This is a genomic window from Photobacterium sanguinicancri, assembly GCF_002265265.1.
Lineage (GTDB): Bacteria > Pseudomonadota > Gammaproteobacteria > Enterobacterales > Vibrionaceae > Photobacterium > Photobacterium sanguinicancri.
The window spans coordinates 1-89,851 of record NZ_NOIF01000003.1; the positions used below are offsets into that span (position 1 = coordinate 1).

The 89,851-nt window shown below is 43.8% G+C and carries 77 protein-coding genes and 1 other annotated feature; of the genes, 41 read left to right on the forward strand and 36 right to left on the reverse strand.

Going from position 1 to position 89,851, the window contains the following annotated elements; all coding sequences use genetic code 11:
* Positions 1–57: 57 nt before the first annotated feature.
* Both ASV53_RS00930 and metG read right to left on the reverse strand, forming a co-directional pair.
* The gene (locus tag ASV53_RS00930; protein WP_094955759.1) at positions 58–1,371 is read right to left on the reverse strand and encodes a dicarboxylate/amino acid:cation symporter; all 1,314 of its coding nucleotides are present in this window, start codon (positions 1,369–1,371) and stop codon (positions 58–60) included.
* 575 nt (positions 1,372–1,946) lie between these two features.
* Complete coding sequence (gene metG / locus ASV53_RS00935) at positions 1,947–3,995, reverse strand: methionine--tRNA ligase (RefSeq protein WP_094955760.1); 2,049 nt, start codon at positions 3,993–3,995, stop codon at positions 1,947–1,949.
* A 224-nt stretch (positions 3,996–4,219) separates the two neighbouring features.
* On the opposite strand from metG, the gene apbC reads away from it, so the two are divergent.
* The 3 genes from apbC (at position 4,220) to ASV53_RS00950 (ending at position 8,600) form a co-directional block, all read left to right on the forward strand.
* Positions 4,220–5,314 carry an iron-sulfur cluster carrier protein ApbC gene (gene apbC, locus ASV53_RS00940; protein ID WP_239928699.1) on the forward strand — a complete coding sequence of 365 codons (1,095 nt, stop codon included), beginning with the start codon at positions 4,220–4,222 and terminating at the stop codon, positions 5,312–5,314.
* Positions 5,315–5,494: 180 nt separating this feature from the next.
* Complete coding sequence (udk, locus tag ASV53_RS00945; protein ID WP_062688534.1) at positions 5,495–6,139, forward strand: uridine kinase; 645 nt, start codon at positions 5,495–5,497, stop codon at positions 6,137–6,139.
* Between the two features lie 289 nt (positions 6,140–6,428).
* A complete protein-coding gene (locus ASV53_RS00950; protein WP_094955761.1) occupies positions 6,429–8,600 on the forward strand; it encodes an AsmA family protein in 2,172 nt (723 codons plus the stop codon).
* Between the two features lie 89 nt (positions 8,601–8,689).
* On the opposite strand, the gene ASV53_RS00955 is transcribed toward ASV53_RS00950, so the two are convergent.
* Positions 8,690–9,142 carry a CBS domain-containing protein gene (locus tag ASV53_RS00955; protein ID WP_094955762.1) on the reverse strand — a complete coding sequence of 151 codons (453 nt, stop codon included), beginning with the start codon at positions 9,140–9,142 and terminating at the stop codon, positions 8,690–8,692.
* 268 nt (positions 9,143–9,410) lie between these two features.
* Between ASV53_RS00955 and ASV53_RS00960 the strand changes: the two genes are divergently transcribed.
* Both ASV53_RS00960 and ASV53_RS00965 read left to right on the forward strand, forming a co-directional pair.
* Positions 9,411–10,469, forward strand: coding sequence for a metal-dependent hydrolase (locus ASV53_RS00960; protein ID WP_062688539.1), 1,059 nt, complete (start codon positions 9,411–9,413; stop codon positions 10,467–10,469).
* Between the two features lie 368 nt (positions 10,470–10,837).
* Complete coding sequence (locus tag ASV53_RS00965; protein ID WP_062688540.1) at positions 10,838–12,166, forward strand: anaerobic C4-dicarboxylate transporter; 1,329 nt, start codon at positions 10,838–10,840, stop codon at positions 12,164–12,166.
* A gap of 76 nt (positions 12,167–12,242) precedes the next feature.
* Here ASV53_RS00965 and ASV53_RS00970 read toward each other — a convergent pair whose 3' ends face one another.
* The 6 genes from ASV53_RS00970 to ASV53_RS00995 form a co-directional block, all read right to left on the reverse strand.
* Positions 12,243–12,677: a phosphate-starvation-inducible protein PsiE gene (locus ASV53_RS00970; protein ID WP_062688542.1), complete on the reverse strand. Its 435-nt coding sequence runs from the start codon at positions 12,675–12,677 to the stop codon at positions 12,243–12,245.
* Between the two features lie 189 nt (positions 12,678–12,866).
* On the reverse strand, positions 12,867–14,228 hold the full coding sequence (locus ASV53_RS00975; protein WP_205049171.1) for an endonuclease/exonuclease/phosphatase family protein: 1,362 nt from the start codon (positions 14,226–14,228) through the stop codon (positions 12,867–12,869).
* 320 nt (positions 14,229–14,548) lie between these two features.
* Positions 14,549–15,154, reverse strand: coding sequence for a cob(I)yrinic acid a,c-diamide adenosyltransferase (cobO, locus tag ASV53_RS00980; RefSeq protein WP_094955763.1), 606 nt, complete (start codon positions 15,152–15,154; stop codon positions 14,549–14,551).
* Between the two features lie 25 nt (positions 15,155–15,179).
* Complete coding sequence (locus tag ASV53_RS00985; protein ID WP_239928700.1) at positions 15,180–15,995, reverse strand: adenosylcobinamide-GDP ribazoletransferase; 816 nt, start codon at positions 15,993–15,995, stop codon at positions 15,180–15,182.
* Entirely contained in the window at positions 15,992–17,020 is a 1,029-nt protein-coding gene (cobT, locus tag ASV53_RS00990) for a nicotinate-nucleotide--dimethylbenzimidazole phosphoribosyltransferase (RefSeq protein WP_094955764.1), read from the reverse strand. The genes ASV53_RS00985 and cobT overlap by 4 nt, the downstream gene beginning before the upstream one ends.
* A 184-nt stretch (positions 17,021–17,204) precedes the next feature.
* Entirely contained in the window at positions 17,205–18,116 is a 912-nt protein-coding gene (locus tag ASV53_RS00995) for a D-alanine--D-alanine ligase (RefSeq protein WP_162267736.1), read from the reverse strand.
* Between the two features lie 96 nt (positions 18,117–18,212).
* Here ASV53_RS00995 and ASV53_RS01000 point away from each other — a divergent pair, with 96 nt between their 5' ends.
* Positions 18,213–18,686 carry a low molecular weight protein-tyrosine-phosphatase gene (locus ASV53_RS01000; protein WP_094955765.1) on the forward strand — a complete coding sequence of 158 codons (474 nt, stop codon included), beginning with the start codon at positions 18,213–18,215 and terminating at the stop codon, positions 18,684–18,686.
* A gap of 141 nt (positions 18,687–18,827) precedes the next feature.
* Here the strand turns inward: ASV53_RS01000 and ASV53_RS01005 are convergent, their stop codons facing one another.
* Together ASV53_RS01005 and rne are read right to left on the reverse strand one after the other, a co-directional pair.
* Positions 18,828–20,387, reverse strand: a complete 1,560-nt coding sequence (locus ASV53_RS01005; RefSeq protein ID WP_062688551.1) for a SulP family inorganic anion transporter — start codon at positions 20,385–20,387, stop codon at positions 18,828–18,830.
* 226 nt (positions 20,388–20,613) lie between these two features.
* A complete protein-coding gene (rne, locus tag ASV53_RS01010) occupies positions 20,614–23,853 on the reverse strand; it encodes a ribonuclease E (RefSeq protein WP_094955766.1) in 3,240 nt (1,079 codons plus the stop codon).
* A 647-nt stretch (positions 23,854–24,500) separates the two neighbouring features.
* On the opposite strand from rne, the gene rluC reads away from it, so the two are divergent.
* Entirely contained in the window at positions 24,501–25,448 is a 948-nt protein-coding gene (rluC, locus tag ASV53_RS01015) for a 23S rRNA pseudouridine(955/2504/2580) synthase RluC (protein WP_062688554.1), read from the forward strand.
* A 135-nt stretch (positions 25,449–25,583) separates the two neighbouring features.
* Here rluC and ASV53_RS01020 read toward each other — a convergent pair whose 3' ends face one another.
* Positions 25,584–26,165: a Maf family protein gene (locus ASV53_RS01020; protein WP_094955767.1), complete on the reverse strand. Its 582-nt coding sequence runs from the start codon at positions 26,163–26,165 to the stop codon at positions 25,584–25,586.
* A gap of 277 nt (positions 26,166–26,442) precedes the next feature.
* Here ASV53_RS01020 and yceD point away from each other — a divergent pair, with 277 nt between their 5' ends.
* The 14 genes from yceD (at position 26,443) to ptsG (ending at position 38,869) form a co-directional block, all read left to right on the forward strand.
* Positions 26,443–26,958, forward strand: a complete 516-nt coding sequence (gene yceD, locus ASV53_RS01025; RefSeq protein WP_062688556.1) for a 23S rRNA accumulation protein YceD — start codon at positions 26,443–26,445, stop codon at positions 26,956–26,958.
* Between the two features lie 19 nt (positions 26,959–26,977).
* Positions 26,978–27,148 (forward strand): 50S ribosomal protein L32, encoded by a 171-nt coding sequence (rpmF, locus tag ASV53_RS01030; protein WP_062688557.1) that lies wholly within the window; start codon positions 26,978–26,980, stop codon positions 27,146–27,148.
* Between the two features lie 9 nt (positions 27,149–27,157).
* Positions 27,158–28,183: a phosphate acyltransferase PlsX gene (gene plsX / locus ASV53_RS01035; protein ID WP_094955768.1), complete on the forward strand. Its 1,026-nt coding sequence runs from the start codon at positions 27,158–27,160 to the stop codon at positions 28,181–28,183.
* Positions 28,184–28,188: 5 nt separating this feature from the next.
* On the forward strand, positions 28,189–29,145 hold the full coding sequence (locus ASV53_RS01040) for a beta-ketoacyl-ACP synthase III (RefSeq protein ID WP_062688559.1): 957 nt from the start codon (positions 28,189–28,191) through the stop codon (positions 29,143–29,145).
* An 86-nt stretch (positions 29,146–29,231) separates the two neighbouring features.
* Positions 29,232–30,155 (forward strand): ACP S-malonyltransferase, encoded by a 924-nt coding sequence (gene fabD / locus ASV53_RS01045; protein WP_094955769.1) that lies wholly within the window; start codon positions 29,232–29,234, stop codon positions 30,153–30,155.
* A gap of 53 nt (positions 30,156–30,208) precedes the next feature.
* Positions 30,209–30,943, forward strand: a complete 735-nt coding sequence (fabG, locus tag ASV53_RS01050) for a 3-oxoacyl-ACP reductase FabG (protein ID WP_094955770.1) — start codon at positions 30,209–30,211, stop codon at positions 30,941–30,943.
* 157 nt (positions 30,944–31,100) lie between these two features.
* Positions 31,101–31,337, forward strand: coding sequence for an acyl carrier protein (gene acpP, locus ASV53_RS01055; protein ID WP_062688563.1), 237 nt, complete (start codon positions 31,101–31,103; stop codon positions 31,335–31,337).
* A gap of 86 nt (positions 31,338–31,423) precedes the next feature.
* On the forward strand, positions 31,424–32,662 hold the full coding sequence (fabF, locus tag ASV53_RS01060) for a beta-ketoacyl-ACP synthase II (RefSeq protein ID WP_062688565.1): 1,239 nt from the start codon (positions 31,424–31,426) through the stop codon (positions 32,660–32,662).
* 107 nt (positions 32,663–32,769) lie between these two features.
* Positions 32,770–33,579: an aminodeoxychorismate lyase gene (gene pabC / locus ASV53_RS01065; protein WP_094955771.1), complete on the forward strand. Its 810-nt coding sequence runs from the start codon at positions 32,770–32,772 to the stop codon at positions 33,577–33,579.
* The gene (gene mltG, locus ASV53_RS01070; protein ID WP_094955772.1) at positions 33,573–34,583 is read left to right on the forward strand and encodes an endolytic transglycosylase MltG; all 1,011 of its coding nucleotides are present in this window, start codon (positions 33,573–33,575) and stop codon (positions 34,581–34,583) included. The genes pabC and mltG overlap by 7 nt, the downstream gene beginning before the upstream one ends.
* The gene (tmk, locus tag ASV53_RS01075) at positions 34,583–35,212 is read left to right on the forward strand and encodes a dTMP kinase (protein ID WP_062688568.1); all 630 of its coding nucleotides are present in this window, start codon (positions 34,583–34,585) and stop codon (positions 35,210–35,212) included. Before mltG ends, tmk begins: the two co-directional genes overlap by 1 nt.
* Positions 35,213–36,178, forward strand: coding sequence for a DNA polymerase III subunit delta' (holB, locus tag ASV53_RS01080; RefSeq protein ID WP_094955773.1), 966 nt, complete (start codon positions 35,213–35,215; stop codon positions 36,176–36,178).
* A gap of 15 nt (positions 36,179–36,193) precedes the next feature.
* Positions 36,194–36,973 carry a TatD family hydrolase gene (locus tag ASV53_RS01085; RefSeq protein ID WP_062688571.1) on the forward strand — a complete coding sequence of 260 codons (780 nt, stop codon included), beginning with the start codon at positions 36,194–36,196 and terminating at the stop codon, positions 36,971–36,973.
* A gap of 465 nt (positions 36,974–37,438) precedes the next feature.
* Complete coding sequence (gene ptsG / locus ASV53_RS01090; RefSeq protein WP_062688572.1) at positions 37,439–38,869, forward strand: PTS glucose transporter subunit IIBC; 1,431 nt, start codon at positions 37,439–37,441, stop codon at positions 38,867–38,869.
* Positions 38,870–39,282: 413 nt separating this feature from the next.
* On the opposite strand, the gene ASV53_RS01095 is transcribed toward ptsG, so the two are convergent.
* The 3 genes from ASV53_RS01095 to ASV53_RS01105 all read right to left on the reverse strand — a co-directional run bounded on the left by ASV53_RS01095 (position 39,283) and on the right by ASV53_RS01105 (position 41,978).
* Positions 39,283–40,182, reverse strand: a complete 900-nt coding sequence (locus ASV53_RS01095) for a LysO family transporter (protein ID WP_094955774.1) — start codon at positions 40,180–40,182, stop codon at positions 39,283–39,285.
* 175 nt (positions 40,183–40,357) lie between these two features.
* A complete protein-coding gene (locus ASV53_RS01100; protein ID WP_062688576.1) occupies positions 40,358–41,281 on the reverse strand; it encodes an HDOD domain-containing protein in 924 nt (307 codons plus the stop codon).
* A gap of 121 nt (positions 41,282–41,402) precedes the next feature.
* Positions 41,403–41,978: an LON peptidase substrate-binding domain-containing protein gene (locus ASV53_RS01105; RefSeq protein WP_094955775.1), complete on the reverse strand. Its 576-nt coding sequence runs from the start codon at positions 41,976–41,978 to the stop codon at positions 41,403–41,405.
* A 444-nt stretch (positions 41,979–42,422) separates the two neighbouring features.
* Here ASV53_RS01105 and ASV53_RS01115 point away from each other — a divergent pair, with 444 nt between their 5' ends.
* The 3 genes from ASV53_RS01115 to ASV53_RS01125 all read left to right on the forward strand — a co-directional run bounded on the left by ASV53_RS01115 (position 42,423) and on the right by ASV53_RS01125 (position 44,633).
* Entirely contained in the window at positions 42,423–43,007 is a 585-nt protein-coding gene (locus ASV53_RS01115) for a TfoX/Sxy family DNA transformation protein (RefSeq protein WP_239928701.1), read from the forward strand.
* A gap of 102 nt (positions 43,008–43,109) precedes the next feature.
* Entirely contained in the window at positions 43,110–44,021 is a 912-nt protein-coding gene (dsdC, locus tag ASV53_RS01120) for a DNA-binding transcriptional regulator DsdC (RefSeq protein WP_062688581.1), read from the forward strand.
* Between the two features lie 90 nt (positions 44,022–44,111).
* Complete coding sequence (locus tag ASV53_RS01125; protein WP_094955777.1) at positions 44,112–44,633, forward strand: DUF2058 domain-containing protein; 522 nt, start codon at positions 44,112–44,114, stop codon at positions 44,631–44,633.
* Between the two features lie 85 nt (positions 44,634–44,718).
* On the opposite strand, the gene ASV53_RS01130 is transcribed toward ASV53_RS01125, so the two are convergent.
* From ASV53_RS01130 to ASV53_RS01165, 8 genes are all read right to left on the reverse strand, one after another.
* Entirely contained in the window at positions 44,719–46,002 is a 1,284-nt protein-coding gene (locus ASV53_RS01130; protein WP_094955778.1) for a dicarboxylate/amino acid:cation symporter, read from the reverse strand.
* A gap of 348 nt (positions 46,003–46,350) precedes the next feature.
* A complete protein-coding gene (trpA, locus tag ASV53_RS01135; RefSeq protein WP_094955779.1) occupies positions 46,351–47,157 on the reverse strand; it encodes a tryptophan synthase subunit alpha in 807 nt (268 codons plus the stop codon).
* Positions 47,157–48,347 carry a tryptophan synthase subunit beta gene (trpB, locus tag ASV53_RS01140; RefSeq protein ID WP_094955780.1) on the reverse strand — a complete coding sequence of 397 codons (1,191 nt, stop codon included), beginning with the start codon at positions 48,345–48,347 and terminating at the stop codon, positions 47,157–47,159. The genes trpA and trpB overlap by 1 nt, the downstream gene beginning before the upstream one ends.
* Before the next feature lies 1 nt (position 48,348).
* Positions 48,349–49,731: a bifunctional indole-3-glycerol-phosphate synthase TrpC/phosphoribosylanthranilate isomerase TrpF gene (gene trpCF, locus ASV53_RS01145; RefSeq protein ID WP_094955781.1), complete on the reverse strand. Its 1,383-nt coding sequence runs from the start codon at positions 49,729–49,731 to the stop codon at positions 48,349–48,351.
* A gap of 2 nt (positions 49,732–49,733) precedes the next feature.
* Complete coding sequence (gene trpD, locus ASV53_RS01150; protein WP_094955782.1) at positions 49,734–50,744, reverse strand: anthranilate phosphoribosyltransferase; 1,011 nt, start codon at positions 50,742–50,744, stop codon at positions 49,734–49,736.
* A gap of 14 nt (positions 50,745–50,758) precedes the next feature.
* The gene (locus ASV53_RS01155) at positions 50,759–51,391 is read right to left on the reverse strand and encodes an aminodeoxychorismate/anthranilate synthase component II (protein WP_094955783.1); all 633 of its coding nucleotides are present in this window, start codon (positions 51,389–51,391) and stop codon (positions 50,759–50,761) included.
* 10 nt (positions 51,392–51,401) lie between these two features.
* Positions 51,402–52,970 (reverse strand): anthranilate synthase component 1, encoded by a 1,569-nt coding sequence (locus tag ASV53_RS01160; protein WP_094955784.1) that lies wholly within the window; start codon positions 52,968–52,970, stop codon positions 51,402–51,404.
* The gene (locus ASV53_RS01165; RefSeq protein WP_094955785.1) at positions 52,967–53,980 is read right to left on the reverse strand and encodes a bifunctional 3-deoxy-7-phosphoheptulonate synthase/chorismate mutase; all 1,014 of its coding nucleotides are present in this window, start codon (positions 53,978–53,980) and stop codon (positions 52,967–52,969) included. The genes ASV53_RS01160 and ASV53_RS01165 overlap by 4 nt, the downstream gene beginning before the upstream one ends.
* 82 nt (positions 53,981–54,062) lie before the next feature.
* Positions 54,063–54,158, reverse strand: a sequence feature (Trp leader region).
* Positions 54,159–54,279: 121 nt separating this feature from the next.
* Between ASV53_RS01165 and rnm the strand changes: the two genes are divergently transcribed.
* The 3 genes from rnm to rluB all read left to right on the forward strand — a co-directional run bounded on the left by rnm (position 54,280) and on the right by rluB (position 56,999).
* On the forward strand, positions 54,280–55,149 hold the full coding sequence (gene rnm / locus ASV53_RS01170; RefSeq protein WP_094955786.1) for an RNase RNM: 870 nt from the start codon (positions 54,280–54,282) through the stop codon (positions 55,147–55,149).
* Between the two features lie 31 nt (positions 55,150–55,180).
* Positions 55,181–55,801: an L-threonylcarbamoyladenylate synthase gene (locus ASV53_RS01175; protein ID WP_094955787.1), complete on the forward strand. Its 621-nt coding sequence runs from the start codon at positions 55,181–55,183 to the stop codon at positions 55,799–55,801.
* A 145-nt stretch (positions 55,802–55,946) separates the two neighbouring features.
* Positions 55,947–56,999, forward strand: coding sequence for a 23S rRNA pseudouridine(2605) synthase RluB (rluB, locus tag ASV53_RS01180; protein WP_062688593.1), 1,053 nt, complete (start codon positions 55,947–55,949; stop codon positions 56,997–56,999).
* A gap of 73 nt (positions 57,000–57,072) precedes the next feature.
* Here rluB and ASV53_RS01185 read toward each other — a convergent pair whose 3' ends face one another.
* Positions 57,073–57,816 (reverse strand): YciK family oxidoreductase, encoded by a 744-nt coding sequence (locus ASV53_RS01185; RefSeq protein WP_062688595.1) that lies wholly within the window; start codon positions 57,814–57,816, stop codon positions 57,073–57,075.
* Positions 57,817–58,017: 201 nt separating this feature from the next.
* On the opposite strand from ASV53_RS01185, the gene sohB reads away from it, so the two are divergent.
* Positions 58,018–59,079 (forward strand): protease SohB, encoded by a 1,062-nt coding sequence (gene sohB / locus ASV53_RS01190; protein ID WP_094955788.1) that lies wholly within the window; start codon positions 58,018–58,020, stop codon positions 59,077–59,079.
* An 8-nt stretch (positions 59,080–59,087) separates the two neighbouring features.
* The gene (locus ASV53_RS01195; RefSeq protein WP_094955789.1) at positions 59,088–59,501 is read left to right on the forward strand and encodes a DUF805 domain-containing protein; all 414 of its coding nucleotides are present in this window, start codon (positions 59,088–59,090) and stop codon (positions 59,499–59,501) included.
* A 108-nt stretch (positions 59,502–59,609) separates the two neighbouring features.
* Here ASV53_RS01195 and ASV53_RS01200 read toward each other — a convergent pair whose 3' ends face one another.
* Positions 59,610–59,858 (reverse strand): YciN family protein, encoded by a 249-nt coding sequence (locus ASV53_RS01200; RefSeq protein WP_062688599.1) that lies wholly within the window; start codon positions 59,856–59,858, stop codon positions 59,610–59,612.
* Positions 59,859–60,319: 461 nt separating this feature from the next.
* Between ASV53_RS01200 and topA the strand changes: the two genes are divergently transcribed.
* The 4 genes from topA (at position 60,320) to torA (ending at position 67,178) form a co-directional block, all read left to right on the forward strand.
* Positions 60,320–62,971, forward strand: a complete 2,652-nt coding sequence (topA, locus tag ASV53_RS01205) for a type I DNA topoisomerase (RefSeq protein WP_094955790.1) — start codon at positions 60,320–60,322, stop codon at positions 62,969–62,971.
* A 314-nt stretch (positions 62,972–63,285) separates the two neighbouring features.
* Positions 63,286–63,459, forward strand: coding sequence for a trimethylamine N-oxide reductase system protein TorE (torE, locus tag ASV53_RS01210; RefSeq protein WP_062688727.1), 174 nt, complete (start codon positions 63,286–63,288; stop codon positions 63,457–63,459).
* Between the two features lie 37 nt (positions 63,460–63,496).
* Positions 63,497–64,681, forward strand: coding sequence for a pentaheme c-type cytochrome TorC (torC, locus tag ASV53_RS01215; protein WP_094955791.1), 1,185 nt, complete (start codon positions 63,497–63,499; stop codon positions 64,679–64,681).
* Between the two features lie 19 nt (positions 64,682–64,700).
* Positions 64,701–67,178, forward strand: a complete 2,478-nt coding sequence (gene torA / locus ASV53_RS01220; RefSeq protein WP_094955792.1) for a trimethylamine-N-oxide reductase TorA — start codon at positions 64,701–64,703, stop codon at positions 67,176–67,178.
* Between the two features lie 208 nt (positions 67,179–67,386).
* Here torA and ASV53_RS01225 read toward each other — a convergent pair whose 3' ends face one another.
* From ASV53_RS01225 to ebgR, 4 genes are all read right to left on the reverse strand, one after another.
* Complete coding sequence (locus ASV53_RS01225; protein ID WP_094955793.1) at positions 67,387–68,835, reverse strand: amino acid permease; 1,449 nt, start codon at positions 68,833–68,835, stop codon at positions 67,387–67,389.
* 108 nt (positions 68,836–68,943) lie between these two features.
* Positions 68,944–69,408: a beta-galactosidase subunit beta gene (locus ASV53_RS01230; RefSeq protein WP_094955794.1), complete on the reverse strand. Its 465-nt coding sequence runs from the start codon at positions 69,406–69,408 to the stop codon at positions 68,944–68,946.
* 3 nt (positions 69,409–69,411) lie between these two features.
* The gene (gene ebgA, locus ASV53_RS01235; RefSeq protein WP_094955795.1) at positions 69,412–72,516 is read right to left on the reverse strand and encodes a beta-galactosidase subunit alpha; all 3,105 of its coding nucleotides are present in this window, start codon (positions 72,514–72,516) and stop codon (positions 69,412–69,414) included.
* A 412-nt stretch (positions 72,517–72,928) separates the two neighbouring features.
* Complete coding sequence (ebgR, locus tag ASV53_RS01240) at positions 72,929–73,912, reverse strand: transcriptional regulator EbgR (RefSeq protein ID WP_094955796.1); 984 nt, start codon at positions 73,910–73,912, stop codon at positions 72,929–72,931.
* A gap of 356 nt (positions 73,913–74,268) precedes the next feature.
* On the opposite strand from ebgR, the gene galE reads away from it, so the two are divergent.
* The 4 genes from galE (at position 74,269) to galM (ending at position 78,741) form a co-directional block, all read left to right on the forward strand.
* A complete protein-coding gene (gene galE, locus ASV53_RS01245) occupies positions 74,269–75,279 on the forward strand; it encodes a UDP-glucose 4-epimerase GalE (RefSeq protein WP_094955797.1) in 1,011 nt (336 codons plus the stop codon).
* A gap of 14 nt (positions 75,280–75,293) precedes the next feature.
* Positions 75,294–76,349 carry a UDP-glucose--hexose-1-phosphate uridylyltransferase gene (locus ASV53_RS01250; RefSeq protein WP_094955798.1) on the forward strand — a complete coding sequence of 352 codons (1,056 nt, stop codon included), beginning with the start codon at positions 75,294–75,296 and terminating at the stop codon, positions 76,347–76,349.
* A gap of 96 nt (positions 76,350–76,445) precedes the next feature.
* Positions 76,446–77,606, forward strand: a complete 1,161-nt coding sequence (galK, locus tag ASV53_RS01255; RefSeq protein ID WP_094955799.1) for a galactokinase — start codon at positions 76,446–76,448, stop codon at positions 77,604–77,606.
* Positions 77,607–77,706: 100 nt separating this feature from the next.
* Entirely contained in the window at positions 77,707–78,741 is a 1,035-nt protein-coding gene (gene galM / locus ASV53_RS01260) for a galactose-1-epimerase (RefSeq protein WP_239928703.1), read from the forward strand.
* 143 nt (positions 78,742–78,884) lie between these two features.
* Here the strand turns inward: galM and ASV53_RS01265 are convergent, their stop codons facing one another.
* Positions 78,885–79,883, reverse strand: coding sequence for a substrate-binding domain-containing protein (locus tag ASV53_RS01265; RefSeq protein ID WP_094955800.1), 999 nt, complete (start codon positions 79,881–79,883; stop codon positions 78,885–78,887).
* 166 nt (positions 79,884–80,049) lie between these two features.
* Here ASV53_RS01265 and ASV53_RS01270 point away from each other — a divergent pair, with 166 nt between their 5' ends.
* Positions 80,050–80,382 carry a tRNA-binding protein gene (locus ASV53_RS01270; RefSeq protein ID WP_094955801.1) on the forward strand — a complete coding sequence of 111 codons (333 nt, stop codon included), beginning with the start codon at positions 80,050–80,052 and terminating at the stop codon, positions 80,380–80,382.
* A 122-nt stretch (positions 80,383–80,504) separates the two neighbouring features.
* On the opposite strand, the gene ASV53_RS01275 is transcribed toward ASV53_RS01270, so the two are convergent.
* Positions 80,505–81,284, reverse strand: coding sequence for a THxN family PEP-CTERM protein (locus tag ASV53_RS01275; protein ID WP_094955802.1), 780 nt, complete (start codon positions 81,282–81,284; stop codon positions 80,505–80,507).
* Between the two features lie 382 nt (positions 81,285–81,666).
* Here ASV53_RS01275 and ASV53_RS01280 point away from each other — a divergent pair, with 382 nt between their 5' ends.
* Positions 81,667–82,296, forward strand: a complete 630-nt coding sequence (locus ASV53_RS01280; RefSeq protein WP_094955803.1) for a PEP-CTERM sorting domain-containing protein — start codon at positions 81,667–81,669, stop codon at positions 82,294–82,296.
* Positions 82,297–82,430: 134 nt separating this feature from the next.
* On the opposite strand, the gene cuyB is transcribed toward ASV53_RS01280, so the two are convergent.
* Complete coding sequence (gene cuyB, locus ASV53_RS01285; RefSeq protein WP_094955804.1) at positions 82,431–83,141, reverse strand: cysteate racemase; 711 nt, start codon at positions 83,139–83,141, stop codon at positions 82,431–82,433.
* A gap of 270 nt (positions 83,142–83,411) precedes the next feature.
* Here cuyB and ASV53_RS01290 point away from each other — a divergent pair, with 270 nt between their 5' ends.
* Entirely contained in the window at positions 83,412–84,296 is an 885-nt protein-coding gene (locus ASV53_RS01290) for a LysR substrate-binding domain-containing protein (RefSeq protein WP_094955805.1), read from the forward strand.
* A 109-nt stretch (positions 84,297–84,405) separates the two neighbouring features.
* Here ASV53_RS01290 and ASV53_RS01295 read toward each other — a convergent pair whose 3' ends face one another.
* Positions 84,406–85,719, reverse strand: coding sequence for an anaerobic C4-dicarboxylate transporter (locus ASV53_RS01295; protein ID WP_094955806.1), 1,314 nt, complete (start codon positions 85,717–85,719; stop codon positions 84,406–84,408).
* A gap of 473 nt (positions 85,720–86,192) precedes the next feature.
* Between ASV53_RS01295 and ASV53_RS01300 the strand changes: the two genes are divergently transcribed.
* On the forward strand, positions 86,193–86,963 hold the full coding sequence (locus ASV53_RS01300; RefSeq protein WP_094955807.1) for a TSUP family transporter: 771 nt from the start codon (positions 86,193–86,195) through the stop codon (positions 86,961–86,963).
* Here ASV53_RS01300 and ASV53_RS01305 read toward each other — a convergent pair.
* From ASV53_RS01305 to ASV53_RS01315, 3 genes are all read right to left on the reverse strand, one after another.
* The gene (locus tag ASV53_RS01305) at positions 86,914–87,768 is read right to left on the reverse strand and encodes a LysR family transcriptional regulator (protein WP_094955808.1); all 855 of its coding nucleotides are present in this window, start codon (positions 87,766–87,768) and stop codon (positions 86,914–86,916) included. The two genes, ASV53_RS01300 and ASV53_RS01305, sit on opposite strands and share 50 nt — an antisense overlap.
* Before the next feature lie 150 nt (positions 87,769–87,918).
* Complete coding sequence (locus ASV53_RS01310) at positions 87,919–88,410, reverse strand: MarR family winged helix-turn-helix transcriptional regulator (RefSeq protein ID WP_062688752.1); 492 nt, start codon at positions 88,408–88,410, stop codon at positions 87,919–87,921.
* 115 nt (positions 88,411–88,525) lie between these two features.
* Positions 88,526–89,836, reverse strand: coding sequence for an IS4 family transposase (locus tag ASV53_RS01315; RefSeq protein ID WP_094955809.1), 1,311 nt, complete (start codon positions 89,834–89,836; stop codon positions 88,526–88,528).
* Positions 89,837–89,851 lie beyond the last annotated feature (15 nt).

Below are 89,851 nucleotides of genomic sequence, written 5' to 3' on the forward strand. Positions count from 1 at the left end.
CCCGAAGGATCTTCTTTAATCAGTATTTTTACTATCAACTAAGCGTTATTTTTTTGCTTAGCTTTGTTGTGTACTTGTGTGAAAGTGAACTTCTTCATCTTTTTCACCAGCCTTAGGGTCATTGAAACGTGCGATGTCCATTTCATTTTCTGTCTTAGCTACAATACAAGTTACTACACTGTCACCTGTGATATTAACCGCAGTACGGATCATATCTAGCAGGCGATCAACACCCATGATAAGTGCAATGCCTTCAACAGGAAGACCAACTTGGTTCAGTACCATTGCTAGCATGATCAAACCAACACCTGGTACACCAGCTGTACCCACTGAGGCTAACGTAGCTGTCATAATTACGGCAAGGTAATCGCTCATCGTCAGATCGATATTAAATGCCTGGGCGATAAAGACTGTTGCTACACCCTGCATGATCGCTGTGCCATCCATATTGATGGTTGCGCCTAGCGGTACGGTAAAAGAGGCGATTTTGTTATTAACGCCTAAGCGTTTAGTCGCTGTTTCCATGGTAACAGGGATAGTGGCATTCGAAGATGCAGTAGAGAACGCAAACATGATTGCATCTTCCATCTTCTTCAAAAACACTTTCGGGCTCAGACCTGTAAATGTTTTCAGCATGATACTGTAAGTAACTAGTCCATGGATCAGTAGCGTTGCGGTTAGCACCATGAAGTATTCAAACAGGTTGAAAATAGCGTCTAGCCCTAAGCCTGTGAACAATTTAGCCATTAGGAAGAATACACCGTAAGGTGCAACGTTCATTAGTAAAGCAACCAACTTCATGATGACTTCATTTAAGTCAGAGAAGATACTTGCTAAACGTTCGCCAGCTGAACCAGCAGCGCTGATGGCAACACCGAATAGAATCGCAAAGACGATAATTTGTAGCGTATTACCTTGTGCCATCGAATTGATAGGGTTGGTTGGGAACATACCAACAATCACATCCCCAAGAGATGGTGCTTCTTTTGAAGCAAAGGTTGTAGCTGCGGTTAGATCGGCGCCGGCCCCTGGTTGGAAAATATTGCCCATAGTAAGAGCTAGGGTAATCGCAATAGCCGTTGTCATTAAGTAGAACGCCACTGTTTTACCACCTAGGCGTCCTAATGTACTGATATCTTTTAGTGAGCTAGTACCACACACCAGTGATACGAAGACAAGTGGAACAACAAGCATCTTCAAGCTAGCAATAAAAATTTTACCACCCACGTCAAATAGTCCATTTACTAAGTACTCATGGACAAAAGAGGTTTCTGCAAAAAGGGAGCGAATGATAAAACCAGTCATTATGCCTAACAGCATGCCGAGAATTACACGGCCAGTTAGGGATAATTTCTTTTTATTTGTATTCATTATTGGAATACTCCTTATAATTATTCACTAGAAAAATCGTTTTTCTAAGTGCGGAGCAGGTTATCAGTAGTTTGGGTGTTAAAGCGAAGTGAAATTCCAAGCGGAGTTCAAAGTTCTGTTTGCGATCACGTTTTTGTCATCAGAACGGCATGTTGAAAACGGTATTTTTAACCAAAAATTAACGAGTGTTATGCTTTAAATTAATGTTCGGCGATATTTTGACCATTAATCAGAGCGTATTATATAAATAATAGTGCCCTAGTATGGGTTTTTAGATACGGTTGTAACAAATGGTTCTGATGGTGTAAAACTCTGTTTTGGTTTGCTGATATAGGTATGTATATACTATAGGTGTGCTGTTGTATGAATGTTAAAGCAAAGCTGTGTTAACAAGTCATAAAAAGGCGGGATTCAAAATGTGCATAATTGACCACGATTATGCTTGTAACTATATGTTTCCAAATGCCCTCGTTAGCTGCTTATTTAAAGTTATCTGTGTAAACCATTTTTTATCTCGTGTTTTTACAGACAATAAAAAAGGAGCCGAAGCTCCTTTTTATATGATGATGTGATGACTACATCACACGCATACCAGGCTGTGCACCTTCGTGTGGTTCAAGGATCCAAAGATCTTTACCACCAGGGCCTGCCGCAAGGATCATACCTTCTGACATGCCAAACTTCATCTTACGAGGTTTTAGGTTAGCAACCATGACAGTGTGCTTACCAATAAGCTCTTCAGGTGTATATGCTGATTTAATACCAGAGAATACCTGACGCATTTCACCACCAATGTCCAATTGGAACTTCAGCAGCTTGTTCGCTTTTGGTACTTCTTCACAAGAAACGATCTTAGCGATACGCATATCCACTTTAGCGAAGTCGTCGAACTCGATTTCAGCTTCAATAGGCTCATCATCTAGTGGGCCTTTTGTTGCGGCTTCTGCTTGTGCTTTTGCTGCTTGCTCTGCGGCTGCATCTTCTTTCGATGCTTCAACCATCGCTTCAACGTGTTTAGGATCGATACGGTTGAATAGCGCTTTAAACTTAGTCACTTCGTGATCAGTTAGTGGCTGTGCAACGCCTTCCCACGTTAGGGTTTCATTTAGGAAACCTTCTGTACGTTCAGCAAGCTTAGGCATAACTGGTTTCAGGTATGTCATTAGTACGCGGAACAAGTTAATACCTACAGAACAGATTTCTTGTAGTTCTTGGTCTTTACCTTCTTGTTTTGCAACAACCCAAGGTGCTTTTTCATCAACGTATTGGTTAGCTTTATCAGCTAGCGCTGTGATTTCGCGAATAGCACGGCTAAATTCACGTCCTTCGTATAGCTCAGCAATACGATCAGCAGCGCCTGCAAATTCAGCGTATAGCTCAGGCTCTACGAAGTCAGCAGATAGCTTACCTTCAAAGCGTTTAGCAATGAAACCAGCATTACGTGACGCTAGGTTAACAATCTTGTTCACCACATCGCTGTTAACACGCTGTGTGAAATCTTCAAGGTTAAGGTCTAGGTCATCAATACGGTTATTTAGTTTCGCTGCGTAGTAGTAACGTAGGCATTCTGGGTCTAAATGCTCTAAGTAAGTGCCTGCTTTAATGAAGGTACCTTTAGACTTAGACATTTTTGCGCCGTTTACAGTTACGTAACCGTGTACGTAAACATTATTCGGCTTACGGAAACCTGCGCCTTCAAGCATTGCTGGCCAGAATAGGCTGTGGAAGTAAACAATGTCTTTACCAATGAAGTGGTAAAGCTCTGTGGTGCTGTCTTTCTTCCAGTATTCGTCAAAATCCAGATCATCACGCTTGTCACATAAGTTTTTGAATGAACCCATGTAGCCGATTGGTGCATCTAGCCAAACGTAGAAGAATTTGCCTGTTTCACCAGGGATCTCGAAACCGAAGTAAGGTGCATCGCGAGAGATATCCCACTGTTGCAGGCCAGACTCAAACCACTCTTGCATCTTGTTAGACGTTTCGTCTTGAAGTGCGCCAGATTTGGTCCACGCTTTTAGCATGTCTTCAAATTGTGGTAGGTCGAAGAAGAAGTGCTCAGAATCCTTCATGACAGGTGTCGCACCAGAAACCGCTGATTTAGGGTTAATCAGGTCTGTTGGACTGTATGTTTCGCCACAGTTATCACAGTTGTCGCCGTATTGGTCTTCTGCTTTACATTTAGGGCATGAACCTTTAACGAAACGGTCTGGTAGGAACATTTCTTTCTCAGGATCAAACAGCTGAGAGATAGTACGGCTAGTAATAAAGCCTTTTTCTTTCAGTTGTGTGTAAACAAATGAAGCTAGCTCACGGTTTTCATCTGAGTGTGTGCTGTGATAGTTACTGAAGTTAATATCGAAGCCAGCAAAGTCCGCTTGGTGTTCTTTGCTCACTTCCGCAATCATTTGCTCTGGCTCAACACCCATCTGCTGAGCCTTAAGCATGATTGGCGTACCGTGTGCATCATCTGCACAGATAAAATGAACTTCGTTGCCGCGAAGGCGTTGATAGCGCACCCAAATATCCGCTTGCACATGTTCAAGCATGTGGCCTAAGTGGATAGAACCGTTAGCGTACGGTAGGGCGCAGGTCACCAGAATTTTTCTCGGATTTGCAGCCATAATTACTTATTTCGCTCGTGATGGGTAAAAATATAGCCTTAAATAGTAACTGATGGGGAACGTATTGCCTAGCGCGTGACAAGGATATTCCCCTTAAAAAGCAGCGATAAATGCCCTTTGGTGATAGGATCTATTAAAGTGTTTGATTGTCCTATTCATAACAACAAATTAATTGGATAGAAAAACAACAATTTCATGCCAATCTGGATAACGGAGTCGTAAATATGGCGGGAAACGAGGCAGCAATGCCATTTGAAAGCATTGCAGACATTAGCCGTTGGTTGAACCATTTTGAACATCCATGGTTACCGCACGAATGGGCGGATACACCCAATATCATTTCTGTTTCAGCCGAAGGTGGCGTGACCATTACTCTACCTTTTGCATCGGCATCAATCATAGAGCTGCTTCAGCATTGGATTGTTACTCAGCAGCAGCTTCACCACCTTGCACCCAATGTTGCTTTTACCGTAACCAGTCGTGTTGCCACGTTAGCAACAGGCGATAAACAGCCGCTTAACGGTGTCAAAAACATTATCGTAGTTAGTTCTGCAAAAGGCGGGGTGGGGAAATCGACTACATCCGTTAACCTTGCTCTGGGGTTGCAACAGCAAGGAGCGAAAGTTGGTTTATTAGATGCTGATATTTATGGCCCTTCGGTCCCTATGATGTTAGGCACTGTTGACGAAAAACCACAGTCACCGAATGGCAAAATGATGATGCCAATCGAATCTTGTGGCTTATATACCAACTCGGTGGGTTATTTGGTGCCAGCAGAAAGCGCAACCATCTGGCGTGGTCCTATGGCATCAAAGGCGTTGCAACAAATCATCAGTGAAACATGGTGGCCTGATCTCGATTACTTGGTTATCGACATGCCGCCGGGTACAGGTGATATCCAGTTGACGCTTGCTCAGCAAATTCCGGTGACGGGTGCTGTGATTGTTACTACGCCGCAAGACCTTGCATTAGCTGATGCTATCAAGGGTGTGAATATGTTTGATAAGGTGGCTGTTCCTGTTTTAGGTTTGGTTGAAAATATGAGCTACCATATTTGTAGTAACTGTGGACACCATGAACCTATCTTTGGCTGTGGTGGCGCGGAGAAGATGTCGAAAGAACAGTCGATTCCACTATTGGCGCAACTTCCGCTGCATATCAAAATCCGAGAAGATATTGACCGTGGCAAACCAACGGTAGCGGCTTCGCCTGAGTCTGAACAAGCTGCGGCCTACATCCAATTAGCAGGTGAGGTAGCTAGTCGACTATATTGGACCGGTGATGCGGTAGCAGAGCAGATTACAATTCGCACAATGTAAACCATTGCGTAGCGGTAAATCGCTCATTTTTAGTTCAACTGCGCTAGGTGCGGTATTTCTACTAGCATCTAGCGATGCAACTCCCTATAATCAGGCGGTTTAATTCCCCTCAGTAGAGTGAAATACTCATGGGGTGAATGGATTTTAACCTCGCCAAAGTTGTTACAGGTGCATTCTGCTATGTCTGAAAATTCACACCAATGCGTCATTATCGGTATCGCAGGCGCGTCTGCGTCCGGTAAAAGTTTGATTGCCAGTACGGTTTACCAAGAGCTAAAAGAAAAAGTCGGCGATCATCAGATCGGTGTTATTACGGAAGATTGTTACTACAACGATCAAAGTCACCTGAGCATGGATGAGCGGGTTAAAACGAATTATGACCACCCAAGTGCGTTGGATCATAATCTTCTTAGCGATCATTTGATCCAGCTAATGAAAGGTGAAGCGGTAGAAGTACCTCAGTACAGCTACAATGAACATACTCGTATGACAGAAACGACCACGATGACACCAAAGAAAGTGATCATTTTGGAAGGTATTCTATTACTTACAGACCCACGTCTACGTGACATCATGCACGCAAGTGTATTTATGGACACACCACTAGACATCTGTTTACTTCGTCGTCTTCAACGCGATGTTGCAGAGCGTGGCCGTACAATGGAATCTGTACTGAAGCAATATCAAAAGACGGTACGCCCTATGTTTATGCAGTTTATTGAGCCGTCTAAACAGTATGCCGATATCATCGTACCGCGTGGTGGTAAAAACCGTATCGCGATTGATGTATTGAAAGCACACATTGCTAAACTACTGAAATCGTAATTGATAAAGTAGTATCGCAACACAGTGATTCAACTGAAGGCTGACAGTGTCAGCCTTTTTTGTATCTGGTGATCAAGTATTTGTATGCCTCTAGATTATGCCTTTTGGACGCCTCCATCCGTGTTATTGCAATAAAAGCAGCAATTCTGACGGCTTTTATTTTTTCTTTGATCGGATTGGTATTATTATTTGTTCTAAATACAACTATTTATCGCTTTAACTGTCGTAACGGAATGGATTATTACACCTTGGGTAATAATCGTTGTGGACGGAAAACACAGAGGACACGATGAAAAAGTTTCTTTATATACTTCTTGCGCTAGTGCTGGTGGTCGTTATTGGCATTGCGGCACTATTGGCCTTGGTTGATCCAAACCAATTCAAACCTCTGATTGCAGAGCAAGTGAAGAAAAACACTGGCCGTGAATTAGTGATTAACGGTGATATTGATTGGCGTTTCTTCCCAAGCATAGGTCTTACGCTTGGGGAAACTGAGTTTCGCAACCCTGACGGATTTGCAGAGGCGAACTTGGTTCGTTTTAGTAATGCAGATCTTTCTGTTTCTGTGATGCCGCTTCTTTCACAACAGCTGGAAATCGGTAACGTCAGTTTGAATGACGCTCGTGTGTTTATTCAAACACGTAAAGATGGTGTCAGTAACCTTGATGGTATTGGTGCGCAGAATGCAGCAGTGAAGGATTCGGCAACTCAGGATGCCGCACCAGCAGACGCTAAGCAAACAGCCGCGCAAGAGACTACAGCAGCACCAGCATCAGCTTGGACTATTAGTCTTGCGGGTGTAGAGCTAGTGAATGCCAGCGCTGTTATTCGCGATGATAAAACGGGTGCACTGACAGATGTGGCTCAGCTTAACTTTAGCCTAACCCGTTTTGCGCCAGGCGAGTGGGCACAAGCAGCATTCGATGTGCAAGGTAAGAATGGTGAGTTGAACTTTACTGCCAAAGGTGACACCGAGCTAATGATAGCGCCAACGCTTGATGGTGCAGAGCTAAAAGACTTGTCATTGATAGCTTCGGCAGCAGACAGCGTGAATAAAATTGAATCGGTTAGCTTAGCCATGGATCAATTTCGTATCGGTGATTGGTCAGCGCTAACGTTTAGTGCAAAGGGACAAATTCCAGATTTAGCTTTTGCTGCTGAAGGTAAAGCGCGTTTAAAACTGAGTAAGGATTTTAACCTTGCGCAGGTTGAAGGCTTAACGCTAAATAGCGACCTGAAAGGGAGTACTTTACCGCGCCCTGAGATGAAAGTAGGCCTGACGGCTGATGCTTCTTACGATGTGGCGAAAGGTTTAGCGACGTTATCTGCATTTACGACGCAAGTGGATGAAATTGGCCTAGATGGTAAAGCGTCTTTCCAAACGGCAGATATCCCTGTAATTCGTTTCGATGTTCATAGTAAGAAGATTGATTTAGATGCTTTCCTCGGGTTAGATACAGCATCGAAAAAAGCGGCAAATGATACAGCGGCTAACGATCAATCCACAGAAGGCGTAGCGTCGGGTAAACAAGCGGGTTCAACTTCGACGACAGATAAATCAAAAGAACCGGATTTATCTGCACTGAAAACACTCGATATTGCCGGTAAAGTAGCAATTGATAATTTTAAAGCGGCGAATGCCAAAGTCTCTGATGTGGTGACTGAGCTGGCGGTTAAGCTAGGTGTACTTAATCTAAAACGCTTTGATGCTAAGTTATACGGAGGTTCGATTAATGCTAAAGCGACGATTGATGCTAACGGTAAACTACCGACTTATAAAGTAACCAAGCATATTAAAGGAGTTCAAGTTCAGCCGTTGTTGATGGATGTTGCTGAATTCGAAAGCCTTGCCGGTACGGGGAATATTGATATCAAGGTGTCAGGTACTGGTTTAGCTGAAGCGCGAATTCGCCAGAATATTGCAGGCACTGTAAATATTAATTTCGCCGATGGTGCGATATACGGTGTTAACGTTGCTGAGATGATCCGTGAAGCACGTGCTACGTTGAAAGGTCAGAAAGCTGAATACGTGAAAGAAGAACGTAAAACAGACTTCTCTGCACTAACCTCGACTATGACGCTGGGTAAAGGGGTACTTTCTACCAGCAACTTACACTTAGCATCGCCGTTACTGCGTATTGACGGGGAAGGACAGACTAATTTAGTGTCAGAATCGATTGATTTCATGGTGATGACATCTGTGGTTGAATCTTCACAAGGTCAGGGTGGTAAAGACATTGATGAGCTGAAAGATCTGACCGTACCGATTGATGTGAAGGGCAACTGGACCGAGCCTAAATTTTCTCTGAACTTAAAAGAGCTTTTAAAGCGTAATAACGAGTTAGAGAAAAAAGCGGAACGTGAAGTTGAGCGTGGCTTGAAGAAGTTGCTGGGCGATAAAGCGGACGACGATAAAGTCAAAGATGCGGCAAATAAGCTATTAAAAGGTTTATTTAATTAAGTGTAACTGAATCGCTTCATCTTAAAATTGGAAAAGCTTGCTCTGAAAGGAGCAAGCTTTTTTATTATTTGTACCAAGAGGATTGGGGGTTACACCGCGGCTTTTTTCTTTTTGTTCATTTTTTGTGATTCTAAACTGTCTTGGAAAGCACGAAGTAAATCAACGGCAGACAGCATACCAACTAGGTCGCCTGTTTTATCAAAGACTGGCGCAGCACCTATGGTGTTATCTAGCAATGTTGCGACCGCTTTGGTGAGCGTGTCGTAAGTACGTACGTGGATCACATCTGTGATCATAACATCGCCAATGTGCAAATCGTCTGACAAGTCATAGTCATGGCCAATATCGGGTGTTTCATCCACCCAACCAGGCCGACGAAGCTCGCGGTCACTCACCATCCCAATCACAGTATTGTTTTGATCGATAACGGGTAAGTGGCGGATACCTTCATCTCGCATTTTGAAAAAAGCTTCTCTTAAGCCTGTTTCAGCGGTGATCGTAATCACTTTGCGTGTCATATACTCTGAGACTTTTGTCGGCATTAGCATTGTTCCTTATAGGTTTAATCAATGTGCCTCTCTAACGCTAACGAAAAGTATCTTGCTTAACTGCGACTCAGAGCGCGTTTTTACTTTTGGATATACTTTATTGCAAAGTGGTTAATCATTCAGCAGATCCTATTTGATATCAGTTACAGGTTTTATTTACTACTGGGATGATGATGAAATTTGTTATCATTTCGTTACGTCGGACAGCTAGCTAAAGTAAGTATCTATGAATGCACTTGCTTTAGTATTAAAGGAGATAAACTTGGATTCAGTTACACAAGCGGCATTAGGTGCTGCTGTCGCCGGCCTTATTGCAGGGAAGAAGTGCTCGCCTAAAGTCTTACTCGCAGGTGCTGCGCTTGGGACCATTCCTGATCTGGATGTATTTATTCATTATGGCGATCCTGTATCTGACATGGTGAAGCATCGTGGCTTTAGCCATTCCATTTTTGTGCTTCTCCCTTTTTCGTGGTTATTAGCGCTAGCTTGGCAGCGATTTAAACCAACCCAGTTTTCTTTTATGCATTTGTGGCTGTTAGTGGCCGCTTGTTTAATTACGCATCCATTGTTGGATTCATTCACTTCTTATGGCACTCAGCTGCTCTGGCCGTTGTCCGCAAGTATTGCGGTATCCAGTATTTTTATTATTGACCCTATTTATACCGTGCCATTGGTTATCATGGTCCTTGCCAGTTTATTGTGGCGGGAAAAAGGGGCAAAGCTCTGTGGTATTGGATTAGGCTTATCGTCGCTGTATTTAGCTTGGTCAGTTTTTGCATTATCGACAATAGAAAATAGAGTTGAGAACCAATTGGTTGGTACTAACTTGGAATCGCAACCTGTCTTTATTGCTCCCACACCATTAAATACTGTGCTTTGGCGGGTGGTGGTGCTTGATGGTGGTACGTATTGGGAAGGGTTAACCTCGCTACTGGATGACAATCCTCATATTGATTTTATTGCGAAAGAACGTGGTGAATGGCCTTTAGCGGATAAGCCACAACATTTAAAGATGCTAGAACAATTTACCCAAGACTTTGTGAAATATCAGCAAATTGATAATGCGCTAACCGTTACAGATCTGCGACTCGGTGTCGCTCAGTATTTGCCTTTCAGTTTTCAGTTTGCTGAGAAAAATACGGTCCAGGAATGGCAGTTCGGTTTGCCAGCCGCGATTGAATCACCCGATGTACGTATAAAACATGTCCCTGCACTGTGGTTGCGCTTATTGGGTAATCAGGCGATCGATGCAAATTTATGCCATGAAGCTGAATGTCCTAAAATGGATAAGTCTGATGAAACAGCAATAATTGCAGGTTAATAACCTTCGAGATTATTAACAAATGAGTTGTTACACTTTGTAGCACATTAAAGTGTAACGGCTCATTTCTAATCCATTCGTTGCATAGTGATAGTTTTGTATTTTAACAAGCACATAAATTTCACCGCGCTAAATGTTGCGAGTTATTAACTTTAAAGTAAAGAAACCAATCAAAACATGTAGCGGATGTGAAATTACAGCACGTTGTTTTTAAGGAAGTGCTCACATAACCGTTGCATATTATTTTTATAATTTCTCAATTTGATATTTATCAATAGCTCAGCGCAATTGTGCTGGCAATCTACCTATATAGTATTAACGGCTTCGTTGTGAAGCTGACATTTAATCGATATAGGGAGATAACGAGCATGTTGTATTTGGAATTTTTATTCCTGTTGCTTGTGTTGTATGCAGGTAGCCGCTTTGGTGGTATAGGTTTGGGTGTGGTATCGGGCTTAGGCTTGGTTGTTGAAGTCTTTATTTTTAGAATGCCACCGACATCACCACCAATTACAGTAATGTTGATTATTTTAGCCGTGGTGACTTGTGCTTCTATTCTAGAAGCTGCTGGTGGCTTAAAGTACATGCTTCAAGTTGCTGAACGTATTCTTCGTAGCAATCCGAAGCGCGTTACTATTCTTGGTCCCTTAGTGACTTACACCATGACATTCATGTTGGGTACGGGCCATGCTGTTTACTCAATTATGCCAATCATTGGTGATGTTGCGTTAAAAAATGGCATTCGTCCTGAGCGCCCAATGGCTGCATCTTCTGTTGCTTCCCAGTTAGCCATTACCGCGAGTCCAATCTCTGCTGCAGTTGTGTATTACCTTGCACAGTTATCAGGTATTAATGAAAGCATTCACTTACTGACTATTTTGATGGTAACAGTGCCTTCAACGCTACTTGGTACAATTTTACTGTCGCTATACAGCCTACGTCGCGGTAAAGAGCTTGAGGATGATCCTGAGTACCAGCGTCGTTTGGAAGATCCAATTTGGCGTGAAAAAATTCTTCATACAACATCAACGTCACTGGATGAAAAACTACCGACATCTGCTAAGCACGCAGTGCTGCTATTTGTTCTTGCTCTAGTGTCGATTGTTATTGTCGCTATGGTGCCAGAGATCCGCACTATCGGTGATGCTAAGCCAATTTCAATGTCTTTGATTATTCAGATGATGATGCTGGCGTTTGGTGGCTTGATCTTGCTCGTGACACGTACGAACGTACAGAAAGTACCAGAAGGTGTGGTGTTTAAATCAGGGATGGTCGCAGCTATCGCAATCTTCGGTATTGCGTGGATGAGTGATACTTACTTCCAGTATGCAATGCCTTCGTTTAAGTCTGGTATTACAGAAATGGTACAAGGCTACCCTTGGACATTCGCACTAGCGCTATTCATTGTTTCTGTTGTGGTAAACAGCCAAGCAGCAACTGCACGTATGATGCTGCCTGTTGGTATGGCAATGGGTTTAAACCCTGCATTATTGATTGGTTTGATGCCAGCAACTTACGGTTATTTCTTCATTCCTAACTACCCATCAGATATTGCGACATGTAACTTTGATGTGACGGGTACAACGAAGATTGGTAAGTACTACTTTAACCACAGTTTCATGGTGCCGGGTCTTATTGGTGTCGTGTCGGCGTGTTGTATCGGTTACACCATTGCACAAGTAGTTGTTCCAAGCTAATCGCTTAACTTGATTGATAAAAAAGCGGATAACCTGATGAGGGTTATCCGCTTTTTTTATATTAAAACATCAGAAATTAATCTTCGGGTTGAATTTTAGAGGGGTCAGTCACTTGTTCGTAAGGCCAGTAGTGATGGCCAATACGTATCAGCAATGTCGCGGCGGCTAAGATAAAAGCAGCGAGGGATAGCCAAACAACAAACATGCCATCTAATTCTTTCATCCCCAATGTGATATAGCGGGCAATCGCCATTATGGCAATATAAATTGGGTAGCGTACCGGGATCTTACCGTTGGCCACAAATTGCTGAACCATCGCCAGCACTTCAAGGTAAATGAACATTAGTAAGATGTCGGTTAGCTGAATGTTTTGCTCGCTGAAAACATGGATGAACTCGTTCACCATCGCAAGTAAAGTGGCTAAGGTTATTGCAACTAATAAGATGGCTTCAAGAATATGAAACACTTTTAGAAAACGAGAGCTAAAGGCTTTAGGTAAATGTGAAGGCATGGCTTCTCCGGCACTGGTGGCGTTGATACTGATAGAGTAACGCCTTGTAATATCATGCCGTTATTATAGGAAGCTTAAGCGAAAAGCAAAGAAAAATGCGCACTATTCAAGAATAGTGAGAGGATATTTATCCCTTAAATGAAAAAGCCTCACAGTATGAGGCTTTTGTGTACAGAATAAAGTCGCGACTTATTTCGTCAGATCTAAGTCCATCCACACCATACGGTGATCTGATGTAACGCCTTTACTGGCGCCAAGTTCTTTATCAAAAACCAAGTGGTAGCCATCTTCATTACTCGATGGGAAGAATACGCCTGAATCATTAACTGCAAGGTTTGCAGATGGTATGACGTAGTCTAAGCGTAGACCAGATACACTGGTAATCGCTTCAGGGTAAAGAGTGTCGCTGTTAACAGCTTTGCAGTAACCAAGATCAAAACATTCTGGTCCACCTTTACTTGTTGGTTTGTTATCACCGATAGTGGCTTTGATGTTTACGGAAGGGCTTTTTAATAGATTATCAATCATGCGGCGATCACCATCGCCTTTTAGTGCGTCCGCATTCATGTCGCCAGCGATAACAAATTTACTACCGACAGCTAAGCCACCAGTTTTACCATTATCATCGTAGAAGTAGCTTTTGGCGTTAATGTAATCATTCCAGAATTTTAACTCAGCGCGATTATGTTCATAGTTATGGTTCGCTACGTTGTTAAAAATTGGTGGAGCAGGGTGAGATACCAAGAAGTGTATGACTTCATTACCCGCGGGTGTAGGAATAACTAAAGGCACATCAACATGGTTTTTTGATGACAAAGGCATTTGTTGCCATGCTTCATCTGTGTACCAAGCATCACCTTCTTTCATGCCTGTTGGGCAACCTGTCTTACTCAGTTTACAGTCAACAATGGTGATATTTTTCTCATCTGGCATATCTTTCCATTTGAAGTTTTGGAAAGTACGAACATTTTTTTCATCAATTTCAAACTGAGAGAAAATAGCGAACGCATACTGACCGTGATAGCCACCAAAGCCCCACGCATCATTATTAACGTCAGTTTTCTTGCCATCTCGGTCTAAGTCAAACCCGCTGGCTTTACCTGTGTTAGTAGCAATGTTTTTCTTGAACTTAAAGCTAATCGGACGTTGATCGTTTTGGCTGTATGCTAAGTAATTATCATGGAATCCATTAATGGCCGTCATATCTTCGCCAGTACCATCGTTATTGAACTCAGCCAATACAAATGCATTAGGACGAACACGCTGAATAGTTTCGGCAACGTTGCGAATTTGGATAATACGTTTAGCTGTCGTTTTTTGATCTTCCGTTAATTTCTCTGGCGACTGATTGAACATGTTGATTAAGTTGCTTTGTTCTGTACGACTCATCGACATCTCACTCGCGAGGATCTCATAAGTTGCTCGATCAAAAGACAAATTGTAAGTCGCGAAGCGAGCGGCAGAGTATTCAGGGTCTGTATTATTGCTATTACAGCCAGTCAGTGCCGCGAGAGTAATTGAAGCAGCAATAAGCGATCTTTTTAAAAACATTATCGTATTCACATCTATGGTTTGATGTGATGCAGGCTATAGAATTAATGGGTTTCTTTCTGTTGGTCGTCAGAAAAATGAGAGCAAGATCAATTGGTAATGTGATGTTTGTTTGAAATCCGATCTAATTGATAGTCTTATAGCTAACTAGTTGATTGTTAATTGTTCATGCAAGCGTTTGCTTTGATATGTTGTCGCTAGATACCGTGTTTAAAATTGAGCGACTATCGTGGATAGAGTTGGGTAAGTAATAAGCCACGAGGAGGTGGCTTTATACGAGGAAGTATATATCAAAATTTCAGGCGTAAATTACACAACGGCTACCAATCGACACCTTTACGTGCCTTGATACCATTCTCGAATGCATGCTTGATACTGCGTACTTCTGATACCGTATCAGCGACCTCGATTAAATCACGATGTGCTGCACGACCTGTAATGATTACTGATTGAGTTGCTGGACGCTGTGAAATGGCGGTAAGAACGTCTTCTAACTCAACATAACCATAATTGACCATGTAAGTCATCTCATCTAAAAGCACTAAATCGTAGCTTTCATCTGCTAGCATCTTTTTACATTCAGCCCAGGTTGTTTGCGCTGCCTGTTTATCGGCTTCTTTATTTTGTGTTTCCCATGTAAAGCCTGTAGCCATAACGGCAAAGGTGACATTATGCTGTTCGAGTAAATTACGCTCTCCGCAATCCCATGTGCCTTTAATAAATTGACCGACACCGCATCGTAAACCGTGACCAACTGCGCGTGCGACGGTGCCAAATCCTGATGTCGATTTTCCTTTACCGTTACCTGTGATGATGAGGAATAGTCCCTTCTCAATTTGGGCGGCATCGATTTTAGCATCAACACTTTCTTTTACTTTTTGTTGGCGTGCTTTGTAGCGTTCATCTTTTTGATTTTGATCGGCCATGTTACTTCCTTTTCGTTGTCGCTATTTAGTATGTAGTGAAGAACGCTAATAACGCGAGATAGCCCGCGAGTTCACTTAATTGTTGCGTTGCCCCTAAACAGTCACCTGTATACCCGCCAAGTTGTTGCTTAAACCAAAGGCCGCAGATATAGCGGGTTAGGGTAAGAACAGCGAAGAGCGTGATGGCAAGGCTAAGTGGGAATAACAGTAATATAAAGCAACCAGTAAAGATTAAAACCCACAGTTCACAAGGGCTTTGCTGATTTGCCAACGGTTTAACTTTACTATTTTGGTCGGCTCTTACATACGGGTATGAAAAGATCAAACTGGCAGCACTAATGCGGCTTAGCCCATGGAGTGCAAAAAGTGCGATAGCTGGATAGATAGCGTCAAGGTCAGCGAGCGAACTCAGCACTAGCCATTTAAAGACGAGCATCATTATCAGCGCGGCTGCACCGTATGTACCTAACCGTGAATCTTTCATAATGTCGAGCTTTTGTTCTACTGTCCAGCCACCACCAAAGCCATCGAAAACATCAGCAAGGCCATCTTCATGAAAAGCCCCCGTCACAAGTAGGCTAATAACCATCGCAAACCCTACTGCAATGTTAGCTGGAAAGATCTGGATAGCTAACACATACACTAAGGCGCTGATTAAGCCGACAATGCAGCCAACTAAGCCAAAATAGCGGTTGGCTTTATTGAGACGTTCGCTGGAGTAAGGCGTGTCTTTGGGGACTGGGATGCGAGTAAAAAAGGCTAACGCAACCAAGAAGATTTCCCACTGCAGTTTAATGTGTACTTTTATTGTTTGTGGGGAAGCTTCTATTGGTGAGCTCACACTGTTACTCCCGCTTGTTCAAAGCTTGCCATGTCATTATAAAATGCACAGGCAGAGCGAATGAGTGGTAATGAAAGAGCGGCGCCAGTCCCTTCGCCTAAACGTAAACCAAGGCTTAAAAGTGGCGATGCATCAAGATGGTTCAACATGCGTTGGTGACCCGCTTCTTGAGAACAATGGCAAAAGATGAAATAGGCTTTGGCTGCTGGGTACATTTCGACGGCTAGCATTGCTGCTGCTGTAGCAATAAAACCATCGACTAGTACCACCATTTTATTTTCTGCGGCTTTTAACATCCCACCGACTATCTGTGCGATCTCGAAGCCACCGACAGCCGTTAAGATTGATATGGGGTCTACCATTGACGCTTGATGACGATTCAGGCCTTGGGTGATCAGTTGTTCTTTTAAAGAAAGCTGCTGATCATCAATCCCGGTTCCTCGACCAATACATTCATCGATGGGTAAGTTAAGAATACTCGCCATAATGGCTGTTGCGCTGCTGGTATTTCCGATCCCCATTTCACCAAAAGCGACCAAGTTTGTACCCTGTTGGTAAACATTATTTACCGCATTTGCACCATATTCAATTGCAGTAATAGCTTGCTCACGACTCATGGCGTTTTGCTGGCTAAAGTCGAGAGTACCTGCGGCAATACGTTGTTTTAGGAGCATTGGGTGGTCGTCAGGTTCGACTAATATTCCCGCATCGATCACCATCATCGCCATATCGTTACTACGACAAAAGCAGTTAATAGCGGCACCACCATGAAGGAAGTTGGCTACCATTTGCTGGGTGACAGCTTGTGGCGCAATGCTAATACCGTGGGCTGCAATACCGTGATCTGCGGCGAAAACCAACATGTAAGGCTGTTCAATAGACAGTTTTTCATTCTGTTGAATTAACGCGATTTGCTCTGCAATATTTTCAAGTTGGCCGAGCGATCCTAATGGTTTTGTTTTGGTGTTGATTTTGTGCTGGATGGCATCTTGGTTTGCTGATGATGGAAGGGTAATGGTAAACATGCTGGCAAATTCCTTGTTAATACGCGTCTAAGGATTTTGCGGCAGCCATAGATTTAAGGCAATGTAAAACGGGAGTTTTTTATCAGTTTCAAACAAAAGCAACGAACGGAACATTCATGCATTGGGAGTGGTAATGAATAAGTGACACTCCCAATGGGTTATCAATAATTATGTCACTATATGATTAGTGACTATTTAAGATCGCGTCGACAGTGTCATCGTAGTTAAGCCCGACCTGTTGGCTGGCTAGTGGAAACACACTACGCTTAGTCATGCCAGGGATTGTATTGACTTCAATGGCATAGAAAAAACCATCTGGGTCGGCCATGATATCAACGCGTCCCCAGCCTGAAGCTCCGACACTTTCGAATGCGCGAGCAGCCAGTGAACGAATGGTTTTCTCTTGCTCTTCGGTTAAATTTGCTGGGCAGTAATATTGTGTATCTGCAGCACTGAATTTAGCGTCATGATCGAAGAAAGAATGCGAGTGATCGATTTCAACGGCTGGTAGTGCGACACCGTTAAGTAAACTGACGGTAAATTCACGGCCATGAACGTAGTCTTCAATAATAACGGTATCTTCATACTTGAAAGCTTCATCTACGAAGAATTTCAACTCATCTAAATCGTTAGCTTGGTTAATACCAATGCTACAACCTTGAGTGGTTGGTTTTACGACCACAGGAAAGGTGAAGCTATCTGCACGTTCATCTAATTGTGAGTCTGTAAAATAGGCTTTTTGTAGCTCGATAAATTGGGGAGTCGGTATGCCAGCTGCTTGCCATACTTTTTTGGTTAGTCCTTTATCTATCCCAATAGCAGATGCACGATGGTGGCTGCCGGTATAGGGAATTTTCAGCATTTTAAGCGCCGCTTGCAACGTACCATCTTCACCTATACCACCATGCAGAGCGAGAAAGGCTTTATCAATGTTATGGGCTTTAAGGCTGGTTAAGTCGAAATTTTCATCAATGTCGACAGGTACTACATCATAACCTTTACGCTGTAGTGCTGCGGATACAGCTTCTCCAGACATTAATGACACCGCGCGTTCACTTGAGCTGCCACCGTAAAGTACTGCAATTTTCTTTAACACGTTAGATTTCTCGTTATATAGTGATATAAGTGTGTAGTTACAGCAAAACTGTATGCACATATTTGTTGGGAGGCAATATTAACATTGGAGTGTTTTATGTCTAATAGTTCATACAAGATTTTAGTTATCTGTATGGGGAATATTTGTCGTTCTCCTACTGCTGAAGCGGTCTTAAAGAAAAAAGTGCGAGAACGCGGTCTTAATGTTTTTGTCGACTCAGCAGGTACCATCAGCTATCACACTGGTAGCATGCCAGATCCACGTTCGGTTGCGGCTGGGGAAGGGCGTGGTTACGACTTTTCTGGGATCACGGCACGCTCGGTTAAAGCTTCTGACTTTGAAGTGTTTGATAAAGTGTTAGTTGCAGATAGAAATAATTTAGAAGATGTACTGTCGATTTGTCCACCAGCACTGCATCATAAAATTGCATTGTTTTTGAGCTATGGAGAAGGGGAGTTGGATGAGATACCAGACCCTTATTATGGCGGAGCACGAGGCTTTGAGTATGTGTTAGATGTAGTGGAAGATGCCGCTGATTGCATACTAGATTCTATTCAAACGACTCTGTAATGATTAGGTGTATTGAGCCTAATTAGCTTGTTTTTTAGATATAAAAACGCCCGCAATAGCGGGCGTTTTTGTAACTTACGTTGTAGCTGATTACACAACAAAATGGTTAAACAGGTTAACGCTCTTGTCTAGCAAGCCAGATTAACCACCCAGGGTATCTGTTGCTACTTTGTAAGTTGGATCTTCCATTAGGTTCACTTCTACCAAGTTGCCCGCTTTTTTTAGTAGCGAGCGACATTCTTGGCTAAGGTGGCGAATATGAAGCGTCTTGCCTTGGCGTGCATAGCGCTCAGCAATCGTATCAATGGCTTCAATTGCAGAGTGATCCGATACTCGTGATTTTGCAAAATCAATAATCACATCTTTCGGGTCGTTTTTAGCATCGAATAGCTCAAGGAAATGCGAGGCTGAACCGAAGAACAGTGGTCCATTCACTTCATACACTTTAGTGCCGCTTTCATCTGTGTGTGTTGCTGCGTAAATGTGTTTTGCATGTTCCCAAGCAAAGACAAGTGCAGAGTAGATAACACCGACAATAACAGCTAATGCAAGGTCAGCAGCAACAGTGACGCAAGTAACCAAGATGATTGCAAAGAAATCATGCTTAGGTACTTTACGTAGCATCTTAAGGCTTGCCCATTCAAACGTACCGATCACAACCATGAACATCACACCCACAAGCGCAGCTAGTGGAATGATTTCGATCAGCGCGGAGCCGAATAGAATGAAGAGTAATAGACCAACAGCACCCGTAATGCCAGATAGACGACCACGGCCACCAGAGTTAATGTTGATCATTGACTGACCAATCATCGCACAACCACCCATAGCGCCAAATACTGAACAAGTTACGTTAGCCATGCCTTGGCTGACACACTCACGGTTACTTTGACCACGTGTACCTGTCATTTCATCAATAACGGTTAGCGTCAGTAGTGATTCGATTAGACCAACAGCAGCAAGTACCAATGAGTACGGTAGAATGATTTGCAGCGTTTCTAAATTGAAGCCGACTTGCGGTAGTGCAAATGTAGGTAAGTTACCTGCAAGTGTTGCATCTACATTACCACTCATCGAGCGTACAAAATCGATAACAGTACGAGAGTCTAAGCCAAGGCCATGAACCAATGCTGTCACTGTGATGATCGCAACAAGTGACGAAGGCACAGCTTTTGTGATTTTAGGTAGGAAATGGATGATGAACATCGTTAAACCTACTAGGCCCAGCATGGTGTAAAGCTCAGCACCTTGCATCCACTGAAGTGTTCCCGCTGCATCTGGCACTTTAAATTGGCCAAGTTGTGCAAGGAAAATAACAATCGCTAAGCCATTAACAAAGCCGATCATCACTGGGTGCGGTACCATTCGGATAAATTTCCCGAGTTTAAATACACCCGCGAGAATTTGCAGTATACCCGCGAGCATGACTGCGGCAAAAAGGTACTCGATACCGTGTTCAGCAACCAGGCTGACCATTACCACTGCCATTGCACCTGTCGCACCAGAAATCATACCTGGACGACCACCAAATACGGCAGTAACTAAACCAACGATAAAGGCTGCGTATAGACCAACCATAGGATCAACGTCAGCGACAAAGGCAAAAGCAACGGCTTCAGGCACTAAAGCCAGCGCTACAGTTAAGCCTGATAGAACGTCATTCTTTACAGACTGACGTGAAAATTGAGGGAATTCAAACATGTTTAATAAGGGCTGCTTTATTTTATAGAAGAGGGTATAAAGTCGCGAATCCTACAGAAAAGCCTCATTTAGTTCAACTTATATGCTGACTTATTACTGCTTTTAATATAATTCAGATGAATTAAAGTGTTGTGTAGTGATAAATCACGCTTTATATCATTTGGATGAAACGTAAACAAAAAGGCCATGCAGAAGCATGGCCTTTGTTTATAGCTTGATGCACGTATTAGCTAAGCATAGTGCTTGCCATTGGTGCAGTTGCTTTGCTAGTTGCTGTTTGGCTACCTGCTTGGCGCGCTTGTAGGCGCTCCTCACGTAATGGTGCACTTGCTACAACAACCGCTTCTGCAGTCTCAACTGGTGCAGGTGCTTTTGCCATCATCGCAACAGCATGTTTGCCTCGCGGTGATGTTACTGTTACCAGCACTTTCTCAGTCGGTGCTGCTACAGTAGCAACTTCTGCTTTAGGTTCTGCAATAACAGGCTCTTGAGCAACTTGAACTGGTGCACTTGGTGTTTCAGCAATCTCTGCTACTGGCGCTTCTTGAGCAACAACAGTTTCTGTAGCAGCTGCAATATCTTCAGTAACGGTTTCATCACGAAGAGGGAAAGCTTTACCCATTGCCAGTTCAGGCATAGCAACACCAGATAGTGCTACTGCTTCTTCAACTGCTTCAACAGGTGCTTCTACTGCTGGCGTCGCTACAGGTGCGACTTCAACCGCTGTAACTGCTGGTTTCGGTGCGCGAGCCCATACTTTGCCCATCGCCATTTCTGGAGATGCAACACCAGTGCGAGGACGAATTGCTTGAGGCTTCTCAACAACTGAAACAACATTTTCTAGATCGTTTAGCGTATCCGTGTCTTCAACAACAGCATGGCTGATAGCTTCTGAAGCAACATCTTCATCAGATGGTTGTTCAACACGCGTATCACGTAGACGACGACGGCGTTGGCCGCTTGCACGTAGATGACGAGGAGAACGACGGTTACGGCGTTGGCCACCTTCACGTTCGTTTTGTTCTGCATCTTGGTCTTGATCAACATTTTGCGCTTGTTCTTCAACAGCGTTTAGCGGAGCAGTCTCAGATTGTGCTTCTTTCGCCATTGATGTACCCATCTCTTGAAGAGGAGAGGCTACTACTGGCTGTTCAACAGTTTCTGATACTGGAGCTTCAACGATCGCTGTATCTTGTACAATTGCATTTTCTGCTTCATCAACAACACGTACTTTCTTACGAAGTTGGCGGCGTTGACGGCGTTGTTTGATCTTCGCTGTCTTCGCTTGCTCGCGTTGTTGGTCTTCAGCTTGAACGTTTTCAACAACAGCTGGTTGTGGCTCTTGTTTCTGACGTTGTTTTGGCGCTTGAGTCTCATCTTTACGAGCTGGACGTTTTTGATCTTTTACTTCTTCGTTACGAGGCGAACGTTGTTTGTTCGGCTTGTCACCTTGGGCATTGCGATCTTGACGTTCTTGCTTTTGCTTATCGTTACGGCGCTGGCGCTGTTCACCTTGGTTTTTCTCACCACGGTTGTTGCGCGGATTGCGGTTTTCACGATTTTCGCGGTTGTCATTTTCGTTGTCGTTACGCTCACCATCTTGTTGGCGATTGTTACGGCGACGGTTGTCTTTATCGCGACGGTTATTGCGGTTGTTACGGTTATTGCGGTTGTCACGACGCTGACGGTTATCTTTTTGCTCTTGTTCTTTCTTTTCAGTTTCTTGCTCAGCAGAACCAGAGAAGAAGTTAGCAATTGCAGAGAACAAACGGCTAAACAGGCCTGGTTTTTCTTCTACTGGTGCTGGCGCGGCAGCTGGTTTGGCAGCGGCTGGTTTAGCTGTAGGAGCAGGCTGTTTTGGTGCTGCAAAACCTTGAAGTACAGGCTCTTCACGTTTCTTAATGATACGCTCAGGTTGTTGTAGTTCTGCGGCTTCCGCTTCTTTCAATGCTTCCAAGTTCTTTGGAATTAAGTATGAAAGTGCATCACTTTCTTCACCACCACGAACACGTAGTACTTCGAAGTGTGGAGTTTCCATATCTGCGTTCGGCACGATGATGACACGAACATTATGGAATTTCTCGATGTGCTGAACAGAGCGACGCTTTTCGTTCAGTAGATAAGAAGCAACGGCAACAGGCACAATCGCAAGTACTTGCGCGCTATTATCTTTTAATGCTTCTTCTTCAATTAAACGAAGAATAGATAGAGCCAGTGATTCGTTATCACGAACAACACCAGTACCCGTACAACGCGGACATACATGGTGACTTGCTTCAGCCAAAGAAGGGCTTAAGCGTTGACGTGACATTTCTAGTAGACCGAAACGAGAAATACGACCAATCTGTACGCGAGCACGGTCAATACGAACGGCTTCACGTAGACGGTTTTCAACTTCACGCTGGTGACGAACTGGCGTCATATCGATAAAGTCGATAACAACTAGGCCACCAAGGTCACGTAGACGAAGTTGACGTGCAATTTCATCTGCTGCTTCAAGGTTAGTCTGTAGTGCTGTTTCTTCAATATCGCCGCCCTTTGTTGCGCGAGCAGAGTTGATATCAATCGAAGTAAGCGCTTCAGTTGGGTCGATAACAATTGAGCCACCAGAAGGCAAACGAACTTCACGCTGGAACGCAGATTCGATTTGGCTTTCAATTTGGTAGTGGCTAAATAGTGGCACTTCACCTTCGTAGCGCTTAACACGAGATAAGAAGTCTGGGCGAACCAGCTTGATATGATCGCGTGCACGGTCGAAGATTTTCGGGCTATCAATCAGGATTTCACCGATATCACGACGCAGGTAGTCACGAATTGCGCGAGCAATAACGTTACTTTCTTGGTGAATCAGGAAAGGCGCTTCAGCTGCATCAGCGGCTTCTTTTACTGCGCTCCAGTGATTAAGTAGAACATTTAAATCCCACTCAAGCTCTTCTGCTGATTTGCCAACGCCAGCTGTACGAACAATCAGACCCATACCTTGTGGTAGTTCTAATGTGCTTAGTGCAGCTTTAAGTTGGGTACGCTCTTCACCTTCGATACGACGAGAGATACCGCCAGCACGAGGGTTATTAGGCATCAGTACAAGGTAGCTACCAGCAAGAGAGATAAAAGTAGTTAGCGCAGCACCTTTGTTGCCTCGCTCTTCTTTATCGACTTGAACGATAACTTCTTGGCCTTCATTTAACACTTCCTTGATGTTTGGACGACCTTGGTAAGTGTAGTTAGCTGGGAAGTAATCGCGCGCGATTTCTTTAAGAGGGAGGAAACCATGGCGCTCAGCACCATAATCAACGAACGCTGCTTCCAGGCTTGGTTCGATGCGCGTGATGCGACCTTTGTAGATATTTGATTTTTTAGATTCGTGGCCAGGGCTTTCGATATCAAGATCGAACAGCTTCTGCCCATCAACTAATGCGACGCGCAACTCTTCCTTCTGAGTTGCGTTAATCAACATTCTTTTCATTTTTATATACTCGTTTATTGTCGTTGTTATAGCGAGTAGATCAGAGATTCTTTATCGACGGTGCCAGACTCCAAGACTGTATATGAGTGCAGCCTCACGGCTGGGATTTCAGGAGTGCTTTTTGGCTACACTTATTAGCCAGCTGTTTCAGATGGTTAAATCAGAAAATAAACAGCCGGCATCACCACATCGACGCGGTTGTATCTACGCATCAATAAAAATTCTTTAATCAAACACGCTAATAATGCTCTAAAAACGCTTAACGTCTTACGCCATCTGCTGCGTACGAATTTAAAGCTGCATAAATATTAGTCGTTTAGGTGAGATAATCATCACCTTGTCAAATAAGTAGGCGTTTTGCCCTACTTAGTACGCAATGATAGCAGGCAGCATTTTTTGCGGCAATCTGCTTTATACCAATCCCATTACTATCAAATCATCCTTGCTGGTTAAACTCACTGATAACTGCGTTATAGATTTTGTAGGTAGAACAACTAGCTAACCGTAATCTATGCCTAGTTTTAAGTGTTTTTTCCTGCGCAATATTCTGCTTAGTTAATTAATGGTCTTGGTATTACATGCGAGTTGTACCCAAAGTACTCATGAACATAGCATCAAATAGTCATTTGGGTATACAATCATGCCCCATGAATGAAGATAAACCAAAAGTGCATTTCATCGAGATTACTGATGATTTTGCAGGCCAACGGATCGATAACTTTCTCCGTGCTCGGCTTAAAAACGTTCCAAAAAGTATGATTTACCGCATTTTGCGCAAAGGTGAGGTGCGAGTAAACAAAAAACGTATAAAACCTGAATATAAATTGCAAGATGGCGATCTTGTACGTGTTCCGCCAGTTAAGGTGCCGGAAAAAGAAGCACAAGCGCCGTTAAGTACTAAGCTCGACAAAGTGGCAGAGTTAGAGTCATGCATTATCTATGAAGATGATCATATGCTGATTCTAAACAAACCATCGGGTACGGCTGTCCATGGTGGTAGTGGTTTGAAATTTGGTGCAATTGAAGCATTGCGAGCATTACGTCCTGATGCGCGCTTCCTTGAATTAGTTCACCGTATCGACCGCGATACATCGGGTATCTTGCTGATAGCGAAAAAACGTTCTGCGTTACGTCGCTTGCAAGAACAGTTCCGTGAGAAGACAGTACAGAAGTATTACTTTGCTTTGGTAATGGGGGAGTGGAAAGCAAGTTGTAAGAAAGTGACTGCGCCACTACTTAAAAATGAAGTGAACAGTATTGTTCGTGTGAACCCTAACGGGAAAGCGTCGGATACACGTTTTAAAGTATTAGAGCGATTAGATAAGTCGACGCTTATCCAAGCGAGCCCTGTTACTGGTCGTACACACCAAATACGTGTGCACTGTCAGTATGCTGGTCACTCCATTGCGTGGGATGACCGCTATGGCGATCCACGATTTGATGCGTTTACCAAAAAAGCTGGGCTAGACCGTTTGTTCTTACATGCTGCCAATATCAAATTCACCCATCCGGGTACGGATGAGGCGATGGATATTAGTGCACCAATGGAAGCCAAATTACAGCGTGCCGTTGAGAAACTGCGTGTGAAAGGCTAAAGCTAGCGCATTATCGTCAGCGCTAATATTTAGGCGGCGATAATCATGTTCAGGGTGGACAAAGAGAGGTGACTTAGGTCACCTCTCTTTTATTTTTGGTGATTTGTTTAGCTGATATTTGCTGGATGTACTCTGTTACAGGATCTGTATGCCTTGTTTTTCAAGCATTTCACGTAACGCAATCAGTGGCAATCCAACTAGTGTGTTAGGGTCTCGTCCTTCTAGGCGGTCAAATAGCACAATGCCTAAGCCTTCACACATAAAGCTGCCTGCACAATATAATGGCTGCTCTCGCTCAACGTAACGCTGAATTTCTTGCGTAGTTAGATCGCGAAAATGAACATGAAAGGGCTCGCAAATAACATCGGATAAGCCAGTTTGCGCATTGAAAAGGCAAAGCCCTGTATAAAAGGTGACAACTTGGCCACTTGCGTTAGCCAATTGGCGACAGGCATTTTCAATAGTATGAGGTTTACCTATAATTTCACCATTGATTACACAGACCTGATCTGAGCCTATAATAAGGTGCTCAGGATGGCTAACGGCACATGCTTGGGCTTTTTGCTCTGCGAGTCTAACAACAAGTTGTTCCGCAGATTCGTTGTCCAGTGCTTGTTCATCAGTATTTGGACTTGCTGTTTCGAAGGGGTAACCAAACTTTTCGAGCAAGGCTTTACGAAATGGCGACGTTGAAGCTAAAAGCAGAGGCTGTGACATGGTGATATCTCGTTATAGGTTTATTGCCTGTATTCTAATATTATTACCCTGTGTTCGCAGCAGTTGATGAATAAAACAGCATGAAGTGATGGTTATTTCACCGTGTTGAAGTGCACTTACAAGTGACTCATAGTGTTGCTGAAAGTAAGATATAAACAGGAAATAGACATGTTTTATAACGGTTCACTAAGTAACACTGAGTGAATTGGTTAAAAGCTAGTAATTCACACACATTTCCTTTGACTCAAACAAATTAGAAGGCTAATATTCGCGCCCTATGCAAAAGGTAAAATTACCGTTAACGATGGATATCGTTCGCAGCGCTCAAAAAAGACTCGACTATGATGGCATCATCAAAGCTGATCTTTTAAAGCGTTTGGCGAAATCTGTCCAGAGCGTAACAAGTGATGCAAACGTCACCTTATCATTTGACTTTGACCAACGTCACCTTGCTTTCATGCGCGGAAGTGCAGATGTTGAAGTGACGTTGACCTGTCAGCGATGCCAGGAAGAGTTCCAACACAAATACGGTGTTGAGTTCTGTTTTAGTCCGCTCCTCAAACCAGAGGCAGTTGATGAGTTCCCGGAAGCCTATGAGCCGGCGGAAGTCGACGAAAATGGCGAGATCAACCTAATTGAAGTCATCGAAGATGAGCTGATGTTAGAATTACCACAAGTCGCAATGCATGATGAAGCTGACTGTAAAGCTAGCGGAAACATGACTTTTGGTGAGATCCCCGTTGCTGATGAGCGTCCGAATCCGTTTGCAGTATTGAAAAATCTAAGTAAGTAATTTAACAGGAGTAGGGTTAATGGCCGTACAAAAGAGCAAAAAATCACGTGCAGCACGTGGTATGCGTCGTTCACACGATGCACTAACAACTTCAGCTGTATCTGTAGATTCTGCAAGTGGTGAAACTCACCTACGTCACAACGTGACAGCTGACGGTTTCTACCGTGGCCGCAAGGTTATCAACAAATAAGGTTGAACCTTGAGTGGTCTAACCGTTGCACTTGATGCAATGGGTGGGGATTTCGGTCCTCATGTAATAGTGCCTGCCGCTGTGCAGGCATTGTTACAATACCCAGAGCTAAAAATTATATTCTATGGTGATCAAAGTGCGATCACATCTCAACTATCTCTTCATAATCACGTTTCACACCCTCGAATCTCTATTGTTCATTGCGAACACATCATAGAAAACAACACTCGCCCGTCTCAAGCTTTGCGTCATAGCAAAGGTACTTCTATGCGTATGGCTATTGATGCTGTCGCTGAGAAGCAAGCCGACGCATGTGTCAGTGCGGGTAATACAGGGGCGTTAATGGCGTTGTCACGCTACATTTTAAAGCAGCTCCCTGGTGTTGAACGGCCTGCGCTTGTCTCTGCTATTCCAACTAAAAATCACAATAAAACATGGTTGCTTGATTTAGGGGCTAATGTGTCATGCGATGCTGATACATTATTCCAGTTTGCTGTGATGGGCTCTGTAATGGCGGAACAGTGCGATATTGAAAAGCCACGTGTTGCGCTGCTCAATATTGGCGAGGAAGAAATTAAAGGCAACGATTTAGTGAAGCGTTGTGCAGAGATGTTACATCAATCACCAGATATTCATTTTATTGGCTACTTAGAAGGTGATCAGCTTTACTCTGATAAAGCGGATGTTGTGGTTTGTGATGGATTTGTCGGCAATGTTTGCTTGAAAACAAGTGAAGGTGTTGCTGATTTATTTATCTCGAGCTTCAAAAAAGCCGTGACGAGTAATCCAATAAAAGGTTTATTGGCCAAATGGTTGTTTAGTGACCTATTCCAAAACCTTAAGCAGTTGAACCCCGACCAGTATAATGGTGCAAGTCTGCTAGGATTGCGCGGTATTGTGGTTAAGAGCCACGGAAGTGCCGATATAGCAGCTTTTACATATGCCATTGGTGAAGCTGTACACGAGGCCAAACGACAAATACCGAAAAAAATCAGTCGTCGTTTGGAAGAAGTCTTACTCGAGAGGCCGTATTGATTTTCATGAACAGTAAAATATTAGGTACTGGTAGCTACCTACCAGCACAAGTGCGTACTAACGCCGATTTAGAAAAAATGGTCGACACAACCGACGAGTGGATCGTTGCGCGTACTGGTATTCGCGAGCGTCGTATTGCCGCTGAAGATGAAACCGTTGCGGTAATGGGCTATCAAGCATCTTTAAACGCTATTGAAATGGCGGGCATTGATAAAGAAGATATCGACCTGATCATTGTGGCGACGACCAGTGCAAGTCACGCATTCCCATCAGCGGCTTGCCAAGTGCAAGGCATGCTCGATATTAAAGGTTGCCCTGCATTCGATATTGCAGCTGCGTGTTCTGGTTTTGTTTATGCGTTAAGTATTGCAGATCAGCATATTAAAACGGGCATGGCGAAAAATGTTTTAGTGATCGGTGCTGATGCGTTATCGCACAAGTGTGATCCTAACGATCGCGGTACGATCATCTTATTTGGTGATGCTGCTGGTGCTGTGGTTGTAGGTGCAAGCGAAGAACCTGGTATTCTTTCTACCCATTTACATGCAGACGGTCATTTTGGTGGTTTACTAAGCCTAGCGACACCTGAACATGGTGAAGCATTTACTGATGATAAATGGTTGTACATGGCGGGTAATGAAGTCTTTAAGGTTGCGGTAACACAGTTATCAAACCTAGTTAAAGATACGTTAGCGGCGAACAACATGGACAAGTCTGAGCTAGACTGGCTTGTTCCACACCAAGCGAATTTACGCATTATTTCAGCGACAGCGAAAAAATTATCCATGTCGATGGAACAGGTGGTTGTTACCCTTGACCGTCACGGTAATACCTCTGCAGCGACAGTGCCAACAGCGCTGGATGAAGCGGTACGAGATGGCCGTATTCAACGTGGCCAGACGATGCTGTTAGAAGCGTTTGGTGGCGGTTTTACTTGGGGCTCTGCGCTCGTTAAGTTTTAATTTTATGGCTGCTGATGCGTCTGCAGCGGTAACTCTTACAAAAAGAACTGAATATTATTCAGTAAAATAAGAATAAGGATTCTCGAATGTCTAAGTTCGCGATTGTATTCCCTGGTCAGGGATCTCAAGCAGTTGGCATGTTGGCTGAACTAGCTGAAAAATTTTCTGTTGTTACTGACACATTTGCTGAAGCATCTGAAGTACTAGGCTACGACTTGTGGGCATTAGTACAAAACGGCCCAGCAGAAGATTTAAATCAAACGCACCGTACGCAACCTGCATTGCTAGCAGCGTCTGTTGCAATTTGGCGTGTATGGCAACAAGAAGGCGGCGAGCAACCTACAGTTGTTGCTGGCCATAGTCTTGGTGAATACTCTGCGCTTGTATGTGCTGGCGTTATTGACTTTAAAGATGCGATTAAATTGGTTGAACTACGTGGCCAATTAATGCAAGAAGCGGTTCCAGCAGGTGTTGGTGCAATGTCTGCAATCATTGGTCTAGATAACGACGCGATTGCAAAAGCTTGTGAAGAAGCAGCACAAGGCCAAGTTGTGTCGCCTGTGAACTTTAACTCGCCAGGCCAAGTGGTTATTGCGGGTAATAAAGAAGCCGTTGAGCGTGCAAACGTATTGTGTAAAGAAGCGGGTGCTAAACGTGCATTACCACTTCCAGTATCAGTCCCATCACATTGTGAACTTATGAAGCCTGCAGCTGACAAACTAGCTGTAGCACTTGAAAGTATTGAATTTAACGCACCTGCAATCCCTGTGATTAACAATGCAGATGTGGCAACTGAAACCGATCCTGCTGCGATTAAGCTAGCGTTAGTAAAACAGCTTTATGGTCCAGTTCGTTGGACAGAGTCTGTTGAGCGTATGGCATCAGAAGGTATCGAACAGTTGCTTGAAATGGGCCCAGGTAAAGTACTTACTGGTCTGACAAAACGTATTAATCGCGCACTTGGTGGTTCTGCGGTAAATGATTCTGCTTCTGTAGAAGCAGCAAAATAACTGAATAGTTATTGCATTACCCACTAAGTAGTATTAGTTAAAGAGGAATAACAATGAGCCTGGAAGGTAAAGTTGCACTGGTTACAGGTGCAAGCCGTGGTATCGGTCGTGCGATCGCTGAAATTTTAGTCGAGCGTGGCGCAAAAGTAATCGGTACAGCAACATCTGAAAGTGGCGCAGAAGCAATCAGCGCTTATTTGGGTGAAAACGGTAAAGGTCTGGCACTAAACGTTACATCGCCTGAGTCGATTGCAACGGCGCTAACGCAGATCAAAGAAGAATTTGGCGATGTTGACATTCTTGTTAACAATGCGGGTATCACCCGTGATAACTTGCTTATGCGTATGAAAGATGACGAGTGGCAAGATATTATGGATACCAACCTAACATCGGTATTCCGTCTGTCTAAAGCAGTACTACGTGCAATGATGAAAAAGCGTCATGGCCGTATTATTAGTATTGGCTCAGTCGTTGGTACTATGGGTAATGCGGGTCAAACCAACTATGCGGCAGCAAAAGCAGGTTTGATTGGCTTTACTAAGTCAATGGCGCGTGAAGTGGCTTCTCGTGGTATTACAGTAAATGCTGTAGCACCTGGTTTTATCGAAACCGATATGACAAAAGCCCTGAATGATGACCAACGTGCTGCTACACTAGCAAACGTACCTGCAGGTCGCTTGGGTGACCCACGTGAAATCGCGGCAGCTGTTGCTTTTCTAGCCTCTGAAGATGCTGGTTATGTAACAGGTGAAACGTTGCACGTAAATGGCGGCATGTACATGATTTAACCAATAAAGTTGTAAAACTTGATGATGCAAGTCAAAGTCAGTGTATTTTCATGCAAAATCGTGGTTTGACCAGCACTGTGATAGTTGCAACTTTTGTAGTAATGAATAAACTACAGCAAATCGCATTAGCGAATTCTTGTTTTAAGGAAATAGATTAATGAGCAACATCGAAGAACGCGTAAGAAAAATCATCATCGAGCAACTGGGTGTAGACGAAGCTGAAGTTAAGAACGAAGCTTCTTTTGTTGACGATCTAGGTGCTGATTCTCTAGATACAGTTGAACTAGTAATGGCTCTTGAAGAAGAATTCGATACTGAAATTCCTGACGAAGAAGCTGAAAAAATTACAACAGTTCAAGCAGCAATCGACTACGTTGTTGGCGCTTCTGAGTAATTAAGAACACCTCAAGGCGGTCACCATGACCGCCTTATTTCTTTATGTATCCCTGTTTAAACCCTCAATTCCCGGAGAGATAGATCGTGTCAAAGCGTCGCGTTGTTGTTACTGGCATGGGAATGCTGTCGCCTGTAGGCAATACAGTTGATTCTTCATGGAAAGCACTGTTGGCTGGTACTAGTGGTATTAGCAATATTGAGCATTTCGATGCAAGTGCTTTCGCTACTCGTTTTGCGGGTATGGTGAAAGACTTCAATTGTGAAGAATACATGACTAAGAAAGATGCTCGTAAAATGGATTTATTTATCCAATACGGCATTGCGGCTGGCGTTCAGGCTCTGAAAGACTCTGGTTTTGAAGTTACTGAAGAAAATGCACCACGTATTGGTGTTGCTATTGGTTCAGGTATTGGTGGTCTTGGTCTTATTGAATCAAACCATCGTGCATACATGGAAAAAGGGCCGCGCAAAATTAGCCCGTTCTTTGTTCCATCTACAATTGTTAATATGATCGCTGGCCACATGTCTATCATGCATGGTCTTCGTGGTCCAAATATTGCAATTTCTACTGCGTGTACAACTGGCCTTCATAACATTGGCCATGCTGCACGTATGATCGCTTACGGTGATGCAGATGCAATGCTAGCGGGTGGTGCAGAAAAAGCATCAACTGAGCTAGGCATGGGCGGCTTTGCGGCTGCTAAAGCACTATCTACACGTAACGACGACCCACAAGCGGCTTCTCGCCCATGGGACAAAGACCGTGATGGTTTTGTTCTTGGTGATGGTGCGGGCATGATGGTGCTGGAAGAGTACGAACATGCAAAAGCGCGTGGCGCAAAAATTTACGCTGAACTTGTTGGTTTTGGTATGAGTGGTGATGCTTATCACATGACTTCACCAAGCCCTGACGGTTCTGGCGGTGCATTAGCAATGGAAGCGTGTATCCGTGATGCGGGTATTAATGCGGATAAAATTGGTTATATTAATGCACATGGTACTTCAACACCTGCGGGCGATGTAGCAGAAACGCTTGGTATCAAGCGTGCTATGGGCGCGGCAGTGAACGATGTACTGGTTTCATCAACTAAATCAATGACTGGCCACCTTCTTGGTGCTGCGGGTTCTGTTGAGTCTATCATTTCAGTGATGGCGCTAGTTGATCAAGCAGTTCCACCAACAATTAACCTTGAAAACCCAGACGAAGGCTGTGATTTAGACTACGTCGCGGGTGAAGCACGTCAAGTAAACCTTGAGTACTCTCTATGTAACTCATTTGGTTTTGGCGGCACAAACGGCTCGTTGCTGTTCAAGAAAATTTAATTGTAACCTGTTATCATAAAGCGGCCTGGTATTCTTACCGGGCCGTTTTTTTTTGCCTATACCCCAACCATTATTAGGGTGGGTATAATCGTTATAAGTGAGTGGATATGACGTGCATTAATGGAGCTGAAGCTGAGTATATAGCGGTGAGCGATCGTGCGATGCAGTATGGTGATGGTTGCTTTTCCACTATTTTGGTTGAACAGGGAAAGCCTCGTCTTTGGCCTTTACATCAAGCTCGTTTTGAAAAAACATTAGCCGCGTTATCCATTCCCATGCCTGATTGGCTGACAGTTCAGCAACAAGTTGAACGTATTGCTGCTAATTTTGCCAGTAAAGGGGTGGTAAAGCTTTTAATCAGCCGAGGTAGTGGGGGGCGAGGTTATAGTCCTACAGGATGCGAGTCGCCGAGTGTCGTGATTTCACATTCTCCATTCCCAAACCACTATCATGGCTGGCAACAAGTCGGTATTGAGTTAGGTGTCTGTCAGCAAGCATTAGGCCTTTCACCTATGTTGGCTGGATTTAAACACCTTAACCGATTAGAGCAGGTGTTATTGAAGCAAGAAATTGAATCTTGCAACTGGGCAGATGCTGTCGTTTGTGATGTGTTGGGACAAGTCGTGGAGACGTCTGCATCCAATATCTTTTGGCGAAAAGGAAATACTATCTTTACGCCAGATTTATCAATGGCAGGGGTATGTGGTGTGATGCGATCACATGTAATGACATTGATTAAATCGACGCCATATTGTCTGGAGATTGTAAAATCACCACTTGATGCATTGCTTTGCGCAGATGAAGTCTTTATTACTAATGCCCTAATGGCGTTGGTGCCTATTAATCAAATTAATGAACATTCCTTTACTGAGCGCATGGCGTTTAATGAGTTGAATAAGAGGTTGTATTCGTGCTGAAGAAGTTATTGTTAGTTATCGTGGTGTTAGCGGTAGCTGGCGCAGGTGCTATTGGCTGGTCGTATCAACAGGTCGTGGCATCTTTGTCGCAACCTGTGATTAACACTGAATCGAAATTATTTACGGTTACACCAGGTTCAAGCTTTAGAGGCGTATTGAATCAGCTGGATCGTGCGAAAATTATCAAGCAAACGCGCTGGACCCGCTGGGTAGTAAAGCTTGATCCATCATTAGCACAAGTTAAAGTGGGTACTTACCAAATTCCAACAGACCTGACACTACATGGTGTATTAGCCTTGCTAACCAGTGGTAAGGAACATCAGTTTGCGATCACCTTAGTGGAAGGTGACCGTTTTTCAGATTGGTTAGCACAACTAAGCCAAGCTCCGCATATCAAACATGCGACTGAAGGCATGAGTGAAGCGGATATTGCAGACAAAATTGGCGCGACCACAGATAAGCTAGAAGGGTACTTGTTACCTGAAACCTACCATTACACGGCAGGTACCAGTGATCTAGAAGTATTGCGCCGTTCGTTTAACGCGATGGACAGTTTATTAGGTTCCGCGTGGCAAAAACGTGATCAAGCTATTCCGCTTAAGACGCCCTATGAAGCGTTGATCATGGCCTCGATTATCGAGAAAGAAACCGCTGTTGATAATGAACGTACATTAGTGTCGTCGGTTTTCATGAATCGTTTAAATAAAGGCATGCGCTTACAAACAGATCCTACGGTTATCTATGGTATGGGTGAGAACTACAAAGGCAATATTCGTAAAAAAGATTTACGTACGCCAACCCCATACAACACGTATACCATCTTTGGTTTACCACCTACGCCGATTGCGATGCCAAGTGAAGCATCGGTATTAGCCGCAATGAAGCCAGAAAGCAGTAACTATTATTATTTTGTTGCGGATGGTAATGGCGGTCACAAGTTTTCGAAGTCACTCCGTGAACACAATCGCGCAGTACGCGCCTACTTAAAAACATTAAGAAAGTAATGAACGGTAAATTTATTGTAATTGAAGGCCTTGAAGGCGCAGGGAAAAGCACTGCCATTAAGCAGGTGGTGGCGACGTTAGCTGCACAAGGGATCCATGACCCACAATCTACGCGTGAGCCAGGCGGAACACCGCTTGCTGAACAAATGCGTACCTTGGTAAAAGAAGGTCACCCTGATGAGCCGTTAACTGATATGGCTGAATTGCTACTGCTTTATGCTGCGCGTATTCAGCTAGTGGATAATGTGATTAAGCCTGCACTTAATTCAGGCCGCTGGGTTGTTGGTGATCGCCATGACATGTCATCGCAAGCATACCAAGGCGGTGGACGTGGTTTTGATAAAGCCTTGATGGAAAACCTACGTGATACTGTTTTAGGTGATTTTCGTCCTGACTTTACGATTTATATGGACATCGATCCTGTGCTCGGGCTTGAACGTGCTCGTGGTCGTGGTGAACTTGATCGTATTGAACAGATGAATGTTGATTTCTTCCACCGTGCCCGCGCGCGTTTTCTTGAGCTTTCAGAGAACGATAGCCGTGTTGTTATTATTGATGCAAGCCAAACGCTAGATGCGGTAACGGCGGACATTACAGCAGCGCTAACGCAGTGGTTGGAGACGCAGTAAATGTTATACCCGTGGCAAGAAGTGCTATGGCAACAATGGCAGCAATTGATTGCTCAAAAGCGTTTGCACCATGCAATTTTGCTGACTGCGGCAAAGGGCAGCGGGCGGGCTGTTTTAGCCAAGCACTTAGCGCAAACCGTTTTATGCTTGAATGGCGGCAATGAACCATGTGGTTTATGTCATGCTTGTCAATTATTTGATGCTCAAACGCATCCAGACTTCCACTGGATAAAACCAGAGCAAGAAGGTAAGCAGATCAGTGTTGATGTGGTGCGTAAATGTAACCGTTTAGCGGTTGAGACTTCACAGCTTGGTGGGCGTCGGGTGATTTTTATCGAATCCGCTGATGCATTAGGTGAAGCCGGTGCGAATGCAATTCTAAAAACATTGGAAGAGCCGCCACAAAATTGTCAATTTATCCTGACATCCCAGTCACTCGATAGCCTATTACCGACGATTGTCAGTCGCTGTAACAAGTGGCGCTTAAGTGTGCCAGATGAAGCACAAGCCAAACGCTGGGTAGAACAGCAGCTAAAGCAATCTATCAGTGCCGAGTCTGTCCGTTTAAATTGCGGCGCACCATTGGCTACGCTAGCCTTTGTCGAGCAAGGACAAGATATTCGCCATGGCAAGCTAATTGAAGCTTTTGCTGAATTTTTACAGCTGCCTAATGTTGGTTTATACGATGTCGCGGGTCTGTGTGCCAGTGAAGGCGCGGTAAGTCTGCAATGGCTAAGTTTTTTCTTACTGGATTGTATTAAGTACCAACAAGGCGTAACAAGTCATCTCGTTCACCAAGAATCAGTCACCAAGGTAGAGCAAGTTGCACGTACTGTGCCCGCGGCGGTCTTGATTCGACAGGCTAGACAGATTAACCAGCTCCATCAACAATTACAGAAGCACACAGGCCTTAACAGTGAATTACTCATTGTTAAATGGTTGAGTACTTTTTTGAAAGAAGAATAGAAAGAGGAATATAACGTGTTAGTGGATTCACATTGTCACCTTGACAAACTTGACTACGAACAGCTCCATACAGGGATTGATGATGTGTTGGCCAAAGCGAAGGCTCGCGGTGTCGAGTACTTTTTGTCTGTTGGTGTTACCTTACGTAGCTTCCCTGCCATGATGGAGATGATTGAACCTTACGATAATGTTTTCGCATCGTGCGGTGTTCATCCATTGGATATTGACTCTGGTTTGGATTACGAGCAATTCAAGACCTATGCACAAAATGAGCGTGTGGTTGCGATTGGTGAAACAGGGCTTGATTATCACTATCAACCTGAGACAGCACAAGCACAGCAAGATATCTTCCGCCAGCATGTGCGTGTTGCAGTCGAGCTGAATAAGCCGTTGATCATTCATACGCGAATGGCACGTGAAGATACCATGCGTATTTTGCGAGAAGAAGGTGCAGAGAAGTGTGGCGGAGTATTGCATTGCTTTACTGAAAGCCTTGAGATGGCGCAAGAAGCGATTGAACTTGGTTTTTACATTTCAATTTCAGGCATAGTAACCTTCAATAAAGCCAGCGAGCTGAAAAATGTAGTCAGTAATTTGCCATTAGAACGCTTGCTTGTTGAAACGGATTCTCCTTACCTTGCGCCAATTCCATATCGTGGTAAGCAAAATCAGCCAGCGTATGTGAAAGAAGTTGCTGATTACATTGGCTTGTTGAAAGGGGTTTCTGGTGAAGAAGTAGCTAAAGTGACCACTGAAAACTTCTTTAAACTTTTTTCGCGAGCTAAAAATAAGTAACTGGTATTAGAGGGGCTTATGTCCCTCTGGTTTTAATGTTTACTTGTTTTGTTGATAATTCGCTAGTGGCATACTGGTAATTGATTAATTATCAGACAAAACTATCAATTTACCTCTAAATGTAGTTTTGTTACGTAAAATAACAAGCGTTACAAGATTGAAAACTGCATAAAAATCCCTTTTATTACTTTTTGTTTTCAATTAAATTCTTATTTTACAATGGGTTGCTGGTGTTTGGTCCGCTTTTTCACACGTTTTGCACGCAAAATGTAACTGTGATCTATATTATGTTTTGAAATTATATTTCAGGCTCTATTGGTATTTATGATTGTCATCAAGTTATATTTGCACCCGCATTTTATACTGATGCCGAAATATATAACAAGAGGTCTAGCATTATGACTACGGGGGTATGTCGCTAGTACCGATTCAATTCAAACAATACATCTCACTCAGGAGCACAATATGTTTAAGAACTTATTTGCAAACCTACAGAAAGTCGGTAAGGCGCTTATGCTGCCTGTATCGGTTCTTCCTGTAGCTGGTATTCTATTAGGGGTTGGTGCTGCCAACTTTAGTTTTCTTCCAGAAGTGGTTTCTCACTTAATGGAACAAGCTGGTGGTTCCGTATTCGGTCAAATGGCTCTGCTATTTGCTGTTGGTACTGCGCTTGGTTTTACAAACAATGATGGTGTTGCGGGTCTAGCCGCTGTTGTTGGTTACGGCATCATGATTGCTACACTTAAAGTGATGGCAACAGTAATGGGTGTTGATGGCATTGAGACTGGTGTTCTTGGTGGTATCCTTGCCGGTGGTGTTGCTGGTTGGGCTTTCAACAAGTTCTACCGTATCCAACTTCCTGAGTACCTTGGCTTCTTCGCTGGTAAGCGTGCCGTGCCAATCGTAACAGGTTTTGTTTCTATTGCTCTAGGTCTTGTACTTTCTATCGTTTGGCCTCCAATCGGTGGCGCAATTGCGGCATTCTCTGATTGGGCTGCTAACCAAAACCCAGTAATGGCATTTGGTATTTACGGTGTAATTGAACGTTCTCTAATTCCTTTTGGTCTTCACCATATTTGGAACGTACCGTTCTTCTACGAAGCGGGTTCTTGTGTGAACGCTGCTGGTGAGCAAGTGAACGGTATTATGACTTGTTTCCTAACTGCTGATGACGCATCTCGTGCTGCAGGTAACGGTTTCGGTCAACTAGCTGGTGGTTACTTATTCAAAATGTTCGGTCTTCCTGCTGCTGCAATCGCGATTGCACATTCAGCGAAACCTGAAAACCGCGCTAAAGTAATGGGTATCATGGCATCTGCTGCGTTAACTTCATTCCTTACTGGTATCACAGAACCAATTGAATTCGCATTCCTATTTGTTGCTCCAGTTCTTTATGCAATCCACGCAGTACTTGCTGGTGTAGCATACATGCTAACTAACGCATTAGGTGTTGTTCACGGTCATACGTTCTCAAATGGTTTCATTGACTTTGTTGTTCAATCGCCACGTGCAGAAAACATGCTGCTTCTTGTTGGTCTAGGTATTGCTTACGCTGTAATCTACTACGTCGTATTCCGTGCTGTAATTCGTGCTCTTGACCTGAAAACTCCAGGCCGTGAAGATGAAGACGAATCATCAGAAGCTGCTTCTACAGGTACAGAGCTAGCGAAAGATCTAGTAATGGCATTCGGCGGTAAAGACAATATTACTGGTCTTGATGCTTGTATCACTCGTCTACGTGTATCAGTAGCAAGTGTTGAAAACGTAAACCAAGATAAACTGAAAAAACTAGGTGCAGCAGGTGTTGTTGTTGCAGGTAGTGGTGTTCAAGCTATCTTCGGTACTAAATCTGATAACTTGAAATCAGACATGGATGAGTGGATTCGTAATAACTAATACGAATTAACCATACATAAATATTTAGGGAAGCTTCGGCTTCCCTTTTTTGTGTCTGCGTTTTCAGTTCTCGTATTTGTGAGTGTTTAAAACAACGATGTCTCTATTGGGTGTTTGAATTTGCTGTAACTGTGTTTCTTTAGAGCAAGGCAACTGAAGTTTGTGATGAAGAGTTCCGGTAAGACCTAGCGGAAATCCGAATTAACTCTCAAGGGTGCTTAAAGATGGTGAAAGGAATCATTAAAAGCGGCTCAGACATAGAAGAGTGAAATAAATTGCGGTGAGCGGACAGATTAGCAAACAAAGATGAGAAAGCCCTTAGAATGGCTTAGGGAGAGCTCGTGGGGCCGGAGAGTGTGTAAAGCGGAATGATAACAGCGACATAACGTATCGCTGTTATCTGCAAGTCTGTTTTAAAGAGAGAGAAAAAACAACATCAGAACAGGGACTAGCAAGCTTAAAATAAACCCACTAACGATAGCGATAGGAACACACCGGATACCACCAGAGTTTTGGATCACAGGGAGAGTGAAATCCATCGCCGTTGCACCAGCATAGCCGATTGCAGTACTTGGATAACGACGAATAATTAAGGGGATCAGCGTGAGTGCCACCAATTCGCGTAGTAGCTCGTTTAAGAAAGCGGCGCCCCCATAAACAGGGCCAAGTCCATCTCCCATTAAAATACCCGCTAGAGAATACCAGCCGAATCCTGATGCCATCGCAAGCCCATTTTTTACTGGCACATCAAGGATCAGTGCTGCAATTATGCCACCAAGCAAAGAGGTTACGACAATAGTTGCGGCAATCAGCATCCCATTTTTGTTTAATAATATTTGCTTAAGTGTCATACCACTATTACGTAGCTGAATACCGATCAAAAATAGCAAAAGTAAGAGAATACCTTCACTTGCAGTGTCCACCCACGATAGATCCATGCCAAGCATCAAGCCTATAATTAACCCTCCAGCGACGACTAAAATCAACCGAACAGATTCCATCATCATTTCTTTAAAAGGCAATTTCTTATGTTGTAGCTCGGTTGCAATAGGGAGAAGTTTGTCGATAAAAGGGAGGGCAACGAGGTTACAGGCACTTATCGCAATGAAGAAGGTCGTGGTATAGAGTAGTATTTGGTGAAGGTTTTGACCTAAGTTATCAAGTCCAGCAAGGCTTAATCCCATCAGCCCTAGAATCACCAATACAAGACGACTAGTTTGTTTATTGATAAATTCCAATAGGTTATTGTTATTAATTGGAATTAAGTACCCCACGATTAGAGGTAAGAAAATATAGAGCATCCCTGAAAACATACTGATCCTTGCGCGTAGAGTGAAAGTTAACGAGCTGTATGTATAGGCACAATAAATGAAGCTTATTTATTCTTAATAAGCTTTAATTTATGTTAAGCGTAACAAGAAGCTGCTGATTTCTGTAGATTATCAACAGCGTCTAAATAGGGCAATATTAAGATGTAGGCAGAAAGGATTAAAGGCCGCTATTTTGCATCGCTTCTTTAGTTAACCCATTAAATTCACTATCTGAAATATTCGTCAATTCATACATCAGTTCAGCCGCATAGAGATCTAGCTCGATTTCATGGGTATCTATGTCAGCGTCGTCGTTTCTATACATGAGAAGATGACTAGCCATTCGAGCGGCGTCAAGATACTGACTGTTATGATTTTCCGGATAACTATGCTGCTTGGTGTTCGTTGCCACTGCAAGGAAGTCTTCGTCAAACCCCCAATGTTTCAACACCGTTTCACTGCTTTTGTCACAACAATTTTCAAAAATATATTTAGCAATATCAAGATCTAAGTAATTACCTGAATCAAGGTATGCTTGATATTCATGGATTAAGCCAAACAAGCCTATGTCAGCTAATAACCCCGCTAAAAGGCATTTATCTACTTCTAGCTTATTTTTTTGATGACTTTTATTAGGAAGACGACTTGCAATAACGGCCATTGTTGCTGCTAACTGGCGGGAATTTTGCGCACTGTGTTTCAAGATATTGTTACATTCTAAGCTGAAGTTTGCGTTGTTTTTTAGCTCTTGAACTGTGTATGCGGCCACAATATCTCTGACACGAAAGATACCTAATCGAGAAACTGCGGTGAAAATATCGTGGCAAATGACATTACGGCGATTAAAAATAACCGTGTTTGAGGTTTTGATGATCAAGGCAGTAATACTAGGGTCATCAAGCAGCAAATCAGCCACATCATGTACGCTGGTTTCTTCATGTTTGCAAAGCTCTAGCAGCTTGGCGAGTACTTCGGGTATAGGGGGTAAAATGAGGCGATTGTGGCGAATTGCGTCCTTTACAAGCGCATAGAATTCAGATTCGAGCCCTTTCACAATTTTATTATTTTCAGGTTTTAACCAGAAAAAAGAGACATGGTCCATAAAGATAAAAACTTGGCAGAAAGCGATTAGCCTTATCAATAACACAGCCGTATAAAAGACGATAACCTTTCATTGAAGTTTGTGATAAATCAGTCTAAAGGTGCTGCCTTTTGGTGGTTATTTATCCGTGTTGAAAAAGCTTGAGTAAAAATCTGATGGTTAGTTTAGGTGAATCTTGGGCGATTAATAACTGTTTGTAATAGACTTCGATTGGAACAATTTCTATCCATCGCTGGCATACCCAGCTGATATCATCGTATTTTAGTTTGTCGTCACTGATTTTACTTTTTTGATTGTAAGCAAAATGACGCTTTAATTTCTCAGCTAAACATTCATTTGATGAATCAATCGAACGGGGAGACCAGTTGGGTAAGATAACAGCATCGCCACTAAATAAACCATCGTATTCATGATAGACCGCCGATAACTTCACATTATGGATACCCTCGATTGAAAGGTTTATTAAGCCACCATCGGTTTGATTAAAATCAATAATTTTTGAGAGCGTCACTATTGCGGGTAGGTTTTTGACTGGGTCAGATTCTGTTCCTTCATTTAGCATACAAAGGGCAAATTGACGTTTTTCTGACAAGGCATCTTTCATCATTCGTATAAAACGACTTTCTATGATGGTTATTTCAAGCCTCCCTCCCGGCAGCAAATGATTGGTATGAGGCATCAACGCTATTTTCTCCATTAATACGTCCTTAACTGAGATCGCTTTGAATTTACAATGCTTTTATTTCTCTTTCTATCTGGGAAGTTGTTAATAAGCGACCTCCTTGCAAATATATATCCAAGTCTGGCCTAAGTGGTTGAATTTTTGTGTTTTTCGTTTTTATTTTAGTTGTTTGGTTATGAATAAGCATAGCAATTACTGATAGAAATAACACATAAACAGATAGAACTGTCAATTGTGGAAAGGTGTTTTTAATCCCAACTTTCCTCTTCCTTTTGGTCTCTTTTTGTCTCTTTTTGCTTTTTTTGCAGCGCATAATATGCTTAAAATCTCATCGTTAATAAGTCGAGTGTTTCATATGTGGAATTCATTAAACTGATATGGCACAGTCAAATTGTTGACGTCGTGATTCGTTTTAAGATGGATACGACTACCGCTTACTTTTCAAGAGAGAGAATTGTTATGTCGTTTAAGGAAGAATTTTTCACCTACCTCAGTGGATTTGGCGAGTATGAAAAACGTTCTATGTTTGGTGGTATGGGCGTGTTCATTGACGGGGCGATGTACGCTATTATCACTAATAAGTCTTTGTTTTTACGTGGTGGTGAAGTTCTTGATGAGCGTTTAAGTCAGCTTGGTTGTGCCAAGTTTAAGCACATTAAACGCAGTACGACAGCAATTGTAAACTATTACGATATAACGCCATTATTTAGTGAATCGCGTACGTTGAGTAATGAGCTAGTTGAGCATTCGATCCAAATTGCGCGTCAAGATAAAGTTGAAAAAGCTGCAGATAAAAACAAGCGTATTCGTGATCTGCCTAACATGCGCTTGACCTTGGAACGTATGGTAAAAAAAGCGGGTGTAAAAGATGTAACCAGTTTTATGGAGCTTGGAGCGTCGGAAGTATTCTGTAAGGTACGTCAGGTGCATGGCCAAGATTTAGATATTAAACTGCTTTGGATGTTTGCAGGCGCGGTGCAAGGTTGTCACTGGACTTTGTTAAATGATGATCAGAAGTCGGGCTTATTGAGTGCTGTTAGCTAATATCTCTTTAATATTACGATTGTAATGGCCGCTGCCCCCTGCAGTGGCTTTTTGTTGTTATAATGGACGCATACGCCCTATAATCAAGAATATCAATAACGTATGCAGCTTCCAAAATTAACAGGTTCCGTTCTTTCTGGTTTACATTGTTTTTTGATCGCCGCAGATCAAATGAGCTTTACTCGTGCCGCTGAAATTCTATGCTTAACGCAAAGCGCAGTTAGTCATAAGATAAAAAATCTTGAAGATAGCCTTGGGGTTCAGCTCTTTATTCGCCAGACCCGAAAACTCTTGTTAACCGAAGAAGGTAAACGTCTCAAAGGAGTTGTTGCTCAAAACTTTGGTGACATTGCACATGAATTGCGAGATCTAAAAACGTTAGAGTTGAGTGGCGATTTCAATGTTTCAGTCCCTCCAACGTTTGCACAGACTTGGTTATTGCCTCGCTTAAAGCACTTCATTGATAAATATCCAGCGCTTCGCTTTCATTTACGTACCCGTAATGATCTTGTTGATTTTCAGACTGAATCGTTCGACTGTGCTATCTACTTTGGGCATGGTAAGTATGCAGGGTTACATTCTGAAAAGTTGATGGATGAAAGCATGGTCCCAGTATGTAGCCCTCAATATGCAGATCAAAACCATTTGCACAATAACCCAGAACAATTAATGGTGTGTACGTTATTGCATGATGCGGCTCCTTGGGCGCGGGCGGGACGTAATGATGAGTGGCAATACTGGGCTCAAACCAATGGGATCGAATTACCTGAAAATAGTTGTACATTTGATCGTGCTGATCTGGCATTACAGGCGGCTGAAAATGGTTTGGGTATTGCGATGGGCAGGCATTCATTTGTTGATCAACAGCTAAAAGATGGTCGATTGGTGGTGCCTTTTGATATGGCAGTACAGTCACCATTGAGTTATTACGTTGTTTGTCGTCAAGATGCGACGATTTCACCGCGGATAAAGGCTTTTCAGACATGGCTTCATAGTGAAATAGCAGAATTTTAATGTTTCGAGCTCGATAGTGGCTTGACCCTTATATCACTCGGTAGTGATAATAGCGTTATAAGTGTTATTCAGATTAATGGTGGAGAATCAATGGCCAAGTTAAGCCTACAAGAGCAAATGCTTAAAGCTGGTTTAGTTGATAAGAAAAAACTAAAAAAAGCAGCGAAAGGTGCGAAAAAATCACGCGTCCAAGCACGTGAAGCGAAAGCGGCTGTTGAAGCAAATCGAGCAGCTCAACTTGAGCAAGATAAGAACCTAAACCGCTTGAAGAATGAAGAAGTTCAGAAAAAAGAGTTTCAGGCGCAGGTAAAACAACTTATCGAGATGAACCGCATCGATCGCAAAAAAGGTGATATTGGCTATAACTTCACTGACGGTACATTAGTGAAGAAGATTTATGTTGATAAAACCATGCAAGATCAGCTGGTACGCGGTCGTTTAGCGATTGTTCGTTTAGCGGATAGTTACGAAGTGATTCCAAGTGTAGTAGCAGATAAAATTGCACAGCGTGATGAATCAAGTATCGTACTGAATAACGTTGTTGAAAACGACGAGCCTGACGAAGATGATCCGTACGCAGACTTTGTGATTCCAGATGATTTAATGTGGTAATCATCGCTTAATAAATGGTTACGCGTAAAGTATAAAGCCCTGATTATCAGGGCTTTTTGTTGCCTAGTGTTTTTGTTCTAGCTCACTAAGCTTTGCTTGGTTCTGCTTCTACATTAATTTGGTCATTGATGATCACCGCACAAGCGGCATCGCCGGTGATATTTAGCGCTGTGCGTATCATATCGAAGATACGATCCAGTGCGAACAATAGCGGTAGCCCTTCGATAGGGATCCCCGCCGATAGTAATACAGCCACTACTAAGAAAGAGGGCCCAGGCACTCCTGCTTGGCCAACGGCGCCTAACGTCGAAGTGATAATAATTGCCATATAAGCACTCATGCTCAAATCAATATTGAATATTTGCGCAAAGAAGATAGCCACTAAACCATAGTAAATCGCATTACCGCTCATGTTGATGGTTGCTCCTAGCGGTAGCACAAATGAAGCGGTCGAATTTTTCACTTTCAGTTCTTCTTCACACACTTCCATCGTCACAGGGAGGGTTGCCATCGAAGATGCCGTTGATAGTGCAACAGCTTGTGGTTTTTTCATTACCGATAGGAATTTCAGGGGTGAGGTTTTGCTGAATACTTTTATCATTAATGGGTAAAAGATAAAGCCGTAAACCAAAATAGCCACGACATAAACAACAAATAGTTTAAAGACCACCATCAAGGCACTAAAGCCAAATGTGCCTACCGCATCTGCCATCAAGCCAAATACGCCCAGAGGTGCGATCTTCATAATGACGTTGATCATCCAAACCATGGCATCAACAATGGCATTAACACCGTTGATCAGTGGATCTCTGCGATCTTTTTCTAACTTAGAAACAGCAATACCAAAGAAAAGGCAGAATACTAAAATTTGGAGGATATTGGCTTCATTTAACGATTGAAAAACATTGGTTGGGATCATGCCAAGCACTGTTGCCCAGAATGAGGGTAAATCACCTTTATCAGCGTAAGCATTTGAGAACATCCCTTCAACACCTGATAGATCTATGCCGACACCAGGTTGGAACACTTCACCCATAAAAAGCGCTAGGGCAACGGCGACAGCCGACGTGAAGCCAAAAAAGCCGAGGGTCATTAATCCGACTTTTCCAGCGGCCGAACTATTACCTAACCCTGCAGCACCAGAAATAATGGCAACCGCAACTAAGGGGATCACTAGCATTTTTATCAAGTGGATAAAGATACTGCCAAGTGGCGCGAAAATACTTGCTGTTGGCCCCATCATGGCACCGACGAGGGTTCCCACAACCATCGCGATGACGACTTGAACGCCAATATTGTTTAAAAATCCTTTATTTGTTAACACCTTCGATACCTCTGTCGTGTCTAGATTTGTCGTGCAATAAGCCACTAACTTAGCTTATAGAGAGTAGAATCTTGTTTTGCATTTGTTGTAATTGTTGGTCTTATGTTTTGCAAGTGTGTTTTTACATGTAACTATCGTGAAGATCAATTAATAACGACTGTATTTGTTTTTTAATTGCAGCTTGAGTGGGTGTTATGTGCTACATGAATGTTGCGTTTTCGAGTTTTATTGCATGAGGTTAGCGGAAGGGTAATTGAAGTATAGTGGGGAGGCGTTAGTGAACAGGACTAAAGTCGACGGTTAGCTAATTAATGTGACTGAGCCGCGATGTTCATAAAAAAAAGGCGATAGAAGTATGCTCTCTATCGCCGATTAAGTTTCTGTTTTGCTTATTTATAGCTGAGTAGCTGCTTTCATTGGTGTGACAAAATTAGCGAGCTTACTAAGCATACTTGGATGATTATCAAGATTGTTTTCAATGATTTTCACCACTGCAGAGCCTGAGATTGCGCCTGCGGCCCCAGCTTCAATCGCGTCTTTAACTTGTTCTGGTGTTGAAATACCAAACCCAAGAATAGCTGGTGGCGCATTATGCTTTTTCAGGTTTTCAAGTAAGGGGCCAATTGGCATTCCCGCTTTGGTTTCTGCCCCGGTTACACCCGCGCGCGAGAGTAAGTAGGTGTATCCGCCACCTAGCTCAGAGACTGTTTTCAATGTTGCTTCATCAGCATTAGGCGGCGCGATAAAGATAGGGTGAATACCATGTTTTTCAGCAGCAGCGTGAAAGTCAGCGGATTCATTTACAGGTACATCAGCAATCAGTACCGAATCAACACCCGCCTCAGCACATTGTTGGTAAAATTTATCGATACCGGCTGAAAATACCAAATTGGCATACATGAGCAAGCCAATTGGCAGATCCGGGTATTTAGTACGGATCTGCGTGATCATGTCAAAGCACACAGCTGGCGTGGTCCCAGATGCTAGCGCGCGGATAGTGGCCCCTTGAATTGTTGGGCCATCGGCTAATGGATCAGAGAAAGGAATACCGAGCTCAAGGGCATCTGCGCCTGATTCAACAAGCGTGTCGATAACGCGCATTGATTGCTCTGGTGTTGGGTCTCCAATTGTCACGAAAGGAACAAAAGCGCCTTGTTGTTTTTCTGCCAATTGGCTGAAAAGTTGTTGATAACGATCCATTACAGCGCTCCCTTTGCTTCAAGAATGTCGTGAACTGTGAAGATATCTTTATCGCCACGGCCTGATAGGTTCACAACTAGTAGTTGTTCTTTTTCTGGGTTTTCTTCAATCATTTTCATTGCATACGCCAGTGCGTGTGCCGATTCTAGTGCTGGGATTATGCCTTCTTTGCGGGCAAGTAGTTGAAAAGCATCTAACGCTTCATCGTCGGTCACGGCGCCATATTGTGCGCGGCCAATCGCATTAAGGTGTGCGTGTTGTGGGCCAACAGATGGGAAATCAAGGCCAGCAGATACAGAATATGATTCTTCTACTTGGCCATGCTCGTCTTGCATCAGTGGTGCTTTCATACCAAAGAAAATGCCCAGCTTACCGTGTTTAAGTGGTGCGCCGTGCATGTTGGTATCTAAGCCTTTACCCGCAGGTTCAACGCCAATCAGTGCAACATTTTCTTCTTTTATGAAGTCAGAGAACATGCCAATGGCGTTAGAACCACCACCAACACAAGCAATCACCGCATCAGGGAGGCGACCTTCTTTCTCTAAGATCTGTGATTTAGTTTCTTCGCCAATGATGTGCTGGAATTCACGCACTATGGTTGGGAATGGGTGAGGGCCTGCTGCTGTACCTAGTAGGTAGTGCGCCTTGTCGTAGCTTGCAGACCAGTCACGCATTGCTTCATTACAGGCATCTTTCAATGTGGCAGAGCCTGAATGTACAGGAATGACTTCTGCACCCATTAACTTCATACGGAAAACATTAGGGCTTTGACGCTCAACGTCTTTGGCACCCATGTAGACACGGCATTTTAAATCTAATAATGCACAGGCTAGCGCGGTTGCAACACCGTGTTGGCCAGCGCCGGTTTCAGCAATAATTTCATGCTTACCCATACGTTTAGCAAGTAAGGCTTGGCCTAGTACTTGGTTTGTCTTATGTGCACCGCCATGAAGTAAATCCTCACGTTTTAAGTACAACTTTGTTTTTGTTCCTTTGGTCAGGTTTTGACAAAGTGTTAGGGCCGTAGGGCGACCAGCGTACTCTTTTAATAGGGTAATAAATTCGTGTTGAAAAGCAGGGTCTTGTTGGGCCTCAATGAAAGCGTCTTCCAATTGGTCTAATGCTGGTACCAAAATTTGAGGTACGAACTGACCGCCAAATTCGCCAAAGTAGGCATCTAACTTGCTCATATTATTTATTGTCCTTAATGCTTTTGATTGCCGCAAATGCCGCATCCAATTTTGTTTTGTCTTTTTTGCCTGGTGCACTTTCAACGCCAGAGTTCAGGTCAAGGCCGCGGCAACCTAGTTTGGTCGCTGCACTGACATTCTCTGGTGATAGGCCGCCAGCAAGCAGAATATTGGCTTTATCAGCCTCTGATATAATTGACCAATCGAAGGCTTTACCTGTGCCGCCTGTTTGTTGGCCGACTTTGCTATCGAGAAGGTGTTTATCGACTTGCCATCGTGCAAACTCAGGCAACGTGTCGGTAACGCCATGTGCTTTCCAGATCTCACACTCAGCAGGCAGTTCTGCCTTTAAATGTTGTACATATTCAGGTGATTCCTCGCCGTGTAGTTGTACTGCGGAAAGTGCTAATGCATGTGCTGCCTTAGACACTTGTTCTGGATCTGCATTTTGGAATACACCGACATATTTCAGCGGTGCGCCGCTCATTATCATGCGGGCTTGCTCTACATCAACGTGGCGAGGTGAAGCTGAGACGAAAATTAAACCACCATAAACAGCCCCACTTTGGTAGGCCGCGGCTGCATCATTGGCGTGTGTCAGCCCACAGACTTTATTTTCACCTATGAGCACTCGACGAACGGCAAGCTCTAAGTTGTCTTCCGACATCAATGAACTGCCGATCAAAAAGCCATTGGCATAGGCAGAAAGATCACGTATCTGCTGGTTGGTATAAATACCAGACTCAGAAATAACAATGGTATCTTCACTTAAACGCGGCGCCAGTTGTTTGGTACGGTCTAAATCAATGCTTAGATCGCGTAAGTTGCGGTTGTTGATACCCACCACTTTGGCTTTAAGCGTGATTGCGCGTTCAAGTTCGGCTTCGTTACTGACTTCGGTTAACACACCTAGTTTTAGGGTTTCAGCTACATTTGCCAGCGTGCGGTATTCGTCATCAGACAGCACCGACAGCATCAGCAAAATGGCATCGGCTTGGTAGTGACGAGCAAGGTAGACCTGATAAGGGTCGATCATGAAATCTTTACATAAAACAGGTTGAGTAACTTGGGCTCGAACTTGTGGAAGAAAATTAAAGTTGCCTTGAAAATATTTTTCATCGGTAAGTACTGAGATCGCACTTGCATGATTTTTGTAAACTTGGGCAATGTAATCTAAGTCGAAGTCATCACGAATAAGCCCTTTTGAAGGGGAGGCTTTTTTACATTCCAAAATGAATGCGGGCTCTTTCTTTGCCAATGCGTCGTAGAAGCTGCGGTCACTATGGGAAAGCGTATCGATGAAGCTTTCCAGCGGTTGTTCTACCTTACGAGCCTCTACCCAGATACGTTTGTCGGCAACAATTTTTGCGAGAACAGTTTCCATGATTAACCTCGAGCTGCGAGTTGTTCAACAAGTGCGAATGCAGAGCCAGATTGCATAACATCAATGGCTTTTTGAGTATTCGTTTTTAAATCTTCATGACCAAATAAGCGCATCAGAAGGGCGACATTGACAGCTACAGCACCTTGTTGTGCATCTGTCCCTTTTCCTGTCAGAATATTGGTAATAATGGCGCGATTTTCTTCTGGTTCGCCGCCTTTGATTGCTTCTAACGGGTGAACATCTAAGCCGAAATCAGCAGGGGTGAGTGTGTATTCGGTGATTTCACCATTAATGATTTCTGCCACTGTCGTTTCGCCATGGATAGCCACTTCATCAAGTCCGCTACCGTGGACAACAGCTGCGCGCTTCATGCCCATGGTTGCCATTGTTTCTGCGATGGGACGAACAAGCGCTTTATCGTACACACCCATTAATTCGATATTTGGTCGAGCAGGGTTAATCAGCGGACCTAAAAGATTAAAGATAGTGCGTGTTTTGAGCGTCTGGCGTACAGGCATCGCGTGACGAACCCCGCCGTGGTACTCAGGTGCAAATAAGAAACAAACACCTAAATCATCCAATGCTTGGCGAGCAGTTTCTGGTTTCATCGCTAAGTTAATACCGAATTTATCCAATAGGTCCGATGATCCAGATTTACTTGAGACACCACGGTTACCGTGTTTTGCGACTTTTATGCCACACGCAGCAGCAACGAAAGCAGCGGTGGTAGAAATATTGATGGTATTTGCACCGTCACCACCAGTACCGACAATATCGCCAAAGTCGTAGTCTGGACTTGGGAATGCATTGGCGTTGGCTACGAGTGCGCTGGCTGCACCTGCGATTTCTGCTGGTGTTTCGCCTTTAATTTTGAGTGCGGTTAATACGGCCGATAGCAAAATTGGCTCTACTTCACCTTTGATGATGGCATCAAAAAGTGTATGGCTTTCTTGCTGGCTTAGTGGTTGTTGGGCATAAAGTTTATTTGCAATGTCGTAAATCACAGCATCCATGATGATAGTCCTTATTATTCTACGTCTTGTTTAACCGCTTGTTGTGAAGGCGAGGGTACAAAGGGGGTCGTTACCCAATCGAGCGTGTTAATCAGAAGTTGTGCACCTTGTGTCGTTAAGATGGATTCTGGGTGGAACTGAAAACCACATACTTTATCTTCATCTTGTGTAACAGCCATAACCAAGCCATTAACATCAGCAACAACCTTTAAACTATCAGGAACTTGAGTTGCAACCAAGGAATGATAACGTGCAATCGATAATGGATTAGGCAGCTTGCCAAAAACAGGATGCTGGTTGTGGCGCATCATGGCGGCTTTCCCATGGACAATGTCGCCAGCACCTTCCACTTTACCGCCATACGCTTCTACAATCGCTTGATGACCAAGACATATCCCTATCATAGGGACTTTACCTTTTAGGTGGACAATCAGCTCAGGCATGCAGCCTGCATCGGCGGGCGCTCCAGGGCCTGGAGACAAAACCAGTACAGGGTTGGTTTTTTCATTGATTGCCTGCGACATTTGCTCAACCGTTAGGCTGTTGCGATAAACGGTAACGGGATGGCCAAGTGAGCGAAATTGATCAACAAGGTTATAAGTAAAAGAGTCGAAATTATCGAGTAGGACAATATGGGCTTTAGTCATCATCTTTTCCTTATCCTTGAGTGTGAGCTTTGCGAATAGCACTGATAACAGCTTGTGCCTTACCGCGGGTTTCATCTGCTTCTGCTTGCGGTACTGAGTCATACACCACGCCAGCCCCTGCTTGTACGCTAGCAATACCGTCTTCAACGTAAGCTGAACGGATAACAATACAAGTGTCCATGTCGCCATGACCTGTGATGTAACCCACCGCACCGCCATAACTACCGCGACGACGCTTTTCGACATCACGAATTAATTGCATTGCGCGAATTTTTGGCGCCCCTGTCAGGGTGCCCATGTTCATGCAGGCTTGGTAAGCGTGAAGGGCATCAAGGTCGCTTCGTAGTTGACCAACCACCCGCGAAACCAAGTGCATTACATGACTATAACGGTCAACTTTCAGTAAATCGGCGACATAGCGGGTGCCTGCTTCACTGATCCGCGCCACATCATTACGCGCGAGATCAACTAGCATCATATGCTCTGCGTTTTCTTTCATGTCGCAGCGCAGTTCTAATTCGATACGGCCATCTAAATCGAGATTAATCGAACCATCGGTATTTTTGCCACGCTGGCGTGTACCTGCGATTGGGTAAATTTCGACTTGATTGGTTTCGGTTGCGTATTTCAGCGCACTTTCTGGTGAAGCACCAAAGAGGGTGAAATCGGCATCTTGCATGAAAAACATGTAAGGGCTTGGGTTGCCAATTTTTAATTCTTTATAAGCCACCAGCGGTGATGGACACGGTAAGGTAAATTGACGAGATGGCACCACTTGAAATACATCGCCACCAATGACGTATTGTTTTAAATCGGCAACGGTTTGGCAAAAATCAGCGTCACTAACACTCACTTCAGGTTCGCATTGCGCTAATTGAGTTGCTGGTGGAACGGTAGCAGGAGCTAAACACGCTTCTTTGATTTGCTGTAAGCGACGGCTTAGTTCGAAGTAGCTATTGGTATATTGATCGCCACCAAACAGTGTGGCTTGCAGCTTACCTTTGCGGCGCTGGTGATCGATAACCAGCAATGTCTCAGCGATATAGAATAAGTAATCTGGACATTTGTTATCTTGCTCGACTTCCGCCAAAGGCTCAAAGCCGGCTACAAGGTCGTAGGCAAAGAGTCCGCCAAGGAACAAGGCTTCCTGTGGGTGACCGGAAGTATCGAATGCATGTTGTACCATACGCAGTGCATCAAATGAGGATGCTTGGCGTAAGCGACTATCCTCATCAAGCGCGCGTTCTGCGGTTGGAAATGTCAATGTAAGGCTATTGCTAGTACGTTGACGGCCCACTGTGTCGGGAATGTTATGCTCGATAGTTTGTAATACATTCAAGCCATTATCTGTAAGGGCTTCTAATTGCACCTCGGTGCCACGGCAAACAATGCGTACGGCGGCGTCGATTAACATTAAGCTTTTAAGGTCTTGCTTAGAGTCGACTTCGGCCGACTCCAGTAATAGGTTATGTGGTCGATCACCGCAAACTGTGTAATACAGCTCAGTCGGCTCCGCTACATAGGGTACATCAAGGCTAAGCACTTCCAGCTCGCCAATGGTGCGTTGGGTTGTGTTCACAGCGTTCTCCCTGCCGCTTCTACAAATGGTTTGAGTTCTTGCATCAGTTGCTCAAACATTGGACCTGTTAGTGCTTGGTGCCCGTCTGATAGGGCCTCACATGGTTTAAGATGTGATTCAACAATAATACCGTCAGCGCCAACTGCAGCAGCTGCACGTGATAGTGGAATAACCAGCTCACGAACGCCTGTGCCATGACTTGGGTCAACCACAACGGGTAAATGAGTGCGTTGTTTTAAATACGCTACCGCGTTTAAATCCAATGTATTGCGCGTTGCTGTTTCGTAGGTACGAATACCACGTTCACACAGGATAATATTCGGATTTCCTGCATCATAAATGTATTCAGCAGCTAGAAGCAGCTCCTCGATAGTGGCTGAAAGTCCGCGTTTGAGCAAGACTGGTTTTTGACTTTCGCCCACCGCTTTTAATAATGCGTAATTTTGCATATTACGCGCGCCAATCTGTAGGCAGTCTACATATTCACACATTGTATCAACCTGACTCACGTCCATGACTTCAGATACGGTTGGGATATTGAGTTGTTCATTCGCAAGTTTAAGTAGTTTTAAGCCTTCAACACCCATGCCTTGAAAATCGTAAGGGCTGGTACGAGGCTTATATGCACCACCACGAAGGGCGACAGCACCGTGTTGTTTTACCACTTCAGCCACCGACAGTAGTTGTTCTTCTGATTCAACCGAGCAAGGGCCCGCGATGACTGCAAATTTATTACCACCGATAGCAGCATTACCAAAACGAACAACAGTATCGTGCGCCTGTACTTCGCGGCTAACCATTTTGTACTTCGTGAGAATAGGTTTAACTGTTTCAACGCATGGGTACGCGTCTAGGTTCAGCTTTTGGAGAACACGTTCGTCACCAAGAGCGCCGAGTACAATGCGTTCAACGCCTGGCATGTAAAGTGGCTTGAGCCCTGCGTCTTCGATACGTTGCAAGATTTCTTTTGCTTGAGACTCGGTAGCTGCTGGTTTTAGTACAATAATCATAATAGTGTCCTTGTTAGCATCAACATCGATAGACATTGGGCTGAAATATGGTGGTAATAAAGTGCTTTGAGAAACAATAGGCAGAAAAAAGCCCGCAAGAGGCGGGCTGATGTGTATGCTGTCCGTTAGGTACAGGGAATTACACCGCCCAAGATTGGGAGTGCCACCACCAAGAGAATAAAGCGCAGAGTTGATGATGAATATGCTGTACCATGGGATCGTCCTGTAGTCGATTTATGATTTCGGGTAACTGCGTACTAGTAAACTAGTTTACAGATATAGAGTCAAGAATAAAATTTATGTTATTTGATTTACATAGCCACACGACGGCATCTGATGGCCGTTTGTCACCAAAAGAGTTAGTTGAGCGAGCAGTGCTAAACCGTGTTGATGCACTTGCTATTACCGATCACGATACTGTGTCAGGGTTGGTGGAAGCTCAACAAACAATTGATGAACTAAATCTGCCTTTAACTCTCATCAAAGGCATTGAAATATCGACACTTTGGCAAAATTTTGATATTCACATTGTGGGGTTAAATATTGATCCTGAACACCCAGCAATTACGACTCTGATTGCTGAGCAAATAACACGTCGCGCGGAACGTGCAGAGCAAATTGGTGATCGACTTGAAAAGAATCGCATGCCGGGCGCATTGGCTGGTGCCAAAGCCTTAGCGGGTGATGCGACACTGACACGTGCGCATTTTGCCCAGTGGATTGTGGCGGAAGGCTATGCCAAAACCATGCAAGCGGTGTTCAAAAAATTTATGACCCGAGGAAACCCAGGTTATGTTCCACCAAGTTGGTGCTCAATAGCAGAAGCTGTGGCGGCAATTCACGCTGCGGGTGGACAAGCGGTGTTAGCGCACCCTGGTCGCTACAAAATGACAACAAAATGGCTTAAGCGATTATTAACCACTTTCGTGGAAGCCAAAGGCGATGCTATGGAAGTGGCACAGCCGCAACAAGGACAGCATGAACGCCGTAATCTCGGTGATTATGCCATTGATTATCAATTACTTGCTTCTCAAGGCTCCGATTTCCATTATCCGTCGCCATGGACTGAACTTGGTCGTAACTTGTGGTTACCTAAAGGGGTAACCGAAGTGTGGCACGATTGGAATGTCGAAAAGAAGCGAGATGATTCAGAAGACGTAACCGAGTAATTACATCTTGTTATGCCTTTTGGGAGGAACCATGAGCCAATTTTTTTACATGCATCCCGAAACACCACAAGCTCGTCTTGTAAAACAATCTGTTGCGATTATCCGCGATGGCGGCGTCATTGTTTACCCAACGGATTCTGGTTATGCCCTTGGCTGCCAGCTTGAAAATAAAGCAGCACTTGAGCGTATTTGTCAGATCCGTCGCTTAAACGATAAGCATAACTTCACTTTGTTATGCCGTGATCTATCTGAGCTTTCTTTATATGCCCGTGTTGATAACGTGGCATATCGTTTACTGCGTAGCAACACGCCGGGCGCTTACACCTTTATTTTTAAAGGGACCAAAGAAGTGCCGCGTCGCCTAATGAATCCGAAACGTAAAACGATCGGTATTCGTGTGCCAGATAATGCGATCGCTTTAGCTTTGCTAGAAGAGCTGGGTGAGCCGATGATGTCGACCACCTTAATTTTGCCAAATAGCGATATTGCAGAATCAGATCCGGAAGATATTCGCGACAAGTTAGAGCATGCTGTCGATTTAATCATTAATGGCGGCTACTTAGGTGAGCAGCCAACCACAGTGATTGATTTTAGTGATGGTGATGCGCAAATAGTGCGTGTTGGCTCAGGTGATCCTGCACCATTTGAGTAAATTAAATGCGAGCAGCGGTTGAACATGAAAGTGTGATTTAAGTAGTAACTTCATGGTGCTTTTGGCATAATTCGCCGCTGCTTGGTACCACCCGGTATCAGGGATGAGTATTTCGACGCCTGTGAAGGCGACAAAGGTTTGTCTAATGAGTGAAAAATTACAGAAAGTACTGGCACGTTCGGGTCAGGGCTCTCGTCGAGAAATCGAATTAAAGATTCAAGCTGGTCGTGTAAGTATTGATGGCGTTGTTGCCAAGCTTGGTGACCGCCTTGACGATCTAAGTGTGCTTGTGCGCGTTGATGGTCATAAAGTTGATCTGGTTGCTACCAGTGATGAAGTATGTCGCGTCTTGGCTTACAACAAGCCTGAAGGTGAGCTATGTACTCGCCACGACCCTGAAGGTCGTCGCACTGTATTTGATCGTCTACCACGCCTAACGGAAGGTCGTTGGGTATCGGTTGGTCGCCTTGATGCGAACACCAGTGGTCTTCTTCTATTCACCACCGATGGTGAATTAGCAAACCGCTTGATGCACCCGAGTCGTACGGTTCCACGTGAATACATGGTACGTGTGTTCGGTGAAGTGACTGAAGATATGGTTCGCAACCTTGTTCGTGGCGTTAAGCTAGAAGATGGTATGGCGCGTTTCGAAGACGTTGTTTACGCTGGCGGCGAAGGTATGAACCATACTTTCTACGTAGTGATCACTGAAGGTCGTAACCGTGAGGTTCGTCGTTTATGGGATTCACAAGGTGTAACTGTTAGCCGTCTTAAGCGTGTTCGTTACGGTGATATCTACCTAACCAAAGACTTGCCTCGTGGCGGTTGGATGGAGTTAGAGCTGACGGAAGTTAACTACCTGCGTGAAATGGTTGAACTTGAACATGAAAGCGAAACAATGCTGACTGTTGAAGGCCAAAAACGTAAGCGTGGTGTTCGTCAGATCCGTCGTGCTGTTCGTCGTCATGAAGAGCGTGCAACTGAAGAATCTTCAGGCCGTCGTGGACGTGGTAGCAAAGAACGCCGTACTCCAACCTCTACCCGTAATAAAGGTACAGAGGAAAGTGGCAATGCGCGTGGTAGCAAGGGCAAGGGCGGAAATAATGCATCTTCAGGCAAGCGTAAGCCGTCTGGTAATGCAACAAGCCGTCGTAACCCGTTGAAGAACAAACCTGCGAAGCCTCGTACTCGCAAGTAATTCTTATGGTTAATAAAAAAGCAGCTCAATAGCTGCTTTTTTTGTATCTATATTTTGGTAATAGCTGTTTAAACTAGTGTTTTGGCTGTGCGTCAATGCACTGACCGTTAACGTCTTTACTTTCTGGTGCCATCAAGAACAAGTACAGCGGCATAATATCTAACGGCGTTTTTAGCAGCGACGAATCTTCAGCAGGAAAAGCCTGTGCACGCATACCAGTACGCGTACCACCGGGGTTAATCGCATTCACTCGAACATGGGTATTGCTGAGTTCATCGGCTAATACTTGCATCATGCCTTCAGTTGCAAACTTAGAAATCGCATAACTACCCCAGAATGCACGGCCAACATGACCCACTGTTGAGGTGGTGAATACAAGGCGCGCATCATCTGCTTGCTTTAATAGTGGCAGTACAGCTTGAGTCAGTAGCATTTGTGCTTTGACATTGACTTGCATTACATCGTCAAAACTACCTTCATCCAGTTGATCAAACGGGCTGAGTACGCCCAATAAGCCTGCATTGTGTAGTACACCATCAAGGCGACCGAACTGATCACTGATGGTTTCAACCATATCAATGTAGTTCTGTTTAGTTGCACCTTTTAAGTCGAGCGGGATGATGGCTGGCTGTGGGTAGCCGAGGGTTTCAATCTCATCGTAAACAGCTTCTAACTTAGCGACAGTGCGTCCTAGCAAAATAACGGTCGCGCCATGAGCTGCATAACTAAGAGCTGCCTGACGGCCGATACCATCACCTGCACCGGTAACCAAAATAACGCGATTTTTTAGAGAGTCAGCTGCAATTTGATATTCCACGTATTACTTCCTTATTGAATATTCGCTTGCTTATAGTAGTGATAAATCGTTGAGATAAGCATCAGTTCACGCTAGATGCTTGAAATAATATGCTGATAGCACGTCGATTTAACGAAAATGTAAAATAGTCTCTTTTTCATTGCATTGCCATAGCCTCAGCAGGTTACAATGGGGTTAAGTTCATAAAATGAGGACTCAACATTGGATTTTTTGTTTGATTACGGCTTATTTCTAGCCAAAATCGCCACAGTTGTTATAGCGATTGTCGGTATTCTTATTGTCGCTAAAGGTTTAAACGGTCGCCATGGTTCACCAAAAGGTGAATTAGAAGTTACAGATTTAACTGAGCAATATAAACATACTGTGCACCACCTCGAAGGGCACCTTTATGATAAAGCCCTACTAAAAGCAAAAGAAAAAGTTGAGAAAAAAGAAGAAAAAGCGAAAGACAAAGTACGCCAGGAAGAAGTAAAAAAAGCGGCAAAAGAGGGAGAGCTATCCCATGCTCGCGATCCTCGGTTGTTTGTTTTAGATTTCCACGGCAGCATTGATGCGAAAGAAGTGACATCACTACGTGAAGAAATCACGGCTATTTTAGCGGTCGCGATTGAAGGTGATGAAGTATTGCTTCGCCTAGAAACTGGCGGAGGCATGGTTCATGGCTATGGCTTGGCTTCATCGCAGCTTGATCGTCTAAAAACAGCGGGCATTAAACTGACAATCTCAGTGGATAAAGTTGCAGCAAGTGGTGGTTACATGATGGCGTGTGTTGCCGATAAAATCATTTCTGCTCCGTTTGCAATTGTAGGTTCTATCGGTGTTATAGCCCAACTCCCGAACTTCAATAAGATCTTGAAAAAGAACGATATTGAGTTTGAACAAATTACGGCAGGCGAGTTTAAGCGTACGCTAACAATGTTCGGTGAAAACACGGATAAAGCCCGCGATAAATTCCAAGATGAAATCGAAGAAACGCACGGATTATTCAAAGATTTCATTGCGGTACATCGCCCAGAGCTAGATCTTGAGAAAGTAGCGACAGGTGAACACTGGTTTGGTCGACAAGCGCATGATCTTGGCTTGGTTGATGAAATTGGCACTAGTGATGACTATATTACTAAGGCGTGCAAAGAGCGTGAAGTGTTGAATATTCGATATGTTCGCCGTAAAAAGCTGGCCGAAAAGTTAGCGGGTGCAACAGGTGAAGCCGCAGATATCCTGTTACTTAAATGGATCAGTCGTGGTCAGCGACCAATCGTATAGGGCTTATTATGAACCAGAAATGGGCACTTTTTTCATTTAAAGGGCGTATGCGACGACGTGATTACTGGCTATATAGTTTGCCAGTATTATTCGTCACGATTCCTGTTTTTATGTATAGCTCACCTGAGAATACAGGTACTAACCCTATGGCTGATATATTAGCTATGGTGGTGCTGGGCTTTGTTATGTGGGCATCAATGGCACTTAATATTAAGCGTCTGCATGATCGCAATAAAAGTGCTTGGTGGGTTGTGGTGACTTTCCTTCCTTTAATTGGTCCTATCTTTGCTTTAGTGGAGTTAGGTATTTTGAAAGGTACGGAAGGGGATAATCAATTTGGCCCCGATCCTAAAGGTGGCTCAACGCCGCCCTCATCACGCCCGAACGATGATGATAAAGAGAGTATGACCATCGAAATGTAATGGCTTATTCTGCTTGAAAATAACCCGCCACAGCAATGTTGGCGGGTTTTTCTTTGACCTTAAGCGGACAAGGCTATATGTGTGTGAGCTGCTATAAATTTTGCTGGATTAGCTTTCTAGCGTAAATTTTGGCGACAGCTGGTGGGCTAGGTATTTAAACATATTGAAAACCGCAGTTGTTTTTGCAGTAGGCAACCCATTGTCGTCAAGAAAGTACTCACCTTTAAAGACAAGTACGCCGTCTTTTTCTTCAACAGATGTGGCACGCATGCCATCGAGAAATCCATCGTGATCTTGAATTTCTTGGTTCGCAATCATTAATAGGTCATTGGATGAAATAGAAGTTTTGTCGCTCATTGTGAATGCTCTATATGGAATGTTTAAAACCTCGCTAGTGTATGAATTATGCAAACAGAACTCAAACCCTTCGTTTATTAGTGTTTTTTTTCTTGTGAGGCTATAAGCTGTGCGCAAAACCAAATGAGTGGCTGTATTTCTGTGAGCAGTTGCAAATTTTTTTGGTAAAAAATAGTCAAACCGTGGGATAGGTGGTAATCATTAGCGCCTTAAAGCTACCTCACAGCAAGAAAAGGCATTATTAAATCGCAAGAAGTTAGGTTTGATATATCATTTAACTTATGCGTAACAACTGGGGAAGGGACGAGCAATCAGCGCGTTTTCATCAAAAACCAGTTGACCTTCTTGTATAGTAGCCCAATATTGTAATAACGTTGCCATGCGATTCAATACGTTTTTTGGTGTGCAACCTTATGTTTTTATTATAATTTTTACGAGCACGAGGACGTAATAGAGTCATTATGGGTAAATCTCTCGTTATTGTGGAGTCCCCTGCCAAAGCCAAGACGATTAACAAGTACTTGGGTAAGGACTTCATTGTAAAGTCAAGCGTTGGTCACGTTCGTGATTTGCCAACGGGTGCGCGTAGTACCGGCAAGAAAGCCGCTGCGACTTCAACCAAAGGGTTAAGTCCAGAAGAAAAAGCACGTATCAAGAAAGAAAAAGATCGTAAATCGCTCATCGGAAAAATGGGTGTTGACCCATATAACGACTGGGCGGCTCAGTACGAAGTGCTTCCAGGCAAAGAAAAAGTTGTCAGTGAACTTCAAAAACTCGCGAAAGACGCTGACTTCGTCTATCTCGCAACCGATTTGGACCGCGAAGGGGAAGCTATTGCGTGGCACCTTCGTGAGATCATCGGTGGCGATGATGCACGTTACAAACGAGTGGTTTTCAACGAAATCACCAAAAATGCAATTCAGCAGGCATTTGAACAGCCGGGTGAATTAAACATTGATGGTGTAAATGCCCAGCAAGCGCGTCGATTCCTTGATCGCGTAGTTGGCTTTATGGTTTCTCCACTTTTGTGGAAAAAAGTCGCTCGTGGCTTGTCAGCAGGTCGTGTTCAATCAGTAGCGGTTAAGCTAATTGTTGAGCGCGAACGTGAGATCAAAGCGTTTACACCTGAAGAGTTCTGGGATATTCACGCGAATACTCAAACTGTAGGTAGTGATGCACTGCGCTTAATGGTAACGCAGCAGGCGGGTAAAGCATTCCGTCCTGAAAACGAAACGGATGCAATGGCTGCTAAGTCTGTGCTTGATAGCGCAACTTATACCGTGGCAGATCGTGAAGATCGCCCGACAAGCAGTAAACCATCTGCACCTTACATTACGTCGACGCTACAACAAGCGGCGAGTACACGTTTAGGTTATGGCGTTAAGCGTACAATGGGCCTTGCTCAACGTTTGTATGAAGCGGGTTACATTACGTATATGCGTACTGACTCCACCAACCTTTCGAAAGAAGCGGTTGAGTCTGCACGTGAGTTCATTGCATCTGAGTACGGTGATAATTACCTACCAGAGAATGCGAATGTATACGGTAGTAAAGGCAATGCTCAAGAAGCGCACGAAGCTATTCGTCCTTCAAGTGTTGAAGTACAAGCTGAACACCTAGAAGGCATGGATCAAGACGCTGTTAAACTGTACGACCTTATTTGGCGTCAGTTTGTGGCTTGTCAGATGATGCCTGCGAAGTACGACTCAAGTACGATCACAGTATCGGCTGCAGACTTCACGCTGAAAGCGAAAGGTCGCACCATGCGTTTTGCTGGTTGGACACACGTACAGCGTCCGTCTGGTAAGAATGAAGATACGACACTGCCTATGGTTCACGTTGGCGAGACATTAACGCTAACTGAACTTGAGCCTAAGCAACACTTCACCAAGCCGCCAGCACGCTTTACAGAAGCAGCATTGGTTAAAGAGCTTGAGAAGCGCGGCATTGGCCGTCCATCGACTTACGCTTCGATCATTTCTACGATTCAAGATCGTGGCTATGTGCGTGTTGATATGCGCCGTTTCTTTGCTGAGAAAATGGGTGAAATCGTCTCAGACCGTTTGGACCAGTCGTTTGCTGATCTAATGGACTTTGATTTTACCGCTCGCATGGAAGGTAACTTAGATAAAATCGCAGAAGGTGAAAAGAACTGGAAACAAGTTCTTGATCAATTCTTCAGTGACTTCACCGCAGAGCTTGAAAAAGCAGAGCTTGATGAAGGCGAAGGTGGCATGAAGCCAAACAATATCGTAGAAACCGATATTGAATGTCCGACGTGTTCACGCCCTATGGGTATTCGTACTGCATCAACAGGTGTATTCCTGGGTTGTACCGGCTATGCACTGCCACCTAAAGAGCGTTGTAAGACAACGATCAACTTAGGTGACGAAGATGGCATTATTAACGTACTTGAAGAAGACGTTGAAACGGCGGCATTACGTGCGAAGAAGCGTTGTCCTAAATGTGACACTGCAATGGATGCTTACCTAATCGACCAAGATCGTAAATTACATGTTTGTGGTAATAACCCAAGCTGTGATGGTTACATCGTAGAGAAAGGTGAGTTTGTTCTTAAAGGCTATGACGGCCCAGTTATCGAGTGTGATAAGTGTGGTTCAGACATGGAGCTTAAGAACGGCCGTTTCGGTAAGTACATGGGTTGTACCAGCGAAGATTGTAAGAACACGCGTAAGATCCTTAAAAACGGTGAGATTGCTCCACCGAAAGAAGATCCAGTTCATTTACCTGAACTGCCGTGTACGCAAGATTCAAATGCTTACTTTGTATTGCGTGATGGTGCATCTGGTCTCTTTATGGCAGCAAGTACCTTCCCTAAATCGCGCGAAACACGTGCGCCATTAGTTGAAGAGCTGGTTCGCTTTAAAGATCGTTTGTCACCGAAGTTTATTTACTTAACGGATGCTCCAACGGAAGACCCTGATGGTCGCCCGACGGTGGTTCGCTTTAGTCGAAAGACCAAAGAAAACTACGTGCGTTCAGAAGTAGATGGCAAGCCATCTGGCTGGACTGGTTTATACATTGGCGGTAAGTGGGAAATTACCGACAAGCGTAAAAAACCGAAGAAAGAAAAAGAAGATGACGCTGAGTAATCAGCAGTCACTTTAGATAAAAAAACCGCCGAGAGGCTGCATTAATTACACTTGGATTTTGACAGCTCTGGAGGATCGTTCAACCGATCATATTTACGCTAACTGATCGGCATTACCGTTACGACGGTGGCTTTTTTGTGCCTGTTATTTGAGTAAGGCTTAATGATTAGGGGCAAAACTTTGTCATTAATGTGATGAAAGCAGAATTATTTACGTGCTACTCAATCGTTCAGAATTCCTTAACTATACTTTCGTAGATAGGCCTCCTCTCTATTACATCTAAAGAGGTAGGTGAATAAAAAAAGGATGTGAGCATGAGTAATCAAGAACCGCTTAAAGAAGAAGAACGTGGCAAGTACGAATGGCGATCATTTATTTTTATAACCGTCTTTCTATTCCCTATCTTAGCCGTCGCCCTTGTCGGCGGTTATGGCTTTATCGTTTGGATGTTACAAATCTTTTTCCTTGGTCCTCCAGGCCATGGCTAAGTTTTCCCATTCACAGTAAACGATAAGGTAGGTAACTATGATGAATACGATAAAAAAACTGTGGATGACGTTCTGGCGTCCAGCAGTACATATTAGCCTCGGTGTATTAACACTCGGTGGCTTTGTTGCGGGTGTGATTTTCTGGGGTGGATTTAACACAGCCCTTGAGCACACCAACACGGAAGAGTTTTGTATTGGCTGTCATGAAATGCGTGACAATGTATACGTAGAATTACAGTCAACGGTTCACTGGTCGAATCATTCAGGGGTACGAGCAACGTGTCCTGATTGTCATGTACCACATAACTGGACAGATAAAATTGCACGTAAAATGCAAGCCAGTAAAGAGGTCTTTGGGGCCATTTTTGGCACGATAGACACGCGCGAAAAATTTTTAGAAAAACGCCTTGAATTAGCGAACCATGAATGGAAACGGTTTGCCGCTAATGGTTCGATGGAATGTAAAAGCTGCCATAACTACGACAGTATGGATTGGGATCTTATGTCCGATCGGGCTCGCTCGCAAATGAAGCAAGCGGCTGAACGTGACCAAAGCTGTATCGATTGTCATAAAGGGATTGCGCACCAATTACCCGGGAATATGGAAGCATCTGGCGGCATGGTGGATCAATTGGTTGCCAAAGCGCAGAACACCCAATACTCCGAAGGTAATAACTACTTCAGTGTTCGTTTCCTTCCAATGTTTGAAGATGAAGCCATGACTAAAGATGGCGGTCAATTAAACCCTGCATCAGAAGTGAAAGTGGTTGCGGTAACAGATAAAGCTATTCAAGTTGAAATTAATGGTTGGCGTAAAACGAAAGGTTTTGGTCGCGTTATTAATGAAGACTTTGGTATGAATATCCCAACGGCAGCACTAAGCAAAGAAGCAGCACAGAGTGAAGGCTTAGTCGAGAAATTTGAAGAGAAAGAAGATGATCTAACAGGTCTGCCTTGGCAGCGTGTATCTGTGAAATTGTGGATGCCAAAAGAATCGATGTTAGCCAATGTTGATGAGATTTGGAGTGAAACAAAATCTGCATACAACACCAACTGTAGTGTTTGTCATACCCAGCCAGAAGAAGCGCATTTCGATGCCAATACATGGCCTGGTATGTTTAACGGTATGCTCGCGTTTGTGAATCTTGATCACGATAGTGAAGCCTTGGTTCTGAAATATCTTCAAAAACACTCATCAGATTTTGCTGATGGTAATCACTAATGCACAGAGGGATTAAGCTATGTCTCTAAGTCGACGTAATTTTTTGAAAGGGCTCGCGACGACCTCAGCTGCGTCAGTGATTGGGCCAACTTTATTGATGCAAGCCGCTCAGGCGGCAGAAGAGGTTTCGCCGTATGCTGCCGATGGTGTGTGGAAAGTATCGGGCTCTCACTGGGGAGCATTTCGCGCAAAAATTTATAACGGTAAAGTACAAGAACTGAAAGCGCTGGAATTTGATAAATATCCAAGCGATATGCTCAAAGGTATTAAAGGGATCATCTATAGTCCATCACGGGTGCGTTACCCTATGGTACGGCTTGATTGGCTAAAGAAACACAAGTACAGCGGCGATACCCGCGGTAATAACCGTTTCATTCGAGTGACATGGGATGAAGCGTTAGATTTATTTTACCAAGAACTTGAACGAGTACAAAAAGACTACGGGCCGTGGGCGTTGTTAGCAGGGCAAACCGGTTGGCGACAAACAGGACAGTTTCACAGTTGTACCACGCACATGCAACGTGCCGTAGGTATGCACGGTAACTTCATTAAGAAAGTAGGGGATTACTCTACAGGGGCAGGGCAAACTATTTTGCCTTACGTACTTGGGTCAACAGAGGTTTATGCACAAGGTACATCGTGGCCAGAGATCTTAGATAATACCAATGTTGTTGTGCTGTGGGCGAATGATCCTATAAAGAACACCCAAGTAGGTTGGCAGTGTGAAACACATGGTTCGTATGAGTACTATGAGCAGCTAAAAGAGAAGGTTGCCAAAGGTGAGATCAAAGTGATCTCGGTCGATCCTGTTAAATCCAAAAGCCAAAATTACTTTAACAGTGATCAGATCTATGTGAATCCTCAATCGGATGTCGCCTTCATGCTGGCGATCGCTCATACCCTTTATAAAGAAGATTTGTACGACAAGAAATTCATCGAAACCTATGCGTTAGGCTTTGATGAGTTCATTCCTTATGTCGAAGGTAAAACTAAAGATAAAGTGGAGAAAACGCCTGAATGGGCAGAGCCTATCTGTGGTGTTAAAGCTGATGATATCCGTGAATTTGCCCGCTTGTTAGTGAAAGGGCGTACGCAACTGATATTTGGTTGGGCGATCCAGCGTCAACAACACGGTGAACAACCCTATTGGATGGGGGCAGTATTGGCGGCGATGATCGGGCAAATTGGCTTACCGGGTGGTGGCGTTTCGTATTCCCACCATTACAGCGGTGTCGGTATCCCACCAACGGGAGCATCAGGGCCTGGTGGTTTCCCTCGTAATGTCGATGAAGGCCAAAAACCTAAGTGGGACAGCACCGACTTTAAAGGGTATAGCAGTACCATCCCTGTCGCGCGCTGGATTGATGCGATTTTAGAACCGGGCAAAGAGATCAAATATAACGGCGCTAAAGTAACCTTCCCTGACCCTAAAATGGTGGTTATTAGTGGATGTAATCCATGGCATCATCACCAAGATCGAAACCGGATGAAAACCGCCTTCCAGAAATTACAAACTGTTGTCACCATCGAGTTTGCATGGACGGCAACCTGTCGCTTCTCAGACATCGTATTACCCGCCTGTACCCAGTTTGAGCGTAACGATATTGACTTGTATGGAGCCTATTCTGCATCAGGTATTTTGGCGATGCACAAGCTGGTGGATCCGCTATATCAATCGAAAACAGATTTCCAAATCTTCACCGAACTGTGTGAACGTTTTGGTCGGGCAAAAGAATATACCCGTGGTATGAACGAAATGGAGTGGCTACATCAGCTCTATAACGAGTGTCGTGAGGCCAACAAAGCCAAGCATAAAATGCCGGAATTTGATGAGTTCTGGAAGGAGGGCTTGTTTGAATTTGGTGAAGGGACCAACTTTGTCCGTCACGCGGCTTTCCGTGAAGACCCAGAGATCAATCCACTAGGCACGCCTTCTGGGTTTATTGAGATCTTTAGCCGTAAGATCGACCGTTACGGTTACGAGTATTGCCAAGGGCATCCAATGTGGTTTGAAAAATCAGAGCGTTCACACGGTGGACCAAGCTCAGATAAATTCCCAATTTGGTTGCAGTCTTGTCACCCAGATCAGCGATTACACTCACAAATGTGTGAATCAGAAAAGTATCGTGAAACCTACACAGTACAAGGGCGAGAACCTGTTTATATCAACCCTGAAGATGCCAAAGAACGCGGTATTAGTGATGGCGATATAGTGCGGGTGTATAACGATCGTGGTCAGTTACTGGCAGGGGCACGCGTATCTGATAACTATCCTCGTGGGGTGATTCGTATTCATGAAGGGGCATGGTATGGCCCTGTGAATGAGAAAGTAGGATCGCTCGATACCTATGGCGATCCGAATACGCTGACGCAAGATATTGGTTCGTCACAATTAGCCCAAGCGACCAGTGCCAATACTGTTGTTGTCGAGTTTGAAAAATTCAACGGTGAAGCACCGCCTGTAACCTCATTTGGTGGGCCGATATATGTCAGCTGATGTTCTAAGTTATCAATAATAAAAGGAGCGTATTAACGCTCCTTTTTGATTTTTAACGTTTTAGCTTACTTCTACCGCTTTGACCCTAAAGAACATGGCATAGAGTGAGTTGGTTTATTACGTTGCCTTCAGAAAATAAAAAAGGATGGTGTAGTCACCATCCTTTTTACTTTTTATGTTGATCTGGGCGCGATAGGTTTAGCAGTGATTATTGTGCTTCAGCCCGCACCGCTTGTACTGTAGGTTGTTCTTCTACCATACGGTCAGCTTCGTTTAGCGACTTGATATATTGGTTGTACTTCCACCAAGCAAAGCCAAGGAAGATAACAATGCCGCCCACGTTGTAGAAAATGATAGTCATGATGTCTGCGCCTGTTGGGAAGGTTGAAGCAAGGAAGCCAACAGTGAAGATGCCAATCAGAATCGACACTAGAACAATCCCAGTTGTACGTGAACCCATCTTGAAATCACGCTCTAGGTGATCCAATTTCAAACGTAAGTTCAGGTAAGCAATCATAATGAACAGTGGTGGTAACATAGATGCTGCAGCGGTCATATTGATGACAGTATTCATTAAGTCTTGTGCTGTGTTCGAGCCCATTGTCGGGATGATCATCAATGGAATAACGATTAAGAATTGAATCCAAGCCGCACGTGCTGGTACGCCGTTTTCGTTTAGCTCTACCGTTTTCTTGCCGAAGATACCCGCTGGGATTTCAGAGAAGAAGATTTTAACTGGCGTTGCTGTCCACATCAGCAGTGAACCGAACATTGCAGTGAATGATACCAAGCCAACAAAGCGGTTCATCATGACTTCTGGCAGACCAAAATAAGTGGCTAAGCCTTCAAATACTTGAACTGAACCGCCTGTGTATTTTAGGGTTTCACTTGGTACGAATACGTTGATCAGTACAGAAGCGACAGAGTAAAGCACACCAATGAAGATACCCGCAATTATGATAACTTTGACGAAAGATTTAGAGCCGCCTTTCACATCGTTAACGTAAACCGCGACCGATTCCGCACCGCCAGCCGCCATGAAAATCCATGTCGTTATGCCAAGGAATGCCCAGTTAAATTCAGGGATCATGGCTTCAACTGTAATAGGATCAGCGGGTTGCACGCCACCTAATAGTGCAGCACCAGAAAGCAGAATGTAAGACATGGTTAATAGCAACATTAGCGATGATGTCACAGAGGTGATTGGCCCCAGTAATTTTGCACCGTTGGTTGATACGTAGGTGGCGAAGGCGAATAACACCATACTGAGCGCTGTTGTGGTCAACGGGGTAAGTATGTATTCGTACCCTAAGAAGGCGTATGACGCATAGGCAATAACGCGTGGCAGTAAAGTGGTAAAGAAGAACAGGTTAACGAACCAGTAGGTATAGGCTGAAATAAATGCCCAGCGACCGCCTAGTGAACTTTTTACCCAAGCGTATACGCCCGCTTCTGAATCTTTATTCAGCGAAACAAACTCTGCAATAATCAAACAGAAAGGAATGAAGTAAAAAATCGTTGCCAAGAAAAACATTGGCGCAGAGGATAAACCGATTTCTATGTTGTTGTTTATCACATTGTTGAAGCTGAATACAGCCGCAAATGTGAGAGAGAGCAAGCCGAATTTGCCTATCGTATTACGTTTAGTATCAGACATCTGATATCTCCGATGAATCACGTTGATTGTAGGTGAGGAGGGGCTTACAGTGCTGTGACTGCAGTCCCTCTCTTGTTGTTTATCTCCGGATATTTATTCCGGTTTTTATTATTTATTTAAGAAATAGCCGTCTTCGATGGTGACTTTAAGCACCACTTTGCGTACGTGCTTTGCGGCTTGGTTATCGCTATGAAAACGGTAAGCTTTGCTGTTATCAAAAACGACAACTTGGCCTTGGTGTAGCTCGCGGAATTCACCGTGACCTTGAAGGTATTCACGGTCGGTTTCATCGCTATAAGCTGTGATTTGAGTTAACGCAGACTTGTCTGCAAATTCGATGGTTTCACTGCCTTCAAGGTAGTAGTGCACATCGAAATAACGACGGTTGCCTTCGAAGTACTCTGTGTTTAAAGCTGGGGTTGCAGCGATCATGTACACCAAAGAATCACCAATAGAATGCATCACGCCATCTTTGATATTGCCGATGTTCTCTATGGCTTCGACACAACGATTCCATTTACGCCCTGCGCGATATACTGTTTTGAATTGCTCTAAGCTCTCTAACACGATCATGGTTTAGGCCTCGTTGCTGCTAGTGGAAGAAAGGGAGGTTTGGCTGAAAAAATCATTATTAAAGTCATGCTGTGCCATGGCATTTGCGCTGCAATCACCGGCTTTAAGTGGTAATAACGTTAGGCCGTAGCGGAAGCTATCCATGTAAACGCGGTATGAATCGAGCACTTCACTTCCCCAAGAGTTAGAACCTAACCCCATGATTTGGTGGTCGAGGTTTAGCGTAATGTAGCCACTCTTTTCTAGTTCAATAGTGTGCTGCGCTTGGTGTAGATTTTGATTGGTGTAGAACCATGCACTGAGGTTGATGTCTTGCTGAGGTTTTACCAAGATGCCTGCACCGCTACGGTTGGTAAGCGCTGCCCAGCGTACGTGCTGACGATTGCCGTTGTTTTGTGGGAACGGGTAGTTCTCGAACATGTCAGCAACCGTTGATTGATAAACATCAATCATGTTGGCTTGTTTGCTGTCTTGGTAATTTTCTTCTGGGCCGCGACCGTAGTAGTTCACTTGATCGAACTGGTCGTTAATGCCCAAATCTAAACCGATAACAGGAATAACATGCGGGTAATCACCATAGCGCTCACCACTTAGCTCAACATTTAGTTGGCCTTCGGCGTTAATTTGGTAGCGGTAGGTACAGCGCATCCCAAAGTCGAACACCGGCGGTGCGATAATGCTGGTGGTTGTGATTTCAACTGCGCCATTAACTTGCTCAACTTCAAGGCTGCGGAAATGTTCTTGCATGATTTGTAGATGAGCAGGCTCCCAGAGTCCTTCGTGTTCTTGCTTATGGTTATCAACCATAGGTTTGAAGAAGTTTAGCTTAGGGGCTGAGGCAATGAGCTCTTCGCCATTAACCAGCCAAGAGGTCAGCTTGCCGTTGATCTTTGAGAAATTCAGCGCGAAGTTTTGCCCTGTGATGGTGTAATCCAATCGGCTTTCTTTTATCTCTAGTTCGGTTGCATTGAGATTAGTAAAGACAGGTAACTGAGCGGTATTTTCTTTGACGGCATATTGGTAAATCGCGATGTCGTGGTTTGCTTCGCTATACAGCGTACGGGTGTCTTTGCGCACAGTGAAATTAACGAAGACTTCACGCTCATCAAGCTCTGGTAGCCTAATGTGAATGTCACGCTCAGAGTTTGCAGCCAAGCCCTCAAGTTTGATCTTGGTACTTGCCAGTGTTTCTCCTTCAGCGCGAATATCTGCGGTGATGGTGTAGTCATCGAGGTTGCTAAACCAAAGTTTATTCTCAATAACAAAGTGACCATCTGCGGCGTTAATTGCACGGATTTTCACTGGGGCAATCACTTGCTTGTATTCTTTTAAGCCCGGCCCTGGTGTTTGATCTGAGTAGATTAAGCCATCCATACAGAAGTTGTAGTTATTCGGGTAATCGCCATAATCACCACCGTACTTGTAGAATTCAGTACCTTCTTCATTACGCGCTAAAATGCCGTGATCACACCATTCCCACACATAATGACCTTGAATACTATCGTGCTTGTAGAACACATTCTGATATTCAGTTAAACCACCAGGGCCGTTGCCCATAGCATGGGCGTATTCGCAGATAATACGTGGCTTTTCATGTGGGTGTTCACCAAAGTGGTTCATCAGTTGAGCACGCGAGTACATGGTCGAAATGACATCAACTACTTCTGCATCACGGTCTTCTTCATAGTGTACTAAGCGGGTGTCATCTATTGCCTTGGTGGCAGCGTACATTGAACGAATATTGCAACCGTAGCCTGATTCATTACCCATAGACCACATGATGATCGAAGGGTGGTTCTTTTGCGCGTGTACGTGGCGAACGGCGCGGTCGACAAAAACGGTTTCCCATTCAGGATCGTTGGTAATACGGCTTAGATCGCCAACATTGGCAAAGCCGTGGGTTTCAACGTCGGTTTCCGCCATCACGAATAAACCGTAGATGTCACACAGTTCGTAGAAACGAGGATCGTTTGGGTAGTGCGCAGTACGTACTGAGTTGATGTTATGTTGTTTCATCAGCACGATATCTTTCTCTACACGGTCCATTCCGACGGCGCGACCTTTAAGATGGTCGTTATCGTGGCGGTTGACACCGTGTAGCATCAAGTATTGGTTGTTAACGTAGAACAGGCCATCACGCACTTTAATGTCACGGAAGCCGACACGCTGCGGAATGATTTCAAGTACTTTGCCAGATCTGTCTTTAAGCGTAAGGATAAGTTGATATAGATAAGGGTTTTCAGCTGTCCAATGGGTTGGACTGACCATATCAATAGCAAATTGCACCTTGGAGACGGAATCAATCGTTAGACTGTCGAGTGATCCTTCTGCGACAACCCGACCTTGATCAAGTAGTGCATATTCAAGTGCAACCCCAGACGCTAGCGGGCTTGCTAGGTTTTCAATATCCGCGATACAAGTTAGGGTCGCGCTGCGGTAATCGTCAGCAAAGTCAGTGCGAACTGTTACATCTTGAACATGAACTTGTTCTTTACCGATAAGGTAAACATCACGGAAGATCCCAGCCGTCCACCACATGTCTTGGTCTTCTATATAAGTCGAATCTGCCCACTGCATCACACGAACAGACAGCAAGTTTTCGCCTTGCTGTACGTGTTGTGAAATATCAAATTCAGCGGTTAATCGGCTGCCTTTACTAAAGCCGACATATTCGCCGTTCACATAGACTTCAAAGTAAGTTTCCACCCCATCAAATTTGATAATGGTTTGTTTATCGCACCAGTTTTTGCCTAGGGTGAAAGTACGTTGGTAGGCACCTGTTGGGTTGTCGGAAGGAACAAAAGGCACATCAATAGGGAAAGGGAAACCTTCATCGGTGTACTGCAAATCACCGTGACCTTCCATTTGCCACATATTTGGCACCGTAATGTGATTCCACTCAGTCATTAATTGTGAGTAGAACGTATCTGGCACTAATAATGGATTAGTGAAGAAGTTAAAGTTCCATTGACCGCTAAGCTGCATAAAGTGGCTGCTTAATTCTCGTTGGAATGTTTGCGCACTTTTTACTGAGTCGTAAGAGAAGAAGTATGCACGCGGTGCTATACGATTCTCATGTAGGTGAAGGAAGTTTTCCCAGTTGTTCACGTGTTGCCTCCCGGTTTATATACCGATGTACTTTTCAAATACCTTAGAAGGAAAGCTTTAAGGGACGAAAAGTGAGCTTCAAAATGTGTGGAGCGTTTGCTCCTTAACTGAGGAAAGATATTAGTAAAACTTTTACTAAAATAAATTAGTGAAAACGTTTTACTTTAAGTGGGTCACGAAAATTGAGCAGATTTCAGCGCGTGATGTGATCTGGCTAAAGAAAACGGTTGCGTTGCACTGGGGGTATACTTTTGATGCTGAGAGGGAATTCCCAGGGGCGTTTACACAGGTTTGCTATGAGAAAGGGCTAACTTAAGATTTTGGCGGTATACAGGTGCTATGTTTGCTCGTAATAAATAAAAAGGCACTATAATCAGCGCCTTGTACTCTTACCTGACTGTTTCCATCGCCGCTATTTGGTTGTTCCGCGGAGCTTCAATTTACTGGGTACATAGACTTTGAGCGGTAGGGCGCGGCCATCCCTCACTTTTTCTACTAAGAGGTTAACGCCTTGGCTCCCCATCATTTCTGAGTGAATACGCACCGTCGATAGTGGCGGAAAGGTAAAACGTGCCGTCGGAATGTCATTCACGCTGATCAGAGAAATATCATTAGGAATCTTCAGGCCATGCTCGTGCAAGGCTCGAACGACGCCAATTGCAATGGAATCAGACGCAATAAATAACGCACGAGGGTGATTAGGTTTTGCCAGCATTTCTAGTGCAAGTTTATAGCCTGAAGAGCTTGAGAAGTCACCACGATAAAGATCCTGCTCGGAGACGACCTGCTTTAATTGACCGTATTCAGAAAAAGCAATTTCACGAATATCGGCGGTGCCTGGTTGGTCTTGTCCGCCAATAAAACCGATACGATTAAAATCTTGAGCAATGAAAAAGTCGATCACTTCTTTACTTATTTTCGCTAGGTCGATATCAACGGAATCAAACTGTGACTTGTTATCGCTAAAGTCGAGATAGCAAATGTTGTCTGTCATATTTACAGCCATGTTCAGTACGGTTTGAGTTGTTTTCCCAACCATTAAAATTCCAGATATGGCATTAATATTATTGTCTATTTTACCTTCGTAGCAATTGGTTAGTGTGATACCTAGTTTTTCACACTGGCTTTCAATGCCATGACGGATAGAAAGGTAGTAAGGGTCGTTGATTTCGGCTTCTTGCTTGTAGTTATAAACAGCAAGGAAGTGGTGATTTGGTACGGCTGCGACTTGGTGTTTCTTTGCGCTACTGGTTCTGTATTCCAATCTGGCCGCAATTTCTAAGATGCGATGCTTCGTTTCTTCTTTAACACAAAGCGTCGGGTCATCGTTGAGTACCCGTGAAACAGTAGCCAGAGATACGCCAGCCTCGGTTGCTATGTCTTTTAGTGTTGCCATTTTATCTTTCCTTGGTGGCGATGATCGTCAGATTTATATCTAGATTGTCTATCTTAAAGCATGTTACAGCGCCTGCACGACTTTTTAGTAAAAAAATATTAATTTTAAGATATCGATAACATATCGCGATTAAGTGCTAAATCATTGATAAATAATGAAGTGATTAAAGTGCGCTCTTAAAGGGATAAGATTCTACTGTGTTTGTAACCCTATAAAGTAGGTCAAAATACGTAATATATGGAAACGTTTACACAAGTGTGTAATTGATCACGGAATCATACGACCAATGATTGTTAGACTCTCGATCAGACAAAATAGCGACCTGAATAAGGTTGGACAAAAGAGAGAGGCGGATTGTGAAAGTATTGGTAACTGGCGGGATGGGCTACATAGGCTCCCATACTTGTGTACAAATGATTGAAGCGGGTATTGAGCCTGTCATTATCGATAACTTATCCAATGCGAAGTCAGAAGTTCTTCAGCGTATTGAAGCGATTACAGGTACTAAGCCTGCATTTCATCAAGGTGATATTCGTGATGAGACTTTTCTTGATTCAATCTTTGCGCAGCACGATATCCATGCGGTTATTCATTTTGCGGGTTTAAAGGCCGTGGGTGAGTCAGTGGAAAAGCCACTGGAATATTTTGACAATAACGTCAATGGCTCGTTAGTACTTGCACGTTCAATGCGAAAAGCGGGTGTGAAAAGTATCGTATTTAGCTCTTCTGCAACGGTCTACGGCGATCCTCAAGTGGTGCCGATTACTGAAGATTCCCCGACAGGTGCAACCACTAATCCTTATGGGCGCAGTAAGTACATGGTAGAGCAATGTTTCTCTGATTTATTCACTGCTGAAAATGATTGGAGCATCACGCTACTTCGCTACTTTAACCCTGTCGGTGCTCACCCATCAGGCACCATGGGGGAAGACCCTCAAGGTATTCCTAATAACTTAATGCCGTTTATTGCCCAAGTCGCTGTCGGGCGCCGTGATCAGCTTTCTGTCTTTGGCGATGATTACAACACACCCGATGGTACTGGGGTTCGTGATTATATCCACGTTATGGATTTAGCGGATGGTCATATTGCGGCACTAAAAGCCGTGGGTGAAAAATCAGGTTTACACATCTACAACCTAGGTACTGGCACTGGTACCAGCGTATTAGAAATGGTGAATGCTTTTGGCGATGCTTGCCTCAAAGTAATTCCGTATAAAATTTGTCCACGCCGTGCGGGTGATATTGCTGAATGCTGGGCTGATACTCAAAAAGCACAACAAGAGCTGAACTGGCAAGCAACACGTACCGTCGCAGAAATGACAGCCGACACATGGCGCTGGCAATCAAACAACCCTCAAGGCTATTAAGAGTGAGTAGAACAATGTCGAACAATAAATTTAATCCAGTTGATCACCCTCACCGTCGTTATAACCCGCTGACAGGGCAATGGATACTTGTGTCACCGCATCGCGCGAAACGTCCGTGGAGCGGGCAAGATGAGAAACCATCAACCGCACTGTTACCAAGCTTTGATGGTGAGTGTTTCTTGTGTCCGACTAATACCCGAATTTCAGGTGATAAAAATCCTGATTATCAAGGGACTTATGTCTTTGGTAATGACTTTGCCGCTTTGATGCCTGATTCACCAGACGCGCCAGAATCGGATAATCCGTTATTTAAAACTCAGGGTGTGCGTGGTCTTAGCCGTGTGATTTGTTTCTCTCCCGACCATAGTAAGACATTACCAGAGTTGCCTGTTGATAAGATTCGCGGAGTCATCGAGACTTGGAACGATCAAATCGAAGAGCTTGGTAAAGATTATATTTGGGTGCAAGCGTTTGAGAATAAAGGCGAGACTATGGGGTGTTCGCAGCCGCACCCACACGGACAGGTTTGGGCAAATAGCTTCTTACCCAACGAAATTGAACGTAAAGATAAGCACTTAAAAGAATACTACGATCAGCAAGGCACTAATTTGCTGGTGGATTATGTACAAGCCGAAATGAAAGATGGCTCACGCACTGTGGTGGAGACAGAACATTGGATTGCGGTTGTGCCTTATTGGGCCGCTTGGCCTTTTGAAACCATGCTGTTGCCAAAAACACACATCCGTCGAATGAGCGAATTGAGCGATGAACAGCGTGATGATTTGTCTGTGGCAATTAAAAAATTAACTAGCCGCTATGACAACTTATTTGAGTGTTCTTTCCCTTATTCGATGGGGTGGCATTACGCACCATTTTTTGAGGCGGACGAAGAAACTAAACATTGGCAATTACATGCTTTGTTCTATCCGCCCCTACTGCGTAGTGCAAGTGTGCGTAAGTTCATGGTCGGCTATGAAATGTTGGCAGAAAGTCAGCGTGACTTAACAGCAGAGCAAGCGGCACAACGCCTTCGGGACTTGAGCGACATTCATTATAAAGAGCAGTGCTAATCAGCTTTATCGTACTTCTTCACGTTAATCCATATATTAAGCCGCCGCTCGTGAACAGAGCGGCAGAGCGCATACATTATTTTTGAGAGTTAGGTTATGACTGATTTAATCCACAATGTGAAAGCATCTTTCGAGCAAGTTTTAGGCTATGCACCGAGTCATATTATTCAAGCGCCAGGTCGTGTGAATCTGATTGGTGAGCATACTGATTACAATGACGGTTTTGTATTGCCTTGCGCGATTAATTACCAAACGGTGGTAGCCGCGGCTAAGCGCGAAGATAACCTTGTCCGTGTGGTTTCCGTTGATTATGGCAATGCGGTCGATGAGTTTGACCTAACCCAAGACATTAGCTTCCAACAAGACAAGATGTGGGCGAACTATATCCGTGGTGTGGTGAAATGCTTGATGGAGCGCGGTTTTACCTTCTCGGGTGCTGACATTTCTGTGAGTGGCAACGTTCCGCAAGGTGCTGGATTAAGTTCATCAGCAGCACTGGAAGTGGTCATTGGTCAAACATTTAAAGTGCTTTATAACCTAGAGATCAGTCAAGCAGAAGTTGCGCTAAATGGCCAGCAAGCGGAAAACGAATTTGTGGGTTGTAACTGCGGCATCATGGATCAGCTAATTTCGGCAGAGGGGCGTGAGAATCACGCGTTATTAATTGATTGTCGCAGCCTAGAAACGGTACCTGTTTCAATGCCTGAAGATATGTCGGTTGTGATTATCAATTCGAACAAGAAGCGTGGCTTAGTTGATAGTGAATACAATACGCGTCGCGCGCAGTGTGAAGAAGCGGCCCGTATCTTCGGTGTACCAGCACTGCGTGATGTTTCAATCGAAGCGTTTGAAGCAAAAGCTGCTGAACTTGATGAAATGGTCGCTAAACGTGCGCGTCATGTGATCACTGAAAACGACCGAACAGAGCGTGCAGCAAGAGCCCTGATTGCTCACGATATGAAATTGATGGGTGAGTTGATGGCGCAATCTCATGCTTCAATGCGTGATGATTTTGAAATCACAGTATTTGAAGTGGATACCTTGGTAGACATGGTTAAAAACGTGATTGGCGATAAAGGTGGCGTGCGCATGACGGGGGGTGGTTTTGGTGGCTGTATTGTCGCGCTTGTTCCACCTGCATTAGTTGATGAAGTAACAGCGGCTGTTGAAGCTAATTATGAAGCAAAAACAGGCTTGAAAGCATCGATTTATGTTTGCCAAGCAAAAGACGGTGCAAGTCTTGTTGAATACCTTTAATGAGGGGAAAAACATCATGCAGTCTCCCTTAGCTAAAAAAGCAGAACGCAACAAGCATTCTGATGGAAATGGGCTAGTCGAAACTGACATAGTCAAAACAATGAGTTCGCAGAGCGCCTTTGATGGGCAGCCTGCATATTTGGTGGAATTAACCAATCAAGCTGGTATGCATGTAACCCTAATGGATATCGGCGCGACATGGTTAAGTTGTCGCTTACCATTGGCAAGCGGTGAGCTGAGGGAAGTGCTCCTTGGTATGGGGACCATGGATGACTTTATGCGTCAAACCAGTTACATGGGTGTAACGGTAGGGCGCTACGCAAACCGTATTGCCAATGGATCTTTTTCCATTGATAACAAAAAATACCGAGTTTCTACTAATCAGGCAGGAAACTGTTTGCACGGCGGAGCTGCTGGGTTAGATAAAGTCCGTTGGAACATTGTCGAGCAAAGTCAGCAGCATGTGGTCTTCTCAACGGTTTCATCAGATGGTGACCAAGGCTTTCCCGGCGAACTTACCGTTAGTGTTACTTATTCTCTGACTGAGCAGCACGGCGTTACAATAAGCTATGAAGCTACAACCACCCGTGCGACACCTTGTAACTTGACTAACCATGCTTACTTTAATTTAGCTGGGGCCGCCACTGGAACGCGTTGCCATCAGCACAGGGTGAAAATTGCTGCCAGTCAATATTTACCAACAACAGATAAAGGTATTCCATTAGGTGAATTGGCGGATGTAGAGGGCAGTAGCTTTGATTTTCGTGATGGTAAAGTGCTCGCCAACGATTGGATGGCAGATCAGCAGCAACGAATGGCGAAAGGCTATGATCATAGCTTCTTATTCCCAGCTGAGCGCGAAACTTATTTACCTGTTGCGGAAGTGATTAGCCCTGATAATAAAGTACGATTGAATGTTATTACTAATAAACCGGCAATGCAGTTGTATACAGGAAACTGGCTAGCGGGTACGCCGAAACGAGAAGGTGGTGAGTACCGTGATTTTGCTGGACTGGCGTTAGAAACCCAGTTTTTACCTGACTCGCCAAATCATCCTGAATGGCCTCAGCCAGCCTGTATTTTAAGGCCGAAAGAAACCTATCAGTACTTCACGACTTACCAGTTTGAATGCTAGCGAATTAAGTACTCTCGGTTTGCATCGTGAGCTTCCTTGCTAACTAATATTAATGATTCCCCTAAAAAAGCTCAGTATGAATTGTTCATGCTGAGCTTTTCTTTTTTATTTTCTAATTTTATCTGATGGCTCCACCGCGTTATTTAACGGCGTTCAACTGAATCTCGACGAACAAGCGTCGGCGAGAAAATAATGGTTTCGGGTTCTCTGTTTTCTTTTTTAGCCAGAGAAAGGGCGAGTTGCGCTGCTTTTTCTGCCATCATCTGAATCGGATAACGGACTGTCGTTAGGCGAGGTTGGATGTATTTGGCGATTAGACCATCATCGAAGCCCATCATTGAAACTTGGCGAGGCACAGCGATGCCATTTTCATCAAGTACAGACAGTGCACCAGCGGCCATGTAGTCGTTGTAAGCAACGACGCCAGTAATGTCGAGTGACTTACTTAGCAGGTTAGTCATGGCTATTTCGCCACCGTCACTGTTTGGCTCTCCGTATTCAATATAGCTGTGAGGTAACGTTATTTGGTTATCGGAAAGTGCGGCTAAATAGCCTTTTACTCGCTCATCGGCATCTTCAATTTTGTGGTTAGATGCAAGACAAGCGATTTTCGTGTGGCCCTGACGGATAAGGAATTCGGTCGCTAAGTAGGCGCCTTTATAGTTGTCTAATGAAATACAGCGATCAGCCAATTCAGGAATATGACGATTAATGATCACCATGCTTTTTACTTCTTGGGCATAGGCGATGAGCTCTTGATCTGAAAGACCTTTAGCGTGGATCACTAATGCATCGCAGCGGCTATTGATCAGTAAATCTAAAGCGCAGCGCTCCTTTTCAGCATCGTGATAGCCGTTACCGATCAGAATATGCTTGTTGTCTTGATGAGCAACAGTGTCTACTGCTTTAATCAAGGTGCCGAAAAAAGGATCGGACACATCACCGACAAGCACGCCGACAGTATTGGTACTTTGACTAACAAGCGCTTTAGCTGCAGCGTTAGGGCGGTAGCCGAGTTTTGCCATCGCTTTTGTCACAGATTCGACCGATGCTTTACTGGCTTTCGGTGATTTGTTGATGACACGAGAAACAGTAGCAATAGAGACTTCTGCTTCTTTTGCGACATCTTTAATGGTAGCCATGTATTACCTCTTTTCTTAACTATCAGCTATTTAACACTTGATGTGAAAATAACGCAATCAAGACTATGATCGGTTACTCAAAATGGGATCTTTACCGTTTGTATTATAAACGATTGCTGATAGTGTAAACGTTGTCTTTTACTAAAATTTTACTAGGGTTTTATTGATGGAAACGATAGCTTACTCAGACTTTGCAAAATTAGAAATTCGTACAGGAAAAATCCTTGATGTGAAACGTCATGAGAATGCAGACAAGCTTTATATCGTGCAAATTGATGTCGGTGGTAACACATTACAAACAGTGACTAGCCTAGTGCCGTATTACACTGAAGATGAACTATTGGGCAAAGACGTAGTCGTGCTTTGTAATCTAGCAAAAGCGAAAATGCGTGGTGAGACATCGGAGTGTATGTTGTTATGTGCGGAAACGGATGATGAATCAGAAAGTGTCTTGCTTACCGCAGAAAAAGCAATGGCCGCTGGTGTGCGTATTGTATAAGTTGTTGTCAATTCGTCATATAGGCTCGTGTTAAATGAAAACGCAGTACTTGTATTAGTACTGCGTTTTTTCTTGTCTTATTCTCTTTTGGTACTGGTTGTTTGGTATATTCTTTTTAGTATTTATTTTTCTGTCACTGCTTTATTCTTTTTCATGCGACGAACTGCTCCTAACCCGAGTAAACCAGCTCCTAGAATTGCAAAAGGAGCAGGCTCAGGGACTTCATTAATATCTTCAAACGCTGTAATTTTTGCAATGATAATAGCTTGGTTATCAACTTTTTCTTTCGTTAAGAAGCCATCTACAAAGTTGCCACCAACGGTGAACCCTCGAATATCAACAGTATAATCAACACCGCTAATCGAAAAGACATCGGTAAACGCATTGGTATTGGTGGTAACTCTATCGGCACAGCCATTGACATTTACACCGGTTTGGCCTGCAGGCCCATAAGCACAAGGGTTGGCACTGTTAGGTGTTTCTTCATGATTAAAACTAAATAAGAAATCAACATTTTCTGCTGGTAGAGCACCCGCTTGTACGGTTGTCGATAGTTTTAAATCAACACTTAGTAAACTTGAACCACTAGAAAAAATAGGATTATTTAAGTGAGTGAAAGTACCGAGTTCAAAAGTATCACTCATTCCCATAACAACATCAAATTCGGTACTAAATGGTGATTCTGAATCAAAATTGTAACCACTTTGTCCGCTTGCCGTCGCAGGGCTACCCCAGCGAATTGTTGGATTAGTCCCCGCTGCAGATGCAACCGGTTGATTTGGTCCTGGTTTTGCTACTGGATTCAACCATTCCGCTGTAAATGCCCCGAAGTTAACAGGAATAGCTTGTGCGTTAAACGCGGCAATAAGTGTGATACCTGCAACTAATACTTTAAGTTTCATATTCGTTCCCTCATTGATATAAATTATGTTTGGTTGTTATTCAGTAATAGATATATCAAGTCACATGCCAGTTTAGAGACAAAAAAACTGTGTAAAGAAAATTGACAAATAATCGTATTAATTGAGCAATAAAGGGGAAGGTTTGAATAATAGGTAGTATCAAAAGTGAGACGCTTGTTTTTGTTTGCAAATGGAGACGGGAATTTGCGAGAAATTTAGCAAATTGCAATGCTCGTGAATATATGGTTTTTAACGATTAAAGTGTCAGTTTTTTTACACTGTAAAATTAATGCTTATTTAATGTATTGATAAGTAGGAATATAAATGTTGGTGCGAAGATTGCTCTTTACCTAGTGAATCAATATATAGATAGGGAAGAGTTATGCGATTATTAAATAAGATATTGGTAGTATCATCATTTATTATTTCGACTTATATACATGCTGCGTCAATAGCATGTGATGCCGCCATTGCAAATAAAGTGACTGTAAATATGGGGTGTGAGGTCGGGTCTCAAAAAAATGATAAATTGAACCCAACACTAGCCGTTAACGATGATGCTATGTTTGGTATTACCAACTGGGAGTTCTTTGGTAAGATTTTTGAAGGTGGATCTGGAGATAACTCTCTAGATATTAATCTTTCAACAGGCAACTATACCTTCAGTGCAACGGGTGATCTCCAAATGGGGACGTGGTCGATGACGAGTGGTATTTGGACTGCGTTTGATGACATCATGCTGGTCTTTAAAGGCGGTAACCCTAACTTTACGGGCTACCATATTAAAGATGGTGAAATCTCGGGCAGCTATATGACGCCTCAACTTAAAGACGGTAAGCCTCAGGATATTTCTCATATTACTTTTTACGGTGTGAAGGGTGATGGTGTCGAGTGTCAAGCAACACCATGTGGTCCTATCCCTCCAGTACCAGAGCCATCAAGTATTGCTCTCTTCATGCTAGGTATGACAGGAGTCGGTTGCGCAGTACGCCGTCGTAAAAATAAGCAATAGCTTCAGTAGTTTTGGTGTACTGATTTATATGATTTTTGAACAATAACTTTTCTAGATTGATATCACCTAAGAGCTAGCATATTGCTAGCTCTTTTGTATATTAGTTACCAGCTTGATGTCTTCCCTTACTTTAATTATGCCACCAATTCATGTTCGTCTGCAGTTGCCCATGCAATACATTCATCAGCAAGGATTTCTAGTGAATCAAGACACTTCAACGGTTGTGATTCGACTTGTGACGCCAGTGCAATGGGGATTTCAGTACAACCAAAAATAACAGCGTCAGCACCGCGTGCCAGCATAGCCTCAAACACTGGCGCCATAAGTTGTTCACCTTCCTTGACGTTACCCGCTTTTACCGCATAAATCCCAGCCATGACTTGTTGTTGTTCCTGCTCTGTTGTTTCTAAGCCATCAATTCCTTTTTCAGCAAGTCGCCCTTGATACATGTTGGTCATCATGGTGGCCGTTGTCGCTAGAATGCCCACACGCTGGTATTGTCGATATTTAGCTTCACTAACAACACTATCAATAATGCTGATTGTGTGAACATGACTAATGGCTTGGAGGCGCGCATACCAAAAGTGTGCGGTATTACAGGGAATAACAATACAACTTGCCCCTGCACTTTGTAATTCTTCAAAGCCCTGTTTTAGAATAGGGAATGGATCTGGCCCCTTATTTAGAATGCACGCGGTGCGATCGGGAATTTGAGGAACACTGCTGACTAACATTGGAATATGTTCTTGGTCACTATGAGCCGGGGTACGGGCAATAATTTTTTGCATAAAAGTGACGGTAGCAAGTGGCCCCATACCGCCTAAAACGCCCAGTTTTTTCAGCATGATTATGTTCCTAATAGAGTGTTGTTGAAACCACTATAAATAGGCGTAGGTGTGTTTAGAAATGCTAAAGCTGGCACTCTGATGCCGAATCGGTATAGCGAATTCACTTGCTGTTTGTTGTTTTGATTTTTCAGTTTCTAATGGCAATAAATGGCTTGTTCAAGCGGTAAAATAGAAAAAGGAAAGTGATTAATGTGATGTCTGTTACAAGCAATATCGCGAGCATTAATGCATTGTTAGGTATAATTATTTTCTTTTTCTGTGCTTATTATGAATATAGAAAGTAAGTGGCTAGAAGACTTTTTAGCTTTGGCTGAACAACGCAACTTTTCTCATGCTGCCGAGCAACGCAATGTCACTCAGCCTGCGTTTAGCCGCCGTATTCGTGCACTTGAAAATGCAGTCGGTGCCGAGCTTGTCGATCGAACCAAAACCCCAATTGCACTCACGCCAAGCGGTAAGCTATTTCGAATTTCAGCCCGTACTCTTATTAATCAAATGGTCGATGGCATCGGTCAGCTATCTGATCTGTCAAAACTGGGCGGTAATATTGTTCGTGTTGCTGCGGCGCATTCCTTGGCGACGAGCTTAGTGCCAAATATCCAGCCACTATTAAGCCATGGTAAACACAACCCCTTGTTAAGCGTTGAAGCGATCGATGTCGATCAAGCGACAGAAGAACTGCATGAAGGCAGTTGTGATTTGTTACTTGCATTTGATGATGAGCGTTTGCGTTTACCGCCATATCAGTCATTGCGTATAGGTGAAGCTGAGCTACTGCCTGTGTGTGCCTGCGATGACAAAGGCGATCCTCTATTCCAGTTTGATTCAAAGCAACCGACACCATGGTTGGCGTATAGTCCAAGTTCTTACATGGGGCGACAAGTTGAAGCTGTGCGCGACCAAGTTAACTTGCAAGCGGTGTTTTCGTCATCAATGACAGACTTACTCAAGATCTTAGTGTTGAAAGGGCAGGGTGTTGCTTGGTTACCGGATTACGCAATTAAAGATGAGTTAGCGCGTGGGCAAGTCGCACTGGTTGGTGAGTCATACCTTCGTTTGCCTATTGCTTATTATGCCTATCGCTATCAAGCGCGACTGCACCCAGCAGGTGAGCAAGTGTGGAATACGCTTTGTCAGTTAGTGACAGACTAATTAATCCCTGAACGAAGCAAAGTGTAATCAACAAGCAAAGCCCAGCTAATACGCTGGGCTTTGTTGTAAAGGGAAATCAATTTTTTCGCCTATCGCTGCATCACCTTAGTTACAAAATCATAGGTGCAAGCACAAAACCGCAAAGGGTTGAGATGATGACGCCACAAAGCCCTGGTAACAAGAATGGGTGGTCAAAAATATTCTTACCCATACGAGTCGTACCCGTTGAATCAAACTCGATAGCAGCCAAAGAGGTTGGATAAGTCGGTAGAACAAATACGCCAGTGACTGCAACAAATGAAGCCAAGATAGCCCAGTGTGGTACTTGAAGACTAAGAGCAAGTGGAATAATGAGTGGTGTCGTCGCGCCTTGAGAAAGAAGTAGCGTACAAGTGCCGAATAAGACCACAGAAAGTAACATTGGGTAAGCTTGAAGTAGGGTACCTGCGGTGGCTTTAATTTCAGGTAAGTAAGCATTTACCATGGTGGAGCCCATAGTCACAATACCGAGAATGACGGCGACTGAACTCATGCCTGAGCGGAAGGTAGTGGTACGGATGATCTTGTCGGGGTTGACCTGACAGAAAGGTACCATTAGACAGGCTACAGCGAACATACTGACAATAATGATGTCACGCGTTGACATCATTGAGCCGTCACCAAATTGCGGACGCAGCGGTGGGAATGCCGCGTAAATAACAATCACGATAGTGGCGAGTAGAAAAAGCAGTACTGAATATTTTGCTTTTGGATCTAACTCAGCATTCGTAGGTGTTTGTGTATCGATCTTTTGTTTATGTTCAGCCTGAATTCGCTCTAGGTAGATAGGATCTTCATCGAGCTCACAGCCTTGGCGAGATGCGACAAAGGCCGCGACCATAGCGGCAATGAAAGACGCAGGTAAGCAGACTGCCATTATCTGTAAAAAGCTGACCCCAATAGGCTCCATGATTGAAATCATTGCAGCCATCGCGGCTGATATCGGAGAGCCGGATATGGCTACTTGTGAGGCAACAACAGCGGCTGAAAGTGGGCGAGAAGGGCGTACTCCTATCTCTTTGGCAACTTCAGATATAACGGGTAAAGTTGAAAATACGGTATAACCAGTCCCAGCCATTATGGTCATCAACCAAGTGAGCATTGGGGCTAGGAAATTAATATAGCGAGGGTTCCGACGCATGAGGTTGCCAGCGTAATGCACGAGCCAATCCATTCCCCCTGCGGCTTGCATAGTCGAAGCTGCAGTAACGACAGCCATGATAATTAAAATGACGTTTACCGCAGGCTGGCTTGGCTCTAAACCAAATCCAAGTGTTAGCACTGCTAACCCTAATCCCCCGGCAAGACCAACGCCTAGCCCTCCCATTTTTAAGCCCCAATAAATGCAACCTAAAACAATAACGAGTTGAATGATAACTAGCATAATTTTTACTCACTGAGTGACAGATTGTTTGGTTTTACGCTGCATGCCTAAAACCTGAATGGTTGAAGTTCATTAACCTACTTTCTATAGGGGTAATGGTGAGCGATTCATTACTCGCTGTTAAATGCTGAAAAATGTTTCGTGATAACAAATCGGCATAGCTAGAGTGATAAAAATGAGATTTAGTTAACTGTAATTATTCAAATCAGTAGTCTGAGAGGGCTGGACGGAGTTACTCGACAGGCAATATTGATCACCTTGATGCATACTTTTTTATTGACGATAACGTGATGCTGATCTTGGCAAATTAGCCGAGATAAGTGTCTGAGTTCCGAGTGTTGAGTATGAGTGATTAACATCCTATTCCAGTTTGGAATGAGTCCGTGTCGCAGCTTTCCTTTTTGATCTTATCAATAAGGAGTTATTCTCCATTTTAGATTGTTGGTTTGAATTTGTTATCCAAAGGAATATAAATGGAATTTTCGTATGAGGTCATCGCGATCCTTTTTGGCGTTGCGGCATTGGCGGGGTTTATCGATGCAATTGCTGGTGGTGGGGGACTACTTACCGTGCCAGCCTTATTGTCTGTGGGCATTCCTCCTGCTCAAGCATTGGCGACCAATAAATTACAGAGCTCATTTGGTAGTTTCTCGGCAAGTTTGTATTTTGTCCGCAATGGGCTCGTTAATTTAAAAACAATGCGCTTAGCGATTGCTTGTACCTTTGTTGGTTCTGCAATAGGCGCAGAATTGGTCCAGTTTATTGATGCAGGCGTACTCACCAGTATTATTCCGTTGTTGTTGCTTGGTATTTCAATGTACTTCTTATTCGCACCTCAGGCAGGTGTCGGTGGGGGTGAAGCAAAGTTGTCTGAAACGGCATTTGCTTTTTCAGTGGGATTTGGCATTGGCTTTTACGATGGCTTTTTTGGCCCTGGTACGGGGTCTTTATTTACGATTTGCTTTGTCGCTATAGCTCAATTAAGCATGATCGAAGCAACAGCCCGAACCAAGGTTCTTAACTTTACATCTAACATCGCGGCACTTTTGTTTTTTATTATGGCAGGACTTCCTGTGTGGGAAATTGGTTTGACCATGGCGGTGGGTGGCTTCATTGGTGCGCGTTTTGGTGCCAAAGTCGCGATAACAAAAGGACGTAAACTAATACGCCCTATGGTCGTGATCATCTCTATGGTTATGGCGATAAAGTTGCTGTTGGAACAAAATCCGCAATGGTTTCAATAAGCTGTTTAACACGCTTAGACTGATAACTTTTTCGACGATAACAAAGGTGTACAGGTCGAGTTAATTCATTTAGAAAATCAAAATGGTGACAGTGTTGTGCTCGAATATTTAGGGTTTTAACAACCGACATGGGTATTAATGCGGGAGCAACACCGCCGAGTGCCAGCTTTGCGGCCGCAGTATAGGAGTCCATTTCCATCATAGGTTGAATGCCCATTTTTTGTAATATCGCAGCTTGGTATGTATTTGCGCTGTTTTTTAGGTCATTCGTCAACAACATTGTGGGTGTTGAATCAAGCGGTGTCGCACTCACAATAGTGAATTGTTCATCGATGAGATGGCGAGCCACGATGCCATGTTGTGGTGGTAAATGACCAGCACAAAAGCCCACTGTTGCGTCACCTGATGACACACTTTCAATAATAAAAGGTGTTTGCTGAGTAAAGACTGATAGATGGGGATCTTTTTGAATATAAGCGCCAAGAATGTCACTCAAATAACCTGCGACTAAGGTTTCAGAGCAAGCAATGGTGATAAGCGAAGTATCTTGAATATCTTGCTGCTCAAAGATCAGCCCTTTCATTTCTCGATAGCTGGGTTCAACGCTATCAATAAGCTGTTTGGCGGTAGCGGTTAGCTGGATATGCCGACCCGCAGGTTCAATGAGCTTCTTGCCTAAACGCTTTTCAAGGTTAGCGATACGCTTACTGACCGCAGATTGGCTAATGTACAGGCGTGTGCCTGCTTTGCTCATGGTGCCTTCTTTGGCTAATACGAGTAAGGTTTCAATTCCGTCAAGTAACACACAGATTCCATTTATGACAATACGGAATAGGTATGGTAGCGCAGTGTGGGGAAGATTAAAGAGGAAAAAGCAATAAGGTAATAGAGAACGTGCAGAGCGTCACGTTCTCTATTCATCAGCTAGGCTTACAATAGCAGCGATAACGCAGTGTTATAAGTTGCTGGCTTCTTCAGTTTTGGTAATGCTACCTACTGCTAGTACAGGTGCGACATCTAAATGCTCCGCATTCATCATTGATGATATGCGTTGAACTGATGAAAGCAGTAAAGATTGTTCCCACTCCTCAAGTTCATGATATTGAGAAATGAAACTATCTTGTAGTGGCAATGGTGCTTTATTTAGCACTTCAACACCAAGAGGGGTCAAATGTGCATGCACTTTTCGCTTGTCTAACTGGCTGCGTTGGCGCACAACAAGTTCTCGCTTTTCAAGGCGGTCAAGAATCGTTGTTGCCGTTGCTTGGCTCATGTTGGTGTTGTTCGACAATTGGCGAATAGTGACTTCACCAGAATCACGGATAGCGCGCATTAATACTAATTGTGGCCCAGTTAACCCAGCGACTTTATTCAGTTTTCTTGAATGTAAATCAATCGCTCGGATAATTTGTCGCAAGGCAATAAGGACTTCTTCGTGCTTGTCCATTTTTCTCTCCAAGATTTAACGCCGCGAAACTACATCAAACAGAGCCAACATGAAAGAAATAGTTGTTAATTTTGAGGGGCTATAGAATTAATGTTAGATGTGAAAATAATGCCGTTCACTTAAGGTGAGCGGCTTTCTTATTTTTGGCATATCGTTGAGGTCTTGGTTTTACCGTTCTTGGGAATGTCCTTTCCCTCCTGCCTTCAAGAATTAAACTCTCAGCCATATTGTGGAACCCCTTTAATTGACGTGGAATAGCGCCAGGCGTTGAATAAGGTAGACCAACTAATAACGCGGTTATGTGAGCTAGCGTTCCATTGAAACTGAGCTGATAAGGGAGATAGTTTCCTTTTAGGCTAAAGCTAAGTTCTACCATCTGATAACGGATCAAATTGTAAGTGAGTAAGATCCCCCACAACTCTTGTTTAACTAACTCAGGAAGACGGCTGCGTAATGTTAAGCGATTGCCTAACATGTACTGTTTTTGTTCTCGGTAACCTAGTTCTATTTCCCAACGATGTTCATAAAGGCTGGCAATATCTTTTGAAGGGAAGCGCAACGCCTCTACCATCGAGGTTAATACTTGATAATCCTTTCCCTTGATCTTTCGGGTCACTAGACGAGCCGTTACCGTTTCGGGTAGCTCTGGCCAAAGCTTACGAGCTCTTGGGTTACTGCGTAAAAGGACTAATTTATCATTACGCCCTAACGATTGAATGACTTCATATTGCGTATTCTTTTTTAGTGGGATCAGCCAATGACGAGCTTGACCTGTTTGATTCCACTTATGCAATAAACCCAATGAATAGAATCCTTTATCAAACATGGTGACACTATGATCGGGGGTGGTTTCAATTAGCTTTTCAGCCAATACCATTTCATTAACATTGTAATCATCAAAGGCACTACCAGTGATGAGGTGGCTACTAAGCTCCATCTGACACACCATTCTCACTTGAGGGTATTGGGTACCTTTTTGTCGGGAAAATGCATCGTTATTTTGTGGGCTATCAGGCGTTCTCCAAACAACACCATCAACGCCTAGCAATGTTAAACCATTCCATTGCGGTAAGTTCGCACTCTTAATCCATGAGGTGGTCATACACGTAAATACGGCTTTTATTGCAGATTCCCCTAAGGTTTTTCTACGCTGCGTTAATGCACTGGGAGCAACAAATGCTTTTCCTGTTCGATCAACAATATCAAGCAGGTTAACGAGATCTTTCATAGATTTATTATTGTAGATAGCCATTCCGACAAGTAACCAAACCATCGATTCGAGCGTCAATTTTCGCTTACGCATCGTAACAGTATCAGTAAGAGAGTAGGCTTCATTGATGAGTTCAATGGGTAGTAGGTCGGCTAACGTTTCAACCTGATTAGGTTTCCAGTCATTAATAATATTGAGAGCTTGAGAAACGTCCATAAAAAAATCCAAGTG

Bases quoted from the DNA above. Each gene is read 5' to 3' on its own strand.
- ASV53_RS00930 (WP_094955759.1), bottom strand. From the start codon at position 1,371: ATGAATACAAATAAAAAGAAATTATCCCTAACTGGCCGTGTAATTCTC.
- metG (WP_094955760.1), bottom strand. From the start codon at position 3,995: ATGGCTGCAAATCCGAGAAAAATTCTGGTGACCTGCGCCCTACCGTAC.
- apbC (WP_239928699.1), top strand. From the start codon at position 4,220: ATGGCGGGAAACGAGGCAGCAATGCCATTTGAAAGCATTGCAGACATT.
- udk (WP_062688534.1), top strand. From the start codon at position 5,495: ATGTCTGAAAATTCACACCAATGCGTCATTATCGGTATCGCAGGCGCG.
- ASV53_RS00950 (WP_094955761.1), top strand. From the start codon at position 6,429: ATGAAAAAGTTTCTTTATATACTTCTTGCGCTAGTGCTGGTGGTCGTT.
- ASV53_RS00955 (WP_094955762.1), bottom strand. From the start codon at position 9,142: ATGCCGACAAAAGTCTCAGAGTATATGACACGCAAAGTGATTACGATC.
- ASV53_RS00965 (WP_062688540.1), top strand. From the start codon at position 10,838: ATGTTGTATTTGGAATTTTTATTCCTGTTGCTTGTGTTGTATGCAGGT.
- ASV53_RS00970 (WP_062688542.1), bottom strand. From the start codon at position 12,677: ATGCCTTCACATTTACCTAAAGCCTTTAGCTCTCGTTTTCTAAAAGTG.
- ASV53_RS00975 (WP_205049171.1), bottom strand. From the start codon at position 14,228: ATGTTTTTAAAAAGATCGCTTATTGCTGCTTCAATTACTCTCGCGGCA.
- cobO (WP_094955763.1), bottom strand. From the start codon at position 15,154: ATGGCCGATCAAAATCAAAAAGATGAACGCTACAAAGCACGCCAACAA.
- cobT (WP_094955764.1), bottom strand. From the start codon at position 17,020: ATGTTTACCATTACCCTTCCATCATCAGCAAACCAAGATGCCATCCAG.
- ASV53_RS01000 (WP_094955765.1), top strand. From the start codon at position 18,213: ATGTCTAATAGTTCATACAAGATTTTAGTTATCTGTATGGGGAATATT.
- ASV53_RS01005 (WP_062688551.1), bottom strand. From the start codon at position 20,387: ATGTTTGAATTCCCTCAATTTTCACGTCAGTCTGTAAAGAATGACGTT.
- rne (WP_094955766.1), bottom strand. From the start codon at position 23,853: ATGAAAAGAATGTTGATTAACGCAACTCAGAAGGAAGAGTTGCGCGTC.
- rluC (WP_062688554.1), top strand. From the start codon at position 24,501: ATGAATGAAGATAAACCAAAAGTGCATTTCATCGAGATTACTGATGAT.
- ASV53_RS01020 (WP_094955767.1), bottom strand. From the start codon at position 26,165: ATGTCACAGCCTCTGCTTTTAGCTTCAACGTCGCCATTTCGTAAAGCC.
- yceD (WP_062688556.1), top strand. From the start codon at position 26,443: ATGCAAAAGGTAAAATTACCGTTAACGATGGATATCGTTCGCAGCGCT.
- rpmF (WP_062688557.1), top strand. From the start codon at position 26,978: ATGGCCGTACAAAAGAGCAAAAAATCACGTGCAGCACGTGGTATGCGT.
- ASV53_RS01040 (WP_062688559.1), top strand. From the start codon at position 28,189: ATGAACAGTAAAATATTAGGTACTGGTAGCTACCTACCAGCACAAGTG.
- fabD (WP_094955769.1), top strand. From the start codon at position 29,232: ATGTCTAAGTTCGCGATTGTATTCCCTGGTCAGGGATCTCAAGCAGTT.
- fabG (WP_094955770.1), top strand. From the start codon at position 30,209: ATGAGCCTGGAAGGTAAAGTTGCACTGGTTACAGGTGCAAGCCGTGGT.
- acpP (WP_062688563.1), top strand. From the start codon at position 31,101: ATGAGCAACATCGAAGAACGCGTAAGAAAAATCATCATCGAGCAACTG.
- pabC (WP_094955771.1), top strand. From the start codon at position 32,770: ATGACGTGCATTAATGGAGCTGAAGCTGAGTATATAGCGGTGAGCGAT.
- tmk (WP_062688568.1), top strand. From the start codon at position 34,583: ATGAACGGTAAATTTATTGTAATTGAAGGCCTTGAAGGCGCAGGGAAA.
- holB (WP_094955773.1), top strand. From the start codon at position 35,213: ATGTTATACCCGTGGCAAGAAGTGCTATGGCAACAATGGCAGCAATTG.
- ptsG (WP_062688572.1), top strand. From the start codon at position 37,439: ATGTTTAAGAACTTATTTGCAAACCTACAGAAAGTCGGTAAGGCGCTT.
- ASV53_RS01095 (WP_094955774.1), bottom strand. From the start codon at position 40,182: ATGTTTTCAGGGATGCTCTATATTTTCTTACCTCTAATCGTGGGGTAC.
- ASV53_RS01100 (WP_062688576.1), bottom strand. From the start codon at position 41,281: ATGGACCATGTCTCTTTTTTCTGGTTAAAACCTGAAAATAATAAAATT.
- ASV53_RS01105 (WP_094955775.1), bottom strand. From the start codon at position 41,978: ATGGAGAAAATAGCGTTGATGCCTCATACCAATCATTTGCTGCCGGGA.
- ASV53_RS01115 (WP_239928701.1), top strand. From the start codon at position 42,423: ATGTCGTTTAAGGAAGAATTTTTCACCTACCTCAGTGGATTTGGCGAG.
- dsdC (WP_062688581.1), top strand. From the start codon at position 43,110: ATGCAGCTTCCAAAATTAACAGGTTCCGTTCTTTCTGGTTTACATTGT.
- ASV53_RS01125 (WP_094955777.1), top strand. From the start codon at position 44,112: ATGGCCAAGTTAAGCCTACAAGAGCAAATGCTTAAAGCTGGTTTAGTT.
- trpA (WP_094955779.1), bottom strand. From the start codon at position 47,157: ATGGATCGTTATCAACAACTTTTCAGCCAATTGGCAGAAAAACAACAA.
- trpB (WP_094955780.1), bottom strand. From the start codon at position 48,347: ATGAGCAAGTTAGATGCCTACTTTGGCGAATTTGGCGGTCAGTTCGTA.
- trpCF (WP_094955781.1), bottom strand. From the start codon at position 49,731: ATGGAAACTGTTCTCGCAAAAATTGTTGCCGACAAACGTATCTGGGTA.
- trpD (WP_094955782.1), bottom strand. From the start codon at position 50,744: ATGGATGCTGTGATTTACGACATTGCAAATAAACTTTATGCCCAACAA.
- ASV53_RS01155 (WP_094955783.1), bottom strand. From the start codon at position 51,391: ATGACTAAAGCCCATATTGTCCTACTCGATAATTTCGACTCTTTTACT.
- ASV53_RS01165 (WP_094955785.1), bottom strand. From the start codon at position 53,980: ATGATTATTGTACTAAAACCAGCAGCTACCGAGTCTCAAGCAAAAGAA.
- rnm (WP_094955786.1), top strand. From the start codon at position 54,280: ATGTTATTTGATTTACATAGCCACACGACGGCATCTGATGGCCGTTTG.
- ASV53_RS01175 (WP_094955787.1), top strand. From the start codon at position 55,181: ATGAGCCAATTTTTTTACATGCATCCCGAAACACCACAAGCTCGTCTT.
- rluB (WP_062688593.1), top strand. From the start codon at position 55,947: ATGAGTGAAAAATTACAGAAAGTACTGGCACGTTCGGGTCAGGGCTCT.
- ASV53_RS01195 (WP_094955789.1), top strand. From the start codon at position 59,088: ATGAACCAGAAATGGGCACTTTTTTCATTTAAAGGGCGTATGCGACGA.
- ASV53_RS01200 (WP_062688599.1), bottom strand. From the start codon at position 59,858: ATGAGCGACAAAACTTCTATTTCATCCAATGACCTATTAATGATTGCG.
- topA (WP_094955790.1), top strand. From the start codon at position 60,320: ATGGGTAAATCTCTCGTTATTGTGGAGTCCCCTGCCAAAGCCAAGACG.
- torE (WP_062688727.1), top strand. From the start codon at position 63,286: ATGAGTAATCAAGAACCGCTTAAAGAAGAAGAACGTGGCAAGTACGAA.
- torC (WP_094955791.1), top strand. From the start codon at position 63,497: ATGATGAATACGATAAAAAAACTGTGGATGACGTTCTGGCGTCCAGCA.
- torA (WP_094955792.1), top strand. From the start codon at position 64,701: ATGTCTCTAAGTCGACGTAATTTTTTGAAAGGGCTCGCGACGACCTCA.
- ASV53_RS01225 (WP_094955793.1), bottom strand. From the start codon at position 68,835: ATGTCTGATACTAAACGTAATACGATAGGCAAATTCGGCTTGCTCTCT.
- ASV53_RS01230 (WP_094955794.1), bottom strand. From the start codon at position 69,408: ATGATCGTGTTAGAGAGCTTAGAGCAATTCAAAACAGTATATCGCGCA.
- ebgR (WP_094955796.1), bottom strand. From the start codon at position 73,912: ATGGCAACACTAAAAGACATAGCAACCGAGGCTGGCGTATCTCTGGCT.
- ASV53_RS01250 (WP_094955798.1), top strand. From the start codon at position 75,294: ATGTCGAACAATAAATTTAATCCAGTTGATCACCCTCACCGTCGTTAT.
- galK (WP_094955799.1), top strand. From the start codon at position 76,446: ATGACTGATTTAATCCACAATGTGAAAGCATCTTTCGAGCAAGTTTTA.
- galM (WP_239928703.1), top strand. From the start codon at position 77,707: ATGAGTTCGCAGAGCGCCTTTGATGGGCAGCCTGCATATTTGGTGGAA.
- ASV53_RS01265 (WP_094955800.1), bottom strand. From the start codon at position 79,883: ATGGCTACCATTAAAGATGTCGCAAAAGAAGCAGAAGTCTCTATTGCT.
- ASV53_RS01270 (WP_094955801.1), top strand. From the start codon at position 80,050: ATGGAAACGATAGCTTACTCAGACTTTGCAAAATTAGAAATTCGTACA.
- ASV53_RS01275 (WP_094955802.1), bottom strand. From the start codon at position 81,284: ATGAAACTTAAAGTATTAGTTGCAGGTATCACACTTATTGCCGCGTTT.
- ASV53_RS01280 (WP_094955803.1), top strand. From the start codon at position 81,667: ATGCGATTATTAAATAAGATATTGGTAGTATCATCATTTATTATTTCG.
- cuyB (WP_094955804.1), bottom strand. From the start codon at position 83,141: ATGCTGAAAAAACTGGGCGTTTTAGGCGGTATGGGGCCACTTGCTACC.
- ASV53_RS01290 (WP_094955805.1), top strand. From the start codon at position 83,412: ATGAATATAGAAAGTAAGTGGCTAGAAGACTTTTTAGCTTTGGCTGAA.
- ASV53_RS01295 (WP_094955806.1), bottom strand. From the start codon at position 85,719: ATGCTAGTTATCATTCAACTCGTTATTGTTTTAGGTTGCATTTATTGG.
- ASV53_RS01300 (WP_094955807.1), top strand. From the start codon at position 86,193: ATGGAATTTTCGTATGAGGTCATCGCGATCCTTTTTGGCGTTGCGGCA.
- ASV53_RS01310 (WP_062688752.1), bottom strand. From the start codon at position 88,410: ATGGACAAGCACGAAGAAGTCCTTATTGCCTTGCGACAAATTATCCGA.
- ASV53_RS01315 (WP_094955809.1), bottom strand. From the start codon at position 89,836: ATGGACGTTTCTCAAGCTCTCAATATTATTAATGACTGGAAACCTAAT.